The organism is Comamonas sp. Z1 (assembly GCF_008121555.1).
GTDB lineage: Bacteria > Pseudomonadota > Gammaproteobacteria > Burkholderiales > Burkholderiaceae_C > Comamonas > Comamonas thiooxydans.
In genome coordinates this window covers 1-110,762 of sequence record NZ_VOQT01000010.1, presented here as the reverse complement: position 1 = coordinate 110,762, position 110,762 = coordinate 1, and the positions used below count along the sequence as shown (strand labels likewise).

Annotated in this window: 104 protein-coding genes (1 of these 104 running past the window's edge); 67 read left to right on the top strand and 37 right to left on the bottom strand. The window is 62.9% G+C overall.

The window, feature by feature from the left end:
- The 3 genes from FSY45_RS17785 to FSY45_RS17775 all read left to right on the top strand — a co-directional run.
- A protein-coding gene (locus tag FSY45_RS17785) for a transporter substrate-binding domain-containing protein (RefSeq protein WP_052951043.1) crosses the window boundary here: on the top strand, window positions 1–242 show its 3' end. It extends 721 nt beyond the left edge of the window; 242 of the gene's 963 nt are visible here — the last part of the coding sequence; the start codon falls outside the window, past its left edge; it ends in the stop codon at window positions 240–242.
- A 50-nt stretch (window positions 243–292) separates the two neighbouring features.
- Window positions 293–1,063 (top strand): sterol desaturase family protein, encoded by a 771-nt coding sequence (locus FSY45_RS17780; RefSeq protein ID WP_003066987.1) that lies wholly within the window; start codon window positions 293–295, stop codon window positions 1,061–1,063.
- A 435-nt stretch (window positions 1,064–1,498) separates the two neighbouring features.
- Window positions 1,499–2,602 carry an acyltransferase gene (locus tag FSY45_RS17775; protein WP_034350912.1) on the top strand — a complete coding sequence of 368 codons (1,104 nt, stop codon included), beginning with the start codon at window positions 1,499–1,501 and terminating at the stop codon, window positions 2,600–2,602.
- 5 nt (window positions 2,603–2,607) lie between these two features.
- Here FSY45_RS17775 and FSY45_RS17770 read toward each other — a convergent pair whose 3' ends face one another.
- Window positions 2,608–3,279 carry a DUF924 family protein gene (locus FSY45_RS17770; RefSeq protein ID WP_187427567.1) on the bottom strand — a complete coding sequence of 224 codons (672 nt, stop codon included), beginning with the start codon at window positions 3,277–3,279 and terminating at the stop codon, window positions 2,608–2,610.
- Window positions 3,280–3,556: 277 nt separating this feature from the next.
- Between FSY45_RS17770 and FSY45_RS17765 the strand changes: the two genes are divergently transcribed.
- Window positions 3,557–4,087: a hypothetical protein gene (locus FSY45_RS17765; RefSeq protein ID WP_046460434.1), complete on the top strand. Its 531-nt coding sequence runs from the start codon at window positions 3,557–3,559 to the stop codon at window positions 4,085–4,087.
- 67 nt (window positions 4,088–4,154) lie between these two features.
- On the opposite strand, the gene FSY45_RS17760 is transcribed toward FSY45_RS17765, so the two are convergent.
- Window positions 4,155–4,964, bottom strand: coding sequence for a substrate-binding domain-containing protein (locus tag FSY45_RS17760; protein ID WP_003066994.1), 810 nt, complete (start codon window positions 4,962–4,964; stop codon window positions 4,155–4,157).
- Window positions 4,965–5,127: 163 nt separating this feature from the next.
- Here FSY45_RS17760 and FSY45_RS17755 point away from each other — a divergent pair, with 163 nt between their 5' ends.
- Window positions 5,128–6,012: a LysR family transcriptional regulator gene (locus tag FSY45_RS17755; RefSeq protein WP_046460435.1), complete on the top strand. Its 885-nt coding sequence runs from the start codon at window positions 5,128–5,130 to the stop codon at window positions 6,010–6,012.
- A gap of 17 nt (window positions 6,013–6,029) precedes the next feature.
- Here FSY45_RS17755 and FSY45_RS17750 read toward each other — a convergent pair whose 3' ends face one another.
- Window positions 6,030–7,073: a tripartite tricarboxylate transporter substrate binding protein gene (locus tag FSY45_RS17750; RefSeq protein ID WP_046460436.1), complete on the bottom strand. Its 1,044-nt coding sequence runs from the start codon at window positions 7,071–7,073 to the stop codon at window positions 6,030–6,032.
- Window positions 7,074–7,307: 234 nt separating this feature from the next.
- On the opposite strand from FSY45_RS17750, the gene FSY45_RS17745 reads away from it, so the two are divergent.
- The 3 genes from FSY45_RS17745 to FSY45_RS17735 all read left to right on the top strand — a co-directional run bounded on the left by FSY45_RS17745 (window position 7,308) and on the right by FSY45_RS17735 (window position 9,877).
- A complete protein-coding gene (locus FSY45_RS17745; protein WP_012840269.1) occupies window positions 7,308–8,030 on the top strand; it encodes a glutathione binding-like protein in 723 nt (240 codons plus the stop codon).
- Window positions 8,031–8,177: 147 nt separating this feature from the next.
- Window positions 8,178–9,233: a pirin family protein gene (locus FSY45_RS17740; RefSeq protein WP_046460437.1), complete on the top strand. Its 1,056-nt coding sequence runs from the start codon at window positions 8,178–8,180 to the stop codon at window positions 9,231–9,233.
- A gap of 158 nt (window positions 9,234–9,391) precedes the next feature.
- A complete protein-coding gene (locus FSY45_RS17735; RefSeq protein ID WP_034350897.1) occupies window positions 9,392–9,877 on the top strand; it encodes a peptidylprolyl isomerase in 486 nt (161 codons plus the stop codon).
- Window positions 9,878–10,023: 146 nt separating this feature from the next.
- On the opposite strand, the gene FSY45_RS17730 is transcribed toward FSY45_RS17735, so the two are convergent.
- Window positions 10,024–10,941 carry a phosphoribosylaminoimidazolesuccinocarboxamide synthase gene (locus FSY45_RS17730; RefSeq protein ID WP_003067010.1) on the bottom strand — a complete coding sequence of 306 codons (918 nt, stop codon included), beginning with the start codon at window positions 10,939–10,941 and terminating at the stop codon, window positions 10,024–10,026.
- 441 nt (window positions 10,942–11,382) lie between these two features.
- Between FSY45_RS17730 and hpf the strand changes: the two genes are divergently transcribed.
- The 3 genes from hpf (at window position 11,383) to hprK (ending at window position 13,368) form a co-directional block, all read left to right on the top strand.
- Entirely contained in the window at window positions 11,383–11,742 is a 360-nt protein-coding gene (gene hpf, locus FSY45_RS17725; protein WP_003067012.1) for a ribosome hibernation-promoting factor, HPF/YfiA family, read from the top strand.
- Between the two features lie 156 nt (window positions 11,743–11,898).
- A complete protein-coding gene (locus FSY45_RS17720) occupies window positions 11,899–12,372 on the top strand; it encodes a PTS sugar transporter subunit IIA (RefSeq protein WP_034347954.1) in 474 nt (157 codons plus the stop codon).
- 36 nt (window positions 12,373–12,408) lie between these two features.
- Window positions 12,409–13,368 (top strand): HPr(Ser) kinase/phosphatase, encoded by a 960-nt coding sequence (gene hprK, locus FSY45_RS17715; RefSeq protein WP_003060345.1) that lies wholly within the window; start codon window positions 12,409–12,411, stop codon window positions 13,366–13,368.
- Here hprK and FSY45_RS17710 read toward each other — a convergent pair.
- From FSY45_RS17710 to fur, 3 genes are all read right to left on the bottom strand, one after another.
- Window positions 13,365–14,585 (bottom strand): DUF1501 domain-containing protein, encoded by a 1,221-nt coding sequence (locus tag FSY45_RS17710; RefSeq protein ID WP_046460438.1) that lies wholly within the window; start codon window positions 14,583–14,585, stop codon window positions 13,365–13,367. The genes hprK and FSY45_RS17710 overlap by 4 nt on opposite strands.
- An 11-nt stretch (window positions 14,586–14,596) precedes the next feature.
- Window positions 14,597–16,192 carry a DUF1800 domain-containing protein gene (locus FSY45_RS17705; protein WP_148748124.1) on the bottom strand — a complete coding sequence of 532 codons (1,596 nt, stop codon included), beginning with the start codon at window positions 16,190–16,192 and terminating at the stop codon, window positions 14,597–14,599.
- A 163-nt stretch (window positions 16,193–16,355) separates the two neighbouring features.
- Complete coding sequence (fur, locus tag FSY45_RS17700; protein ID WP_003060349.1) at window positions 16,356–16,781, bottom strand: ferric iron uptake transcriptional regulator; 426 nt, start codon at window positions 16,779–16,781, stop codon at window positions 16,356–16,358.
- Between the two features lie 146 nt (window positions 16,782–16,927).
- Between fur and FSY45_RS17695 the strand changes: the two genes are divergently transcribed.
- The 5 genes from FSY45_RS17695 to FSY45_RS17675 all read left to right on the top strand — a co-directional run bounded on the left by FSY45_RS17695 (window position 16,928) and on the right by FSY45_RS17675 (window position 20,245).
- Window positions 16,928–17,473 carry an outer membrane protein assembly factor BamE gene (locus FSY45_RS17695; RefSeq protein ID WP_046460440.1) on the top strand — a complete coding sequence of 182 codons (546 nt, stop codon included), beginning with the start codon at window positions 16,928–16,930 and terminating at the stop codon, window positions 17,471–17,473.
- 106 nt (window positions 17,474–17,579) lie between these two features.
- Window positions 17,580–18,413: a 4-hydroxy-tetrahydrodipicolinate reductase gene (gene dapB, locus FSY45_RS17690; RefSeq protein WP_003061575.1), complete on the top strand. Its 834-nt coding sequence runs from the start codon at window positions 17,580–17,582 to the stop codon at window positions 18,411–18,413.
- A gap of 60 nt (window positions 18,414–18,473) precedes the next feature.
- The gene (locus tag FSY45_RS17685; protein ID WP_046460441.1) at window positions 18,474–19,133 is read left to right on the top strand and encodes a MotA/TolQ/ExbB proton channel family protein; all 660 of its coding nucleotides are present in this window, start codon (window positions 18,474–18,476) and stop codon (window positions 19,131–19,133) included.
- 11 nt (window positions 19,134–19,144) lie between these two features.
- On the top strand, window positions 19,145–19,588 hold the full coding sequence (locus FSY45_RS17680; protein WP_003061580.1) for a biopolymer transporter ExbD: 444 nt from the start codon (window positions 19,145–19,147) through the stop codon (window positions 19,586–19,588).
- 279 nt (window positions 19,589–19,867) lie between these two features.
- Window positions 19,868–20,245 carry an HPF/RaiA family ribosome-associated protein gene (locus tag FSY45_RS17675; RefSeq protein WP_003060358.1) on the top strand — a complete coding sequence of 126 codons (378 nt, stop codon included), beginning with the start codon at window positions 19,868–19,870 and terminating at the stop codon, window positions 20,243–20,245.
- Between the two features lie 124 nt (window positions 20,246–20,369).
- Here the strand turns inward: FSY45_RS17675 and FSY45_RS17670 are convergent, their stop codons facing one another.
- A complete protein-coding gene (locus FSY45_RS17670; RefSeq protein ID WP_034350879.1) occupies window positions 20,370–21,770 on the bottom strand; it encodes an aspartate ammonia-lyase in 1,401 nt (466 codons plus the stop codon).
- A gap of 287 nt (window positions 21,771–22,057) precedes the next feature.
- Window positions 22,058–22,990 (bottom strand): pirin family protein, encoded by a 933-nt coding sequence (locus tag FSY45_RS17665; protein ID WP_012840259.1) that lies wholly within the window; start codon window positions 22,988–22,990, stop codon window positions 22,058–22,060.
- A gap of 232 nt (window positions 22,991–23,222) precedes the next feature.
- Here FSY45_RS17665 and FSY45_RS17660 point away from each other — a divergent pair, with 232 nt between their 5' ends.
- Window positions 23,223–23,504, top strand: a complete 282-nt coding sequence (locus FSY45_RS17660) for a hypothetical protein (RefSeq protein WP_046460442.1) — start codon at window positions 23,223–23,225, stop codon at window positions 23,502–23,504.
- Window positions 23,505–23,638: 134 nt separating this feature from the next.
- On the opposite strand, the gene FSY45_RS17655 is transcribed toward FSY45_RS17660, so the two are convergent.
- Window positions 23,639–24,055, bottom strand: a complete 417-nt coding sequence (locus tag FSY45_RS17655; RefSeq protein ID WP_003072435.1) for an OsmC family protein — start codon at window positions 24,053–24,055, stop codon at window positions 23,639–23,641.
- 457 nt (window positions 24,056–24,512) lie between these two features.
- On the opposite strand from FSY45_RS17655, the gene FSY45_RS17650 reads away from it, so the two are divergent.
- Window positions 24,513–25,679 (top strand): hypothetical protein, encoded by a 1,167-nt coding sequence (locus FSY45_RS17650; protein WP_223305612.1) that lies wholly within the window; start codon window positions 24,513–24,515, stop codon window positions 25,677–25,679.
- Between the two features lie 17 nt (window positions 25,680–25,696).
- On the opposite strand, the gene FSY45_RS17645 is transcribed toward FSY45_RS17650, so the two are convergent.
- From FSY45_RS17645 to tkt, 3 genes are all read right to left on the bottom strand, one after another.
- Window positions 25,697–27,199 carry a rhomboid family intramembrane serine protease gene (locus FSY45_RS17645; RefSeq protein WP_046460444.1) on the bottom strand — a complete coding sequence of 501 codons (1,503 nt, stop codon included), beginning with the start codon at window positions 27,197–27,199 and terminating at the stop codon, window positions 25,697–25,699.
- 210 nt (window positions 27,200–27,409) lie between these two features.
- The gene (gap, locus tag FSY45_RS17640) at window positions 27,410–28,408 is read right to left on the bottom strand and encodes a type I glyceraldehyde-3-phosphate dehydrogenase (protein ID WP_003060372.1); all 999 of its coding nucleotides are present in this window, start codon (window positions 28,406–28,408) and stop codon (window positions 27,410–27,412) included.
- Window positions 28,409–28,549: 141 nt separating this feature from the next.
- The gene (tkt, locus tag FSY45_RS17635) at window positions 28,550–30,598 is read right to left on the bottom strand and encodes a transketolase (RefSeq protein ID WP_012840255.1); all 2,049 of its coding nucleotides are present in this window, start codon (window positions 30,596–30,598) and stop codon (window positions 28,550–28,552) included.
- A gap of 153 nt (window positions 30,599–30,751) precedes the next feature.
- Here tkt and FSY45_RS17630 point away from each other — a divergent pair, with 153 nt between their 5' ends.
- From FSY45_RS17630 to pyk, 6 genes are all read left to right on the top strand, one after another.
- Window positions 30,752–31,519, top strand: a complete 768-nt coding sequence (locus FSY45_RS17630; protein WP_046460445.1) for a nucleotidyltransferase family protein — start codon at window positions 30,752–30,754, stop codon at window positions 31,517–31,519.
- Window positions 31,520–31,522: 3 nt separating this feature from the next.
- A complete protein-coding gene (locus tag FSY45_RS17625) occupies window positions 31,523–32,551 on the top strand; it encodes a hypothetical protein (RefSeq protein WP_046460446.1) in 1,029 nt (342 codons plus the stop codon).
- Window positions 32,552–32,723: 172 nt separating this feature from the next.
- Window positions 32,724–33,551: a sulfite exporter TauE/SafE family protein gene (locus tag FSY45_RS17620; RefSeq protein WP_039050306.1), complete on the top strand. Its 828-nt coding sequence runs from the start codon at window positions 32,724–32,726 to the stop codon at window positions 33,549–33,551.
- A gap of 31 nt (window positions 33,552–33,582) precedes the next feature.
- Window positions 33,583–34,992, top strand: a complete 1,410-nt coding sequence (locus tag FSY45_RS17615) for an aminopeptidase P N-terminal domain-containing protein (protein WP_046460447.1) — start codon at window positions 33,583–33,585, stop codon at window positions 34,990–34,992.
- Window positions 34,993–35,014: 22 nt separating this feature from the next.
- Complete coding sequence (locus FSY45_RS17610) at window positions 35,015–35,794, top strand: CPBP family intramembrane metalloprotease (protein WP_012840250.1); 780 nt, start codon at window positions 35,015–35,017, stop codon at window positions 35,792–35,794.
- A 310-nt stretch (window positions 35,795–36,104) separates the two neighbouring features.
- On the top strand, window positions 36,105–37,541 hold the full coding sequence (pyk, locus tag FSY45_RS17605) for a pyruvate kinase (RefSeq protein ID WP_004340286.1): 1,437 nt from the start codon (window positions 36,105–36,107) through the stop codon (window positions 37,539–37,541).
- Window positions 37,542–37,700: 159 nt separating this feature from the next.
- On the opposite strand, the gene FSY45_RS17600 is transcribed toward pyk, so the two are convergent.
- The 3 genes from FSY45_RS17600 to FSY45_RS17590 are packed head-to-tail and all read right to left on the bottom strand — an operon-like array spanning window position 37,701 to window position 39,696.
- Window positions 37,701–38,276 carry a phosphatase PAP2 family protein gene (locus tag FSY45_RS17600; RefSeq protein WP_046460448.1) on the bottom strand — a complete coding sequence of 192 codons (576 nt, stop codon included), beginning with the start codon at window positions 38,274–38,276 and terminating at the stop codon, window positions 37,701–37,703.
- A gap of 26 nt (window positions 38,277–38,302) precedes the next feature.
- Window positions 38,303–39,058, bottom strand: coding sequence for a phosphatase PAP2 family protein (locus tag FSY45_RS17595; RefSeq protein WP_046460449.1), 756 nt, complete (start codon window positions 39,056–39,058; stop codon window positions 38,303–38,305).
- A gap of 47 nt (window positions 39,059–39,105) precedes the next feature.
- Window positions 39,106–39,696, bottom strand: coding sequence for a phosphatase PAP2 family protein (locus FSY45_RS17590; protein ID WP_004340293.1), 591 nt, complete (start codon window positions 39,694–39,696; stop codon window positions 39,106–39,108).
- Window positions 39,697–39,851: 155 nt separating this feature from the next.
- Between FSY45_RS17590 and FSY45_RS17585 the strand changes: the two genes are divergently transcribed.
- From FSY45_RS17585 to FSY45_RS17570, 4 genes are all read left to right on the top strand, one after another.
- Window positions 39,852–40,547: a response regulator transcription factor gene (locus FSY45_RS17585; protein WP_004340295.1), complete on the top strand. Its 696-nt coding sequence runs from the start codon at window positions 39,852–39,854 to the stop codon at window positions 40,545–40,547.
- 5 nt (window positions 40,548–40,552) lie between these two features.
- On the top strand, window positions 40,553–41,902 hold the full coding sequence (locus FSY45_RS17580; RefSeq protein ID WP_046460506.1) for a two-component sensor histidine kinase: 1,350 nt from the start codon (window positions 40,553–40,555) through the stop codon (window positions 41,900–41,902).
- 130 nt (window positions 41,903–42,032) lie between these two features.
- Window positions 42,033–43,097: a class II fructose-bisphosphate aldolase gene (gene fba, locus FSY45_RS17575; RefSeq protein WP_004340312.1), complete on the top strand. Its 1,065-nt coding sequence runs from the start codon at window positions 42,033–42,035 to the stop codon at window positions 43,095–43,097.
- Window positions 43,098–43,310: 213 nt separating this feature from the next.
- Window positions 43,311–44,987 carry a long-chain-fatty-acid--CoA ligase gene (locus FSY45_RS17570; RefSeq protein WP_004340316.1) on the top strand — a complete coding sequence of 559 codons (1,677 nt, stop codon included), beginning with the start codon at window positions 43,311–43,313 and terminating at the stop codon, window positions 44,985–44,987.
- Between the two features lie 19 nt (window positions 44,988–45,006).
- Here FSY45_RS17570 and FSY45_RS17565 read toward each other — a convergent pair whose 3' ends face one another.
- The gene (locus tag FSY45_RS17565; protein ID WP_131667108.1) at window positions 45,007–45,246 is read right to left on the bottom strand and encodes a hypothetical protein; all 240 of its coding nucleotides are present in this window, start codon (window positions 45,244–45,246) and stop codon (window positions 45,007–45,009) included.
- On the opposite strand from FSY45_RS17565, the gene FSY45_RS17560 reads away from it, so the two are divergent.
- The 22 genes from FSY45_RS17560 (at window position 45,247) to FSY45_RS17450 (ending at window position 68,327) form a co-directional block, all read left to right on the top strand.
- On the top strand, window positions 45,247–45,780 hold the full coding sequence (locus FSY45_RS17560) for a cupin domain-containing protein (protein ID WP_003072476.1): 534 nt from the start codon (window positions 45,247–45,249) through the stop codon (window positions 45,778–45,780).
- A gap of 8 nt (window positions 45,781–45,788) precedes the next feature.
- Window positions 45,789–46,667: an alpha/beta fold hydrolase gene (locus FSY45_RS17555; RefSeq protein WP_046460450.1), complete on the top strand. Its 879-nt coding sequence runs from the start codon at window positions 45,789–45,791 to the stop codon at window positions 46,665–46,667.
- 5 nt (window positions 46,668–46,672) lie between these two features.
- On the top strand, window positions 46,673–47,479 hold the full coding sequence (locus FSY45_RS17550; protein ID WP_004340321.1) for an IclR family transcriptional regulator: 807 nt from the start codon (window positions 46,673–46,675) through the stop codon (window positions 47,477–47,479).
- Window positions 47,480–47,521: 42 nt separating this feature from the next.
- On the top strand, window positions 47,522–48,322 hold the full coding sequence (locus FSY45_RS17545) for an aspartate dehydrogenase (protein WP_046460451.1): 801 nt from the start codon (window positions 47,522–47,524) through the stop codon (window positions 48,320–48,322).
- Between the two features lie 204 nt (window positions 48,323–48,526).
- Window positions 48,527–49,525: a tripartite tricarboxylate transporter substrate binding protein gene (locus FSY45_RS17540; protein WP_046460452.1), complete on the top strand. Its 999-nt coding sequence runs from the start codon at window positions 48,527–48,529 to the stop codon at window positions 49,523–49,525.
- A 107-nt stretch (window positions 49,526–49,632) separates the two neighbouring features.
- On the top strand, window positions 49,633–50,391 hold the full coding sequence (locus FSY45_RS17535) for a 5'-methylthioadenosine/adenosylhomocysteine nucleosidase (protein WP_046460453.1): 759 nt from the start codon (window positions 49,633–49,635) through the stop codon (window positions 50,389–50,391).
- A 315-nt stretch (window positions 50,392–50,706) separates the two neighbouring features.
- Window positions 50,707–51,483, top strand: coding sequence for an SDR family oxidoreductase (locus tag FSY45_RS17530; protein WP_046460454.1), 777 nt, complete (start codon window positions 50,707–50,709; stop codon window positions 51,481–51,483).
- A gap of 142 nt (window positions 51,484–51,625) precedes the next feature.
- A complete protein-coding gene (locus FSY45_RS17525) occupies window positions 51,626–52,501 on the top strand; it encodes an IclR family transcriptional regulator (protein WP_046460455.1) in 876 nt (291 codons plus the stop codon).
- Window positions 52,494–53,294 carry an SDR family oxidoreductase gene (locus FSY45_RS17520; protein ID WP_046460456.1) on the top strand — a complete coding sequence of 267 codons (801 nt, stop codon included), beginning with the start codon at window positions 52,494–52,496 and terminating at the stop codon, window positions 53,292–53,294. The genes FSY45_RS17525 and FSY45_RS17520 overlap by 8 nt, the downstream gene beginning before the upstream one ends.
- Window positions 53,287–54,981 carry a thiamine pyrophosphate-binding protein gene (locus FSY45_RS17515; protein ID WP_046460507.1) on the top strand — a complete coding sequence of 565 codons (1,695 nt, stop codon included), beginning with the start codon at window positions 53,287–53,289 and terminating at the stop codon, window positions 54,979–54,981. The genes FSY45_RS17520 and FSY45_RS17515 overlap by 8 nt, the downstream gene beginning before the upstream one ends.
- 11 nt (window positions 54,982–54,992) lie before the next feature.
- Window positions 54,993–56,468, top strand: coding sequence for an aldehyde dehydrogenase (locus tag FSY45_RS17510; protein WP_046460457.1), 1,476 nt, complete (start codon window positions 54,993–54,995; stop codon window positions 56,466–56,468).
- A 9-nt stretch (window positions 56,469–56,477) separates the two neighbouring features.
- Window positions 56,478–57,452: a VOC family protein gene (locus FSY45_RS17505; RefSeq protein ID WP_046460458.1), complete on the top strand. Its 975-nt coding sequence runs from the start codon at window positions 56,478–56,480 to the stop codon at window positions 57,450–57,452.
- 68 nt (window positions 57,453–57,520) lie between these two features.
- Window positions 57,521–58,498: a tripartite tricarboxylate transporter substrate binding protein gene (locus tag FSY45_RS17500; protein WP_046460459.1), complete on the top strand. Its 978-nt coding sequence runs from the start codon at window positions 57,521–57,523 to the stop codon at window positions 58,496–58,498.
- Between the two features lie 202 nt (window positions 58,499–58,700).
- On the top strand, window positions 58,701–58,922 hold the full coding sequence (locus FSY45_RS17490) for a recombinase-like helix-turn-helix domain-containing protein (protein WP_046460460.1): 222 nt from the start codon (window positions 58,701–58,703) through the stop codon (window positions 58,920–58,922).
- A gap of 24 nt (window positions 58,923–58,946) precedes the next feature.
- Window positions 58,947–59,972, top strand: coding sequence for an aromatic ring-hydroxylating dioxygenase subunit alpha (locus FSY45_RS17485; protein WP_003060441.1), 1,026 nt, complete (start codon window positions 58,947–58,949; stop codon window positions 59,970–59,972).
- Window positions 59,969–60,928, top strand: a complete 960-nt coding sequence (locus tag FSY45_RS17480) for a PDR/VanB family oxidoreductase (protein ID WP_004340351.1) — start codon at window positions 59,969–59,971, stop codon at window positions 60,926–60,928. The genes FSY45_RS17485 and FSY45_RS17480 overlap by 4 nt, the downstream gene beginning before the upstream one ends.
- Window positions 60,929–60,978: 50 nt before the next feature.
- Window positions 60,979–62,043: a porin gene (locus FSY45_RS17475; RefSeq protein WP_046460461.1), complete on the top strand. Its 1,065-nt coding sequence runs from the start codon at window positions 60,979–60,981 to the stop codon at window positions 62,041–62,043.
- Window positions 62,044–62,192: 149 nt separating this feature from the next.
- Complete coding sequence (locus tag FSY45_RS17470; RefSeq protein WP_039050292.1) at window positions 62,193–63,461, top strand: MFS transporter; 1,269 nt, start codon at window positions 62,193–62,195, stop codon at window positions 63,459–63,461.
- Between the two features lie 771 nt (window positions 63,462–64,232).
- On the top strand, window positions 64,233–65,177 hold the full coding sequence (locus FSY45_RS17465; protein WP_046460462.1) for a dihydrodipicolinate synthase family protein: 945 nt from the start codon (window positions 64,233–64,235) through the stop codon (window positions 65,175–65,177).
- Between the two features lie 212 nt (window positions 65,178–65,389).
- Entirely contained in the window at window positions 65,390–66,022 is a 633-nt protein-coding gene (locus tag FSY45_RS17460) for a TRAP transporter small permease (protein ID WP_034350798.1), read from the top strand.
- Window position 66,023: 1 nt separating this feature from the next.
- The gene (locus FSY45_RS17455) at window positions 66,024–67,289 is read left to right on the top strand and encodes a TRAP transporter large permease (protein ID WP_046460463.1); all 1,266 of its coding nucleotides are present in this window, start codon (window positions 66,024–66,026) and stop codon (window positions 67,287–67,289) included.
- A gap of 45 nt (window positions 67,290–67,334) precedes the next feature.
- Entirely contained in the window at window positions 67,335–68,327 is a 993-nt protein-coding gene (locus FSY45_RS17450; protein ID WP_046460464.1) for a TRAP transporter substrate-binding protein, read from the top strand.
- A 78-nt stretch (window positions 68,328–68,405) separates the two neighbouring features.
- Here FSY45_RS17450 and FSY45_RS17445 read toward each other — a convergent pair whose 3' ends face one another.
- Both FSY45_RS17445 and FSY45_RS17440 read right to left on the bottom strand, forming a co-directional pair.
- Complete coding sequence (locus tag FSY45_RS17445; protein ID WP_012840221.1) at window positions 68,406–69,116, bottom strand: GntR family transcriptional regulator; 711 nt, start codon at window positions 69,114–69,116, stop codon at window positions 68,406–68,408.
- A gap of 171 nt (window positions 69,117–69,287) precedes the next feature.
- Window positions 69,288–70,370: an Ldh family oxidoreductase gene (locus FSY45_RS17440; RefSeq protein WP_223305613.1), complete on the bottom strand. Its 1,083-nt coding sequence runs from the start codon at window positions 70,368–70,370 to the stop codon at window positions 69,288–69,290.
- Between the two features lie 246 nt (window positions 70,371–70,616).
- Here FSY45_RS17440 and FSY45_RS17435 point away from each other — a divergent pair, with 246 nt between their 5' ends.
- Window positions 70,617–72,203: an aldehyde dehydrogenase (NADP(+)) gene (locus tag FSY45_RS17435; protein ID WP_046460465.1), complete on the top strand. Its 1,587-nt coding sequence runs from the start codon at window positions 70,617–70,619 to the stop codon at window positions 72,201–72,203.
- Window positions 72,204–72,287: 84 nt separating this feature from the next.
- Here the strand turns inward: FSY45_RS17435 and corA are convergent, their stop codons facing one another.
- From corA to tsaB, 4 genes are all read right to left on the bottom strand, one after another.
- On the bottom strand, window positions 72,288–73,274 hold the full coding sequence (gene corA, locus FSY45_RS17430) for a magnesium/cobalt transporter CorA (protein WP_004340359.1): 987 nt from the start codon (window positions 73,272–73,274) through the stop codon (window positions 72,288–72,290).
- Between the two features lie 212 nt (window positions 73,275–73,486).
- Window positions 73,487–74,392 (bottom strand): uracil-DNA glycosylase family protein, encoded by a 906-nt coding sequence (locus FSY45_RS17425; protein WP_046460466.1) that lies wholly within the window; start codon window positions 74,390–74,392, stop codon window positions 73,487–73,489.
- Entirely contained in the window at window positions 74,383–74,895 is a 513-nt protein-coding gene (gene rimI / locus FSY45_RS17420) for a ribosomal protein S18-alanine N-acetyltransferase (RefSeq protein WP_046460467.1), read from the bottom strand. The genes FSY45_RS17425 and rimI overlap by 10 nt, the downstream gene beginning before the upstream one ends.
- A 7-nt stretch (window positions 74,896–74,902) precedes the next feature.
- Window positions 74,903–75,619 (bottom strand): tRNA (adenosine(37)-N6)-threonylcarbamoyltransferase complex dimerization subunit type 1 TsaB, encoded by a 717-nt coding sequence (tsaB, locus tag FSY45_RS17415; protein WP_046460468.1) that lies wholly within the window; start codon window positions 75,617–75,619, stop codon window positions 74,903–74,905.
- A gap of 163 nt (window positions 75,620–75,782) precedes the next feature.
- Between tsaB and dacB the strand changes: the two genes are divergently transcribed.
- The 3 genes from dacB to FSY45_RS17400 all read left to right on the top strand — a co-directional run bounded on the left by dacB (window position 75,783) and on the right by FSY45_RS17400 (window position 79,351).
- Complete coding sequence (gene dacB, locus FSY45_RS17410; protein WP_046460469.1) at window positions 75,783–77,231, top strand: D-alanyl-D-alanine carboxypeptidase/D-alanyl-D-alanine-endopeptidase; 1,449 nt, start codon at window positions 75,783–75,785, stop codon at window positions 77,229–77,231.
- A gap of 237 nt (window positions 77,232–77,468) precedes the next feature.
- Complete coding sequence (locus FSY45_RS17405) at window positions 77,469–78,644, top strand: SGNH/GDSL hydrolase family protein (protein WP_046460470.1); 1,176 nt, start codon at window positions 77,469–77,471, stop codon at window positions 78,642–78,644.
- A 35-nt stretch (window positions 78,645–78,679) separates the two neighbouring features.
- Complete coding sequence (locus FSY45_RS17400) at window positions 78,680–79,351, top strand: OmpW family protein (RefSeq protein WP_046460471.1); 672 nt, start codon at window positions 78,680–78,682, stop codon at window positions 79,349–79,351.
- Between the two features lie 57 nt (window positions 79,352–79,408).
- Here the strand turns inward: FSY45_RS17400 and FSY45_RS17395 are convergent, their stop codons facing one another.
- The 10 genes from FSY45_RS17395 to FSY45_RS17350 form a co-directional block, all read right to left on the bottom strand.
- Complete coding sequence (locus FSY45_RS17395) at window positions 79,409–80,575, bottom strand: acyl-CoA dehydrogenase family protein (protein WP_046460472.1); 1,167 nt, start codon at window positions 80,573–80,575, stop codon at window positions 79,409–79,411.
- Window positions 80,576–80,611: 36 nt separating this feature from the next.
- Complete coding sequence (locus FSY45_RS17390; RefSeq protein WP_004340373.1) at window positions 80,612–81,493, bottom strand: hypothetical protein; 882 nt, start codon at window positions 81,491–81,493, stop codon at window positions 80,612–80,614.
- The gene (locus FSY45_RS17385) at window positions 81,486–82,319 is read right to left on the bottom strand and encodes an ABC transporter permease (protein ID WP_046460473.1); all 834 of its coding nucleotides are present in this window, start codon (window positions 82,317–82,319) and stop codon (window positions 81,486–81,488) included. The genes FSY45_RS17390 and FSY45_RS17385 overlap by 8 nt, the downstream gene beginning before the upstream one ends.
- Window positions 82,316–83,209, bottom strand: coding sequence for an ABC transporter ATP-binding protein (locus FSY45_RS17380; RefSeq protein ID WP_046460474.1), 894 nt, complete (start codon window positions 83,207–83,209; stop codon window positions 82,316–82,318). Before FSY45_RS17380 ends, FSY45_RS17385 begins: the two co-directional genes overlap by 4 nt.
- Window positions 83,206–84,222 carry an ABC transporter substrate-binding protein gene (locus tag FSY45_RS17375; protein WP_046460475.1) on the bottom strand — a complete coding sequence of 339 codons (1,017 nt, stop codon included), beginning with the start codon at window positions 84,220–84,222 and terminating at the stop codon, window positions 83,206–83,208. The genes FSY45_RS17380 and FSY45_RS17375 overlap by 4 nt, the downstream gene beginning before the upstream one ends.
- Before the next feature lie 110 nt (window positions 84,223–84,332).
- Window positions 84,333–85,331: an L-threonylcarbamoyladenylate synthase gene (locus tag FSY45_RS17370; protein ID WP_046460476.1), complete on the bottom strand. Its 999-nt coding sequence runs from the start codon at window positions 85,329–85,331 to the stop codon at window positions 84,333–84,335.
- A gap of 191 nt (window positions 85,332–85,522) precedes the next feature.
- Window positions 85,523–86,695, bottom strand: coding sequence for a 5-(carboxyamino)imidazole ribonucleotide synthase (locus FSY45_RS17365; protein WP_046460477.1), 1,173 nt, complete (start codon window positions 86,693–86,695; stop codon window positions 85,523–85,525).
- A complete protein-coding gene (purE, locus tag FSY45_RS17360) occupies window positions 86,692–87,186 on the bottom strand; it encodes a 5-(carboxyamino)imidazole ribonucleotide mutase (protein ID WP_003072555.1) in 495 nt (164 codons plus the stop codon). Before purE ends, FSY45_RS17365 begins: the two co-directional genes overlap by 4 nt.
- A gap of 100 nt (window positions 87,187–87,286) precedes the next feature.
- Window positions 87,287–88,699, bottom strand: coding sequence for a hypothetical protein (locus FSY45_RS17355; protein ID WP_046460478.1), 1,413 nt, complete (start codon window positions 88,697–88,699; stop codon window positions 87,287–87,289).
- The gene (locus tag FSY45_RS17350) at window positions 88,696–89,673 is read right to left on the bottom strand and encodes an ABC transporter ATP-binding protein (RefSeq protein WP_004340397.1); all 978 of its coding nucleotides are present in this window, start codon (window positions 89,671–89,673) and stop codon (window positions 88,696–88,698) included. Before FSY45_RS17350 ends, FSY45_RS17355 begins: the two co-directional genes overlap by 4 nt.
- A gap of 319 nt (window positions 89,674–89,992) precedes the next feature.
- On the opposite strand from FSY45_RS17350, the gene trxA reads away from it, so the two are divergent.
- From trxA to FSY45_RS17335, 3 genes are all read left to right on the top strand, one after another.
- Window positions 89,993–90,943, top strand: coding sequence for a thioredoxin (gene trxA, locus FSY45_RS17345; RefSeq protein WP_004340400.1), 951 nt, complete (start codon window positions 89,993–89,995; stop codon window positions 90,941–90,943).
- A 183-nt stretch (window positions 90,944–91,126) separates the two neighbouring features.
- Window positions 91,127–92,179 carry a nuclease-related domain-containing protein gene (locus FSY45_RS17340; protein ID WP_046460479.1) on the top strand — a complete coding sequence of 351 codons (1,053 nt, stop codon included), beginning with the start codon at window positions 91,127–91,129 and terminating at the stop codon, window positions 92,177–92,179.
- A 52-nt stretch (window positions 92,180–92,231) separates the two neighbouring features.
- Window positions 92,232–92,720 carry an META domain-containing protein gene (locus FSY45_RS17335; protein WP_046460509.1) on the top strand — a complete coding sequence of 163 codons (489 nt, stop codon included), beginning with the start codon at window positions 92,232–92,234 and terminating at the stop codon, window positions 92,718–92,720.
- A 3-nt stretch (window positions 92,721–92,723) separates the two neighbouring features.
- Here the strand turns inward: FSY45_RS17335 and FSY45_RS17330 are convergent, their stop codons facing one another.
- The 3 genes from FSY45_RS17330 to FSY45_RS17320 all read right to left on the bottom strand — a co-directional run bounded on the left by FSY45_RS17330 (window position 92,724) and on the right by FSY45_RS17320 (window position 95,058).
- The gene (locus FSY45_RS17330) at window positions 92,724–93,077 is read right to left on the bottom strand and encodes a ribbon-helix-helix domain-containing protein (protein ID WP_046460480.1); all 354 of its coding nucleotides are present in this window, start codon (window positions 93,075–93,077) and stop codon (window positions 92,724–92,726) included.
- Window positions 93,078–93,197: 120 nt separating this feature from the next.
- Window positions 93,198–93,779 carry a DJ-1/PfpI family protein gene (locus FSY45_RS17325; RefSeq protein ID WP_003060496.1) on the bottom strand — a complete coding sequence of 194 codons (582 nt, stop codon included), beginning with the start codon at window positions 93,777–93,779 and terminating at the stop codon, window positions 93,198–93,200.
- Window positions 93,780–93,837: 58 nt separating this feature from the next.
- A complete protein-coding gene (locus tag FSY45_RS17320; RefSeq protein ID WP_046460481.1) occupies window positions 93,838–95,058 on the bottom strand; it encodes a mechanosensitive ion channel family protein in 1,221 nt (406 codons plus the stop codon).
- 368 nt (window positions 95,059–95,426) lie between these two features.
- On the opposite strand from FSY45_RS17320, the gene leuS reads away from it, so the two are divergent.
- The 3 genes from leuS to holA all read left to right on the top strand — a co-directional run bounded on the left by leuS (window position 95,427) and on the right by holA (window position 100,028).
- Window positions 95,427–98,135, top strand: a complete 2,709-nt coding sequence (gene leuS / locus FSY45_RS17315) for a leucine--tRNA ligase (RefSeq protein WP_012840198.1) — start codon at window positions 95,427–95,429, stop codon at window positions 98,133–98,135.
- 147 nt (window positions 98,136–98,282) lie between these two features.
- Window positions 98,283–98,795, top strand: coding sequence for an LPS assembly lipoprotein LptE (gene lptE, locus FSY45_RS17310; RefSeq protein ID WP_004340434.1), 513 nt, complete (start codon window positions 98,283–98,285; stop codon window positions 98,793–98,795).
- 186 nt (window positions 98,796–98,981) lie between these two features.
- A complete protein-coding gene (gene holA / locus FSY45_RS17305) occupies window positions 98,982–100,028 on the top strand; it encodes a DNA polymerase III subunit delta (protein WP_004340437.1) in 1,047 nt (348 codons plus the stop codon).
- Window positions 100,029–100,036: 8 nt separating this feature from the next.
- Here holA and FSY45_RS17300 read toward each other — a convergent pair whose 3' ends face one another.
- Window positions 100,037–100,345, bottom strand: coding sequence for a hypothetical protein (locus FSY45_RS17300; RefSeq protein ID WP_012840194.1), 309 nt, complete (start codon window positions 100,343–100,345; stop codon window positions 100,037–100,039).
- Between the two features lie 107 nt (window positions 100,346–100,452).
- Here FSY45_RS17300 and FSY45_RS17295 point away from each other — a divergent pair, with 107 nt between their 5' ends.
- From FSY45_RS17295 to gshB, 7 genes are all read left to right on the top strand, one after another.
- On the top strand, window positions 100,453–101,733 hold the full coding sequence (locus FSY45_RS17295) for a glutamate-5-semialdehyde dehydrogenase (RefSeq protein WP_046460482.1): 1,281 nt from the start codon (window positions 100,453–100,455) through the stop codon (window positions 101,731–101,733).
- A gap of 81 nt (window positions 101,734–101,814) precedes the next feature.
- Window positions 101,815–103,275 (top strand): Trk system potassium transporter TrkA, encoded by a 1,461-nt coding sequence (trkA, locus tag FSY45_RS17290; RefSeq protein ID WP_046460483.1) that lies wholly within the window; start codon window positions 101,815–101,817, stop codon window positions 103,273–103,275.
- Window positions 103,276–103,284: 9 nt separating this feature from the next.
- Window positions 103,285–104,751, top strand: a complete 1,467-nt coding sequence (locus FSY45_RS17285; protein ID WP_004340449.1) for a TrkH family potassium uptake protein — start codon at window positions 103,285–103,287, stop codon at window positions 104,749–104,751.
- A 78-nt stretch (window positions 104,752–104,829) separates the two neighbouring features.
- Window positions 104,830–106,125 carry a glutamate--cysteine ligase gene (gene gshA, locus FSY45_RS17280; RefSeq protein WP_004340452.1) on the top strand — a complete coding sequence of 432 codons (1,296 nt, stop codon included), beginning with the start codon at window positions 104,830–104,832 and terminating at the stop codon, window positions 106,123–106,125.
- 79 nt (window positions 106,126–106,204) lie between these two features.
- Window positions 106,205–108,073: a potassium transporter Kup gene (locus tag FSY45_RS17275; protein WP_046460484.1), complete on the top strand. Its 1,869-nt coding sequence runs from the start codon at window positions 106,205–106,207 to the stop codon at window positions 108,071–108,073.
- A gap of 138 nt (window positions 108,074–108,211) precedes the next feature.
- On the top strand, window positions 108,212–109,390 hold the full coding sequence (locus tag FSY45_RS17270; protein WP_046460485.1) for a benzoate/H(+) symporter BenE family transporter: 1,179 nt from the start codon (window positions 108,212–108,214) through the stop codon (window positions 109,388–109,390).
- A 79-nt stretch (window positions 109,391–109,469) separates the two neighbouring features.
- Window positions 109,470–110,417 (top strand): glutathione synthase, encoded by a 948-nt coding sequence (gshB, locus tag FSY45_RS17265; protein WP_046460486.1) that lies wholly within the window; start codon window positions 109,470–109,472, stop codon window positions 110,415–110,417.
- Window positions 110,418–110,762 lie beyond the last annotated feature (345 nt).

Genomic DNA, 110,762 nt, shown 5'->3' with positions numbered 1-110,762 from the left:
TTGGTGCCGAGCCGATTGCCATCCAGTTCAGCAAGGACGACCCGCAGATCAAGAAGGCCGTGGACGGCGCCATTTTGCAGATGATCCGTTCGGGCGAGCTGCACAAGCTCTACAACAAGTGGTTCATGCAGCCCATTGCGCCCAAGAACGTGAACCTGAACCTGCCCATGGGCGAGGTGCTCAAGAAACAGCTGGCCACGCCCAACGACACGCCGCTGGAGCAGTTCGTATTGCCCCAATAAAGCACTGGAGCGGCGTCAGTCGATAGACTGCATGGCAAACCTCAAGGGGAATGATTGCCGTGCTGGAGTACCTGGTCTATCCGCTGATTGCGCTGCTGTTCGTGGCAGTCTTCACGCGCGAGGTGATTGCGCCCGCCTCGCGCAATCTCTGCGACCGGCGCTGGCTGATCTACAGCAGCGCCCTGGGCGCGCTGACGCTGGTCTGCACGCTGGCGCTGGGCTGGTTGCTGGAGGAGCGCATTCGCCAGCATGCGCTGCTGGATGTGGGCGCACGCTGGAACCCGCTGCTGGTGGGGCTGCTGAGCTTTTTCATCACCAGCTTTGTCTTTTACTGGTGGCATCGCGCCACCCATGCCTCGGACCTGCTGTGGCGCGTGTTTCACCAGCTGCATCACAGCGCGCGTCGCATCGAGGTGCTGACCTCGTTCTACGCCCATCCGCTGGACTCCTGCGCTGCCATGCTGCTGAGCGTGATCTCCAGCTATTGGGTGCTGGGTGCCAGCCCGGCAGCGGCGGCCGTGGCCCTGGGGCTGACGGCGGCCTTCGATCTGTTCACCCATGCCGACATGCGCACGCCGCGCTGGCTCGGCTATGTGCTGCAGCGCCCGGAAATGCATACCGTGCACCATCAGCATGGCCACCATGCGCAGAACTACGGTCTGCCGCTGTGGGACATGCTGTTCGGAACCTGGACCAACCCCGCCGAGCGCGCGCAGAAGCTGGGATTTGATGACGACAAGTCCGAACGCGTGGCCGAGATGCTGCTGTGGCGCGATGTGCACCAGAGTGCACCCGCCTGCGGGCGCCGCAAGTCATCCTGAAGCTTCGAATTTGATAGCTGATGATGCCGATGGGTGGAGCTCGGCATGCTGTTTTTGTTCTTAATTGTTAACACGGATTGCCAAGACCCTGCCAGAGCCCGGCAAGCTCTGCCCCTGGTTTGGGCTGGCGGTAAAAATCTGTTCAAATTGGCCCGGTCTGTTCACCTGTCAACAGACGCCAAGCCGTCTGGCTGTGGGCATTCATAACAATCTGCCGTCTCACCGTCAGTGAGCTGAAGCAGACAAATCGCCTGCCAGGTTCCGGCACCCCCGAGCGCGTTTTCATGCGCTCAGTGACCCCCGGGTCGCTGCAAAGAGCTGTTACTGCCTCTTTGCTCAAACTCTGAATACTGCTTCAGCCATGTCTTGTGCATGGCTGTGATTGTTTGTCTGCAAGCCCGGCCCGTGCCTGGGCGAAAGGAAAGGTGTCCGGTTTTGGTGGAGTCGGCGTTCAAGCTGCGCTACAACCCAGCGCTCGATGGATTGAGAGGCATAGCCATTGTGCTGGTGCTGCTCTCGCATGCACATGCCCCGATGTTCGATGGCGCCTTCTTCGGCGTCGATCTGTTCTTCGTGCTCAGCGGTTTTTTGATCACCTCCCTGCTGCTGATGGAGTATCGGCAGCATGGCAAGCTTGATTACTGGCGCTTTTACCGTCGCCGCTTCTTCCGTCTCATGCCTGCGCTGGCACTGTTCCTTGGAGCCTACTGTGTGTTCGCGCCTTTTATCTGGCCCGATCTCACGGACATCTATTCGGACGCCCTGGTCTCCATTCTCTATCTGGCCGATTACGGCATTGCCTTCTTCGACAGTCCGGACACGCTGCTGCACATGTGGTCGCTGTCGGTGGAGGAGCATTTCTATCTGATCTGGCCGCCGCTGCTGGTTCTGCTGCTGCGCAAGGCCACGCCTGGCCGAGTCTGGGCGCCGCTTGCAGCACTGTGGCTGCTGAGTACGCTGTGGCGCATCTTCTGGGTGGTGCAGGGCCAGCAGTTCTACGAAATCTTTTTCCGCTTCGACACGCGGGCCTCGGGTCTGCTGGCCGGCGCCTTGCTGGCTGCGCTGATGATGGAGCGCCCGCAATGGGTAGAGCGTCTGCAGTCGCTGCGCGCCTACACCATGTGGTTTGTGCTGGCCGTGCCGCTGATCATGGAGCTGGAGTGGGACAACCAGCACGCCATGGTCTGGGGCATCACGGTGGTGGAATGCGCGGCCCTGGTCGTGCTGTTGGCCGTGCAAAAGCCCGCGGGACTGGTCTATGAAATGCTGACGGCACCGGTGCTCATCAAGCTGGGCCAGCTGTCCTATGGCATCTACCTCTGGCATTACCCGGTGGTGCGCTATCTGCGTGCCGATTACTCCTGGCCCGTGACCGTGGTCGCAGGCCTGCTGATCTCTACCGCGCTGTCGGCACTGTCGTTCTACACGGTGGAGCGCTGGGCCATGCGCCACCGTGACCTGGGAGCGAGCAAGAAGCCTGAGCGCCAGCCTCAGGCACGCCAGGAACCCGCGCTGCGCGAGGCTACGCGCGGCTCGTGATCGCCCTAGAAGCCTGAGCCGGGCTGGGCCAGATACTCGGCCTCTTGGGCGGTGCTGGCGCGGCCCAGAATGCTGTTGCGGTGAGGGAAGCGGCAAAAGCGCTCTATCACCACCTGATGGCGATGGGCGTAGTCCAGCGTTCCGGCCAGATATTCGCGCAGCCCGGCGTCCGTGGCGCTCTGCAGCAAAGCCTCGAAGGCGGCCACGCTGCGTTGCTGCATGGCCGGGTCTTCGGCATGCTCCAGCGGCAGATACATAAAGACGCGGGCCACCTCGGGCAGTTGTTGGTCGCTGCCGGCGTCCATTGCCTGCAGCGCCAGTGCCAGGGCCTGCGCGTCACCGGCAAAGCTCTTGGGAGTGTTGCGATGGATATTGCGCGTGAACTGGTCCAGCAGGATCACCAATGCCAGCTGCTGCCATGGACCCTGGGTTGCCCAGTGCTGCAGTGCACCGCCCAGGCCGGCTTCCACGGCAGTGCCAAAGCGCTGGCGCAGCTCCTCATCGAAGGCCGCCGATTTGGTGAACCACTGCGCCTTGTGCTTGAGGGCATCGGCATTGCCAGGCCTGGGGCTGCCGAACCACTGGGTCAGAACTTGGTCGGGCAGGCTGGTGTCCTGGGCGGCGGCGGTCAGCGCCTCATGGCTGACGGGAAGGGAGTTTGCAGTCATGCAAATCATTGTGCATGCACTGCCGCTGGCGTTGACAGTCAACCCTGGATGGCGTCGGACGTTAGATAACAGTCTTTTACCTGCAGATTGCATCAGATAGGGAACTGCGAACACCCATCGAGACTCTGTGGAATAGCAGGCTCAGAGACAATGGATTGATCAAAAACCATAGCTGACAGCGTTGGTTTATCAAGTGTTTGCATGGGTTTTGAATCAGGTTTTACGGAGTTCGGTGGTCGTGATGAATCGGCGCGCATGGTTGGCGGTGACAGTGTTGGGATTGGGAATGGCTGCCACGGGCTGCTCGGGCAAGTCCGTGCCCAGCAGCGTGAGCGTGAGCCAGCAGAAGCTGCAGGAGATGCTGGCCAGGCGTTTCCCCAGGCAGTTTCCCGTGGCGGGTTTGCTGCAGCTGGACCTGAAGGCGCCGCAGCTGAGCATGCTGCCCGAGCGCAATATGCTCAACGCCGTGATCCCGGCCGAGCTCAGCGGCAAGGTGCTCAAGGAGCATTACAGCGGCCTGCTCAATGTCGATTTTGCGCTGCGCTATGAGCCCACTGACCGCACCTTGCGCGCCTACCAGATCAAGGTCAACCAGCTCAGCATGGACGGGCTGTCGCCCGCGCTCAGCGATATGCTGGGCACCTATGCCACGGCATTGGCCGAGCAGGCCATGGGTCAGGTGGTACTCTATCAGTTGCAGGACCAGGATCTGGCCCTGGTCGATGCGCTGGCCATGGAGCCTGGCGCCATCACCGTCACCGCCCAGGGGCTGACAGTGGCACTGGTGCAGAAGGCCAGCGCGGGCAGCAAGCGCTGAGCTGCCAGGCGACAAAAAAGCCCGCAGGCGTCTGCCTGGCGGGCTTTTTTTCGGGGTCATGCGGCGCTCAGCGGGGCTTGGCGACGGGCTCCAGGCCGGTGTCACGAATCGTCTTGGCGGCGGCTGGCGAGGTGTAGTACTTGAGCAGTTGCTCCAGCCCCTGCGGGTTGGTTGAGGTACTGGCCGTGCCGGCCGAGAAGATGGTGTAGTGCTGCACCGAATCGGGCAGGGTGCCGACATAGCTGATGCCCTCGATGGGCAGCAGTTCGCTGACCTGCTGCAGGCCGATTTCGGCCTCGCCTCGCGCCACGATGGTGCCCACGCGCTCGGTCACGATCTTCCTGCTCTTGGGCATGACCTGGTCGTGAATGCCGAGTTTCTTGAGCATCTGGGTTTCGTAGTAAGTGCCGCTGGCGCTGGCCGAATAGGCAATGCTCTTGGCGTTGAGCAGCACCTGACGCAGCTTGTCCTCGCTGCTGATGTCGGGGATGGGGGCACCCTTCTTCACGGCCACGCCCACGGCCGAGCGCACCAGGTCGATCTGGGTGCCGTTGCGCACCAGGCCCTTGGCGGCCAGATCGTCGAGCGCACCGCGCGCCAGAATCACCACATCGGCCTTCTCGCCCTTGCTCAGGCGATTGGGAATGGAGGTGGGCGAGGCCCCCATGGAGGAGCCATAGGCCGACTCCACCGCCAGGCCGGTCTGGGCCGTGAACTGAGGCGCCAGCAGCTTGTGCGCTGCGGTGAAGCCGCCCGAGGTCATGAGACGCACAGGCTCCTTGGGCGTGCTGCTTGGCTGCTGGGCGCAGCCTGCGGCCAGCGCCACAGCGCTGATCAGCAGGGCTCGGCGGACGGTGAAAAGGGGAAACGGCTTCATCAATGTCTCTCTGTATTGGGCGGGCGGGATAGGCCTTGAACCCTTTTGGAATCAACGCAGGCAGCTACTTTCGTCATGGCTGCTGCGGCTGACCGGATTGTGAAAAGCTGCGGCTATTGCGTCCAATACCGTTTGCGTCTGGACTTGATACGAAAATCGTCCTATGGATTTGCGCCGTCTGACCTGTTTTCTGGCTGTGGCCGAGGAGCTGAATTTCAGCCGTGCGGCCCAGCGCTTGCATATGAGCCAGCCCCCGCTGAGCCAGCAGATCCGTCTGCTGGAGCAGGAGATGGGGGCGCAGTTGTTCGAGCGCTCGCGCCGCGCCGTGGCGCTGACGCCGGCAGGCCTGCTGCTGCAGGACAAGGCGCGGCAGATCGTGGAACTGCATCAGCAGGCGGGCGAGCTGGTGCGCATGGCAGCCCATGGCCTGGCGGGGCGTTTGCGCATCGCCTTCACGGCATCGGTGCCGCTGTTTGACGAGTTCTCCACCATGTTGCGCGACTTTCGCAGCCGTCACCCGCAGGTGGAGCTGGATCTGCAGCATATGACCACGGGCGAGCAGATCGCGGCATTGACGACGGGACAGATCGACATCGGCTTCATGCGTCCCTCGCCGACGTTTCGCATCCCCGTGCCGATTAGGGAGCAGACGCTGTGGCGCGATGAGCTGAAGCTGGCCCTGCCGGTGGCACATGCCAAGGCGGCTGCGGGCGAAGCACTGGCACTGAGCAGCCTGGCCGACCAGCCTTTTGTGCTGCACCCGGCCGTGCTCGGCGGTGGTCTGCACGAACATATTCTGGCGCTGTGCAGCGAGGCCGGCTTTGTGCCGCGCATCGCCCAGCCGGCACGCGAGACCTCGACCATGCTGGCGCTGGTGGCCGCAGGCCTGGGTCTGTCCATCGTGCCCAGCGTCTATGAGCGCATCTGCCCGCCCGGCGTGGTGCTGCAGCCGCTGGCCGACGCCGCGCGCCATTCGCGCATCGCGTTGGTCAGCATGCAGCAGGCGTCGTCACCCTGCGTGCAGATGTTCTGGCAGTTGCTGCGCTAGGGCGGCCTTCGCCGGCATCAGTCCGCGCGAATATCGGCGGCTCGGATGACGTCGCCGAGTTCCCGGGTTTCGGCCTGGATGAAGCTGCCGAACTGAGCCGGTGTTCCTCCCAGGGGCGTGGCACCCATATCGGCCAGCGTCTGGGTGACCGCAGGCGTGGTCAGCGCCTTGTTGAGTGCAGCGTTCAGCGTCTGGATCACGGCCTCGGGCGTTCCCTTGGGCGCTACAAGGCCCCACCATACGGTAGCTTGCACATCCACGCCCAGGGAGCGCGCAGTCGGCACCTGAGGCAGCAGGCGCGAGCCATTCTTGTTGAGCACCGCCAGTGCGCGCAGGTTGCCGCTGTTCACATGACCCGCGACTTCCAGTGGGTTGATCGCCATGAAGTCCAGACGCCCGCCCAGCAGATCCGTCACGGCGGTGGAGCCACCCTTGTAGGGAATATGAACGCCCTTGAACTGCCCGGCTTTTTCCAGCAAGGCACTCGCCATATGGCCCGAACTGCCCACGCCTGCCGTGCCATAGGACAGGGCGCCGGGCTTGGCCTTGCCCGCTGCAATCAGTTCGGCCAGGCTTTTGTACGGTGACTTGGCGTTGACCACGACCACCAGTGGCGCCTCGCCGATGCGCCCTACGGGAATCAGGTCGGTCGCGGGGTCGAAGCTGAGCTTGGAGTACAGCGCCTTGTTGGTGGTCAGCGTGTTCGAGGCCGTCAGCAGCGAATAGCCATTGGGCGCGGAGCGTGCCACTGTCGCCATGCCGATATTCGTGCCGCCTCCGGGCTTGTTTTCCACCACGATGGACTGACCCAGAAACTCCGCCATGGGCGTGGTGACCAGCCTGGTCACGATGTCCACGCCTCCGGCCGGCGAATACGGCACGACGACCGTCACGGCGCGCTCCGGAAAGCCTGCGGCAGCGGTCGCACCGCTGGCCAGCATCAGCCCTGCAGCCAGCGCGGTAGCGCCTAGGCTCAGCACTTGTCGCCGGTTCAGCAAAGCGCAAGCAGGCGTCTTTGCGCCGGTGAGAAAAGAATCGGGCCTCCCAGGAAGCTGATGCATGTCATATCTCCGTGTTCACTTCTTGTAGACACCCAATATCACCCGCTGAAGCGCCGTCTTCGATGAGGGAATCTGCGTACCCGCATCTGGCCATCTCAGCCATCGGCAGCGCTGCCTGCAAGGCCGCATGACAACCGTTAGGATGCTCGGGCGCTCTGTGTCGTGGCTTGCCAGGTCACGCTGCCACCCCCTTGCGGGGCCGCAGAGATTGCCAACACGCTCCGAAGGAAACCCATGACGCAACCCCAAGTCCTCGCCGATTTTTCCGTGACCCGCAAATGGCCCGCGCAGCACCCCGAGCGCATCCAGCTTTACTCGCTGCCCACGCCCAACGGCGTGAAGGTATCGATTGCGCTGGAGGAAATGCAGCTGCCCTACGAGGCGCACCTGGTCAGCTTCCAGACCAATGACCAGCTCACACCAGAGTTTGTCGGCACTTTTCCCAACAACAAGATTCCCGCCATCATCGACCCGCAAGGCCCGGGCGGAAAGCCACTGGCGCTGTTCGAGTCGGCGGCCATCCTGATCTATCTGGCCGAGAAGAGCGGCAGCCCGCTGCTGCCCGCAGACCCCGCGGCGCGCTACGAGACGCTGCAGTGGCTGATGTTCCAGATGGGCGGCGTGGGACCCATGTTCGGCCAGGTCGGCTTCTTCCACAAGTTCGCGGGCAAGGACTTCGAGGACAAGCGCCCGCGCGACCGCTATATCAACGAGTCCAAACGCCTGCTGGGCGTGCTGGAGCAGCGCATGCAGGGCCGCGAGTGGATCATGGGCGCGCAGCTCACGATTGCCGATATCGCCATCTGGCCCTGGGTGCGCAATATGGTCGACGAGAACGGCTACAACGCCGCCGAGCTGGTGGGCTGGAACGGGTTTCCGGAGCTGCAGCGCGTGCTCAAGGCCTTCATGGCCCGCCCGGCGACGCAAAAAGGTCTGAACATTCCGCCGCGCGGCTGAGCGCCGACCAGGGCAGTATGGGCTTGCCGCTGTTGCAAAAGCGGCAAGTACTGTCCCAGCGGTGATGTCTTTCAAACCCGTGGGCTGGCCTTATCTTCGAGACTTAGGGCCCTGCAACTGGCAGTGGCCTCTCAAGAGGAGAACTCCATGACCACGAATCGCCAACCCATTCTGGAAAGCGCCCCCTTGGGGCCGCGCTGGCCCTGCCTGGATCCCTTTCTGTTCTGCGCTCACCACGATGACAGCTATCCGGCCAGCAACGGCAAGATGGGCGTGCAGGCCGTGGAGTTCGAGGGACGCGAGATGGGCAGCGACTTCAGCGCCCGCAACGGCTTCTCCATGTACCACGGCGAGCCGATTCCGGGCTTTCCGGGCCACCCGCATCGCGGCTTCGAGACCGTGACCCTGGTGCGCAAGGGCCGCATCGACCATGCGGACTCGCTGGGCGCAGCCGCACGCTTCGGCGGAGGCGATGTGCAGTGGCTCACGGCCGGCAAGGGCATCCAGCATTCGGAGATGTTCCCGCTGCTGAACAGCGACAAGCCCAATCCGCTGGAATTGTTCCAGATCTGGCTGAACCTGCCTGCGAAGAACAAGATGGTGGAGCCCCATTTCACCATGTTCTGGAACGAGCAGATCCCGCGCCTGAGCTTCAGCGATGCGGCGGGCCGCAAAACCACCGTGACCGTCGTGGCTGGTGCCCTGGACGGTGCGGACAAGGCCTTGCCGCCTCCACCCGAATCCTGGGCCTCCCAGGCCGACAGCGATGTGGCCATCTGGACGCTGGAGCTGGAGCCCGGTGCCCGCTGGACCCTGCCCAGGGCAGCCGGTGACCAAACTCACCGCATGCTCTACTTCTTCGTAGGCAAGAGCATGACTGTGGGTGGCGAAGCCGTGAACGGACATCTGGCCATGCATGTCGACGCTCAGCGCGAGCTGGAGCTGGTCAACACCGGCGATGTCAGTGCAGAGCTGGTGCTGCTGCAGGGCAAGCCGATCAGCGAGAAGGTGGCGCAATACGGCCCCTTTGTGATGAACACGCAGGAGGAGATCATGCAGGCCATGCAGGACTACCGCCGCACCCAGTTCGGCGGCTGGCCCTGGAAGGACAGTGATCCGGTGCATGGCAGCGAGAACCGCCGCTTTGCGCGCTACCCAGGGGCCGACGTCGACGAGCAGCCCCCAGTGCTGGCTGCCACCTGAAATTTCGCTGCTGGAGGCGGTTGTTCAAACGCTGCGACAATGTGCGCCTGACCGCCATGACCCATTGCTGGCCATGGCGGCTTTGTTTTAAAGCCGCTCAAACCGCTGCCTGCGATGGGCCGAATGGTGCGAGTCGCTCGCGGAATCTCCAAACTGTCATGAACATCACCAAAGACACTGCCGTCACCATCAACTACAAGATTCACGAGCTGCTCGCGGGCGGCGTGGCCGTCAAACTGCTGGACAAGGGCGATGTGGCCTATCTGCACGGCGGCTATGACAACATCTTCGCCAAGGTCGAAGCCGCTCTGGACGGCAAGCAAAAAGGCGATACCGTGACTGTGGACCTGGCCGTGGCGGACGCCTTCGGCGAGCGCGACGAAAGCCTCAAGCGCACCATTCCCAAGGGCGAGTTCCCTGCAGGCGTGAAGGTGGGGGGCCAGCTGCGCGGCACCAACGACCAGGGCCTGCCCCAGATCTACAACGTGGTGAAGATCAAGGGCCCCGTGGTGCTGCTCGACGGCAACCACCCTCTGGCCGGCTTCGCGCTGCGCTTCAGCGCAGTGGTCAACGAGGTGCGTGCGGCCTCCGAGGAAGAAATCGCCCACAAGCATGTGCACGGTGGTCACGGCCATCACCACTAAAAACATAGCTGTCAGCGCATGCTCATAAAGGATTCCAGAATTATTTCAGGCTGAAATCTTCTTTCTGAAAGCGCAAGCTGCTATCAAAATAAAAAGGCCCCCGGATTTCTGTTCCGGAGGCCTTTTGTCTGCTTGGCACCGATCGCTCAGGCGGTCAGGCGATCCAGCGCTTCGCGGTACTTGGCCGCCGTCCTGTCGATCACTTCCTTGGGCAGGCGGGGCGCGGGAGCCTTCTTGTCCCAGGCCTTGCCGTTGACCTGGGCCTGCTCCAGCCAGTCGCGCACGAACTGCTTGTCGTAGCTGGGAGGGTTCTCGCCCTTGGCCAGTGCGTCCTCGTAGCCTTCCACGGGCCAGTAGCGCGAGCTGTCGGGGGTCAGCACCTCGTCCATCAGAACCAGGGTGCCGTCTTCGGTCAGGCCGAACTCGAACTTGGTGTCGGCAATGATCATGCCCTTGGTCAGCGCGATCTCGGCCGCTTCCTTGTAGATGCGGATGGCGGTATCGCGGATCTGGGCCGCGAGCTGCTCGCCCACCATTTCCACAGTGCGCTCGTAGGTGATGTTCTCGTCGTGGTCACCCATTTCGGCCTTGGCCGCGGGGGTGTAGATGGGCTCGGGCAGCTTGGCCGCGTTGGTCAGGCCGGCGGGCAGCTTCACGCCGCAGACCGATTGCGATTCCTGGTATTCCTTCCAGCCGCTACCGGCCAGATAGCCGCGCACCACGGCTTCGATCAGCACGGGCTTGAGGCGCTTGACCAGCATGGAGCGGCCTTCGACTTGCTTGACTTCCTCGGGCTTGACCACGGACTCGGGCGCTTCGCCGGTCAGGTGGTTGGGGCAGATATGGCCCAGCTTGTCGAACCAGAACAGCGCCATCTGCGTCAGCAGCACGCCCTTGCCGGGGATGGGCTCGCCCATGATCACGTCAAAGGCGGACAGGCGGTCGGAGGCCACCATCAGGATGCGGTCGTCGCCCACGGCGTAGTTGTCGCGGACCTTGCCACGTGCGAGCAGGGGCAGCGAGGCAATGTTGGAGGTATGCAGGGCGGAGGGCTGGGTGGTCATGGTCGAGATAGGGCTGTCAGGCAATTCAGGCGTGCAGTCGGTCAGCAGGCGCCTGAAAGCCCAAGGGGCTGCCAGCGTCGCAGGCCCGAGAGGCGGCTGCGTAAAAACGCGATTTTAATGGCGCAGGCAGGGGTTTGGACGGTCACGGTCTTTGCCAGTGCGCGCCTGCTGCGATCGAGGCCCTGGGGCATGCCGGCGTATCCCTTGCATGCGGGCCAAAGCCACTCATTGTGGCGTCAAAACCGCCTGTCATCAAACCGACAAACAAGGCCCCTGGCGAGCCTGCGCTATCACGGTCATTTCGTTGCCTTTGGCGTGGGGCGGGCGCATAGTGGGTTCACAGCAAAGACGAATGCGCATTCCGAACTGCCAGGCTGCGGCACAGCCATCAGGCGCTGTGAAACCGCAGTGATTTCACCGAGAGCTAAGGAGTGTTTTGTTATGAATTTGACGATTAGCGGGCATCACCTGGAGGTCACTCCCTCGCTGCGCAGCTATGTCATGGCCAAGCTGGAACGCATTCTCAGGCACTTCGATCAGGTTGTGGACGTGAAGGTACTGCTCACAGTCCACAAGCAAAAGGAAAAAGACAAACGACAGCGCGCCGGTTGCACGGTGCGCGTGAAAGGGCAAGACTTGTTCGTGGAGACGCAGCATTTCGACCTCTATGCCGCCGTGGACGCCCTGGCCGATAAACTCGACCGTGTGGTGATGCGCTACAAGACTCGTCAACAAGGCCCGCGTGCCACAGCCAAGCGACTGGACTCCGGGGGCTTGCAGCTGGCGCAGGTGTCAGCTTGATGAAAGCGAGGCGCAAACCTAGCTTTTGCGCCGGTTTGTTGCAGGGCTGTCGCCTTGTTACAACGCTAAAAGCGCCGCCCTACGGGGCGGTTTTTGATGGTGATCAGGGTTTCCCCACGGTTTTCAGCGCTGCGGTGCATAATTGTTGATCACACCATGAATCGCCTAGCTTCTATCCTTCCCGCCGCTCAAGTGCTTGTGAGCGTTGATGTCACCAGCAAGAAACGCGCTTTCGAGGAAGCGGGTTTGCTCTTTGAGAGCTTGCATGGTCTGTCTCGTGCCCTGATCACCGATAGCCTGTTCGCACGCGAACGCCTGGGCTCTACCGGTCTGGGGCATGGAGTTGCCATTCCCCATGGCCGCATCAAGGGCCTGACGGCTCCCATGGCGGCAGTGTTCCAGCTGGCCAACCCCATCGGCTTCGATGCGCCCGATGAGCAGCCGGTCGGCCTGCTGATCTTTTTGCTGGTGCCCGAGGCGGCGACACAAAAGCACCTGGAAATCCTCTCCGAGATCGCCGAGCTGCTCAGCGACAGCCAGTTGCGCGAGCGCCTGAAGTCGTCCACCGATGCGCAGCAGCTGCACGGCATGATCGACAGCTGGCAGTCCTCCATCACCTCCCAGGCCTGAGTCCTGGCCCTTCTTTTTGACTGACAGGGCCTTGCCATGAGACCCAGCGCCATCAGTGCCGACGTTCTGTTCGAGGCATTTCGCAACTCCAGCCTGCGCTGGCAGTGGATAGCGGGGCTGGGCGCCTCCGAGCGCCGCTTTGACGAGATGGCCGTGCGCTCGGCCCGCTCGGGTGCCGATCTGGTGGGCTATCTCAACTACATCCACCCCTACCGTCTGCAGGTGCTGGGCGAGCGTGAAATCGCCTATCTGACCAATGCCACCTCGCAAGACTGCTTGCGCCGCATTGCCCGCATCGTCACGCTGGAGCCGCCGGTGCTGGTGCTGGCCGACGGCCAGGACGCTCCCGACGAGCTGATCTCCATGTGCGAGCGCGCGCATATCCCGCTGTTCTCCACCAAGGAGCAGTCGGCCTTTGTCATCGACGTGCTGCGTGCCTATCTGTCCAAGCATTTCGCCGATCGCATCACCATGCACGGCGTGTTCATGGATATTTTGGGCATGGGCGTGCTGATCACGGGCGAATCGGGCCTGGGCAAGAGCGAGCTGGGGCTGGAGCTGGTCACGCGCGGCAACGGTCTGGTGGCCGACGATGCGGTGGACCTGTATCGCATCAACCAGACCACGGTCGAAGGCAAATGCCCCGAGCTGCTGCAGAACCTGCTTGAAGTGCGCGGCATCGGCCTGCTCGATATTCGTGCCATCTTTGGCGAGACGGCAGTGCGTCGCAAGATGCGGCTCAAGCTCATCGTGCACCTGGTGCGCAAGGAAACCATGGAGCGCGAATACGAGCGCCTGCCCGCCGAGCCGCTGACCCAGGACGTGCTGGGCGTGCCCGTGCGCAAGGTGGTGATTCAGGTGGTGGCGGGCCGAAACATCGCCGTGCTGGTGGAAGCCGCAGTGCGCAATGCCATTTTGCAGCTGCGCGGCATCGACACTTACCAGGAATTCGTGATGCGCCACCGCCGCGCCATGGAAAGCGGCGAGTCGTTCTAGACCAGCTGCAGCCTGCCTGGCTGGGACGTCGGAAAGATCTGCTGCAGCTGCGCTGTGTTCAAGCCGTACATGCGCGCGAACAGGCCGCCGAGCAGGGAACGGTATTCGTTGAGCACGGGGTAGTCGCGGTTCTGGAACAGCGCTTTTTCGGTGACTTCGATCTGCTCGCCCAGCACCTTGCCGCCGGCCTGGGCCGAGAGGCCGCCGCCGAGAAACCAGTAAGCCGTGCCATGGCCGTGGTCCGTGCCCTTGTTGCCGTTTTCGCGGAAGGTGCGCCCGAACTCGCTGATCACTGCCACCACGGTATGGCGCCAGGTTTCGGCTCCCATGGATTCGGCGAACGTCGCCAGGCCCTGGCTCAGGTCGCCGAGCCGGTTGGCCAGATTGCCGCTGGCGGCGCCCTGGTTGACATGGGTGTCCCAGCCTCCGATATCGACAAAGCCCAGGTCGAATTGCTCGCGCATCAGATGCGCCATGCGCTGTGCGACCAGGCTGAAGCCCTTGGCACTGATGGCATTGCGCCCGGCCTGGTCCATTTCCTCCTGCATGCTGCGCTGCACGGCACGCTGTACCGCAAAGCCTTCGCGCACCGGAGCTTCCAGTGCCGAGCCCTGGTACATGGAGGCAATGGTCTGGCTGCGCTGCTCGTCCAGCGCAGACTTGCGCACGGAGGCCAGCGCCATGTTCGCCACCTGGGCGCTGCCGCGCAGGCATAGCGGCAGCTGGGCGGTGAAGGCCATGGGGCTGAGGTTGAGCCGGCTCTGGCTGTCGGCCTGCAGTACCCGGGTCAGCCGGTTCAGAAAGCCGCTCTGATAGCTTTTCCCGCCTTCCTGGGGCTGGCCCAGCTCGATCGAGTCCTGGGTTTCGAAATGGCTGCGCGAGAGGTCGTTGCTGCCCGCGAACGGCACAAAACAGGCCTGGCCCTGTTCGTACAGCGGCAGCAGACTGCTTTGCAACGCGGGATGCAGTCCCCATTGAGGGTTCAGGGCCAGAGCCCCGTCGGCCGAGCCCGGGCGGGCAATGGCGATGCTGGGCCTGGCCTGATAGTAGAAGTCGCTATGGGTTGGCACCAGCAGGCTGTTGCTGTCGTAGGCGCCGCGCAGGAAGACCAGCAGAAAACGGGGCGAGCCGCTTTGCAAGGGGGCGGCCAGACCTTGGCCCAGCTGGCAGAACAGCGGCAGGGCAGCGCCGAGGCTGAGAAATTGACGTCTTTGCATGGCTGCCCTCCTTAGCGGTACATCATTTCGGGGGCGGAGAGGAAAAAGCTGTTCCTGTCCGCCGGGTTCCTGGCCTGGGCCAGTGCGGCGCGTGTGGCGGCACCCAATGCCGGCACGCGAGCCTGGACGCTGCTGCGCTTGTCCAGGTCGGGATAGGGCGGCTTCTCAAGCGGCTGCTGCGGGCTGCTGCGGAACAGCAGCGCGCCGCGGCTGCCAATCTGCCTTGCCACCTCGAAGCGGGCATTCATCTGGCCGGAGCTGGACCAGTCCGACTGCGTCACGGGGTAGCCGTCGGGTGTTTCGTGGCCGTATAGCGGCTGGCCCAGCTGGTTGAGCCAGTTCTGTACCGGCCCCACATCGCTGGCCACGCGCTGGTCGTAGGCCAGGCGTGTGGCGCCCAGCACATAGTGGACCGGGTCCTTGAAGCGTTGGCCGAATTGCTGAGCCTGCGGGTCGCTCAGCAGGGTTGCCAGCGTGGCGGCAATATCGCCATGGCTGCGCTCGAAGGCTTGGGCCGTGCGCTCGACCACGGCCTGGGGCGGCTTGTCGCCAAGAAAATAGACGCAGAGCTTGCGTGCTATGAAGCGCGCAGTGACGGGCGAGGCCACTATGCGGTCTACTGCCTCGTTGACCTGGGGCAGTCCGCTTTTTTCCAGCGGCCTGCCGAGCAAGACCTGGGGCGTGTAGTCGTGGCGATTGGGGTTGAATTCGAAGAAGCCATGGCGAACGTAGTCGCCCTGGCGTTCGGGGCGCAGCTTGGGCGGCGGGGCATCGACTTCCCGGGTGGAGAAGCCCACACCGGTCAGCACATGGGCCATGGCCTGCACATCGGCCTGGGTGTAGCCGCTGCCCACGCCCATGGTGTGCAGCTCCAGTAGTTCGCGCGCGTAGTTTTCATTGATGCGCCCGGCGGCATTGCTGGCATTGTCCAGATACAGCAGCATGGCCGGATGGCGCATGCTGGCCGTCAGCAGCTCGCGGAATTTGCCCAGCGCATGGGGGCGAATGGCCTGCTCCTCGTAGTCGCCCACCCACATGCGCACATCGCCCTTGCGGGTGCTGACGTTGAAGTGATTCATCCAGAACCAGGTCATTTGCTCCTGCAACTGGTGGGGCGAATAAAGCGCGCGCCAGATATGGCGTTTCTGGGCTTCGCCGCCCAGCTGATTGAGCTGGCGTTGCAGCTCGCTGCGCAGTTTGGCGGCCTCCTCGGGATCCTGGCTGTTGCGAATGGCCAGGCGCTGGTCGGCAATTTCGCGCTGGATCTGCGCCATGGGCTTCTGGCTGATGCCCAGGGCGTCGATGTGCTGCTGCACCTCGGGCGGCATGGGCGCGGAGGAGGGGCTGAGCTGAGCGGCCAGCCAGCGCTTGAGGCCTTGCTGCTGCAGCCGGGCCGCATCATGGTCGGTGGCGCCCCAGGTGACCCGGTCCAGCCATTGCTGGCTTTGCAGCACGCTGGGCTTGTCGGGCAGGGCGCTGCTGCTCAGCGTCTGCAGCACCTCGAGGCTGGGGCGGCTCGATGAGGGGCCCAGCGGTGCGCAGGCGGTCAATGCGAGGGCTGCCAGACAGAGCAGGCCCTGGACAGGTGAAAACGGTAGCAGCCGCATGAACCGGGTCTCCTCAAGCGCGGGAATGACTGCAGCATACGCAGTCCGGCTCGCGTTTGGTTTGAGGCTTGATGGAGCTATGTAAAGAAGTCCTCACCAAATGTAAAAAGGGCAAGACATCTGCATGTCCTGCCCCCTGGGTTCGCCGTCGCGTTTTGCGTTCTTACTTGGCGGCGCGTGTGGCGCATTCGGCGCACTGGCCGTAGAGCGCCATGGAGTGATCCTGAATCACCCAGCCCTTTTCCTTGGCGATCAGGTTCTGGCGCTTCTCGATCTCGGCGTCATAGAACTCCTCGACCTTGCCGCAGCTGGTGCAGACGAAGTGGTCGTGGTGCTGACCTTCGTTGAGCTCGTAGACGGCCTTGCCGCTTTCGAAGTTGCTGCGGATCAGGATGCCGGCCTGCTCGAACTGGGTCAGCACGCGGTAAACCGTGGCCAGGCCGATGTCCGAGCGCTCGTCCAGCAGCACGCGGAAAACATCTTCCGCCGTCATGTGACGCTGGGCGCCCTTCTGGAAGATTTCCAGGATCTTCAGACGCGGCAAAGTGGCTTTGAGGCCCGTGCTTTTGAGTTCATCAATATTTTTCATGTCGGCTCTCTTGGTGGACTACGGGCACATGGAAGGCTGGACTCACTTGTTTAAGGAGAAGCTTTACACGCAGATAAAGGGAATCTCCAAGTGTCTCCGGGGCCTGCCGCTACAATGAACCCGATCATATCCCTATGCCATTACCCATGCATGTTCAAGTCCGTAGCCGCGCAGGTCTGGCCCTGACGTTGGCAATCGCAGCGGCACTGGCCGGCTGCAACAGTATCGATGGCGCCGCGCACCGTGTCGCCAATGCCGTCACTCCTTACAAGGTCGATGTCGTGCAGGGCAACTTCGTGTCCAAGGAACAGGTCGAGGCCTTGCAGCCCGGCATGAGCCGCCAGCAGATTCGCGACATTCTGGGCACACCTCTCGTGACCAGCGTGTTCCACGGCGATCGCTGGGAATACGTGTTCACCATCAATCGCCCCGGTGTGGAGTCGCAGATCCGCAAGCTCACCGTCTTCTTCAATGGCGACGCCTTTGTGCGCGCCGAAGGTGACGAGATGCCTTCCGAGGCCGATTTCGTGGCCAGCCTCAAAGGCATGAAGGGCACGCCCAAGGTTCCGCAGCTGGAAGCCAGCGAAGCCCAGCTGGCCAAATATCCCGCACGCAATAACACCGAAGCCGAGCAGGCTGCGGCCAATCTGCCGCCCGCCGCCACCAGCTATCCATCGCTGGAATCGCGTTAAGCATCAGAACAGGTTGTTCCCCGCTTGCAGAAAGCGGTGGATGCTCTCTTTTTATGACGGCGTGGATGTGATCCTGCCGTCTTTCATTTGATCGAGTGATAGCGCCATGACCGCATCCACCACCCATTCCTCCACCCCTCAGCGCGTTGCTGTGGCGGGTGCCTCCGGCCGCATGGGCCATATGCTGATCGAAGCGATTCTGAACAGCAGCGACTGCGTGCTGGCTGCGGCATTGGACCGCGCCGACAGCCCTGCCATCGGCACCGATCCTTCTGCATTCCTGGGTAAGCCCAGCGGGCTGAAGATCGAAAGCGATGTGCGCGCAGCCCTGTCGAAGGCCGACTGCCTGATCGACTTCACGCGCCCCGAAGGCACGATGGAGCACCTGGCCGTTGCGGCCGATCTGGGCGTTGGCGTGGTCATCGGCACCACAGGCTTCTCGGATGAGCAAAAGACGCAGATCGCCGAGTTTGCCCAAAAGACTTCCATCGTTTTTGCCCCCAATATGAGCGTGGGCGTGAACGTGACCTTCAAGCTGCTGGAGATGGCGGCCAAGGCCTTGCAGCAAGGCGGCTACGACATCGAGATCGTCGAAGCTCACCATAAGCACAAGGTCGACGCACCTTCTGGAACGGCCCTGAAGATGGGCGAAGTGATTGCCGAAGCCCAGGGCACCAGGCTGGCCGACCGCGCCGTGTATGAGCGCTTCGGCCACACCGGCGAGCGCAAGGCCGACACCATTGGCTTTGCCACCGTGCGCGGCGGCGATATCGTGGGCGATCACACCGTGCTGTTTGCCGGTACCGGCGAGCGCATCGAGATCGCGCACAAGTCCAGCAGCCGTGCCGGCTATGCCAACGGCAGCCTGCGCGCCGTGGCCTATCTGGCCGACAAAAAGACTGGCCAGTACGATATGTACGATGTGCTGAATCTGCGCTGACCGCGCAATTTGCAAAGGGGCCGTGACGGCCCCTTGCTATTTCTGGGAGCGAGGTGAGCGATGTCTGCAGGAATGTGGCAATGGCTGGCAGAGGGCGATGCGGTCACATGGGCGACGGCGGCCTTGATGCTGCTGATGTCCGTGCTCAGCTGGGTGGTCATCCTCTACAAGCTCTGGTTTATGGCCGTAGCGCGCCGACGCGTGCCGCAGGCCGTGGCTGCGTTCTGGCAGATGCCCGATCTGGTCCAGGCTATGGCGCAGGTCAAGGCGCTGGATAGACAGGGGCTGGTGCAGGCCATGGCCGATGCCGTGGCGCAGGGCGGAGCGGCAGCGCAAGGCTCTCTGGCACAAAGCGCGGCGCAGGGGCAGCGGCTGTTGCGCAGCCTGCGTGAGGCTCTGGGTCAGGCATCGACCCAGTTGCAATGGGGCCAGACCTTGCTCGCCACCATTGGTGCAACGGCACCGTTTGTGGGCCTGTTGGGTACGGTCTGGGGCATTCACCATGCACTGGGAACGCTGGCGGGCAGCGGTCAGGTCGATATCGCTCAGCTTGCCGGGCCTGTGGGTGAAGCCCTGGTCATGACGGCCGCCGGTCTGGCTGTCGCTTTGCCTGCTGTGCTGGCCTATAACCTGCTCGGGCGTTCGGCCAGCCAGCTGGAGGCTGTGCTGGAGGGGTTTGCCCATGATCTGCATGCCCAGTTCGGAGTGGATGCTTCATAAAGGATGGCGTCATGGCATTCGGTCGCATGAGCCGCCGTCAGGGGGCGGAAACTCCGATCAACACCATCAATGTCACGCCGCTGGTGGATGTGATGCTGGTGCTGGTGGTGATCTTCATTCTGGCTGCTCCCATGCTGGCTGCCACCTTGCGCGTGCAACTGCCCAAGGCGCAAACAGTAGTGCAGCAGACTGCCGTGAGCAAGAGCGATGCCTTGATGGTGGAGGTCAGCCCCACCGGCGAAATCTGGATTCAGGGGGGCGTGGCGGACGATGCGGCAGTGCAGCAGCAACTGGAAGAGCTGGGGCGGCGCAATCCTCAGGCCGAGGTGCAGTTGCGTGCCGACACCAGCGTTCCCTATGGTCGCGTGGTGCAGGTCATGGGCTGGGCCCACGCAGCAGGCCTGACGCGCATCGGCTTTGTCGCGGAGCCTGAATCGAAGGCTGGCATTAACTGACGGCCCGAGGCGTAAAAACGCTTACTTTTTGCAAATTACCGGTCGGCACTTTTTGCTTTGGCTCAAGGGCAAAGCTCATAGAACCTACCCTTGTTGCTATCTCTTTCAAATCCGGGAGAAGCTGCCTCCACAATGGTCAAAGCCCCTGTCCTTTGCTGGCGTAACAAGCCCCGATGGGCAGAACAAGGTTCTGGCGTTACGATGTTTTCGCCTGCCTTTATGGCACCCCTACAGATTTCGCCGCAGCGGTTGCGGCATTTGGTGACTAGGAGGATTTGCATGCAAGTACAGGTTCATGCCGACGATTCCATCCAGGGTGGAGAGTCTCTGGCTCAATGGGCGCAGGAGGAGATCAATGCCAAGCTGGCCCGCCTGAAGGAGTATGTGGTGCGTGTGGAGGTCTTCCTCACGGGCGTTGATGCCCTCAAGACCACGGGCGGCCCAGGCAAACGCTGTGTGCTCGAAACCCGGGCCACGGGTCGCCCCCCCATCGCAGTGAATGCGGAAGCCGAAAAGGTCAAGGAGGCCTTCAGCGCAGCGATTGAAAAGCTCAAACGCGCGGTGGAGACCGATCTTGGCAAGCTCAAGGACAAAAATCTGCGTGAAAGCGTGCGCGGCGTGGATGACCCCAGTGACGAGAATGCCGCAGTGGCTTGAATATGAAGCGTTTTTGGCTTCCTGCCCTTTGAATATAGGCATACCAAGCTATTAAAAGCATATCGACCAAAAAGGGCATGTTCATGGCGAACATGCCCTTTTGCATTGTCGATAAAGAGTGCGCTTATGCAGCGGTCAATGCGCCGGCCTGGGTCAGCTTGTCGGCGACCAGCAGCTTGTTCATTTCGGTCCGGCTCATGATGCCCAGCTCTTCCGCCACCACGGCAATCTGCTTGCCGTTGGCAATGGCGGTCTTGGCAATTTTGGCGGCCTTTTCGTAGCCGATCAGAGGATTCAGCGCCGTCACCAGCGTCACCGACTCGGCAATGCGGGAATCCAGCAGCGCTTCATTGGCCACAATGCCTTCCACGCAGTTGACTTGCAGCGTCTTGCAGGCGCTGCTCAGGTGGCTGAGGCTTTTATGCAGAGCCCAGGCCATCAGCGGCTCGAAGGCGTTGAGCTGCAACTGGCCGGCTTCCACGGCCATGGTGATGGCGGCATCGTTGCCTATCACTTCAAAGCAGACCTGGTTCATTACCTCGGGAATCACGGGATTCACCTTGCCGGGCATGATGGATGAGCCGGCCTGGCGCGCCGGCAGCTTGATGTCTGCCACTCCTGCTTGAGGGCCCGAGGAGAGCAGGCGCAGGTCATTGCTGATCTTGGAGAGCTTGACTGCAACACGCTTCAAGATGCCGGAAATGTCGGCAAAGGCGCCGGTATCTCCCGTGGCGGCGATCAGATCGCCGGCTTTGACGACGGGGACGCCCGAAATTTCAGCCAAGGCCTTGGTCACGGCGCCGGCGTAGCCTACGGGAGCGTTGATGCCGGTGCCGATGGCCGTGCCACCCATGTTCACCTCGGTCATCAGATAGGCGGATTCGCGCAGACGCTTTTCATCGTCGGCGATCATGGCAGCAAAAGCGGAAAACTCCTGGCCCAAAGTCATGGGCACGGCATCTTGTAATTGTGTGCGGCCGATTTTCAGGATATGGGCGAATTCGCCGGCCTTGGCTTCGAAAGCAGAGCGCAACTCGGCCAGGGCGATCAGCAGCTTCTGGATGCCAGCGTAGGTGGCAAGCTTGACGGCTGTGGGGTAGGAGTCGTTGGTGGACTGCGAAGCATTGACATGATCATTGGGGTGGATCACATCGTAAGTGCCTTTGGGCAATCCCAGGTGCTCGAGTGCACGGTTGGCGATCACCTCATTGGCGTTCATATTCGTGGAGGTGCCGGCGCCGCCCTGGATCACATCGACTACAAACTGCTCGTGCAGCTGGCCGGAAATCAGATCATCGCAGGCTTGGGAGATGGCGGTGGCTTGTTTGAGATTGATGGCGCCAAACTGCAGATTGGCCTGGGCCGCTGCCTTTTTGACAAAGGCAAACGCGCGGATCAGCTCGGGCATGTGCGCGACCGAGTGCCCGGTGATGGGGAAGTTCTCCACTGCGCGTGCGGAATGAACACCCCAATACGCGTCGGGAGGGATGGTTTTGATGCCAATGAAGTCATGTTCTTGACGCATTGATCGGCTTTCTTTGCAAAGTTGAGTTGGGCAGGACGTGGCAACGCCCCGGACGAAAAGCGGCGGTCGCATTCTCGTGGCCAGGGCGTTGGCTCGATTATGAAAGCTTGGTGTGCATGAGTCCAAACGTTTCATGCATAACGTCTGGCTTGCCTTCTCTTGAAGAGAGTGCGTTGCCTCTAAAAGCTTTCAAAATTCATCAAAAACTTGCAAAGATGCTTTTATTTTTCTTTTTGAGAAATTCAATTCGCACCAAATTGGTGCGAATTGAATAAGCGCCGGCAGGATTATCTGGAGGCGCGCAGGCTGACGCCAGCCAGTGAGGGAGAGTGCAACGACTTCAGAGGCGAAGCCACGGGCTTGCCAAAACGGCGTGGCTGGCCGTTGACGAGCTCCGCATCGGTGGCCGCCTCTGCCTCCCATTGCTGCTGGGCCTGTTGCATCTCTTCGGTGGTGCGGGCCACAAAGTTCCACCACAGCAAGATGGCCTCATCCATGGGTTCGCCTCCGATGATGATGAGGCGGCTGCCGGGCGTGCATTCCAGCTGCACTTCCTGCGTGCCCACGGGCAGGTAGATCAGCTCCTGCGAGGGCAACACCTGGCCTTCAACCTTCACCTCGCCTGACAGGCTCATCACCGCATGCTCGAAGTCGGCGCGCAGCGGCATGGTGGCGCACGCTTGGCCAGCCGTGCCGCAGGCCAGAAGGTCCACGCCCATCAGCGGGGAGTGGACTTCTGCGGGGGCCGCCAGACCGAGGGCTTCACCGGCCAGCACGGTCACGGCAAAGTCGCCGATCTCGGTCCTGGGTAGGTCGGGGTAATGCTGGAAGCGGGGCGCGATATGGCGATGGCTGTCGGGCAAGGCAATCCACAACTGGGCTGCATGCACGCCCAGTGTCTGGGCTTCTTCGGAGTGGGCAATGCCGTGGCCGGCCGTCATCAGATTGACCTGGCCGGGGCGGATGATCTGCTCGCTGCCCAGGCTGTCGCGGTGCAGTACCTCTCCCTCGATCATCCAGGTGAAAGTCTGCAGGCCGATGTGAGGATGGGGCCCGACCTGCATGCCGGGAGGAGGGGGGACGGCCGGGCCGGCGTGGTCGAGGAAGCACCAGGCCCCTACTTTGCGCAGCGCGGCCTGAGGAATGGCTCGGTGGATGGGGATGCCGCCGACATCGGCTATACGGGTGGGCAGACGTTGTAAGTTCTTTGATTCACTCATGACAAATCCTGACGGCGAGGGGATTCGAGTGTCAGGGATATGCGGTATTCGCGCAATCAGACGGCAGAATGCAGCAACGCCTTGCACGCAGTTACATCACTGTGAGGATTCAGCCAATAGGCTGACACGGGCTCCGCCAGGAGTCGGCTAAGTTAAGGCGTAGGCCGCTAGCAGTGGCTTTCACGTTGTGCAATTCGTGCGCAGCGACCTAACAACTGCAGGAGGAATAAACATGAACGAACACAGCATTCAAGGCAACCAGATCTCGGCAGTCGAGATCCAGCTGTATCCCGAGCACTTTGCCGCTCGCGTCACAGGCAAGGTGGAGCATCGTGTCGGAGATGGTCCGTCCGAGCAGATTCCCATGGGCATAGAGATGAAGGTCGATACCGCCATCGCAAGCTACGTGCTGTCCTGGGTCGATCCAGAGGACCAGCAGCCCGAAACCGCATCTCTGGCCAAACGCGAGTTCGAACACTATGTGGAAGTGGGTGCGCTGGAAGTGACGGTGTAATCAAGTTACACACAACAGCGACCAAAGCCCTGCCGGTGACTGCAGGGCTTTTTTATCGCCTGGCAGTCCCCAAGATGGAGGCGGCCCTCCTTAAGGAGGCGAGTACCACGCGGTGGGGCGTGAGGTGTCTTTTTTCATGCCTGTGCGGCTTCGGTCAAGGCGGTTGGGATGGAAACCTTGCCTTCCAGCAGCTTGTGGACGGGGCAGGCATTGGCAATCTGCAGCAGGCGCTGGCGCTGCTCGTCGTCCAGCTCGCCATGCAAGGTGATGCTGCGCGTGATCTGGTTGGCATCCGCGGGCTTGCCATCGGGGTTGAGTTGCAGATCCACATCGACATGGCTTAGCGGCCACTGCTTGCGACCCGCGTACATATGCAGGGTGATGGCCGTGCAGGCTCCCAGGGCCGAGAGCATGAGCTGCATGGGATTGGGCGCAGTGTCGGCGCCGCCATCATTCACGGGTTCATCGGCATGCCAGACATGGCCTTGGGCATCGGTCAGAGTGATGCGGTACGGGGTGGGGCTGCTTTGTGCGTGTGCGCTGTGAATCATTCGCTGCTTCTCCATAAAACCTGGGCCACTTTAAGCGCTGCCTGCAATCCTTGCAGTCATATCCGTTATCGATTCAAGGCGGTTTGGCCAGCCAGCACGGCTGCAAAAGCGTTTGCGGGGTTTCTGGCAAGCGAAAAAAGCAATATGCCGGCTGTTTATCGGTATTTGGATTCAGGGCGAATTTCTACCGCAGAATTCAGCAATGACCCGATTTCAAAGAAAAATCGGGCAATACCAGAGCGGATTAGGTCACTGCAAGCGTGCTTGCAGATGATTCATCAAACCGAGAGTGGGAGAGCAGACATTGAATTCGATACGTGGTGTTCACCAAAAAGGTGATTCTTCCGAGTGGAAAATCCCTCCGTTCTGGCAAAAGCTCAATAGCTTTTTTCTGTTTCCTCTGCAGACCGAGCCTTTGCTCTATGCATTGCTGTTGTCGGCATGCAGTTATGGCTTGATGTTCGGGTGGATTGGAGTCTTGTTTGTGGGCCTGGGCTTGATGCTGGCAGTCAGCCGTTATGCATTCAAGGTTTCGGCACTTGCATCTCGTGGAATTACTCATAGCTCCGATTTCCGGTCCAGTCAGGTCGATGAGGACTGGAAATGGCTGCCCTGGAAATTCTTCGGGGTACTCGTCGTGTTCGGCATATTTGTGGGCTTTATGGCGACCCGCAGCCTGACCTTGGGCGTGATTGCCAATCTGTTGGTGGCCTTCCTGATTCCTGCCACCTGGATGGTGCTGATCAATACCAATAGCCTGAGCTCGGCCGTTAATCCCTTCGAGCTGCTGGCCACGATTATCGGTATCGGCAAGTCCTATCTGCTGCTGTGCTTTTTCCTGTTTCTGCTGCAGCAGGGCTCGCCCATGGTTCTGGCGATGCTGCTCAAGGTTGCAGCGCCCGGATTGGTGCTGCCCCTGGTGAGCTTTGTGTTGATTTATTTCAGCTGGGTGATGGCGGCCATGATCGGCTATGTCATGTACCAGCACCATGCGGCTCTGGATATCGATCCCGTACAGGCACCCGAGGGGCCTGCGACCGTGCAGATCGACCCTGCGGCCCTGGAGGCCAGGCATCGCGATGCGCTGGTGGCCAGGCTGGTGCAGGACAACAAGATGGACGAGGCCGTGAACCAGGCGCGCGAATGGCAGCGGGAGGACTATGAGAGCCTGCCCGATTGCCGCCGTTACTTCCGGGTGCTCAAGCTGACCGAACGCGCGGATGCCCTGGCGGAGCTGGGCCAGCGTTTCATTCCCATGTTGCTCGCCCAGCAGCGCGCCAGCGAGGCCCTGGAAGCCTGGGTGAGCTGCGTCAAGCGCAAGCCGGACTTCAAGCCCGACTCGGCCCAGCTCAGTTACGAGTTGGCACAGCAGGCCTGGAAGGCCGGCAAGCCCAGGTATGTTTTGATCCTGGCCAAGGATTTTGAGAAGCGCTTTGCCGGCAGCACTCTGATCCCGCCCATGCTGGAGCTGGTGGTGCGCGCCTACAAGCAGGGCGTGGAGCAGCCCATGCAGGGGGTGGCCGTTTACATGCGCATGAAGCAGCTCTTTCCCGAGCACGAGAGCACCAAGGAGGCGCAGTGGGTGCTGCGTGATGAGCTGCAGGAGCTGGAAGCCAAGACCTGAGTGCGGCAAGGCGTTGGCTAGCGCTGTTGTGCCAGCCAGCGCGTGAGAGCTTCCTCAGGAGCCGATTGCTGCAGCGCAGGCAGCCAGGCTTTGGCATCCTGCACACGCCCGGCCTGGGCCATACCGTTGACCAGCAGCAGCAAGCTTGCCGGCCATTGGGGATGGTCCGCCAGCTTGTGCAGGGCGCGGCAGAGCTTTTCGGCCTCGGGCAGGGCTCCCAGGCGCACGAAGCTGCGCACCAGTCCATGCATGGTGTCGGCGCTCATGCGCATTCCTGGCTGTGCGCGCTGCTGATAGCTGCGATAGCTGGCCAGCTGCAGCTGGCGTTCGGCGTCCGTGGTGGCCGGCAGCTTGAAGATGCGTCGCGCCGCAGCATGAAAGTCTTCGCTGGCGGGTTGATGGCGCGAGCTTTCAAACCAGGCCCGCAGAATGGCCGGGTCCGAGGGGGCCAGGCGTGCTGCTTCACGCCAGGCCGGAGCGGCGCGGCCAAATTCCAGCGCATCGGTATGGCGCTGGGCCCGGGCCACGGCTTCAGTCAGCGGCCGGGCGGCGGCGAGGGCCTGCTCTTCTTCGTTGACTGGCGCCGCGACGGTCTGCAGACGCATATAGCTCCACATCAGCAGGGCGCCCGTCAGCAGACCGCCAAAGTGCGCCATATAGGCCACCTGCTTGCCGCCCAGCAGATGCTGCAGCAGCTCCACGCCCATCCAGACCGGCAGCATGATCAGGGCCGGCCAGCGCGCGTAGTTGAAGTAGAACAGCAGCATGTAGAAGAAGCGGATGCGGCGCATGCGGTACATCACCGCATACATGGCCATGAGGGCCGAAATCGCACCCGATGCCCCCAGGCCGTAACCGCCCATGCCGGCATAGAACATCAGCGCGAACAGCGAGGCGCCGATGCCGCCGATCACGTAGAAGGCCAGATAGGTGAAGGCACCCAAAGCCAGCTCCAGGGTGAAGCCGAACAGAAACAGAAACACCATATTGCCCAGCAGATGGCTGGTGCTGCCATGCAGAAAGATGGAGGTGAAGGCCTGCAGGGGCTGCCAGCCGGCGCCATTCTCATAGCTCATGGACCAGCGCTCGGTAAAGCTGCCGCGCGGCTCGTGGGGCGCGAAGGCGGCACGTGCAGCCTGCCACTGCGCATAGCGTGGGTGGCTGGCGGTGATGACCTGGCCGTCCAGCAGGCGCTGGCGGAATTTCTTCTCCTCCCACAGCAGCGCATAGAGCTGGGCATAGGCCTTGTGCTGATAGAGCTTTCGCACGGCCTGCAGCGTGTGCTGGTCGAAGCGCTTGCTGCCCTGGGCGGATTGCTCCTCCAGATAGGCCAGAAACGGTGGCAGCTCCAGCGTTGGCAAAGCGGTCTGGGCATATTGCTGGGCCGCTTTTTCCACGGCATCTTCCTCGGGCGCCTGCCAGCCCCAGAAGATCACGCAGTTGATGATGATGAGCAGCACCGTCATCCAGGGCGGTGAGCGCCAGGAAGGCTTGTTCTCAAGAGGAATCGCAATAAACATGGTGGCCTTGTCCGAGGAAGTGGCCGCGCTTCATGCTCTGGGGCGTTGGTGGCGGCTGCGTGTTACAAATGTATCCGAGACATGCTCCGGCCGGCTCCGGTCTTGCGGGACGAAAAAAAGCCAGCATGGCGTCCCATGCTGGCTTTTTGATAGCTGTCAGCGCTTATCTGATAAGCGATTGAGCCTGTTTGGGCAGGTAATCCTTGAGGATTACTTGGCCACCACGCGCACCATTTCCAGGCACTTGTTGGAATAGCCCCACTCGTTGTCATACCAGGACACGACCTTCACAAAGGTCTTGTCCAGGGCGATACCTGCTTCGGCATCGAACACGGAGGTGCAGGTCTCGCCGCGGAAGTCGGTGGCGACGACCTTGTCTTCGGTGTAACCCAGCACGCCCTTCAGCGCGCCTTGGGACTGGGCCTTCATTTCGGCGCAGATTTCTTCGTAGGTGGCTTCGCTGTTCAGCTCCACGGTCAGGTCGACCACGGACACGTCAGACGTTGGCACGCGGAAGGACATGCCGGTCAGCTTCTTGTTCAGCTCGGGGATCACCACGCCCACGGCCTTGGCAGCGCCAGTGCTGGAGGGGATGATGTTTTCCAGAATGCCGCGGCCACCGCGCCAGTCCTTGTTGGAAGGGCCGTCCACGGTCTTTTGCGTGGCGGTCGCTGCGTGCACGGTGGTCATCAGGCCGCGCTTGATGCCCCACTTGTCGTTCAGCACCTTGGCCACGGGAGCCAGGCAGTTGGTGGTGCACGAAGCATTGGAGATGATGGCTTCGCCCTTGTAAGTGCCGTGGTTCACGCCGAACACGAACATGGGGGTGTCGTCCTTGGAAGGAGCGGACAGGATGACCTTCTTGGCGCCTGCGTCGATGTGCTTCTGGGCGGTTTCCTTGGTCAGGAACAGGCCGGTGGACTCGATCACGATGTCGGCGCCGACTTCGTTCCACTTCAGGTTGGCGGGATCGCGCTCTTGGGTCAGGCGGATCTTCTTGCCGTTGACGACCAGGGTGTTGCCTTCGACAGAAACTTCACCGTCGAAGCGACCGTGCACGCTGTCGTACTTCAGCATGTAAGCCAGATAGTCGGGCTCCAGCAGGTCGTTGATGCCGACGATTTCGATGTCGGAGAAGTTTTGCACTGCGGAGCGCAGCACGTTGCGGCCAATGCGGCCGAAGCCGTTGATACCAACCTTGATCGTCATAGTTGCCTCGTAGATAGTGAGTAATGAAAAACCGGAGCGGATTGTGCCCGGACTCGGCACCCTGGGCCTGGTCCGGATGGCTGAGGACTGCGGGTGAGCAAACTTCAGCCGGAAAAAAGGGGCACGAGGCCCCTTTTGCGCTTACTTGCCAGCGTTCTGCAGGGCGACCTGCACGGTGTCGGCCACATTCTCGGCGGTGAAGCCGAAGTGCTTGAACAGCACGCCTGCGGGAGCGGATTCGCCGTAGGTGTCGATACCGACCACGGCGGCGCAGCCGTACTTCCACCAGAAGTCGGTCACGCCCATTTCCACGGCGATGCGGGGCAGGCCGGCGGGCAGCACGGCCTTCTTGTACTTCACATCCTGCTTGTCGAAGGTCGTGGTGCTGGGCATGGAGACCACGCGCACGGCGATCTTGCGTTCGGCCAGCTGCTTCTGGGCAGCCAGAGCCAGCTGCACTTCGGAGCCGGTGGCGATGATCACGGCCTGGGCCTTCTTGCCCTTCAGGCCCACATCCTTGGGCTCGGAGAGCACGTAGGCGCCGCAGGCGATGTTGTCCAGCGCGTCTTCGCTCTTGGGCGAGTAAGCCAGATTCTGGCGGCTCAGCAGCATGGCTGTGGGCTTGTTCTTCTGGCTCAGGGCCACGGTCCAGGCCACGGCGGTTTCCGTGGTGTCGGCGGGGCGCCACACGTCCAGACCAGGAATCAGGCGCAGGGAGGCTGCGTGCTCGATGGACTGGTGGGTGGGGCCGTCTTCGCCCAGGCCGATGGAGTCGTGCGTGAACACATGGATCACGCGCTGCTTCATCAAGGCGGCCATGCGGATGGCGTTGCGGCTGTAGTCGGAGAAGGTCAGGAAGGTGCCGCCGTAGGGGATGAAGCCGCCGTGCAGCGCCACACCGTTCATGATGGCGGCCATGCCGAACTCGCGCACACCGTAGTTGATGTGGCGGCCGATCTGGCCTTCTTCGGTCTTGACCACGGCACCCTTGTCGTCCACGCGGAAAGAGGGGGTGGACTTGGTGTTGGTCAGGTTGGAGCCGGTCAGGTCGGCAGAGCCGCCCAGCAGCTCGGGCAGAGCGGCTGTCAGGCCTTCCAGAGCCAGCTGGCTGGCCTTGCGGCTGGCCACGGTGGCACCGGCGTCATGGGCGTCGGAGGCGATCTTGGCGGCGATTTCACCGAAGTTGGCAGGCAGATCGCCAGCCATGCGGCGCGTGAACTCGGCGGCTTGCTCGGGGAAGGCAGCGGTGTAGGCAGCGAACTTTTCGTTCCAGGCAGCTTCGGCCTTGGTACCCAGATCCTTGGCGTTCCAGTCGGTGTAGACCTCGGCAGGGATCTCGAAGGGGCCATGAGTCCAGCCCAGAGCAGCGCGGGTCAGTGCGATTTCTTCGGCGCCCAGAGGTTCGCCGTGGGCCTTGGCCGTGTCCTGACGGTTGGGCGAGCCCTTGCCGATATGGGTCTTGCAGCAGATCAGAGTGGGCTTGTCGGCGCTCTTCTTGGCGGCGGCGATGGCCTTGTCCAGGGCGTCCACGTTGTGGCCGTCCACGGCGCGGATCACGTTCCAGCCGTAGGCTTCGAAGCGCTCGGGCGTGTTGTCGATGAACCAGGGGGCAACCTTGCCGTCGATGGAGATGCCGTTGTCGTCGTACAGGGCGATCAGCTTGTTCAGCTTCCAGGCACCGGCCAGCGCGGCGGCTTCATGCGAGATGCCTTCCATCAGGCAGCCATCGCCCAGGAACACATAGGTGTGGTGGTCGACGATCTCGTGCTTGTCCTTGTTGAACTCGGCAGCCAGCAGCTTTTCAGCCAGTGCGAAGCCCACGGCATTGGTGATGCCCTGGCCCAGAGGGCCGGTGGTGGTTTCCACGCCGACAGTGATGCCCACTTCGGGGTGGCCGGCAGTCTTGCTGTGCAGCTGACGGAAGTTCTTCAGCTCTTCGATGGGCAGGTCGTAGCCGCTCAGGTGCAGCAGCGCATAGATCAGCATGGAGCCGTGACCGTTCGACAGAATGAAGCGGTCGCGATTGGCCCAGTGAGGGTTCACGGGGTTGTGCTGGAGGTGGCGGCTCCACAGCGCTACGGCCATGTCGGCCATGCCCATGGGGGCACCGGGGTGGCCGGAATTGGCTTGTTGAACGGCATCCATTGCGAGTGCACGGATTGCATTCGCCATATTTTGAGTGTTGGCCATCAGGGCGCTCCGAAAAGGAGGGGTAATTCTGCTAAGCCCATCATTTTAATGGAGGCCCAATTTTCGCAGGCGGGATGCGGGTCAATGCTCTACAGTGCAACCCCAGAAACAGGTGTCTTGCGCACCTCAAACCGTGTTGAAAAGCTGATTGCAATGACTGTAGAAAATGCTGCTTCCCTCCTGGTGCAACCCCCTGCAATGCTGCTGGCCGCAGGCCGGGGCGAGCGCATGCGGCCTCTGACCGATATCACGCCCAAGCCGTTGCTCAAGGTGCAGGGCGTTCCGCTGCTGCAGCTGCACCTGCAGGCGCTGCAGGCTGCGGGCGTGGCACGGGCCGTCATCAATACCGGCTGGCTGGGGGCGCAGATTCCCGCGTATTTCGGCGATGAATTCGTGCCGCAACCCGATGGGGGCGCGACCGCGAAGCTAGGGCTTTCCTATTCGGAGGAACCCGAGAAAGCCTTTGAAACCGCTGGCGGCATCAGCCGCGCCCTGCCTCAGCTGGGCCGGGTTTTCTGGCTGGCCGCAGGCGATGTCTATGCGCCGGATTTCTGCTTTGCGGTGCAGGATGCCCAGGCGTTTGCGCACAGCGATGAACTGGCCCATCTGTGGCTGGTGCCCAATCCTGCACACAATCCGCGTGGCGACTTTGGTCTGAGCGAGGACGGCAAGGCGCTGGATCTGTCTGCCGACGACGAACGCCCGCGCTATACCTACAGCACGATTGCGCTCTTGAAAGCCGAGCTGTTTGCAGCACCGTGGTTCGATGTGCAGCCCGGAAACCCCGAAGGCCTGCGCGCCCCGCTGGCCCCGCTGCTGCGCCGCGCCATGCAGGACGGCCGCGTGGGGGCCTCGCTCTACACCGGCCGCTGGGTCGATGTGGGCACGCCCGAGCGACTGGCCCAGCTCAATCAGGGCTGAGACATGAGCGCACGCAGCATCGACTGGCAAGGCCCGCACATCGTCCACGCCTGCACTGCGCAGGCTGGCTGGGGCCAGTTGCTGCTGCTGACCGGGGACGGCGGCTTGCATGCGTTGAAGCTGCCAAGCGGCCGGAGCCAGCAACTGGCGCAGCTGGATTTGCCAGAGCCGACACCGCCTGCGCCGCACTGGCCGCATGGCTTCAAGGTGCATTGCGCGCTCAGTGGCGACTATGCGGTGATTGCAGATGATGGAGGCTCATTTGGCGTGCTGGTGAATTTGCGTACGGGCGAGCGCGTCGTGCAGCTTTTTGGGGGCGACTACCACCCCAGGACCGTGCCTTTTTCCATCGCATTTGTCCAGCACAAGGGCCGCGATGTGCTGATTCACCGCACGCAGTGGAACCGGCTCGATGCCATGGATTGCGCGACGGGCGAGAACCTGACCGAGCGCGATGGGCTGGCGTTCGAGCGGCCGCACTATCTGGATTATTTTCATGGCCGTCTTCTGCCCAGCCCTTCGCAGCAATGGCTGCTGGACGACGGCTGGGTTTGGGCACCCGTGGGCATTCCCGCCGTGTGGTCGCTGCCCGCCTGGCTGGATGGCAATCGCTGGGAATCCGAGGACGGCCCCTCGCGCAAGCGGCTGGCGCAGGGCGAGGGCTGGGACCAGCCCTGCGTGTGGCTGGATGACTCGCGCGTCGCGATCTGGAACGTCGGCAACTGGGATGACGATGGCTTTGGCGACTGCCTGCATGCGCCGGGCGTGGTGATCTTCGATATCCATGCGCCTGTGCCCGAGGAAGGCCATGCGGGCCAGCTCTGGCCCATGCCTGGCCTGCCGCCTGCCCGGCATCTGCACTGCGTGCGCGGTCGCTTGCTGGTGGTGGGCGAAGGGCAGGGCTGGCTATGGGATGTGCCAACCCGCGAGCTGCTTTGTCACTGGCCGGATTTCGCGCCCCAAGGCTGGCATGCGCAGCGTGGCGAGCTGATCGAGTGGTCGGCGCAGCAGATCAAAATACTTACCCCATGAATTACCTTGAAAACCATGGCAACAAAGAGCTAGAAGCTATGAGTTGAGGAGCTTCTCTGTGGATTGCACGAATGCTTGTCATGGCAAGCGTCTGCTATGCTTTTTAATTTTCTGACTGGCGCAACCGGATGCAAATCCACAGTTCCTCTTGTGGCCGTCATCGGGTGAGTGCATGCAAATCGTTTTCTTCATGGCTCTGGTGGGGCTGGCCGCGTTCTGCCAGAACCTCACGGGCTTCGCGTTCGGGCTGATCTTTGTCGGCGTGGCAGGGGCCACGGGCCTGATGAATATTGCCGATGCGGCCAATGTGGCCTGTCTGCTGTCCATCATCAACGGCATCAGCTATATGCGCGCCTACCGCTTCGAGCCGGACTGGGTCATGCTCAAGCCCATGCTCATCAGCAGCGTGCTGGGCGTGGTCGGCGGGGTGCTGCTGCTGCACTGGCTCAGCGGCAATACGCTCAACGGCCTGCGCATGCTGCTGGGCCTGGTGATCGTGCTGTGCGCCATGTTGCTGCTGATGCAGAAGAAGGCGCTGGACCAGCCCTCGGGCCCTGTCTCGATGTGGGTGGCCGGCGTGTCGTCGGGGCTGCTCGGCGGTTTGTTTGCCACGCCCGGCCCGCCCATGGTCTATCACCTCTACCGCCAGCCGCTGGATCGCATGCTGGTGCGCCATTGCCTGTTTGCCATGTTTGTCTCCTGCTCCTTGCTGCGCGCTGCCATGGTGGCTGTGGAGGGGCAACTGAACTGGGCGGTCATGGGCTGGACGGCACTGGCCTTTCCTGTCGTCACGGGCGTGACCTGGTGGAGTGCCAGACATCCGCCCGCCTGGCCCAAAAGGCTGGTGGAATGGCTGGTCTGCGGCCTGCTGATTCTGTCCGGGGCAAGCCTGCTCTGGTCGGGCTGGCGCGCGAGTCAGCCCGAGGCCCTGGTGCCCGGTGATGCGATGGCGCTGCTGGCCACCGGGATTCAGACCGACACAAGGGCAGGAGCGCAATAGCTGACATCCGCAGATGTAAGCTGATGTACAGATGCCCGGCCAGCATTACGATATGCCCATGACTTCTGTATATGCCCAACGCCGCGCACGCTTGGCCGCCCAGTTGGGCGACGGCGGTGTCGCCATCATCCCTACGGCTCCCGAGCTGCATCGCAACCGCGATACCGAGTATCTGTATCGCCACGACAGCTACTTCTACTACCTCACGGGCTTTTCCGAGCCCAATGCCTGCCTGGTGCTGACCAGCGACGGCAAGAGCGTGCTGTTCTGTCAGCCCAAGGATCTGGAGCGCGAGGTCTGGACCGGCTATCGCCTGGGCCCCGAGGCGGCCAAGACCAAGCTGGGCATGGCTCAGGCCTTCTCCAGCGATGAAATCAATTCCCGCCTGCCGCGCCTGCTGGAAAACCGTGAGCGCGTCTGGTTCCCCTTTGCCACCCACAAGGGCCTGGCCGAACAGGTCGAAGGCTGGCTCAGCCAGGTGCGCGCCCGCTCGCGTTTTGGCGTGCTCTGCCCCACACAGCAGGGCGATGCCTGTGCGCTGCTCGACGAGATGCGTCTGGTCAAGGACCTGCATGAGCAGGACATCATGCGCCGCGCCGCGCAGATCAGTGCCCAGGCCCATGTGCGTGCCATGCAGCGCTCGGCCCGCATGATCCGCAATGGCGAGGAGGTGCGCGAATACCATCTGGACGCCGAGCTGCTGCACGAATTCCGCCAGCATGGCTCGCAGTACGTGGCCTACGGCTCCATCGTGGCAGCCGGTGCCAATGCCTGCGTGCTGCACTATCAGGCCGACAAGGCTCCGGTGCGCGCGGGCGAGCTGGTGCTGATCGATGCGGGCTGTGAACTGGATGGTTATGCCAGTGACATCACGCGCACCTTCCCGGCCGACGGCAAGTTCAGCGGGGCGCAGCGTGCGCTGTACGACCTGGTGCTGGCCAGCCAGGAAGCGGCGATCGCCGTCACCAGGGCCGGCAATCGCTTCAACGACCCGCATGACGCCACCGTCGCTGTGCTGGCCCAGGGCATGCTGGACCTGGGACTGCTGGACCGTACCAAGTACGGTACGGCCGAGGATGTGATCGAGTCGCGTGCCTACTTCCAGTTCTACATGCACCGCACCGGCCACTGGCTGGGCATGGATGTGCATGACTGCGGCAGCTATGTGGAACCCAGCGAGCTGGGCGTGATCAGCGAGCGCAAGGACCCGATCTCGGGCGAAACCATTGCCAATCGCCCCAGCCGCATCCTGCGCCCCGGCATGGTCACGACGGTAGAGCCGGGCATCTATGTGCGTCCTGCACCCGGCGTGCCCGAGCAGTTCCACAACATCGGTATCCGCATCGAGGACGATGCCATCGTCACCGAGACCGGCTGCGAGCTCATCACCCGCGGCGTGCCGGTCAAGGCCGACGAGATCGAAGCGTTGATGCGTGACTGAGAGGCCTGAGCCAGGGTTCAACATGCCGCAGACCTTTGCCCACCTGTCTCATCGCGCTGCGGCCAGGCCACAGTCTGCCGCGCGCATGGGCTTGCTGCTTTGGTTGCTGGGTCTGCCAGGCGTGGTGGCGCTGGCCTGGACGACGCCGCCGGCCTGGCTGGCCGCTCTGGCCAGTGGCGGCTCCGACATTGTGGTCGGCTGGGCCGCGACGGCGGGGTTGAGCGTCCTGCTGGCGCTGAGCGTGGGCCTCGGGGTCCGGCTGGGCCCGAGGCTGGGCTTGAGCGCACCATTGATTCATGCCGTGGCCGAGGGACGCATGCCATGGCGCGGCGTGCGCGTGCTGAGCCTGCCCGGCGTGGCGGGCGGCGTGATCGGTGCCGCCTGGCTGGTGACGTTGGCCGTGGTCTGGCCCGAAAGCATGTCTTTTGTGGACCCGGCCTACGGCCTGCCGCTATGGCCCAAGCTGCTCTACGGCGCGATTACCGAAGAGTTGCTATTGCGTCTTGGCATGCTGACCGGCGTGATGTGGATGTTGTGGAAGGCCTTCGGCAGCCCCAGGCAGCGCCCGGACTGGAGGCTGGGCTGGGCGGCGATTGCATTGGCTGCCTTGCTGTCCGGCTGCATTCCGGTATTTCTGGGCTGGACCGTGGTCGGCGAGTTGCCGGTGCCGGTCGTACTGCAGCTGTTGGTGTGTGAAAGCGTCTATGGGTTGCTGGCGGGCATCATGTTCTGGCGCTACGGACTCGAGGCCGCCATGCTCACGCATGTGGTGACCTATCTACTCTCGCACGGGCTGATCTGAGGCCTGCACATTTGAACCTGCCGGGCAAAACTGTTTCGACGCGGTCTTTGATGCGCTGCAGCAGGCGCACCGATTCGGGCGCGAGTTTCGCTCTTATGCTTCTGAATCAGTAGCTGCAAGCGCTTGAAATATAAACATTTCATGCTTGATATGACATGAGTTCGTTAATTGACATGCATAGGCAGCTACTATTTTTGCGGCCCTTTGGCTGGCTTGTCGGGTGCGGCAGCAGCGTGCAAGATGCAGTCATGTAACCGCATTCGTGCCAGAATTGAAACCCGATTACATTCCATCGCGAGAGAGACATTTCATGCAAGTGAGTCGTGCTACCAAGATCGTCGCCACACTGGGCCCCGCTTCCAGCGATCCGCAACTGCTTGAACAAATGGTGCGCGAAGGCGTGAACGTCGTGCGCCTGAACTTCAGCCATGGCAAGGCGCAGGACCATATCGACCGTGCCACCATGGTGCGCGAGGCTGCCCAGCGTGCAGGCCGCGAAGTGGCCATCATGGCCGACCTGCAGGGTCCCAAGATCCGCGTCGGGAAGTTTGCCGAGGGCAAGGTCATGCTCGAGCCCGGCGAGCGCTTCGTGCTCGATGCATCGCGCACCGAACTGGGCGACATCAACGGCGTGGGCCTTGATTACAAGGAGCTGCCCCGTGACGTGAAGGCCGGCGATGTGCTGCTGCTCAACGACGGCCTGATCGTGCTGACCGTGGACGCGGTGCGCGGTGAAGAGGTACACACCGTCGTCAAGCTGGGTGGCGAGCTGTCCAACAACAAGGGCATCAACAAGCAAGGTGGCGGCCTGACGGCTCCCGCACTGACCGCCAAGGACATGGAAGACATCAAGACCGCGATGTCCTTCCAGGCCGACTACGTGGCCGTGAGCTTCCCCAAGAACGCCACCGACATGGAAATGGCGCGCCAGCTGTGCAATGTGGCCGCTGCCCAGTACGGCCACAAGCCCGGCCTGATCGCCAAGATCGAGCGTGCCGAGGCCATTCCGCGCCTGGAAGAAATTCTCAAGGTCTCCGACGGCATCATGGTCGCCCGTGGCGATCTGGCCGTGGAAGTGGGCAATGCCGCCGTGCCCGCGCTGCAAAAGAAGATGATCCGCATGGCGCGCGACATGGACAAGGTGGTGATCACCGCGACCCAGATGATGGAGTCCATGATCACCAACCCCGTGCCCACCCGTGCCGAAGTGAGCGACGTGGCCAATGCCGTGCTGGATGGCACCGATGCCGTGATGCTGAGCGCCGAAACCGCTGCCGGCAAGTACCCGCTGGAAACAGTGCGTGAAATGGCAGCCATCTGCGCCGCCGCGGAAGCGGCCGAAGACCGCGTCAAGGATGCCGACTTCAGCAACAGCCAGTTCAAGCGTACCGACCAGGCCATCGCCATCGGCGCGCTGTTCACCGCTCATCACCTCGGTGCCAAGGCCATCGTGGCGCTGACGGACTCCGGCTCGACCGCGCTGTGGATGAGCCGTCATCGCATCCATATTCCCATCTACGCCCTGACACCCAAGCTGGCCACGCAGCGCAAGATGGCGCTGTACCGCAACGTGCGCCCTCTGCTGATGGACACCAGCGCCGAGCGCGACATGGCGCTGGACCAGGCCAAGGGCCATTTGCTGGCCCGCGGCATCGTGCAGTCCGGCGATGTCTACGCCATCACCTGCGGCGAGCCCATGGGCCAGCCCGGTGGTACCAATATGCTCAAGATCTGCAGGGTGGAGTGAGCCCCCTGGGCGGCTATGCCGCGTCCCCCCGAGGGGGGACGGCATCTTCGCTGCGAGGCGGCTCTTGCTCGATGCCTCTGACTTGAAGCATGCCTCATCAAAAAAGCTGCCAGCGCTTTATGCATAAGCGCTGGCAGCTTTCTTTTTTGATGGCGTGAATCAGCCGAGCTGGGGTTGCAGGCGGCGCTTGAGCTGTTGGCGACGACGGGCTTGTTTAATCTGCAGGGCGCTGCGCCAGACCAGCACGGCGCTGGCGGTACCGACCAGCATGCCGGCCAGAACGTCCGACGGGAAATGCACGCCCAGCACCACGCGGCTCAGTGCCACGCTGGTGGCGAGAAGCCATGCGACAACAACCAGCCAGCGCTGATGTCTGCCCACGCCCAGGTTGACGCCCTGAGCCAGGGCAAAGGCGCCGGCGGCGTGCATGCTGGGAAAGCTGGCGCTGGCACCATGTGCTATCCACTGCATGCCCATGCCCAGTTGCGCCGGCCTGGGCATGGGGAGGCCCCAGCGAATCAGACGGCAGGTCACCCAGGCACATGCCATGGACAGCAAGGCCAGTTGCAGGCTGCGCCGCCAGCCCTTGCCAAGCGCCAGCATGGCGGCAATCACGGGCAGGGCGCACAGGCCGGGCAACCAGTTGGAGGCGAGGCGCGAGGCCTGAATCCACCACAGCGGGCTCTGGGTGTTGGCATTCAGAAAGTGAAATACGGGGGCATCGAAAAGCAGCATGAATGACCTTTGCGTGTGTGCTGAGCTCAGTCCTGGGCAAGCAGCTCGTCGGGAGAAAGGGCTGCATCCGCCGGTACCTGATGCGCCAGGCGGCGGGTGGTCAGCAGATCGCAAAACCAGCTTGCCGTCCAGCACAGCCAGGCGGTCCACAGCGTGTGGCTCATGAAGTGAGCGCCGCGCATCTGCTGCGCCAGGCCCAGGGAAAATCCGGCCACCAGGGCCGCGGCCAGCCACAGGCGCGCGGCACGCGGCAGATCGTGGCGCAGCGCGAAGTAGCCGCTGATGAAGGCAAAGCCCGCCGAGGCGTGACCGGCCGGAAAGCAGTGGCCGCCGCCGCCATCTATGACACCCCAGGCCCAGTGCGAGACATAGTGGCCTACACCGCCGAAGTCGGCGAGGTCCCAGGGGCAACTGGTCACGCTGATGCGTTTCATCAGCGCCATGATGATGAGCGAGACCAGTGCGCCCACCACCAGTTGTATCCGGCGTGGGTAAGACACTTTTCGCATCCAGCCGATAGGCCACCAGATCATCAGGCTCAGCCCCATGACGATGGCCCAGGCCAGTTTGCGCGCACCTTCATGGGCAATGTTGACCATGAACCAGTCGTTCTGCAGGGCAAAGCCCTGGCTGCTGCCAAACCAGTGCGCCATGGGCATGTCCAGGCTGCTCATGTCCCAGGCCAGTACGCAGCTCAGGGCAATGACAGTCCAGCTCAGCAGGGCTGGAGCGGAGGCTTGGCGAAGAGGCGGGAGGGGGAGCGAGGGGGCGGACGACTTCATGGCCGCCACAATAGAAAGCGCTTCTTAACAAGCGCTTAAGAGCAGGCTCAGCCCTGGGCCGCCCATGCGCTGCGCAGGCGCTTGAGATGCGGCACGACGCGCAGATGGCGGCGACGGCGCAGCTGGAAGGCAATATGCCAGACGATGAGCGCACCGCTAATGCCTACCAGCGCGCCGGCCATCAGATCGGACGCAAAGTGCACCCCCAGATGGACGCGGCTCCAGGCGATGCCGATGGCGGCTATCCAGGCCAGCCAGACCAGCGGCTTGCGGTGGCGGGTTGCGCCCAGGCTGAGGGCCATCGCCAGGGCAAAGGCTCCGCTGGCATGCAGGCTGGGAAAGCCGGCACGTCCGCCATGCTGAATCCATAGCGTGCCCAGATTGAGCTGGAACGGGCGCGGAGCCGGGAAGCCCCAGCGTATGAGTCTGGCGATCAGCCAGGCCGTGGCCATGGACAGCAGCAGCATCAACATGGTGCGGCGTGTTGCCGGTGAGCCGAACACCAGGGCGATGAGGACAAGAATGCCGCTGAGATTGGGCAACCAGGCCGAGAGTGCACGTGCCAGCTGGATGCTGAACCAGTGCGTCTGGGCATCGGCATTGAACAGCGCAAACAGAAATGGATCGAAGAAGAACATGAAGGCGCTGCGGCAGATTGCGGCAATAAAAGGTGGCCGATGTTAAAGCGAAATGCTGGCTTGCGGATGTCAAGCCCATGCGCAATCAGGGGAGGTGAGTGTCGGCGTTGACCAGCCAGTTGAGCGGATTGCGGATTGCCGCGCACAATGCGTGCATGCGAATTCTGGTGGTCGAAGACAACGAAGGCATTGCAGCAGGGCTGCGAACCAATCTCATGCAGCGCGGCTATGCGGTGGACGTGTGCGCCAGCGTGGCCGAGGCCTGGCATGCCCTGAGTGCCGAGCGCTTCGATGCCGTGTTGCTGGACCTGGGTTTGCCCGACGGTGATGGCAGCGAGGTCGTGCGCCGCCTGCGCCTGCAGACAGGACGGCCCGGTGTGCCGCAACTGCCCGATCCGGCCACGCCGGTGTTGATCCTCACGGCACGCGATCAGGTGCAGGACCGGGTCGCGGGGCTCAATCTGGGGGCCGATGACTATCTGGTCAAACCCTTTGACATGGACGAACTCGAGGCCCGCTTGCGCGCCATGATGCGCCGCGCGGCCGGTCAGGCATCGCCGGTGATCCGCCATGCGGATCTGGAGGTGGACCCGGCTGCCCGCACCATCCGGCAGGCGGGGCAGAAGGTGGAGGTTTCGCCGCGCGAATTTGCCGTGCTCTGGGCCTTGTTGCTGGCGCGCGGGCGGGTGCTGTCGCGCCCGCAAATCGAGGAGCATCTCTACAGCTGGGGCGATACGGTGGAGAGCAATGCCGTGGAGGTCTATGTCCACCATCTTCGCAAGAAGCTGGGCCAGAAGATCATTGTGACCATGCGCGGCGTGGGCTACTTCATGCCGCAGGAGCAGGAGTGAAGGCCATGCCGCAAACCGGCATGCGCCGCAGCTCGCTGCAGCTGAATCTGCTGGCCTGGATGTTGGGCGCGCTGGCGCTGGTCTGGGGCAGCTTCGTCATCTGGGGCTACCAGACCGGAGTGCACGAGGCCGATGAACTGACCGACGGACACTTGGCAGGAGTGGCTGCGCTGACCTTGAACTGGCATGTGCAGGACGATGTGCCGGTCGGACAGACCACGGCTGTCCAGCCGCCTGCAGGCCTGCACGCCCACGACTATCAGGAGTCGCTGAGCGTGGTGCTCTGGAATGCGCAAGGACTGCTGATCTCGCGCACCGGACAGGCGCCTTTGCCGGATTTCGACATCGAGCAGGGCTTTGCCACGATTGGTGCGGATGAACGCAAGGCCTGGCGCAGTTATACCCAGTGGAGCCACGACAAAACCGCCAAGGTCACGGTGATGATCGACCTGGCCGAGCGCGACAGTCTGGCCGACGACATCGCCATGCAGATGATAGAGCCGGGTTTCTGGCTGCTGCCGGTGATCGTGATTGCGCTGGGTGTGGCCATGCGCCGAGGCATGCGTCCTCTCAATCAGCTCACGCAACGCGTGGAGGCGCTGGATCTGAGTCGTGACCAGCGCTTGTCCGATGCCCATGTGCCGCGCGAGCTCTCGCCCATGGTCAGCTCGATCAACACCTTGCTCGACCGCCAGCAGGAGGCATTGGAGCGCGAGCGCAATCTGGCCAATGAAGTGGCCCATGAGCTGCGCACGCCGCTGGCCTCCATCGCTTTGCAGGCCCAGGCGCTGAAGTCGGAGGGGCAGACCGATACCGCTGCCATGCAGGCCGCGCTGCAGCGCATCGGCCGGGACGCCCTGCATGCCGGCCATGTGCTCGATCAGTTGCTGACCCTGGCCCGGGCTGGACGCGGCATGCTGGATGCCCCTTTGCAGACCGTGAACTGGGCTGATGTGGTGCGCAATGTGGCGGCGGCGCAGGCCCAGCATGCCTGGCAGCGTGAAGACATGATCTCCGTGGAGGCCCCGCAGGAGCTGCCAGTGCGCGGCAATGCGCTGCTGCTCGATTCGGCACTGCGCAATCTGGTGGAAAACGCCGTGCGTCACACGCCGACAGGCACGCAGATCGAGGTGCAGGCCGGCCTTGACAGCGTCCAGGAACGGGCCTGGGTGCAGGTCTGCGATGATGGCCGACGTGATGCCGCACCGGACCATGTGCCGCCCGTGGACAGCCTGCATCTGGGCCATGAAATCGTCAGCCGTGTCATGCAGGCCCATGGCGGGCGCTTCATGGTGGCCGAGGCGCCGCGAGGCTTCACCACCTGCTATCGCATGGAATTACCGCTAGCCGGTTAAAATACCCGGTTACTAAGCGGTTACCGAAGCGTGGCCGCTGGTCTTTCCCCGGGCCACAGCTGCAGTGCGGCGCACTGCAGTGATTCATCGCCGGGGGCGTTGCCTCTCAAAACTTTGAACGGAACCCACCATGCCTTTGATCTCGATGCGCGAAATGCTGGACCATGCTGCTGAAAACGGCTATGGCATCCCCGCCTTCAACGTGAACAACCTGGAGCAGGTCCAGGCCGTGATGTCGGCGGCTGACGAAGTCGGCGCGCCCGTGATCCTGCAGGCCAGCGCCGGTGCTCGCAAGTACGCCGGTGAGCCCTTCATCAAGCACCTGATCCAGGCGGCTGCCGAGATGTATCCCCACATCCCCCTGGTGATGCACCAGGACCACGGCACCACGCCTGAAGTCTGCCAGGGCGCGCTGAACCTGGGCTTCGGCTCGGTGATGATGGACGGCTCGCTGATGAGCGACGGCAAGACCCCTTCGTCCTTCGACTACAACGTGGACGTGACTCAGAAGGTGGTGGCCATGGCCCACCAGATCGGCGCCACCGTGGAAGGCGAGCTGGGCTGCCTGGGCAACCTGGAAACCGGCGAAGCTGGCGAAGAAGACGGCATCGGCGCCGAAGGCAAGCTGGACCACAGCCAGATGCTGACCGATCCCGAAGAAGCTGCCGTGTTCGTCAAGGCCACCCAGCTGGACGCACTGGCGATTGCCATCGGCACCAGCCACGGCGCCTACAAGTTCAGCCGCAAGCCCACAGGCGACATCCTGGCGATCTCGCGCGTCAAGGAAATCCACGCCCGCATCCCCAACACCCACCTGGTGATGCATGGCTCCTCCTCCGTGCCTCAGGAACTGCTGGCCATCATCAACCAGTACGGCGGCAAGATGAAGGAAACCTACGGCGTGCCCGTGGAAGAGATCCAGGAAGCCATCAAGTACGGCGTGCGCAAGATCAATATCGACACCGACATCCGTCTGGCGATGACCGGCGCCGTGCGCAAGTTCCTGGCCGAGAATCCCGACAAGTTCGACGCCCGCGAATGGCTCAAGCCTGCCCGCGAAGCGGCCAAGCAAGTCTGCAAGGCCCGCTACATCGAGTTCGGCTGCGAAGGCCAGGGCGCCAAGATCAAGGGCTATAGCCTGGAGCAAATGGCCAAGAAGTACGCCGCCGGCGATCTGGCCCAGCTGGTCAAGTAAACTCAGGTTTGATAGCTGTCAGCGCTTTACCAGTAAGCGCTGGAGGCTGGAAACACTCAAAGCCCGCGGCCTGGTGCCTGCGGGCTTTTTTCATGGGTTTTGACTTCTGTTACCAAGGTGACCCGGCTTGTTTCCTAGGGTTACTACAGTATCGAACGACCGTGCTTTTTATCACAATGGCCGGATCAGACGATAAGACACGGAGACAGAAGAATGAGTGACCGTCCTTGGCTGAATGCATATCCAGAGGGAGTTCCTGCGGACATCGATGCGTCGCAGTATCCATCGCTGGTGGCCTTGATGGAAGAGGCATTTGCCAAGCATGCCGACAAGGTGGCCTATTCCTTCATGGGCAAGGAGCTGACCTTCGCCCAGGTCGATGCGCAGAGCAAGCTCTTTGCCGCCTATCTGCAAAGCCTGGGGCTGCAGCGCGGCGACCGCGTGGCGCTGATGATGCCCAATATTCCCCAGTACCCGGTGGCCGTGGCCGGGGTGCTGCGTGCCGGCTATGTGCTGGTCAACGTCAACCCGCTCTACACGGCACGCGAGCTCGAGCATCAGCTCAAGGATTCGGGCGCCAAGGCCATCGTCATCATCGAGAACTTCGCCAAGACGCTGCAGGACGGCATGCATGGCAGCGCCGTGCAGCACATCGTGCTTTGCGCCATGGGCGACGAGCTGGGCCTGTTGAAGGGCATGCTGGTCAATTACGTGGTGCGCTCCGTCAAGAAGCTGGTGCCGCCCTTCAGTCTGCCCGGTGCCGTGCGCTTCAAGGACGCGCTGGCCAAGGGGCGTGGTGCGACCTTGAACGCACCGGTGCTCAAGGCCGACGATATGGCACTGCTGCAATACACGGGCGGCACCACAGGCGTGAGCAAGGGTGCCGTGCTGCTGCACAGGAACATCATTGCCAACGTGCTGCAGTCCGAAGCCTGGAACGAGCCGGCCATGAAGAAGGTGCCGGCAGGTGAGCAGCCCACCAGCATCTGCGCGCTGCCGCTCTATCACATCTTCGCGTTCACGGTGAACATGATGCTGGCCATGCGTACCGGCGGCAAGACTGTGCTGATCCCCAATCCGCGCGATCTCAAGGCCACGCTCAAGGAGCTGTCCAGGCACCGTTTCCACAGCTTTCCGGCCGTGAACACCTTGTTCAACGGACTGGCCAACCACCCCGACTTCGGCACCGTGGATTGGAGCCACCTCAAGGTCTCGGTGGGCGGCGGCATGGCCGTGCAGAGCGCGGTCGCCGAGCTGTGGCTCAAGAAAACCGGCTGCCCCATCTGCGAGGGTTACGGCCTCTCGGAGACCAGCCCCTCGGTGACCTGCAACCCGGTCACGGCCACGGCTTACTCGGGCACCATAGGTGTGCCCCTGCCCAGCACCTATGTGAAGCTGGTCGGCAGCGACGGCCAGGACGTGAGCGAGCCGGGTCTGCCCGGTGAAGTCGCCGTGCTGGGCCCGCAGGTCATGGCCGGTTACTGGCAGCGCCCCGACGAGACCGCCAAGGTCATGACGGCGGACGGCTACTTCCTCACCGGCGACATCGGCACCATGGACGAGCGCGGCTTTGTGAAGATCGTGGATCGCAAGAAAGACATGGTCATCGTCAGCGGCTTCAATGTCTACCCCAACGAGGTCGAGGACGTGGTCTCCAACTGCCCCGGCGTGCTGGAGTGCGCGGTGGTCGGCGTACCCGACGAAAAGTCCGGCGAGGCCATCAAGCTCGTCGTCGTCAAAAAAGATCCGGCATTGACGGAGCAGGCCATCCGCGACTACTGCCATGCCAATCTGACTGGCTACAAGCGTCCGCGCCACATCGTCTTTCGCACCGATCTGCCAAAGACTCCCGTGGGCAAGATCCTGCGCAGGGAGCTGCGCGACGCCTGAGAGTTTTTCATCTTGTCCTTCAAGGCGAGTTCACAGGAGCGCTTGGCGCTCCTTTTTTTATGCCTGTTTTCAGGCCCGTGCCTGTGTGGGCGGGGAAAAACGCCACACCGATACCTGTCTCCACCGCAGCAACAAGGAAATGTGCTTGTTGATATCGGGCAAGTCTTCTTATAATTGTTTCGCCAAATGAACCTGGTTTTATTAGTAAAACAAAAAGCAGGTCGCTTTTTGTGTTCACCAACGGTTTCAGGAGAGACATATGAGCGAGATCGCACAAGACAACAGCGCCCGTACTTGGGATCGCCCCGAAGGCTCCAGCTTTGAAGACTGGATGAGCACACGCATTGCGCGCTTTGCCACGCGCAAGTACGACTTCGATGCCCTGAAGTTCCAGGCCGACTTTGATCCCAAATACCGCCGCGGCCAGATGCGTTACATCGGCACGGGCGGCACGGGCGTGGCCTCCGACAGCAACACCATTCCGTCGGAAAACTTCACCTTCTCCACCATGGTGATTCCCGCCGGCCATGAAGGCCCTTCGCATCTGCACACCGATGTGGAAGAAGTGTTCTTCGTGATGCGCGGCAAGCTCAAGCTGGTGCTGGAAAAGGACGGCGAGCGTTTCGAGACCATCCTGACCGATCGCGATGTGGTTTCGGTGCCGCCCGGCGTGTACCGCGAAGAGATCAATGTCGGTGATGAAGATGCGCTGATGTGCGTGATGCTGGGCGCCAAAAAGCCTGTCACCCCGACCTATCCGCCCGAGCACCCTCTGGCCAAGATCAAGCGCTGAGCTTTGTCATGCACGAGGATTTGCTGTCGCTGAAACAACAGCTGCTGCAGACCGGTTTTCCCGAGCAGCTGGTGAAGCTTCCGCAGAAGGCCCAGGTCGCCTGGCGCGAGGCTGGCGATGCCAGCTCCGATTTTGCGGTGGTGCTGCTGCATGGCATCAGCTCCGGGGCTGCATCCTGGCTGGATGTGGCGCTGCAGCTGGGTGACAAGGCGCGCGTTCTGGCCTGGGATGCACCCGGCTATGGCGTGTCGACGCCGCTGGCCCAATCGGCGCCTGCCGATGCCGACTATGCGCAGGTGCTGGCCCAGTCACTGCTGGTGCTCGGTGTGCGGCGCTGCCTGCTGGTCGGCCATTCCCTGGGCGCCCTGATGGCGGCCAGGCTGGCAGTCACGGCGGCCCCCGGGCTGGTCGAGCAACTGGTGCTCATCAGCCCGGCGGGCGGCTACGGCGCCCCAGCCAAGGCCGAGCAGCAGGCCAAGGTACGCGAGGGCCGCCTGGCGGCTCTGGCCGAGAAGGGCGTCGCCGGTCTGGCGGCCGTTATCGATCAGCGCCTGGTGTCCTCCGAGGCTCCTGAAGCCGTGCGTGCATGGGTGCGCTGGAATACGGCGCGCATGCAGCCGCAGGGCTATGCGCAGGCGGTCGAGCTGCTTTGCGGCAGCGATCTGGCACAGGCACGGGGCAGGCTTGGCATGCCGGTCGAGGTTTGGGTCGGCGAGCACGATGTGGTGACTACACCTGCAGCTTGCAAGTCCTGGTCCGAACTGCTGGGCGCGCACTACGGTACGCTTGCGGCTGCCGGTCATGCTTCACCCGTGGAACAACCAATGGAGGTCGCGCATAGGCTGGCATCTTTGTTGAACCAAAGCTATTGCCCCAATACCAGCTGATTGCTATGAGCGAAACCTCCGAGATTTCAACCAACGAACAAGACCGTTACACCGTGCCCGCTCTGGACCGAGGACTGCGCCTGCTGGCCTGCTTTGGCCCGGCGCAACCGGTCTGGAGCGCACCCGAGCTGGCGCGCAGCCTCGAGCTGCCGCGCTCCACGGTGTTTCGCATGTTGACCACGCTTGAAAACTCGGGGTATCTGCAGCGCAGCGGCACCGAATACCGGCTCGGTCTGGCCGTGCTGCGCCTGGGCTATGACTACCTGTCCACTCAGCCGCTGGCGCAACTGGCCGAGCCTGTGCTGCAGGCCTTGTGCGATGAGCTGGGCATGACCAGCAATCTTGCATTGCGCGACGGCACTTCCGTGGTCTATGTGGCACGCGTCACTCCGTCCGGAGCATTCCAGGGCGCTGTGCGCGTGGGTTCGCGTCTGCCGGCGCATGCGACGGTGCTGGGACGAGCCCTGTTGCATGACATGGACGGCGCGCAGCTGCGCTCGGTGTTTGGTGGCGAGGAACTGCCCCAGTTCTCCGAGAGCACGCCGCGCAATATCGACGAGCTGCTGCGCCTGCTGGCCGAGGATCGCGAGCGTGGCTATGCCATGGGCGAGGGCTTTTACGAGCCTGGCGTTTCGAGTATTGCAGCGCCGGTGCGCGCCGCAGACGGGCGGGTGGTTGCGGGGTTGGCCATGGCCATTCCGTTTACCGAGCTGGGGCCCGAAAAAACCCAGCTCTGGGTGCAGAAGGTGCAGCAGGCGGCAGAGACTCTGTCCGCTCATTTGCGCCAGCAGCACCCGGACCATTTGCGCTGACCCCGATCACGCCGGGCCAGCGCATTTTTCAGGAGGCTAGAGATGAAAAATATTGCTTTGATTGGCTGCGGCGCGATTGGCTCCAGTGTGCTGGAGCTTTTGAGCGGAGATACCCGGTTGCAGGTGGGCTGGGTACTGGTTCCCGAGATCACGCCAGCCGTGCGCGAGACGGCTGCCCGCCTGGCGCCACAGGCGCAACTGCTGCAGGCCCTGCCCGGCGATGCGGTGCCGGATCTTCTCGTGGAATGCGCGGGTCATGCAGCCATCGAGGAGCATGTGCTGCCGGCGCTTGCGCGTGGCATTCCTGCGGTCATCGCATCCATAGGTGCCTTGAGCGCACCGGGCATGGCCGATCGCGTACAGGCTGCGGCCGAGGCCGGCAAGACGCAGGCCCAGCTGTTGTCGGGCGCCATCGGTGGCATTGATGCCCTGGCTGCGGCGCGTGTCGGCGGCCTGGAGACGGTGCTCTACACGGGCCGCAAGCCACCCAAGGCATGGAGCGGCACCCCGGCCGAGCAGGTCTGCGATCTGGACGGCCTGACCGAGGCCTTCTGCATTTTCGAGGGCTCGGCGCGCGAGGCCGCACAGCTCTATCCCAAGAATGCCAATGTAGCGGCCACGCTGTCGCTGGCGGGCCTGGGCCTGGACAAGACCATGGTGCGTCTGTTTGCCGATCCTGCCGTTCAGGAGAACGTGCACCAGGTCGAGGCGCGGGGTGCTTTCGGCGCCATGGAACTGACCATGCGCGGCAAGCCGCTGGCGGCCAACCCCAAGACATCGGCGCTGACCGTGTACAGCGTGGTGCGCGCCGTGCTCAACAACGTGGCTTCCCTGGCCATCTAACCCGGTACTGACCCGCTCCAGCCATGTGCCGTGCCGGTGGTATCGGTCTTGCTTACGTTTGTAAAAGTGCGCGCAAGCACCGCCCATCTGAGCATGGCATTCATGGTGTCAGGTCTTTGCCCGCCGGCCTTTGCGCTGCATCAAGCCTGATGCGCATCGGCATTTAGCCTTTTTGAAATTTCCGTTCTCCCAGGAGACAAGACCATGCAACGTTCCGCCTTCCTCAAGTCCTGCCTGGCGCTGGCCTGCACCGCTGCGCTCCCCGCCGCCATGTCCCCGGCCTTCGCTGCCAGTGCCGCCGAACAGCTGTCCAGCGGTCAGTTCACCATCATTGCGCCGTTCCCCGCCGGCGGCGCGGTGGACATCCTGTCCCGCATCCTGGCCACGGGCCTGACTGAGGAGTACAAGCAGGCCTCCATCGTCGACAACCGCCCCGGTGCCAACGGCAATATCGGCATCGACATGGTCAAGCGCGCCAAGCCCGATGGCCATACCTTGCTGGTCGTGCCTCAGGGCAATCTGACCATCAATTCCACGCTGATGCCCAAGCTGCCCTACAACGTGTTCGGCGACTTCGTGCCCGTGGCCTCCATGGGGCGTGCGGCCAATGTCATCGTCGTCAATCCCCAGGTTCCGGCCAAGACCATCCAGGAGCTGGTGGCACTGTCCAAGGCCAAGCCCAACTCCATCAGCTATGCCTCGCCCGGCGTGGGCTCCAGCCTGCACCTGGCCGGCGAGTTGTTCAAGGACAAGTCGGGTGCCGACATCATGCACGTGGCCTACAAGGGCTCGGGGCAGGGCCTGAACGATGCCCTGGGCGGCACCATCCCCATGCTGATCGCCAACATGCCCACCGTGCTGCCCCATGTGCAGTCGGGCAAGCTGCGCGCCCTGGCCGTGACCGATGCCACGCGCTCGAGCTTCCTGCCCAATGTGCCGACACTGGCCGAGGCTGGTGTTCCGGGTATTGCCGTTTCGTCCTGGTATGGCGTGCTGGCTCCGAAGAACACACCGCCCGAAGTGGTCAAGCAGCTGGCCGAGGACATCGACAAGGTCATGAAGACCCAGGCCGCGCAGAACCAGCTCAAGGCGCAGGGCATGACCCCCTGGGTGGTCAAGGGCGATGCCTTTGGCGAGCTGATCCGCAAGGAGACCGCGCTGTGGGCGCCCGTGGTCAAGAGCCACAATATCGTGGCGCAGTAAACCATCATGCTCTAATCGCGCCTCTTGCGCTTCCCACAAAAGCGGCCCAGTGCCGCTTTTGTGCTTTCACCAGGGCCTAGAGGCCCATGTTCGGAGTATCCCCATCCATGACGCTTGCCATTCTCAGCGCTCTTGCCGAAGAACAACACGGCCTGGTCGACGCCATGCAGGACATGCAATGCCTGCGCCATGCCGGGCGCGATTTCTGGCTGGGCCGGCTGCATGGCCACGAGGTGGTGTGCGCGTTGTCGGGCATCGGCAAGGTGGCCGCAGCCACCACCACCGCCGCGCTGATCGAGCGCTTTGGCGTGCGCGGCATTCTGTTCACCGGCGTGGCTGGCGGCATCGGCGCGGACGTGAACGTGGGCGATGTGGTGATCGCGCGGACTTTCCTGCAGCATGACATGGATGCCTCGCCGATCTTTCCGCGCTGGCAATTGCCCGGCTACGGCTGCAGCACCCTGGCCTGCGACGAGGCGGCGACGGACCGGTTGGCGCAGGCCGCAGACTCGGCGCTGCGCTCCGGTATCGTGGCTTCGTATGTTTCGGCCCGCGTGCATCAGGGCCTGATTGCCAGCGGCGATCAGTTTGTCAGCTCGCGCCAGGCCAGCGCACAGCTCAGAGCCGATCTGGAGGCAGCCGGCCATGCCGTGCTGGCCGTGGAGATGGAGGGCGCTGCCGTGGCCCAGACCTGCCTGGATTACGGCACGCCGTTTACCGCAATGCGCACCATCTCGGACCGGGCGGACGACAGCGCCCATGTGGATTTTTCGGATTTCGTGCGCACCGTGGCAAGCCGCTACGCGCAACGCGTGGTGCTGGATTTTCTGCGCCTGACGCCCGCGAAGAAGCAGGCTGTTTGCTAATCTTTTGATAGCTGTAAACGATTGATAAATATTATTTTTTTTGGTGTTTTAAGCCTGAAATTATTCATTGATGGTCGCTATAAGCTATTGATATTGATGACTTCGATCCAGCCTGCCGACAACTGCATACTGGATACCTTCTGTTGCCCCGTTTTCCTTTCAACCGCGCTTGTCGCGGTTTTTTTACGCCCGTATGTCGCTGTGGTGTGCTGACTACGGGTTTTTCCGGGTATTGACTCAAAAGAAGCTCACTAAACTGCAGTCTTGTTTCAAGAAAAAAGTGTCATTTCATATTTGAAACAAACAAGGTTTAAGATGACCCTCAACACCATGCCTTCCACCAGTCAGCTCGCTGGGCGCCGGATCCTTGTGACCGGCGCTGCCCGCGGCCTGGGTTTTGCTTTTGCTCAGACGCTGTGCCAACAGGGGGCACAGCTCGTCTTGGCCGATCTGCGCGCCGAATTGCTGAGCGAAGCCGTAGCCAGGCTGCGCGCCATGGGCTTCGAGGCTCACGGCGTCGCCTTTGATGCCAGCAACCCGGCTTCCATAGAACAGTGCGCACAGCAGGCCGTGCAGACCCTGGGCGGCCTCGACGGTCTGGTCAACAACGCGGCCGTGACGGACTCCGGCGGCAAGGGCATGGACGACATCGCCCTGGAAAAGTGGGATCAGGTGATGAACGTCAATGTGCGTGGCGTCTGGCTGATGACCCGTGCCTGCCGTGCTGCGCTCAAGGACAGCGGGCGCGGTGCCATCGTCAACCTGGCTTCCGACACTGCCATGTGGGGTGCGCCCAACCTGATGGCCTATGTGGCCAGCAAGGGCGCCGTGATGGCCATGACGCGCTCCATGGCGCGCGAGCTGGGCGCGGATGCCATCACCATCAATGCCGTGGCTCCGGGTCTGGTGCTGGTCGAGGCCACCGAGTACGTGCCCGAGCATCGCCACCGCCTCTACATCGACCAGCGCGCGCTGCAGCGCGAGCAAGGTCCCGAGGATGTCTCGGGTGCCGTGTCCTATCTGCTGTCGGACGGTGCGCGCTTTGTGACGGGCCAGGTTCTGCCCGTCAACGGCGGCTTCGTCATGAACTGAAAAATGAAGAGCCCCCTGAGTCGCTGCGCGCCTTCCCGTTGCACGGCGCCCCCCAAAGGGGGACGACACCCTTGGTGCGGGGCGGCCCTTCCTCGGTGTCCCCAGCTTCTGGCTACGCCTGCAACGAATTGAGGAGTTGGAGATGTCAGGTTCTTCCCCATCCGATAGTGCGACCGACAGCGTCGTCGACGGCGGCTCCGACAAGTACATGGTGCCCGCGCTGGAGCGCGGTCTGCGCCTGCTGCAGGAGTTCGGCCGCGGCAATGCCACGCTGGGCGCGCCTGAGCTGGCGCGCCGCCTGCAGCTGCCGCGCGCCACGGTGTTCCGCATGCTCAACACGCTGGAGAGCATGGGCTTTCTGCAGCGCGCCGAGGGCGGCAACGACTACCGGCTGGGCCTGTCCGTGCTGCGTCTGGGCTTCGAGTTCCTGTCCTCCATGGACCTGACCGAGCTGGGCCAGCCCGTGATCGCGCGGCTGTGCGAGGAAATCCGCTTCCCCTGCAACATCGTGGTGCGCGACGGCCGCTCCATCGTCTATGTGGCCAAGGTCACGCCGCCGACGCCGCTGACCAGCTCGGTGCGCGTGGGTACGCGGCTGCCTGCCCATGCCACGCTGCTGGGTCGCATCCTGCTGGCCGATCTCTCGCTGCCCGAGCTGCGTGCCCTCTATCCCGAAGAGCATCTGGAAGGCCATTCGCCCAATACGCCCAGGACCGTGGTCGAGCTCTTCGACCTGGTTCAGTCCGATCGCGAGCGTGGCCATGTGGCCGGTGCCGGTTTCTACGAAAGCTCGATCTCCACCATCGCCGCGCCCGTGCGCGACCACAGCGGCCGCGTCATCGCGGCCCTGGGCGTGACCCTGGCCTCGGCCCAGATCGACCCCGAGCGCCAGACGGAGCTGGTGCCGCGTGTCTGCGCGGCGGCCGACGAACTGTCGGAGCTGCTCAACTACCGGCCGCAGTCCAGCGCGCAGGTTCTGTCCATCACTTCAAGGCGCGCAGGAGGCGGCCATGCATGATTTCAAACTCGACGCCACGGCCGTCGTCACCGGCGGTTCTTCGGGCATAGGCCTGGCCACCGTGGAGCTGCTGCTGGCCCAGGGAGCCCGCGTGGCCCTGTGCGGCCGCAACCCCGAGCGTCTGGAGCAGGCCGTCAAGCAGCTGCTGGAGCGCCACCCCGAGGCCGGCGCGCGCCTGTTCGCCCAGGCTTGCGACGTGCTTGATGCCGAGCAGGTGCAGCAGTTTGCGCGCGCCAGCGAAGCGGCGCTGGGCCCGGCCTCCATTCTCATCAACAACGCCGGTCAGGGCCGTGTCTCGACCTTCGAGAACACCAGCGATGAAGCCTGGACCGAGGAGCTGCACCTGAAGTTCTTCTCGGTGCTGCATCCCACGCGCGCCTTTCTGCCCCAGCTCGAGCGCGGCAGCGAGCCGGCAATTGTCTGCGTGAACTCGCTGCTGGCCTCCCAGCCCGAGCCCCACATGGTCGCGACCTCGGCGGCGCGCGCCGGCCTCAAGAACCTGGTGCGCTCCATGGCCACCGAGTTCGCGCCCAAGGGCGTGCGCGTCAACGGCATCCTGGTAGGCCTGATCGAGTCCGGCCAGTGGCGCCGCCGTTTCGAGGCCCGCGAGGACCGCAGCCAGAGCTGGGAGCAGTGGAGTGCCGAGCTGGCCCGCAAGAAGTCCATTCCGCTGGGCCGCCTGGGATCACCCGCTGAAGCCGCCCGCGCCATTTTCTATCTCGCCACGCCGTTGTCGTCATACACGACCGGCAGCCATATCGATGTTTCCGGAGGCCTTTCCCGCCATGCCTAACGCAACCCAAATCACCGTCGGCGCCGTCATTGCCGAATTCCTCGAGCACTGCGACGTGAAGGCCGCCTTCGGGGTGATCTCCATTCACAACATGCCCATCCTCGACGCGATGTTTGCACGCGGCAAGCTGCGCTTTGTGATGGCACGCGGCGAGGCCGGCGCGGGCAATATGGCCGACGCCTGCGCGCGTTCCACCTCCAGCCTGGGCGTGTGCATCACCAGCACCGGCCCGGCTTCGGGCAATATCGCCGGCAGCCTGGTGGAAGCCTATACGGCCGGCACGCCGCTCTTGCACATCACGGGCCAGATCGAGACCCAGTACCTGGACAAGAAGCTGTCGTACATCCACGAGGCGCCGGATCAGCTGACCATGCTGAAGTCCGTCTCCAAGGCCGCTTTCCGCGTGCTGAGCGCCGAGACCTGCCTGTCCACGCTCAAGGCCGCGGTGCAGACCGCGATGACCGCCCCCACGGGCCCGGTCAGTGTGGAGATCCCCATCGACATCCAGCAGGCGCTGATAGACATGCCCGCTGACCTGTCGCCGCTGCCGGTGGCTGTGCTGGCACCCAGCGAGACCGCGCTCGACGCACTGGCCGAGCAACTGGCCAAGGCCAGGCGCCCGCTGCTGTGGCTGGGCGGCGGCGCCCGCCATGCCGGCGCTGCGGTGCAGCGCCTGAAGGCCCTGGGCTTCGGTATCGTGAGCACCGGCCAGGGCCGCGGCATCGTGCCCGAGGACGATCCCGCATCGCTGGGCGCCTACAACATCCAGAAGCCCGTCGAGGCCTTCTACCAGCGCTGTGATGCCATGCTGGCCGTGGGAACGCGGCTGCGCAGCAACGAGACGCTGAAGTACGAACTCAAGCTGCCGCGCCCGCTGCTGCGCATCGATGTGGACGCCGCCCAGCAAGGCCGCTGCTATATGGATGACGGCTTTGTCTGCGGCGACTCGGCTCTGGCCCTGAACGGTCTGGCCGACCGCCTGGAAGCGCGCGGTTACAAGGCTGATCCCGAGCTGCTGGCCGATCTGCGCCAGGTGCACGACGAAGTCGTGGCCACCATGCGCGACGGCCTGGGGCCCTACAGCGCCCTGGTGCAGCAGCTGCAGCAGGCTGTGGGCCGCAACTTCAACTGGGTGCGCGACGTGACCGTCTCCAACAGCACCTGGGGCAACCGCGAGCTGCGTTTCTTTGAGCCCAACGCCGGCGTGCACGCCACGGGCGGCGGCATCGGCATGGGCATGCCCATGGCCATCGGTGCAGCCATCGGCGCGGCCGAAAGCGGCTCGGGCCGCAAGACCCTGGGCCTGGCCGGCGACGGCGGCTTCATCCTGAACCTGGGCGAGCTCGCCACTCTGGTGCAGGAAGAGTGCGACACCATGATCGTGCTGATGAACGACCAGCGCTATGGCGTGATCCAGAACATCCAGGACGCCTCTTACGGCGGCCGCCGCTGCTATGTGGAGCTGCACACGCCCGACTACGCCCAGCTGTGCGCGTCCATCAAGCTGCCCCATGCCCGCGTGAGCCATCTCGACGAGCTGCCCGCTGTGCTTGAAGGCGCCTGGGGCAAGAAGGGGCCCTTTCTGCTCGAGATCGACATGCGCGCCATCGGCAGCTTCAAGACCACGTTCTCGGGCCCTCCGGTGAACAAGCTGGACCAGATCCCTGCCACCACCAAGGCTCAGTGAGGAGTTTCACCATGTCCAAGCTAGAACTGCTCCCCATCAATATCGCCGGCGAATGGCGCCTGGGCGGCGGTGACGAATCCGCCACGCTGTACCCCGCGACCGGCGAGGTGGTGGGCCGCCTGCGCGCCCCCAGCCTGGCCGATGTGCAAGAGGCCATAGAGAAGGCCGACCACGCCTTCCGCACCAGCGGCTGGGCCCAGAAGAAGCCCCATGAGCGCGCCGCTGTGTTGCACCGCGTGGCCCAGCTGATCCGCGAACGCGCTGAGCCCTTGGCCCAGCTGCAGCGCCTCGATAACGGCAAGCCCATCAGCGAGACGCGCGCTCTGGTGGCCAGCGCCGCCGGCACCTTCCAGTTCTTCGCGGCGGCCTGCGAGACCATGGAAGAGACCATCACGCCCTCGCGTGGCGACTTCATGACCATGAGCGTCTACGAGCCCATGGGCGTGGTCGCGGCCATCACGCCGTGGAACTCGCCTATCGCCAGCGAGGCGCAAAAGCTCGCCCCCGCGCTGGCGGCCGGCAACGCGGTGGTCGTCAAGCCTGCCGAAGCCACGCCGCTGCTGGCGCTGGAGCTGGCGAAGATCTGCGAGGAAGCGGGTGTTCCGAAGGGCATCGTCAGCGTGCTGCCCGGCCGAGGCTCGGTGATCGGCGACGCCATCACCAAGCACCCGCTGGTCAAGCGCGTATCGTTCACCGGCGGCACATCCACCGGCAAGCACATCGCCCGCATCGCGGCCGACAAGATGATGCCCGTCTCTCTGGAGCTGGGCGGCAAGTCGGCCACCATGGTGCTGGAAGACGCCGACCTTGACCACGCCGTCAACGGCGTGCTCTACGGCATCTTCAGCTCCTCGGGCGAATCCTGCATAGCGGGCTCGCGCCTGTTCGTGGCGCGCAAGCTCTATGGCGACTTCATGGAGCGCTTGACCGCCAAGGCCGCCGCGCTTCGCGTGGGCGACCCGGCCGACGAACGCACCCAGATGGGCCCGCTGATCACCGCCAAGCACCGCGAATCCATAGAGAGCTATGTGCAGCTTGGCCTGTCCGAAGGCGGTCAGCTGCGCACCGGCGGCCATCGCCCGGAGGGAGCGCTGTACGAGTGCGGCTACTACTACCGCCCGACCATCCTCGAAGGTGTGAGCAATAACGACCAGATCTGCCAGCAGGAGATCTTCGGCCCCGTGCTCGTGGCCATGCCCTTCGATGACGAAGAGGCCTTGCTCGAGCAGGCCAACGACAGCGTCTACGCGCTGGCCGCCGGCATCTGGACGCGCGACTACAAGGCCGCGTGGCGCATCGGCCGCGCGGTGCAGGCCGGCACCGTGTGGATCAACACCTACAAGCAGTTCTCCATCTCCACGCCCTTCGGTGGCTGGCGCGACAGCGGCCTGGGCCGTGAAAAAGGCCGTCTGGGCATACAGCAGTACATGGAGCAGAAAAGCATGTACTGGGGCCTGAACGCAAACCCCCTAGCCTGGGCCAACTAAGGAAAAATCATGAGCGTACTGGGCATTGACGAAATCAGCTACGGCGCCGACGACCTGGCGGCTTGCCGCCAGTTCTTCCTGGACTGGGGCCTGAGCCTCGCCGAAGAGCAGGCCGACCGGCTGGTGTTTGAAACCCTGAACGGCTGCCGCGTGATTGTGGCCGCCACCGGCCACCCCGGCCTGCCGCCCGCCATCGAGGCCGGCCCCACGCTGCGCGAGGTGGTCTGGGGCGTGGAAAGCGAAGCTGACCTGGCGCTCTACGAAGGCCGTATTGCACAGCTACCGGGCTTTGTGAAGCAGGGTGGCCCGAACGGCGGACGTATCGGCTGCACCGACCCCAACGGCCTGGCCGTGCGCCTGCAGCTCACGCAAAAGCGCGATGTGCAGATGCAAAGCGCCGAGTACAACACCTGGGACCGCAAGGGCCGCATCAACCAGGCCAGCCCGGCCTATGAGCGCGCCCAGCCCATCGAGGTCGGCCATGTGGTGTTCTTCGTCAAGGACGTGCAGGCCTGCGAGCGCTTCTATGTGGAGAACTTCGGCTTTGCGGCCTCGGACCGCTATCCCGAGCGTGGCGCTTTTCTGCGCACCGCGCCCGATGGCGGACACCACGACATCTTTTTGCTGCAGCGCCCCGACAAGCATGCGGGCCTGAACCATGTGGCCTTCACCGTGCGCGACATCCACGAAGTCTTTGGCGGCGGCATGCATATCTCGCGCTGCGGCTGGGACACCCAGCTCGGCCCGGGTCGCCATCCCGTGTCCTCGGCCTATTTCTGGTACTTCAAGAATCCGGCCGGCGCCCTGGTCGAGTACTACGCCGACGAGGACCAGCTGACTGCCGACTGGCAGCCGCGCGAGTTCGAGCCCGGTCCGACGGTGTTTGCCGAATGGGCCATCGACGGCGGCATTGACGGCAACACCCGACGCCAGAAGGGCGCGGGCGCCGCCGACGGCAAGTTCCTGACCGACAAGAAGCATTAAGAGGCATTGGCAGCATCGGCTGGCCGGCATCCCTCCCACCACGATTCCACAACCCCACGGGCTATTCCATGAAGAACATTCGTCGCCAGGTAGTTATCTCTGCTGCATTGCTGGCTGCAGCCCAGATGTCCGGTTCCGCGCTGGCGCAAGCCTATCCGAGCAAGCCCATCACCATCGTCGTGGCCTATCCGGCCGGCGGCGATACCGATGCCATGGCGCGCCTGTATGCAGAGAAGCTGGGCCAGCGACTCGGCCAGCCCGTGGTGGTGGACAACCGGCCCGGTGCCAGCGGCACCATCGGCACCGTGCATGTGGCCAAGGCCGCGCCCGACGGCTACACCTTGCTGCTGGCGCCCAATACCTTTGCCATCGCCCAGTTCGTGCTCAAGACCAACGCGGGTTCGAGCTATGACGTGCTCGGCGGCTTCACGCCCATCGTGCAGACCAGCGTGCAGCCCATGTTCGTGGCTGCCAGCCAGGGATCGGGCATCAAGGATATCAAGACCCTGGCGAGCCAGGGCAAGCGCGACGGCCTGACCTATGCCAGCCCGGGCAGCGGCTCGCCCATGCACATCCTGGGCGAGATGTTCAACAAGGCCGCTGGCACCAAGCTGTCCCACATTCCCTACAAAGGCGTGGCGCCCGCAGTCAACGATCTGATCGGCGGCCATGTTCCCACGACCTTCATGACCTGGGGCCCCATCGCGCCCTACGCAGGCGGCAAGGTCAATGTGCTGGCCGTGGCCGATGCCCAGCGCAGCCCGTTGGCACCGAATGTGCCCACGCTGGCCGAGCAGGGCGTCAAGGATGTGGAAGTGTCGGCCTGGCAAGGCCTGTTCGGTCCCAAGGGCATGAAGCCCGAGACCGTCAAGCTGCTGAACACCCATCTCAATGAAATTCTGAAGATGCCCGATGTGGTCAGCAAGATGGCTGCCTTCGGCGCCCTGCCTGCGGGCGGCGAGCCGGCACGTCTGGAAAAGACCAGCGCTGCCGACTACAACCGCTTCGGCAAGCTCATCAAGGACCTGGATATCCGGGCTGATTGAATGACCTACCCCCTGAGTCGCTTCGCGCCTTCCCGTTGCACGGCGCCCGACACCCTCGGTGCGGGGCGGCGTGGCCGGCCCAGGCCCTTCCTCGGTGTCCCTGAGGTCGGGCCGCGCCAGTTTCACGCGATACGGGTGGCACGCAGCGCTCCGGGCAATGAAACCGAACCACGATTCAAGACAGTTTTCGAAGGAGAGAACCATGGCCGCTGATCGATATCTCGAGCCGCATCAGGCGCGCGAGCGCGCCTCCACCCTGTTTGAAGACCTGCTGGGCGACTCCATTGAGCGCGCCTTCGGCGAGGGCGTGCAGACGCTGCCCGAGCTGGTGGCCTACATCAACCGCAGCGGCCCTGCCGGCGAGAACGGCGAGCCCTGGACCGAAGTCAGCTTTCAGGCGCTGATGGCCCGTCTGGGCTATTGAGACAGAACAGGACAGGAGTACCCCATGAACGTACAAACCATCACCATCGATCCGGTGGACCGTCTGCTCAATACGGGTCTGAAGAACCTCTGGTATGCGGTCTGCCCTTCGGATTTCGTCAAGACCGAGCCTGTCTCGCTGCGCCGCTTCGGCCGCAAGATCGCGCTGTGGCGCGATGCTGCCGGCCAGGTCCATGCGCTCGAAGACCATTGCCCGCATCGTGGCGCGCCGCTGTCCCAGGGCGTGATCCTGGGCGACCGCCTGGCCTGCCCCTACCACGGCGTGGAAGTGCGCTGTGACGGCACGGTGACCAAGGTGCCCGGCAGTCCCGGCTGCAAGCTCGAAGGCTCGCGCGCAGCGCTGGCCTTCCATGTGCGCGAGATGCACGGCGCGATCTTCCTCTACAACAGCGACAAGCATGTGGACGAGGCTCCCGATTTCAGCCTGCCCGAGGAGCTGAGCTCTCCCGAGTACTCGAACTTCCTGTGCTATGCCGAGTGGCGCAGCGACTACCGCTACGCGCTGGACAACGTCATGGACCCCATGCACGGCACCTTTCTGCACAAGCAGTCGCACTCCATGGCCGAGGGCGACAGCAAGGCCAGCTTCCAGGTGCGTGACACCGATCACGGCTTCGTGTTCGAGAAGGTCGGCCAGCGCGGCGTGAACTTTGACTGGACCGAATACGGCGAAACCGGCGCGCAGTGGATGCGCCTGGAGATTCCCTATCCCAAGACCGGCGGCCCCGGCGGCAACTTCGCCATCGTCGCCTGCGTCACGCCCATCAGCTCCGACCTGTGCGCCGTGTTCTTCTGGCGTGCACGCAAGGTGCAGGGCTGGATGCGCGACACTTGGCGCTTCCTCTACCGCAACCGCCTCGAGGCGCGCCACTGGGCCGTGCTGGAGCAGGACCGCATCATGATGGAGCAGATGGAAGCCGACGCCAATGAGCGCGAGAACCTCTACCAGCATGACATCGGCCTGGTGCGCCTGCGCCGTCACCTGCGTCGTCAGGCCCAGGAACAGATCGACGAAGGCATCGCATCATGAGCAACAGCTTGCAGGCCTTTGTGCACACGCTGCGCTTCGAGGCCCAGGACACCATCAGCGTGGAGCTGCGCCCGGTCGATGGCGGCGAGTTCCCGGCCTTCACGGCCGGCTCGCATATCGACCTGCACCTGCCCAACGGGCTGGTGCGCAGCTATTCCCTGTCCAACGACAGCAGCGAGCGCCACCGCTACGTGGTCGGCGTGCTGCGCGATCGCGCCAGCCGCGGCGGCTCGCGCTGCGTGCACGAGTCGCTGCGCGTGGGCATGCCCATCACCATCTCCGAGCCGCGCAACCACTTCGCGCTCGACGAGGCGGCGACGCATTCGGTGCTGGTGGCCGGCGGCATAGGCATCACGCCCATGCTGTGCATGGCACGCCGGCTCAAGGCCCTGGGGCATTCATTCGAGATGCTGTACTTTGCGCGCGAGCGCAAGAGCGCGGCCTTTCTGGCCGAGCTGCAGGCCCTGGGCATGCCGCTGCATCTGCACTTCGATGCGGAAGCGGGCGGACCGCCCGACCTGAAGGCATTGCTGGCGCAGCGCGCACCCGACGCGGGCCTGCACCACTATTCCTGCGGCCCGACGCCCATGCTCGACGCTTTCGAGAAGTTCTGCGCCGAGCTCGGCCATGCCAACGCCCACATCGAGCGCTTCACGCCGGTGGAGGTCAAGGCATCGTCCGATGCGCGCAGCAACTACACGGTGGAGCTCAAGCGCAGCGGCCGCTTCATCGAGATCACGCCCGAGAAATCCCTGCTGGACACGCTGCTGGACGCCGGTGTCGATGTGGACCACAGCTGCTGCGAAGGGGTCTGCGGCTCCTGCGAGACCCGCGTGCTGGAAGGTGTGCCCGACCACCGCGACTCGGTGCTCAGCCCCAAGGAGCGCGCCGGCAACAAGGTCATGATGGTCTGCGTCTCCGGCTGCAAGAGCGAGCGCCTGGTCCTGGATATCTGAGCCGCTGCATCAGATCTGCGAAACACCACCACCCCTAGAGGAGACAAACCATGAAATCCATCCATACGCCGGCCCTCGGCGTGGCGCTAGCCTGCCTGGCGTCCTTGCCCGGTGCTGCTTCGGCACAGTCCAAGGTCGAGCTTTTCGGCGTCGTCGACGTCGGCGTTGCCCATCTGGGCGGCTCGGGAGCCTCCAAGACCGGTCTTTCCACAGGCGGTGCCAACATCAGCCGCCTGGGCTTTCGAGGCACAGAGGACCTGGGCGGCGGCCTGAAGGCGGGATTCTGGCTCGAGGCCGGCCTGGATGTGGACAGCGGCGCCGGCAAGGCCACGGGCGGCGGCCTGAACTTCAACCGCCGCTCCACCGTCAGCCTGATGGGCAACTGGGGCGAGGTGCGCTTGGGACGCGATGATTCGGCCACCTTTCTGAATACGCTGATCTTCGACCCCTTCCTGACCAACGGCGTTGGCGGCACGGGTGCCTTCACCATGCTGGGCATTCCGGGCATCCCCTCGACTGGCGGTGCGCCCATACAGATCAGCAACGCCGTGAGCTATTTCCTGCCCCAGAACCTGGGCGGCTTCTACGGTCAGGCCCAGCTGGCATTCGGCGAGCAGCCCAGCGGCGCGCCCAACAAGCGCGAGGGCGACTATCGCGGCCTGCGCCTGGGTTATCGCCAGGGCGCTTTCAATGGTGCGCTGGCCACGGGCCGGCTCTACGGCAACACCCGCGACACCAATCTGACGGCGAACAATGTGGGCCTGTCCTACGACTTCGGCGTGGCCAAGCCCATGCTGCTGTGGGCCTCGGAAAAGCGTGGCTCCACCAAGATCACGGCCGTGCAGCTGGGCGTGACCGCTCCCGTGGGCAATGGCGAGGCCCGTGCCTCCTTCGGCCACTACAACCTGTCCGGCAGCAATGCGGACTGGAACAAGATCAGCGTGGGCTATGGCTACAACCTCTCCAAGCGCACACAGGTCTACGGCACCTATGCCTTCCTGAAGAACAAGGGCTCGGCAGCGAAGTCCATCGGCGTGCAGGGGCTGAGCGCTCCCGGCACCACGCCGGGCGGCAACTCCAATGGCCTGGAACTGGGCATCCGCCACTTCTTCTGATCCTGCCCCGTCGGGCCGGCATCGGTCGGCCTCGGGGTGTCGGCGGCATCACTGCCGTCGTACCGCGCGCCCGCCAGGACGTGCGCCCTGGCGGGGCCGGCGGGTGCCGGTCCCGGCTTTTCTCTCTCAACGCTAGCCGGACTCCTATCATGAAAGACTCACGCTCGTTGCGCTGGTGGGGCGTGGTCACGCTGTTCGTGATCGTCGCCATTTCCTACGTGGATCGGATCAATATCTCGGTCCTCATCACCGATCACGACTTTCTGTCGCACATCGGCCTCACCCCTGACGACCGAACGCGCCAGGGCCTGCTGGCCACGGCCTTCATGGTCGGTTACGGTGTTTCGTCTTTTGTGCTCACGCCGTTCTGTGCGGCGTTGTTCGGCGTGCGCCGCAGCCTTTTCGCGGGGCTGCTGCTGTGGGGTGTGGTGACCTTTCTGTCGCCGGCCATGAACAGCTACGGGCTGCTGCTGGCATCGCGCATTCTGCTGGGTGTGTCCGAGGGACCGCTGTTCTCGCTGGCAGGCAGCTACATCAAGGCGCATTTCGAGAGCCGCGAGAACGGCAAACCCAACTCCCTGGTCAATATGGGCACCGGGCTGGGCCTGGCGGTGGGCTATCCCTTCGTCGGCTACCTGGTCGTGGGCCACAACTGGGAGACCTCGTTCCATGTGCTGGGCCTGATCAACGTGTTGCTGGGCGTTCCGCTGGTCTGGGCCTTTGTGCGCATGCCCAAGGTGGAGACCGGCATGCCCAAGCCTCAGTCGGTGGGCGAGGCCGTGGGCCAGGTCGGCCAGATCGTGCGCGGTGCCATGCACACGCGCTATCTGTGGTTGATCACCATTCTCACGGCGGCCTTTCTGTCCTATCTCTGGGGCAGCAGCAACTGGCTGCCCGCCTATCTCAAGGAGTCGCGCGGCTTTTCCATGCGCGAGATGGGCTGGCTGGCTTCGCTGCCGCAATATGCGAGCGTGGCGGCGGTCTTCGTCGGAGGCATGATCATCGACCGCATCGCGCGCCGCCAGGTGCCGCTGATCTTTGTTTTCGGCAGCCTCGGCGTGGCGATCGCCGTGTGGCTGGCCATCCATATGGAAGACCGCTATGCAGCGGCCTATTGCCTGATTGCCGCCAACTTCTGCTGGGGACTGATGAGCCCGGCCATTCCGAGCACCGTGCAGCACTGCGCGCGGCCCGAGCATGTGGCCAGCGCCTATGGCGTGGTCAACGGCGCGGGCAGCCTGGTCGCGGGCTTCATGCCGGCCATCATGGGTGCGGTGATAGGTGCGCTGTCGGCCCGCGGCGGCGTGGCGGCGGGATTCTTTGCAGGCTTCGCGGCGCTGATAGGCACGCAGGTGATCGTGATGCTGTGCGGCATCGTGCTCTGGGTGCGCGAGCGCGGTGAGGGTAGTGCAGCGTAAGCTACCCTCAACCTATTCAGTGGAAGCAGTCTCAGATCATCCTGACTTATGCATCTGTGATGCTGCTCAGACGATAGCTTCTGCAGTGCAGTGACCTTGTCTCTGCGACCTGTGGATTTTCAGTCCTGGGCCTGCGCTTGACTTCATCCCATGCGTGCATGGGGCAGGGCTGAGGTGGACTGCGTCAATGCACTTGGTCCTTGGTGCTGGCAGACTGGAACTGCGGTAATGAGCGATGACGAACATCGCATTCAGCGCGTCCGCGACCATGTGGAACAAGCGCGCGAACTCATCGAACTGGGATGCAAGAGGCAGTCCCGTCGGCATGCGACCGGGACCAGCGCAAAGCTGCCTCCATGAGCGGTTTGTGTTCCATACAACGATCACCTGTGCATCCTGACCCTGGCGCAGCGTCAGCGTGGCCCGGCGCCGGGTTTGACCGCAGCGCCGGGCAGTAACTGAGGGCGGTGCTTCTGCCGCTGCGGGGCCATAGTCGTGAGCGGACCGCTGCCTGGATGCAACGGGAGGGCGGTGGCGATCTCGGCGAGGTATCCAGGAGAACCCTATTGCATAACGCCTAAGAACTACTTAGTCTTCGTTTCCGAATATTCCAAATATATTTACAGTCTATTTAAAGACGAGGTATTTCACCGCTCATCTGGATTCCGTGCGCTGATGCAGCGTGCGTTATCCCAAAAAACGGTTTCGTGCAACGGACTTGCGCGGAACTGAAGGCGGTGTTCTTAGGTGGTTTTTTACAAGGGTAGTTTTATGGAAACGAACATCTTTACCGGCACCATTCCTGCACTCATGACTCCATGCACCGCACAAGGCACGCCAGATTACGACGCGCTGGTCGCCATGGGCAAAGAGCTCATGGCCGCAGGCATGAGCGCTGTTGTGTATTGCGGATCCATGGGGGATTGGCCTCTTCTCACGGCAGAGCAACGCCAAGAGGGCGTGGCCAGGCTGGTGGCCGCAGGTATCCCGACCATTGTGGGGACCGGCGCGGTGAACTCGAAAGAAGCCGTGGCTCATGCCGCCCACGCTGCGAAAGTGGGAGCACAGGGGTTGATGGTGATTCCTCGGGTGTTGTCGCGCGGCACTTCCCTGGCTGCGCAGAAAGCCCACTTCACTGCTATTTTGGAAGCCGCCCCGAAGCTGCCGGCCGTGATCTACAACAGCCCACACTACGGCTTTGCAACTCGCGCCGACATGTTCTTTGAGCTGCGCGCCAAGTACTCCAACCTGATCGGCTTCAAGGAGTTCGGTGGTGCAGAAGGCCTGCGCTATGCCGCAGAGCACATCACCTCGAAAGACAACGACGTCACATTGATGGCGGGTGTCGACACCCAGGTGTTCTATGGTTTTGTGAATTGCGGTGCGACGGGTTGCATTACGGGCATTGGCAATGCACTACCCAAGGAAGTTCTGCTCCTGGTTGAGCTGAGCAAAAAAGCAGCCCTGGGAGATGTCGTTGCTCGGCGTCAAGCCCAGGAGTTGGATGCTGCACTGGCTGTGCTGTCGTCCTTTGACGAAGGCACGGATCTGGTTCTGTACTACAAGCACCTGCTGGTCCTCAACGGCAAGAAGGAGTACACGCTGCACTTCAATGCAAGCGATGTATTGACCGACTCACAACGCCGGTATGCCGAATCCCAGTATCAACTCTTTCGCAACTGGTATGCCGCCTGGTCCAAGGGTCTGAGTCATTGATCCAGCGTGAGTCAGCTCCCCGTGGGGAGCTTTTTTTGGGGCATCGATCCAGATCGGAAGCTTGCATCTTCCAGGAACCAGGGTTAGCAGTTTCGCCGGGTTTCCAGGCAAACACCTATTGGATCAATTGAAAGAACTTCTAATATATTTAATATATTTTTGAGATGTATTCAATCTTCTGCGCCTCATTTCGTCAAATCTAAAGAACCTATATGGACGATACAACCCGACCCGCTACCGCCATCAAGCAGCCGCCATGGATTGTGCGCTGGGTGCTGGATGCCTCTGATGCGCTGCTGCGCATAGAACGGTGGTTGCTCACCTTCGCGATGTGTTTTCTGACCGCACTCATTTTGCTCAATGTGGTGACACGCTACAGCGGCATGCCGCTGTACTGGGTGGATGAAGCGGCGGTGTACACCGTGGTCTGGCTCACCTTCATCGGTGCTTCGGTCATGACGCGCCTGCGACTGGATTTTGCAGTGACGATGCTCACCGATAAGCTGAGTCCTCGCAACGCGCGGCGTGCCAAGGTGATTGCCACGGTCGGAGTGCTGTTTTTTTCTTTGGCGCTCTTTGCGATGTGCTGGCGTTGGATGGATCCCATTGGTATTGCCAGCAAGGGGTTTGATGCCAAGGAATACGCGGCGGAGTCGTTTAACTTTCTCTATACCGAACACACCCAGACGCTGGAGTGGCCGGTCTGGGTGCTGCAACTGATCATGCCGATCTTCGCAGTCTGTATGAGCCTGCATGCACTTGCCAACCTGTTGGAAGACATGAGCCTCGCACCCAAGCGCCAGCACCCTGGCTTTGCGGCAACCAACCCGGACGCGGTGAACTGACATGCTGACCTCCATTTTCTTCATCGCAATCATGATGGTGGGTGTTCCCATCGGCCTCTGTCTTTGCCTTTCGGGGATTTTTTATATCTACAACACCGAGAACACGGTGTTGCTGCAGTCCTTTCCTTCCCAGATGTTCGGGGGGGTGGACAGCTATGGCCTGATCGCCATACCGCTATTTATCTTGATCGGTGAGGTCATGAACAGCGGCGGCATTACACGCCGACTGGTGGACTTGTCGATGGCTTTTGTGGGCTCCATCAAGGGCGGGCTTGCCTATGTGAATATCCTGGCCAACATGCTGGTGTCATCCATCATTGGCTCCGCAACGGCGCAGGTGGCCATCATGTCGCAGGTGATGGTGCCGGAGATGGAGAAGCAAGGCTATGACAAGACCTTTGCTGCAGGCCTGACCGTGTATGGCGGCATGTTGGGTCCGATCATTCCGCCGTCGGTGATGTTTGTGGTCTACAGCGTGCTGGCCCAGGTCGCGGTGGGCGATATGCTGATCGCAGGCATATTGCCAGGTGTTCTGTTGACGGTGCTGTTCTTTGCAGTCATTGCCTGTATGGGCGTGATCTACAACTATCCACGCAGCCCCAAGCGAACCTTGCTCGAACGGGCCAAGACCGTGCTGGTTTCCAGCCCGACATTGTTGATTCCGCTGGTCATCGTGGGTTCCATCCTCACCGGCTTCGCCAACCCCACGGAGGCTGCCGCTGTGGGCGCGATCAGCGCAGTGTTGGTCGGTCGCTATGTGACCCGTGAATTCAAATACTCAGACCTGGGCGCGATCATGCTGCGTTCGGGCATCTACTCGGCCATCGTGCTGTTTCTGGTTGCAGCAGCGGCAGTGTTCTCGTGGTTGTTGATATACGGCAAGGTGCCTCAGATGGTCGCTGCCTGGGTGCAGACCGTGGCGCATGACCCGATTACCTTCCTGCTGCTGGTCAACGTGATTTTGCTGGTCATTGGCACGGTGATCGACGGCATTCCAGGCTTGATCATGACCGCGCCGATTCTTCTGCCCATCGCCACCGAGATCTACCACATCGATCCCCGCCACTTTGGAGTGGTGATCGTCATCAACCTGGTGCTGGGATTGATGACGCCGCCGGTGGGGCTGAGCTTCTTCGTGGCTGCAGCGGTCACTGGTGCCAAGCCGGGTCCCATGTTCGTCGTCACGTTGCCATTCTTCATCATCAGTTGCGTGGCACTTGTCATGCTCTCGCTGTTCCCCAGCTTGTCGTTGGGTCTGCTGAACTGATCCGATTCTTCGCCCTGCTTCGCCTTTCCCTCTACGGAGTTTTTCATGACACTCAATCGACGCCACTTTCTTCAGACCACGGCTGTTGCCGCTGCTCCACTGGCCTTTGTGACGCCTTCGCGTGCGGCTGCGGCCAAGGAACTGCGCTTAGGCGTCATCACGCCTGCTGGGCATTCGTGGAATCGCGCGGCGGTGCAGTTTGGAGAAGCTTTGGCGAAAGAAACCAATGGCAGGCTCAAGGTGACCGTCTTTCATTCGGGTCAATTGGGTAATGAGTCGGCCATGATGCAGCAGCTGCAATCGGGTGCGCTGGACATGGGGTGGATTCAGGCGGCAGAGCTGGGAACGCGTGTTCCGAGCGTAGCCTTGATCAACGCGCCATATCTTGTCCGATCCACTGCTGCTGTAGCGAAGCTGGTCAAGACGCCTGCAGCCTTGAAATTGCTGGATGTGCTGCCGCGCGAAACCGGCTGCATCGGTTTGGGCTGGGGCATCACAGGCATGCGTGTGGTGTTCTCGAACAAGGAGATCAAGACGCCCAATGACCTCAAGGGTATGAAGCTGCGTATTAATCCGACGCCGGTTTACCGTGACTTCTACCAGTATTTCGGGGCAGCGCCGACTCCCATTCCCACACCAGCGGTGTTCGATGCCATGACCAATGGACAAGTGGATGGGCTCGAGGCGGATATAGAGCTCTCTTGGAGCCAGCGCTTTGACAAGGTGTCGAAACTGATGATGCCCATGAACGCGCTGTTCATGCCTGTGGCACCACTGTTCTCGGGTCGTATCTGGGCTACGCTGGATGGGAAGGACCGTGACCTGATTCGCCAATTGACCAGCCAAGCCTTGGACGGCCAGATCAACGATATCGTGACGACAGAGGTTGGCCTGCTGGAGAAACTCAAGAAGGAGTCGATTGTCATTCGCGATATCAATGCCTTTGACAATAAGCCTGCGATTGATGCCTTCGACAAGATCTGGCTGCCCAAAGCGCCTCAGATTGCAGAACTGCGCGCGGTGGGAGCCAAGCTCTGATTGATGATCAGGGGGCGCCGATTGGGAGGCGCCATGAATATGCACAGCAGGCCGCCCCCCCTGGGAGCGGTCTGCTGTTTAGCTTTCGATAATGCGTCTGGCAAAAGCTTCCAGATAGTCCATCAGGCGGTTGGCGCCGGTAATGGCGGCCGCTTCATCCCCGGTAGAGATACCCTGAGCCAGCTCCAGATGAGCAAGTGCGCCTTCAAGGATATCGCCTTCATGCTGGTAGGCATACCAAAAACGTCTGCACTGCACGATCAGAGGCGTGACGCTTTTGACTGCTGAACGGTTGCGGCTGGCAGTATGGATGATGGCATCGAGCGCATGATCCTCATGCATGTACTCTTCCAGGTTGCCGCGCTTGGCTGCAGCGACCATCTGCTTGGCACATTGGAGGATATCTTTGCGCTGCTGCACCGAGGCTCGCCGGGCAGCGCAAGCCGCCAACAGATTCTCCAGAACCCTGCGTGTCTGGATGACGTCCAGGTGCTCTGCCAGATCGATGTTGGAAACCAGTAGTCCGCGGCGCGGCTGCTGGACGATCAAGTCGATGGAGATCATGCGCAGCAATGCCTCGCGCACAGGCGTCCGGCCCATGCCAGTGCGCTCTGCCAGCTCCGCCTCCACGATGGGACTTCCAGGCTCAAGCTGCATGGTCGACAGCATGGTTTCAATGGCGTCGTAGGCAAGGTCTGCAGCACGGCGCTTCACCGTAGGCAAAGTCTTGGTTTTTGTGGCAGCGGCTTTTACACGTGCAGCTGGAGATTTCTTGGAAGTTGGCATCAAAAAAGCGTGCTGTCGCCATCGTGTCGCAAGAGCAGAGATGGCGGGGTTTTGATTATATTGATCCGATATTTAGAATACATCATGGGCTTGGCGCTTGGTGCAGCCTGTGACAAAACTCTTCATCTGGATCCTTCCTCCTCAGCAGAGGCATGCGAGCATGTTCTCATGAGCCTAGTTCAACAGCTGCTGGATGTCACGCAGCAAGGGCTCGGGGATCTGCACATATCCATTGGCTAGACTGCGGCCTCTTGCAGTAAAGCGGCGTTGGGAAGGCAGGCGCGCCCCTTGGCCGGTAATACTCTCGAACAGCTTTTCAGCACGTTGACGCTCTTCGATGAAATTGCCCGGGCTGAAAAATTGGGGATCAAATGCGATAACGATTTCGCCATGACACGGGGTTGCACCGGCACCATCGTCGATGCGCAGGGACTCAGCACTGGTCATGTCGCCAATCAATGGCCCGGCCAGCAGCTCGATCATGGTCGACAGGGCCGAACCTTTGTAGCCGCCAAAAGTCAGCATGGCGCCTTGTTGGAGTACGGTTGTGGCATCGGTACTTGGGGCGCCTTCGGCGTCGACCCCCCAGCCTTCGGGCAGTGCGCGACCGCTTCTTTGGTAGAGCTCAATTTCACCGCGGGCCACTTCGCTGGTCGCAAAGTCAAAAATGTAGGGGTGAGCACCGACCCTGGGCCAACCAAAGGCGATCGGGTTGGTTCCGAAAACAGGTCGGCTTCCGCCCGCAGGGGCCACCCAGGAATGGCTGGGAGTCATGGCTAGGGCCGCAACGCCATGCTCGACCAAGGCTTCGATTTCGGGCCACAGGGCTGAGAAGTGATAGCAGTTGTTGATGGCCAAGGCTGCGATCCCGGTTGTCCGGACCTTCTCGAGCAGTACTTTGCTGCCCACCTCGAAAGCGAGTTGTGAGAAGCCGCGCTGTGCATCGACGGCGACGACGCCAGGTCCGCGGTCGCTGATGATGGGTATGGCATCGCGCACGACAGCGCCATGCTGAAGCGTGCGAGCGCACGATAGAACCCGGTGCATGCCATGCGAATGGCACTCGTCGCGCTCTCCCGCTGTGATCACGCGCGCAATGGCTTGCGCATGTTCAGCAGACAGGCCGAGGTGAGTAAATACGCGATAGGCCAGGTTGTGCACCTCATCCAGCGTCAGTGCAGTGTGGCCTGGTTTCGATGCGGTTGTTTGAGCACTTTGGCCAGGGTGGTTCAGGTCGATGTTTGGCATGAGTTCCATGGCGTGCTCCTGTGCTTGGTTATGGACTGCTTGTTGACGTGCCCTGGTTGCGCTGAATGGCAAAGAAGCCTGTCAAGATTGGTGGAAAATTTTCCAAGGATAATTTAAATATATTAACAAGATACTTTATGATTTTCAAAGGCGCTCATATTCCTGACGAGATCGTGCGTTATCCAGGCGTTGCTTGCACTTCCTGGTCGGCTGGAGCTCTGCCATTCCGATCCATAAACACATTAGGAGACAAAGATGCAAATTACTGGCGAAATGCTTATCGGCGCGAGTTCGGTGCGCGGTACAGAAAGACAGCAGCAAGCGTTCGATCCCCGCATGGATCAATTCATCGCAACGCCCACGTTCGGTATGGGAGGGCAGGCCGAAGTGGACCGGGCTGCCCAGTTGGCGGCGCAGGCATTTGATCCCTACCGTCAGCTGTCGCTTGCCAAGCGTGCAGAATTTCTGGAGCTGATTGCCGACAACATCATGGCTTTGGGCGATGCCCTGATCGAGCGCGCCATGGCCGAAAGCGGCCTGCCGCTGGTGCGCCTGCAAGGCGAGCGTGGGCGCACGGTTGGACAGTTGCGGCTGTTTGCCAAGGTGGTGCGCGATGGCCGTTTTATGAGCCCCGCCATCGACCACGCACAGCCCGAGCGCACGCCGCTGCCACGTGCCGACCTGCGCCTGGCCAAGATGGCACTGGGCCCGGTGGCGGTGTTCGGTGCGAGCAATTTCCCGCTGGCGTTCTCGGTGGCAGGGGGCGATACGGCGTCGGCCTTGGCTGCAGGTGCCCCTGTGGTCGTCAAGGCCCACAGCGCCCATCTAGGCACTTCCGAAATGGTGGGTCGAGCGATTCAGAAAGCGGTCAGAGATTTGGGGTTGCCCGAAGGGGTGTTTTCCCTGCTGATGGGCGCCGGGCGCAAGCTGGGTGAAGCATTGGTAGCACATCCTGCCATCAAGGCCGTTGGCTTTACCGGATCGCGCCAGGGAGGGCTTGCGTTGATGCGCATCGCCAACGCACGCCCGGAACCCATTCCCGTCTACGCGGAGATGAGCAGCATCAACCCGGTGTTTCTGATGCCGGCCGCCCTGGCCGCGCGTGCAGAGTCGATAGGGCGCGGTTTTGCCGATTCGCTGACGATGGGGGCGGGGCAGTTCTGCACCAATCCTGGGATGGTGGTGGTCATTGGTGACCGCAATGTGCAGCGCTTCATCGATGCCGCAAGCCAGGCGCTTGCCACCAAGCCGGCCCAGACCATGCTGACGCCGGGCATTCACCAGGCCTTTGATGCCGGCGTTGCCAAGGTTGGTGGTGCGGAAGGTGTGGAGAAAGTTGCACAGGGGCAGCCTGCGGATGGACTGCACAATGCTGCGCAGGCCGCGCTGTATGTGACGGATGTGCAGCGCCTGTTGTCATCGCCTGTGCTGCAGGAGGAGATGTTTGGCCCGGCCTCTATTGTCATTCGGGCCAAAAACTTCGATGAGGTTCTCCAACTGGCTGAGCAACTGGAGGGCCAACTGACAGTGACGCTGCAGATCGATCCCGCAGACTATGCCGACGCGCAGCGCCTCATCCCCGTGCTGGAGCGCAAGGCGGGGCGCATCTTGGCCAATGGTTTTCCGACCGGAGTCGAGGTATGCCACGCCATGGTGCATGGAGGTCCTTTCCCATCCACGTCCAACGCTATGTTCACTTCTGTGGGCGCCAGCGCCATTGACCGCTTCCTACGCCCGGTGTGTTATCAGGATTTGCCGGATGTGCTGCTCCCAGCGGCTGTACAGCAAGCGAACCCACAGGGACTTGCCCGAGTGATCAATGGCGATCTAGAGGCGCGTTGACTAGTGGCAAGCGCGCTCTGCTGTTTCAAGGAGAGGGCGCTTGCCTGTGTCGATGTGTGAGCGACCAGCTGTGCCGGGCATGTGTTATTTCAACCAGCCGCGTTTGCGAAAGTACAGCATGGGGCCGACGGCGCTCAGAATCATCAGGGCGACCACGTAGCCGTAGCCGAATTCCCACTCCAGCTCGGGCATGAACCTGAAGTTCATGCCGTAGACGCTGGCAATCAGCGTGGGAGGCAGCAGAGCCACGCTGGCCACCGAGAAGATCTTGATGATCTTGTTCTGATTGATGTTGATGAAGCCGACCGTGGCGTCCATCAGGAAGTTGATCTTGTCGAACAGAAAGGCCGTGTGACTGTCCAGCGACTCGATGTCGCGCAGAATCTGGCGTGCCTCCTCGAACTGCTCGGCGTTGAGCATCTTGGAGCGCATCAGAAAGCTCACGGCGCGGCGCGTGTCCATGACGTTGCGGCGGATGCGGCCGTTCAAGTCTTCCTGGCGGGCAATGGCACCCAGCACTTCCTTGGCCATCTCGTCGGTCACATCGCCGGACAGCACCATCTTGCTGGCTTTTTCCAGGTCGTCGTAAATGCGCTCCAGCGTGTCGGCAGAGTACTCGGCATCGGCGTCAAACAGCTTGAGCAGAACGTCCTTGGCATCGTCGATCAAGCCGGGCGCACGGCGCGCTCGCATGCGCAGCAGGCGAAAGACAGGCACATCCTCGTCGTGGATGGAGAACAGCACGCCATGGCTGCGCAGCGCTGCGTTGTGCTGGTTGACGATGAAGGCCACGCGCACCGAGCGGGGGTCTTCATCGTCGTCGATCAGAAAGTCGCTGCGGATATGCAGCTCGCCGTTGTCTTCTTCGTAAAAACGCGCCGATTCCTCGATGTCGTCGTCCATCGCATCCTCAGGGATGGACAGCTCATAGTGCTGCTTGATCCAGCGCTTTTCTTCGAGGGTTGGCGACTCCAGATCGACCCAGACGGGGCGAAAGCGTTCCAGGTCTGCCAGGGACTCGATTTCTTCCTGAACGAGTCGACCATTGGCTAGCGTAAAGATGTTGAGCATCAGCTCACTCCCGGTTGTTCTTGAGGTTCTGCAGGGATCAGGGCGCTTTCAACCCCCACAGTCTGTACCGGGAGCTGAAAGCTACCAACTAGGGTAGGTTTCCACGGATGTCTTTCAGTAATTCGAAGCCAGTGATTATGCTACGTTGCACTGCAGCATGTCGCGTGCGGCATAGTTGGGCAAGTGGGTAAGCGGGGCTTGTCGCCCGCCTGTCACAGCCCCTTGGTAAACGCGTCGGCCTGCACCAGATCGGCCCAGGCACCGGCCTTGGCCTGCGGCGCACGCAGCAGATAGTTGGGGTCGTAGGTCACCACTGTGGGCACGCCCGCAATGTGGTGCGGCTCGGCCCGCAGCCGGCCCAGCGCGTCATGTCGGCCCAGCACGGCGCGTGCACTGGCCAGGCCCAGAACCAGCACGCAGTCGGGGCGCAGCTCGCGCAGCAGAGCCTCCAGGGCGGGTTGCAGCGCCTGGGCATGGCTGAGGTCGGCATCGGGTGGCGCGCGGTGCAGGGCGGCGCTGAAGACACGCGGCTTTTCCTGCAGTCCGAGGGCACGCAGCATATTGTCCAGCAGCTTGGCGGCATCACCCTGCAGCGCCGTCTGGGCGCTGTCGGCGGCAGGCCTTTGCGCCGGGCTCAGCAGAGGCGGGTTGGCGGCAGGCTCCAGCAGGATCAGCCAGCCGCCTTGCTCGGCGCTGTGCACATGCTGCGGCGCATGGGGGTAGACCAGCTGGGCAGGACTGATGGTCCAGCCCAGGCCTGGCTCGCCGGCCGGGCCTGCGGCGGGTTGCTGCACAAACTGACGAGGCTCGTGCGCCCGGTGACCGGACAGATTCTGGGGCGGTGGGCTGGCTGGCCTGGCGGTCTGGGCGGGCGGTTGAACCGGTGCCGGCGCTGCCTCGGCCGCAGGTGCAGCGGCCTGAGCCATTGGCGGGCTTACGGGGGCGGGCGGCGCCGTGCGCATCGCCGGTGCCGCGACGGACTCCGCGACCGGTGATGGTGCGGCGGCGACTGCAGCGACAGCAGCAGTTGCTGCTGGTTCCACGGGGTCGGGCAGCCAGACGGTGATGCCCATGGCTTCCAGCATGGCCCGCTGGCGGGCATCCAGGTTCAGGGCCATAGTTTCAGACTCATGAGCACCGCATGTTCGCGCGGGCCGTTGGGGTTGGGATAGTAGTTCTTGCGCAGGCCGACTTCGGCAAAGCCGTGCCTGAGGTAGACCTCGCGGGCGCGGGCATTGCTTTCGCGCACTTCCAGCCAGATCCATTGGGCATTCTGCTGCCGTGACCATAGAGCCAGCGCATCGAGCAGCACGCGAGCCCAGCCCTGGCGCTGGCAGGCCGGGTTGACGGTGATATTGAGCAGATGCACCTCGTCCAGCGCCTGCATGGCGACAAAGTAGCCCAGCAACTGATGATCGGCATCGACCAGCAGCTGTATCTGGTAGCCGGCCACCATGGCATCCTGGAAGTTGCCGCGCGTCCAGGGATGGGCATAGGCCTGCTCCTCGATCGGGAGCAGGGTGTCCAGCCAGAGCGCGGACAGCGGCTCGAAATGCACCAGGGATGCCGCGTCCTGGGCGCTGGCGTCGGCGGCGAGTGTGGAGCTGCTGGGCAAGGTCATTGGGCGCTTATCGGGAGGCGATGCCGGTTGCATCGGGTGTGAGGGCTGCGGCGGCCTTTTCGGCTTCGCGCTCGGCCGTGGTTTTTGCCACTTTATCGCGGATATAGCGCGGCAGCGCCTCTTCGGCCGGTACCGCGCAGCCTTTTGCCAACAGTGCCGGTGCCAGGCGCAGCATGGCCGTGGCTGTGGGCATGGCGTGCACATGGCGGGCCTTGGGCGCCAGCAGTTCGGGGTAGACGGGCTGGGCATTGCCCGCCACGGCATGGCCGGCTGCAGCCTGCAAAGCCTCGGGGGCGCAGAGGCCGAAGTCCTCGGGCTCGATCCACTGGCCGTCCACATAGCGGAAGGGGGCGTGATAGACCTCGTGCATGCGCGCGTCGAGCACGGCCTCGACCTCGGTGCAGCCATGCAGATGACGGGCCTCTTCGGCCACTGTGAGCAGCGAGTCCACGGGCAGCACGGGAAACTTGGCGGCAAACGCCAGACCCTGGGTGATGGCGCAGGCCGTGCGCAGGCCCGTGAAGGAGCCGGGGCCGCGCCCGAAGGCAATGGCGTCCAGCTGCGCGAAACTCAGCCCCGCATCCTTCATGAGCTGGCGTATCGCCGGCAGCAACTGGGCCGACGACTGCTGCGCGCCAGGCCCGCTGTGCTGCCAGATGGCATCGCCACGCTGGACGGCAACAAACAGGGTATCGGTACTGGTGTCGATGGCGAGAAGATTCATGTTCGGCGGGGCGTCAGCCGCAGGCGGGCTGGAGCGCAATACGGGCTGCACTGGGCTGCAACAGACGGCAGCATAGCCCTGCATTATCGGACGCCCGCCGCCAGCTTGCCGCGGGCGCTGCCAATGCCCGGCATGGGCGAAGCCCGGCGTAGACTCTGGCCCCATGCTGCAGACCCCCTTCTTTCTTCGCAAGACCCTGAGCGCGCTGGGCGCATCGTTGCTGGCGCTGCTGGCCCAGCCCACGCTGGCGCAGTCTCCGCCTGCCGACACCCGCATTCCCGCCGCCGTGGACGCGGCGCTGCAACGCGCCAAGATTCCGCGCGACGCCGTATCGCTGCTGGTGATGAATGTGGATGGAAAATCGCCACCGAGCCTGGCCTGGCGCACGCACCAGGCCATGAATCCTGCCTCGGTCATGAAGCTGGTCACCACCTATGCGGCGCTAGACCAACTGGGCCCGGCCTATGTCTGGCGCACGCCCGTCTATCTGGGCGGTCCGGTGGTCGATGGCGCCTTGCGCGGCAATCTCTACATCCAGGGTCAGGGCGACCCCAAGCTGGTGCTGGAACGCCTGTGGCTGATGCTGCGCCGCCTGCAAGGCATGGGCATCAAGGTCATCGTGGGCGATATCGTGCTGGACCGCAGCGCCTTTCAGCTGCCCACGCATGATGCGGCGGTATTCGACAACGAGCCCTGGCGGCCCTATAACGCCTCGCCCGATGCGCTGCTGATCAACTACAAGGCCGTGGCGCTGAATATTGCTCCTGATGCAGGAGCGGGTATCGCTCGTATTCAATACGATCCACCGATGTTTGGTATGGAAAACCAGCAGATAGTTGCGCTGGCTGCTCCTACTTCTGATTGCGGCGATTGGCGCAGCAAGATGCAACTGGACATGAACAATCCGCAGCGCATCGCCTTCAATGGCAGCTATCCGGCAAGCTGCGGCGACAAGAGCTGGTCCATCGCACCGGCGCAGCCCGAGCGCTTTGCAGCCAAGGCCATAGAAGGCATGTGGCGTGAGCTGGGCGGCAAGCTCACCGGCGCCGTGCGCGACGGCAGCGTGCCCCAGGGCCTGCAGCCGGCCTTCCAGCTGGAGTCTCCGGCACTGTCCGAAGTGGTGCGCGACATCAACAAATACAGCAACAACATCATGGCCCAGCATGTGCTGCTCACGCTGGGCATGCAGCGCACCGGCGTGGCCAGCTTCGACTCCGCCAGGCAGTCGCTGGCGCAGTGGTGGGCCGCGCGCTGGGGCAATGCAGAGCAGCCCGTGGTGGACAACGGCGCAGGCCTGAGCCGCAATGCCAGCATCACGGCCAGCGGCCTTGGGCAGATGCTGCAGAACGCCTGGGTCTCGCCCGTGATGCCCGAGTTCGTCTCCTCCATGCCCATTGTCGGCGTGGACGGCACGCTGCGGCGCAGCAAGAGCCGGTTTGCGGGCGCCGCCCACCTCAAGACCGGCAGCTTGCGCGACTCGGCCGCGTTGGCCGGCTATGTTGACGGTGCCAGCGGCCAGCGCTATGTGCTGGTGGCCATGGCCAACCATGCCAATGCGGCCGCGGCACGCACGGCCTGGGATGCACTGGTGGACTGGACGGCGGCCCAGTAGCCGCCCGGGGCGGCGCTCCATCACCGCTACATCGCCGCCCTTTGCCCGCCTCGACAAACCGGACCCTGGTCCGGTTTTTTTGTTGGGTGACAGGCTGATGACCCGCTTATTGGGCGTTGGATTTTTGTCCGACCATCGGTAATTGCCCGATAACAACGCGGGGATGAGTGTCGCTAGGATGACGCTGAGGAAAAAAGCACGACCGTGCGATTCACAACACCTCAGGAGAACTTCATCTTGGCAAGCAAACTCAAACTCTTGGCGGCTGCAATGGCAACGGTGGGCCTGTTGGCGGCCTGCGGTGGCGGAGGCGGCGCCGATACCACTCCCAAGGCCAAGGTCACCTCGGTCAAGGTCATGGGCGACAGCCTCTCGGACAGCGGCACTTTTGGCTTCAAGTTCACGGTACAAGGCTCGGCGCCCACCGGCGCTGGCTCGACCATGATCTGGCCCGAGCGCATTGCCGACCAGTTCAGCCAGAGCTTGTGCGCACACTTTCGTGCCGGTGACGAAAATCTCACGACCTATCAGGAAGTCGCCACCTGTACCAACTATGCAGTGGGTGGTGGCCGCGTGAATCCGCTGGATGCGCCGACATCGCCCAAGTCGGTACTGGTTCAGATCCAGGCCGCATCCAAGGCAGGCTTCAGTAGCAATGATCTCGTCGTCATCGATGGCGGCGCCAACGACGCCGCCGACGTGATCGGGGCGCTGATTGCCGCGGCCAAGGGCAATTCGCAGCCGCTGAACGCCATTGTGGCCTGGCTGGACTCCAAGGCTCCGGGTACGTCCACGGCCCTGATGACCCAGGCCGGAGGCGATGCCTCCAAGTTCGCCGGCCTGGCGGCGGGTGCCTATCTGCAGACCCTGGCCAAGACTCTGGCCGGCTCCATTGCGCAGAATGTGGTCGCCAAGGGCGCCACGCGTGTGGCCGTGCTGAATGTTCCCGCCATCACCAAGACACCGCGCTTCCAGATGGTCCTGGCCAGCATTGCCCAGGCCGCAGGCGGCGGGGATCAGGGGGCTGCTGCGGCCGCCAAGCAGGAAGCGTCATTCGATGCCCTGGTACAGGTCTTCAACAACCAGCTGGCTGCCAGTCTGGCAGGCCAGTCCCAGGTGGTCCTGGTCGATTTCTACACCGAGTTCAAGAGCCAGATCAGCAACCCGGCACAGTACGACTTCGACAACGTGAAGGACCCGGTCTGCCCGATCACTGGCGTGGACGAAAGCGGCCTGCCCAGCTACACCTTCCCCACCTGCACGGCAGCGGCCTTGAGTGCCACACCCGGCAAATCCAGCCCTGACTGGTGGCAGCACCATGTCTTTGCCGACAGTTTCCACCCCACGCCTTACGGCCATCAGCAAATGAGCCAGCTGGTTTCCCGCTCTCTGGCCCAGAAGGGCTGGTTGTAAATCCGTCCGCACCTCAATAACAAGGAGACAAAACCATGAAAATTTCTGTGCGGATCATTGCAGCCGCTGCTGCGCTGGCGGCCTGCGGTCTGGCCAGCGCCCAATCGACCGGAAGCTGGATGGCGCGTGTCGGCGTGACCCATCTGTCGCCCGATGTGAGCAGCGGCAATCTGTCGGCGCCATCCTTTCCCAACACCAAGGTCGACGCCGGCAGCAATACCCAGCTGGGCGGCGGCATCACCTATATGGTGACCGACAATCTGGCGCTGGACGTGCCTCTGGCCACGCCCTTCAAGCATGATCTGTCGGGAGCCGGCTCGATTGCCGGCGTGGGCAAGCTGGGCAGCACCAAGGCGATACCGGCGACGCTGATGCTGCAGTACCGCTTCAACGAGGCCAAGGCCGCGTTCCGCCCCTATCTGGGCGTCGGTGTGACCTATGCTCATTTCTATGGCGAAAAGACCACGGCTACGCTCAACGGCCTGACAGGGGGCACCCAGGCGAATCCGACCACCGCCGAGCTCGACGACAAGTTCGGTGCGCTGGCGCAGCTGGGCTTTGTCTACAACTTCAACGAGCGCTGGTTTGTGGATGCCTCCTACTCCAAGAGCTTTCTGAAGACCAAGATCCACCTGTCTTCGGGCCAGAGCATCAGCGTCAGGCTCAATCCCGATGTGTTCTCCGTGGGCATAGGCTACCGCTTCTGAGGCGGCGCGGCCTACACGAAAAATCCGGGCAGGTCCCGGATTTTTTTGGCTGCGGCTTCAGTTGTAGTGCTGGGCCGAGGGCTCCTCGCCATGCACGGCCCAGCGGCCCAGGGCCTGGAGCTTGTAGTCCAGCGGATCGTGCAGGGTATGGGTGCGCACATTGCGCCAGAAACGGTCGAAGCCGAGATCGGCATGGGTGCCGCGCGAGCCCACCACATCGAACATTTCCTGGGTGGCGAACAGGGTGCAGCGATGCGCCATGACCTTGGCTTCGAAGACGGCGATGGCCACCTCGGCACGTTGCGCCGCGCTCAGCGACTGGCCGTGCTCCCAAGCTTTTTGCAGCAGCTCTGCGCCGTGATCGGCCATCAGGGCGGCTCCCGAAATCTGGGCCTGCATTTCGCCCATGCGGCGTAGCAGATAGGGATCGTCGGTGGCGCGCTCCACCGCCGAGCCCAGCCAGGGCCGGCCATGTTCGCGCGCATAGTCGCGTGCCTGCCGGCGCGCGCCCTGGGCCACGCCGACAAACAGATTCACCAGCACCAGCTGCGCCAGGCAATTGCGCAGCGTATGAAAGGCCGTGACCTCGGCGTTCTCGTCGCGCATGACGGCGCTGGCGGGAAGCTGGACGCGATTGAACTGAACCGAGCCGCTGTCGGTCTGGCGCTGGCCCATGGGGTTCCAGTCATCCTTGACGGCAATGCCGGGCGAGGCGGTTTCAAGCAGGCCCAGAACCGGCTGCGCATGGCCTGCCACACTGGCCGATACCGTCAGGTAGTGAGAGCCGCGCGTGCCCGAGCAAAAGCCTTTCAGGCCGTCGAGCACATAGCCGCCGGCGAGCTCCGAGCTGCGGGGCAGGGCCTGCAGACGCGTGTCGCGCGGGTTCAGCGCATTGCCCCACCAGCCGTTCTCGTCGATGGTGCGGCGCAGCCAGAGGCGCTGCTGCTGGCGCGAGCCATAGATCAGCACGGTGGCGACCTGGAGCTGGTGAAACGCCAGCACATGGGCCAGGGCGCTGTCGACGGCGGCCAGGGCGCGCACATGGCGGTAGATGTCGGGCCAGCTCAGCGCATCGCCGCCATGCTCGCGCGGAATCGCCAGGCGCAGCAGGCCGGCATCGCGCAGCAAGGCTTTTTCCGCTGCCGCATGGCCGCCCTGGCGGTCGCGCGCGACGGCGGTTTTTTCCAGGGTGCCAAGTACATCGTTGAAGTGGCTGGAGAACATGGTCAAGAAGGTGAAGAGCGGAAAAGAGGCGGAAGGTCAGTGGCAGATGGCTCCGTCTTCCAGTAAGGAAGCTTCCAGAGCAATCGTGCTGACGCGGTTGTCCTGCGCGCGTTGTTGCAGACCGCTGCGCTGCCATTGCTGGACGGCGTGCTGCAGCCAGCGGGTGGACTGTGCATCGGCCTTGGTCAGACGGATATGGGCCTGATCCGTGGAGCGAAAGCGGTTGCCAAGACGCTCGTAGAAGCGCCAGTTGTCCTGTTGCAGCAGGCGCGTGATGACCTCGGGCGACTCGGCCAGAACATGGCATTTGCCGGCCAGGAAATCGCTGACTGCATGAATGCTGGAGGGCGCGAAAAGAGGCTCTAGGCCCTGGGCCTGCAAGGTGCTGGCAGAGGCCTGACCCGTGGCGACGCAGGCCGTGGGTCTGGGGGCGGCCTTCCGCGCCACATGCGGCAGCCAGGAGCTCCAGTGACCGGGGGCATGGCGGCTCCAGAGGGAGGCCTGCTGCTTGAGCACCAGCAGTTGCAGGCTTTGCGGCATATAGCTGCCGCCGGTCTGCCGATCGGCAGCGGCCGGGTCGTCTTGCGGCGCCATGCCTTCAAGCACCAGGTCGGCATCGCTTGCGGGGGTGATTTTGATGCTGGTGCCCAGTTGCCGGCCCAGCCAGTCCGCCAGGGCCTGGTCGTAGACATCGGGCTCTGGCGGCAAGGCTTCGCCGGGCAGGGCAGGGCGTGCATAGCTGCGCAGGGCCACATGGAGCACGCCATTGCGCTGCGCCTGCAGCAGCACCGGGCCTGCCGCCTCCGTGCCGCCGAGCTGCGGCAGGGCGGGCCAGAGCACGCCAGCGCCGGCGGCAGCGGCCGCCAGCGCGGTGCCGGCAATCGCCAGGCGGCGCCAGGATTGCGTGGCGCTACTCATGAAATTCCAGTCCGCTGCGCCAGCGCGTCAGGCACTTTTCCAGCAAGGCCAGCCCATAGTTGAACGCCAGGCCCAGAACGGCCAGCAGCACGATGCCGGCGTACATGCTGGGGATCTGGAAGGTCTCCTGAGAGTTCAGCGTGAGAAAGCCCAGGCCGGCATGCGAGCCGATCATCTCGGCTGCGACCAGCGCGGTGATCGAATAGGCGCCCGCCAGCCGGATGCCGGTGAAGATGGACGGTGCGGCCGCCGGCAGTATGACCTTGAAGAAGATGAAGCCGCGCGAGGCCCCCATGGACAGCGCCGAATGAATCAGCAGCTTCTCTACCTGCTTGACGCCGCTGATGGTGTTGAGCAGCACCGGCCAGAAGGCCGCCCAGAAGATGATGGCGATCTTGGACGCCTCGCCGATGCCGAAGAACAGCAGAAAGACCGGAAACAAGGCCAGGGCCGAAACCTGACGGAACAGCTGCAGCAAGGGGTCGACAAAGGCCTCGAAGCGGCGTACCACGCCCATCAGCAGGCCCAGTGCCACGCCTGCCAGTATGGCCAGAATCAGCCCTGCCAAGGAGCGCTGCAGGCTGGCCGCCACATGCTTGCCTAGCTGACCGGTCTGCGCCAGCTCGACGATGGCCGCCAGAACCGCGGATGGCGGGCTGAGAAAGGCCGAATTGACCAGTCCCGCGCGCGGCAGGAATTCCCAGATGGCAAAGAACAGCAGCACGCAGGCCGAGCGCTCCAGCCATTGGAGCCCGAGTTGCCGGGAGGAATGCAGCGACACCGGCTTGGCGGGGCGCCGGGATGGGGATGCGGCCAGTTGGCTCATATGGCAAATCCTCGCAAGGCCAGGCTGAAATCAGGGGCAGTGGGCAGCAGCGGTGCCAGCGGTTGCTGGCGGTGGCCGCTGGCAAAGGCGACTTCGTCGCGCAGCACATCCCAGGCCTGTTCGCGCAGCTGCACAAAGGCCGGGGCGTGGCGTATCTCGGCTGGACGCGGGCGCGGCAGCGCTATGTCCAGAACGGATTTGATGCGACCGGGTCGGTGCGTCATGACGGCGATGCGGTCCGACAGATAGATGGCTTCATCGAGGCTGTGGGTGATGAAGACGATGGTGGTCTTGTGCTGCTCCCAGATGCGCAGCAGCTCGGACTGCAGGATTTCGCGTGTCTGGGCATCCAGGGCGGCAAACGGTTCGTCCATCAGCAGCAGGCTGGGCGAATAGGCCAGGGAGCGGGCGATGGCCACGCGCTGACGCATCCCGCCCGAGAGTTCGTGCGGGTAGCGCTGGCCGAAGCCGGCCAGCCCCACCAGGTGCAGAAACTGCTCGGCAGTCTCCCGGCGCTCGCGTTTGGGAATCTTGCGGATCTCCAGCCCGACCTCGATGTTCTGAAGCACGGTGCGCCACGGAAACAGCGCATAGCCCTGGAACACCACGCCCTGCTCGCGGTTGATGCCGCTGGCCGGCTGGCCGTCGATGCTGATGCTGCCGCCGGTCTTGCGCGCCAGCCCGGCCAGCACATTGAGAAACGTGGACTTGCCGCAGCCCGAGGGCCCGAGGAGGGTGAAGAACTCGCCTTCACGGATATCGAGATTGAAGTCCTGCAGGGCGGCGATCTGCTGCTTGCGGCCGCGCTCGTCGGCAATCGCGAAATCCATGCGCACATCGCGTGCGCGGATCTTGATGGCGGAGCCAGAGTCGTCGAGGGGCGTGCTCATGTCGCAGCTCCCTTGGCAAAGGGGTTGAACTCGTTGGTGTACACGTCCTTGACGGCCACCTTGCCCGGCTGCAGCTTGCCTTCGCGCTCCAGCACGTCGATGTAGTACTGGATGGGCGGCTCGGTGATGATCTGGTCGTCCACATAGGCATAGCGCTCCACATGCTTGAGCTCCATGCCGAGACGCTCGGCCGTGTAGCGGCGCGCTTCGTCGGTGTTGGCGTTGACCCAGTTGCCGGCCTTGGCGATGGCGGTGACCACATCGCGCACGGCCTGCGGGTTCTCGCGCGCAAACTTGCCGTTGACGCTATAGGGCGCCATGCCGCCCAGGCCGCGGTCCAGGTCGTAGTCGGTCCACAGGCGCTGCAGCTCGGGGTTGGCTTCGGCACCGCCGGAATGGGGCGGGTGGATGATGGCCAGATCCACATTGCGGCCGATCACGGCCTGCTCGCCCTGGTTGTCGGGAACGACCAGGAAGTTGATCTTGTTGACGTCGGCGCCGTGCTCGCGGAAATAGGTCTTGGAGACAAACTCGGCGCAGGCGCCGAAGCTGTTGAAGCCTATGGTCTTGCCTTCCAGATCCTTGGGCGTGCGAATGCCCGAATCCTTGCGCACGAAGTACTTCATATGCGGTGCCTCCTGCAGCGTCTTGCTGCCGGCGGCAATCACCTTCATGTCGGCCCCGGCCGCAATGGCCGAAATCACCAGCGGCACCATGCGCGAGCCGAAATGGATGTCGCCCGTGCCGACCAGCGGAATGATCTGAGGGGCGGCAATCTTGCCCACGTAGTTGGGGCGGGTGGAGGTCCCGTCGAAGTAGCCCAGTCTGTCGGCCAGATAGATCAGGTCGAAAGAGGGGTTGTCGGGATAGTTGAAGGGAACGACCTTGCCATTTTGTGCCGTGCGGGTGGTTTCGCTGCTGGCCTGGTTGTCGGAGCGCGAGCAAGCCGCCAAGCCCAGGGATGCAGCACTGATGGACAGAAGCTTGCCAAGCGCGTCGCGACGGGTTCCCATGGTTCTAACCTTTGAAGTTGCTGTTGAAGCAAATAAGGTTAGAGAAGGTGTCTAATAAAGAAAACGAATAAAAATTTGTATCTTTACTTAAAAATCAGCTAAGAGACCGCTCAGCCCGCAGCCGCCGCACGTTGCAGGCGGTCGCGCACGCCTTCCCAGTCGGCGGTGTCGGGAGGGGTTTCGATCCAGATCAGCTTGGCGCCCCAGTCATCGAAATTGCGCAGCATGCCAAACAGCTCACGGGCCACGTCGCGCGGCTCGTCGGACATGCGGCGCAGCAGCAGCTGGGCCGTTGTGACATTGAGGGGGCTGCGGTGATAGATGGCAATATTCCTGCCATCCTTGCCCAGGATGTCCAGCGCCGATTGCAGCTGCCCGGCATCCATGAGCCGCACCTTGGCGTTGGGCGCGTAGTGCGCCAAAAGCGTTCCCGATGCACGTGGGGTATCCGCAGTCAGCTCTTCTTTCGAGAGCGGTCGCAGGCCGCAGGCACGCTCGATATCGTCACGCGTGATGGCGCCGGGACGCAGCAGCACGGGCACGCCCCGCGTGCAGTCGACGATGGTCGATTCAATGCCCACTTCGCAGGCGCCGCCATCGAGCACCAGCAGTTCTTCGCCAAACTCGGAGGCCACATGCTCGGCCGTGGTGGGGCTGACGCGGCCGAACTTGTTGGCGCTGGGGGCCGAGACGCCCCAGACCGGCGGATCGAGCTGCTGGCAGGCCTGCAGCACTGCATGGGCCACGGGGTGGGACGGGCAGCGCAGACCCACGCTGTCCTGACCGCCGGTCGATGCCTTGGCGGCATGCGGCAGGCGCGGCAGGATCAGGGTCAGCGGGCCGGGCCAGAACGTATCGATCAGTTGCTGGGCAAAGACCGGGACTTCCTTGGCATAGCGGGTGATGGCGGCGGCATCGGCCACATGCACGATCAGCGGATGGTTGGCCGGGCGCCCCTTGGCGGCAAAGATCTGCGCCACGGCGGCATCGTTGTCGCTGTCTGCGGCCAGACCGTACACCGTCTCGGTGGGCAGACCCAGCAGCCGGCCTTGCTGCAGCGCAACCGCAGCGGCTTGCACCGAGGCTTCCAGCGTTCCATCCAAGATCATTTCAATTCCTCTTTCATGCACTGCGCCGCCGTATGTGCGGTGCTTTTGCGCTTGCAGAGCATCAGCGAAGGACGCCGAGCAAGGGCCGCCCCGCAGCGAGGGCGTCGTCCCCCTCCCGCGTAGCGAGAGAGGGGCGCCCGGCTAGGGGGAAGCGGCGGGGCCGACTAGGCAAAGCCGCTCAGGGGGTGTTATCAGAACGCTTCAATGCCGAGGATTTCAGCGGCCTTCAAAGCGGTTTCACGCGCTTTTTCGGGGCTTGCCGCGGTGATGTTCAAGTGGCCCATCTTGCGGGCCGGCTTGGCATCGACCTTGCCGTACAGATGCAGGTGGGCACCGGGCAGGGCCAGGATCTGATCCCAGGCCGGAGCCTTGGCGGTTTCGCCGTCCTTGAACCACAGATCGCCCAGCAGGTTGAGCATGACGGTGGCGCTGTGCTGGCGCGGCTGCACCAGGGGCAGATTGGTCATGCAGCGCACTTGCAGCTCGAACTGCGACACATCCATCGCGTTCTGGCTGTAGTGGCCACTGTTGTGCGGGCGCGGAGCGATCTCGTTGACCACCAGCTGGCCGTTGTCCAGCACAAAGAATTCCACGCAGAGCACGCCCACGTAATCGAGGCCGATAGCTACGGATTTCGCAGCTGCAATCGCTTGCTCTGCCTGCGCTGCAGGCACGTTGCCTTCGTAGACCTCGGTCACGGCCAGAATGCCGTCGCGGTGCAGATTGCGCTGCACGGGCAGGTTGACGATGTCGCCATTGCGGCCGCGTGCCACGATGACCGAGCATTCGTGCGCCAGCGGCAGCATTTTTTCGAGCACGCAGGCCACCTGCTTGAGCTCGTCCCAGGCCTTGATTAGCTCGTCGCGGGTCTTGACGCGGATCTGACCCTTGCCGTCATAGCCCATGCGCGCGGTCTTGAGGATGCCGGGCAGCAGCGCGTCGTTGACGGCTGCCAGCTGCTCGGCCGTCTCGATCACGGCATAGGGGGCGCAGGGCACGCCGCATTTCACGAAGTGGGCTTTTTCGGCTGCGCGGTCCTGGGCGATCGCCACGGCCGAACCGGCGGGCGATACGGGCAGGCTCTCGGCCAGCTTGTTCAGCGAGCCGGCGGGCACGTTTTCGAATTCGGTGGTCACGGCCGCGCAGAGTCCGGCCAGCTCGGCCAGGCCCTTGGCATCTTCGTAGCCGGTGCGCACATGCTGGTGGCTGACCAGACCGGCGGGGCTGGTCTCGTCCTTGTCCAGCACTGCGGTGAAATAGCCCATGGCCTGAGCGGCATGGGCAAACATGCGGCCCAGCTGGCCGCCGCCCAGTACGCCGAGGGTCGCACCCGGCAGTATCACTTGCGTGTCGCGGGCGCTCATGCGTTCACCGGCAGGGTCATGTTGCGGGCCGCTTCGGTCTGCTCGGCGCGGAAGGCCTCGAGCTTTTTGCGCAGCTCGGCATCCTCGTTGGCCAGCAGGGCCACGGCAAACAGGGCCGCATTGGCAGCACCGGCATTGCCGATGGCAAAGGTGGCCACGGGCACGCCCTTGGGCATCTGCACGATGGAATGCAGCGAATCCACACCCTGCAGGTGACGGCTGGCCACGGGCACGCCGAGCACGGGCACGGTGGTCTTGGCGGCAATCATGCCGGGCAGGTGGGCAGCACCGCCGGCGCCGGCGATGATGGCCTTGAGGCCACGGTCGGCTGCGGCTTCGGCAAAGCGGAACATGTCGTCCGGCATGCGGTGGGCCGATACGACCTGCGCTTCAAAAGCGATACCGAATTGCTGGAGGATGGCAACTGCGTGTTGCATGGTGTCCCAGTCGCTGCTGGAACCCATGACCACGCCAACTTGGATGGGGTTCATGTTCTTCAGGGCGCTGCCGCCCGGCCTAGTGGAACCCCTGATTTTACGGTTTCGTCGCATTGCCGGCCGACTGTGGGGCATAGCCGTCCGGGCAAAGCAACTATGACTCCCGGATATGGGTCGCCGCGTTATCGCGTGCAAAGCCCAGCACGCGGTCCCTGAAGACATGAATGACCCAGGCCAGCGTGACCAGGATCTGCAGGCTCAGAGAAGCCCAGGGCACATAGCTGAGCCAGGCGCCGGCTTGCTCTATGCCGTCCGGCGAGCTCATCCACATGGCCACCACGGGCTGAACAAACATGGCACCTGTATAGCCGCCCATGCCATAGGCCAGCAGCGGCGCGGCGATGTTGAGGATCAGCCAGGCGATGACAAACGAGGCCAGGGGGGACTTGAGCCTGCCCGCCAGCAGGGCGAAGCCGGTCAGCAACAGGCAGTCGCGCAGCAGATGCAGACACAGATAGAAGGTAAAGCTGTTGAGCTTGCCGCTGATGGCCGCCTCAAGTGACTGGGGGGCGAACAGCAGCAGCAAGGCCATGGCAAAGCCCAGCAGCAGGCTGACCGGCCACAGCGGCAGTGCCTCCAGCGCCTCGCGCCAGCGCTGGCGCGAGGCCGACCATTGAACCTGACGCCAGGCGCGCAGATGCTGGTCCATATGCTGCAGGGCGACATAGGCGGTGCCGATCAGCGCGATCCAGGCGGTGCTGCTGAAAAATTCGGCAATGCCCAGATTGAGCGAGCCGGCTGCGAAAAATCCAGTCAGTGCCAGGCCCAGAGGCCAGGCCCAGGGTAGGGTGCGTACATCGAGTCGGGTGCAAAGCTGGCGCCACAGGGCCAGCAGCCCCAGGCCCAGCACCAGCACACCGGCCAGATAGGCCAGGCCCAGGCCGCCCACATTCAGGCCCCACCAGAAGACCGGCTCGGCGTCGATGTCCACCATGCCCTTGTAGACATGGTCGATAAAGGGGCCGGGGGCGAAGAACAGGATCAGCAGAGGCAGCAGTGCCGCTCGCCGGCGATTGATAGGCCTGTCCCTCAGTCCCCAGCTCATGAGCACGGAATTCATGGCCCAGGTCTGCAGGCCCAGGCCCCAGATCACGGCCAGGCCAATCGTGTGTTGCAACTTCAGGGGCTCCAGCGCCCAGAAATGGGTCACACCCGCCACGGCCAGCGCAAACCACAGCACGTAGAGCCAGGCCGGCAAGGTGGCGCCCAGCAGCTTGCCCCAGGCCATCTGCCAGGGCGTGAGCACGGACAGACGTTGCCAGTCCCAGGTGTTCTGGCTGGCTTCCTCGGCCAGGCTGCGCCCGGCCAGCACGCTGCCATAGATGATGGCAGCCAGGTACAGGCCGGCAATGGCCGTCATGCTCAGCGTGCCGGGCAGTCCCTTGGCAGAGGACAGGGCGAAGGGCAGGGCCAGGATGAGCAGGCTCAGGCCCAGGCTCCAGGCTAGCAGCGAGGGGCGCCAGTTCAGCCAGAGCTGGCGCTGGAATTCGGGATTGCGTTGGCTCATGCTTGCTCCTGACTTTCGGTATCGCGGGCCTGGGCAGTGCGCGCATAGCGGTCTTGCAGCCGCTCGCGCACCGGGTACAGCGCGGCGACAGGAATGCCGGCCTGCACCAGCTGGGCCAGCCATTGGGCACGTGCGCTAGCGGCGGCCGGCAGCCAGAGCTGGATTGGGCGGCGGCCCGTGGTGTCGAAGTCCTGCACCGAAGTGTTCAGCAAGGCCTGACGCAGGCGTGCCTCCAGGCCTTCGCTTTGCTCCATGGCCACTTCCAGCGCATAGAGCTGGGGCTGCTGACCGACTGCGGCGGGCTGGCCCGGGTCGTGGGCGTTTTGCAGTGCCTCGTGGCTTTCGATGCGGCCGTCGCGGATGCTCAGGATATGGGTGCAGTACTCGTCCAGCTCGCTGAGGATGTGGCTGGAGACGATCAGCGTCATGCCCTGGGCCTGAAGCTGGCGAAACAGCGTGGAGAGGCTGCTGCGCGCATCGGGATCGAGGCCGCTGGCCGGTTCGTCGAGCAGCAGCACGCCGGGCTGGTGGACGATGGCCTGGCCGATCGCCACGCGCTGGCGCTGACCGCGCGAGAGCTCGGTCGGGTGGCGGTGCAGCAGCTCTGTCAGGCCCAGCTGGGCGGCCACCTGCCGTACGCGGGCATCCACGTCACCGGGTGCAACGCCCATGGACAGGGCCGAGTACTGCAGGCAGCGCATCACGCTGAGCCGGTCGTACAGACCATAGAAGTCCGAGAGATAACCCAGATGGCGGTGCACCTCGCGCGGCTGTTCCTCGACCGACAGGCCTTTGACACGGATATGGCCGGACAGCGGCTGTTCGAGGCCGGCGATGCAGCGCATCAGCGTGGATTTGCCGGCACCGTTGGGGCCGACGAGTGCCGTCACGCTGCCCGCTGCGATGGACAGACTCACGCCGTCGAGGGCGCGGTGGCCCGGATATTCAAACACCAGTTGTGAAACTTCAATCAAGTCTGCGCTCCTTGGTTCGCAAGCAATATAGCCCAGGGGTGAGCGCGGCTGCGGGGCGGTTACTCTTGAAACCGTAGCTGCTTACGCATACCGTTCATCGATTTTCGTCATAAAACACCTTGAATCGACCTTGAAACAGGCGCGGAGTGCTCCCATCTAAGTAGCAAAGACCCGACCCGCTCTGGTCTATGGCTTGCGCTCGCGCATTTGCGAGGAGAATCGCAGCATCGCGCGGTGGGCACTCTGCTGGAGTGGCCGGTTCGCAGACTTTTCAGCGCCGCTGCCCGGGTGGCAGCGCACAAGCAGCATTGGGAATCACATGATTGACGTCACCCTCGAGAATTTTGAAGCCGAAGTCGTAGCCGCCTCCATGGCCGTACCCGTGCTGGTGGACTTCTGGGCACCCTGGTGTGGTCCCTGCAAGACACTGGGCCCGGTGCTGGAAAAGCTGGAAGTCGCCTATGAGGGCCGCTTCAAGCTGGTCAAGATCGACTCCGATCAGGAGCAGCAGCTGGCCAGCATGTTCGGCATCCGCTCCATCCCCACCTGCGTGCTGATGATCGGCGGCAAGCCCGTGGACGGCTTCATGGGCGCCCAGCCCGAAGGCAAGCTGCGCGAGTTTCTGGACAAGCATCTGCCCTCCGAGGGCGAGTTGGCGGCCGAGGCCGATGCCGACGAAGCCCAGGCCCTGCTGGAGTCCGGCGACACCCAGGCGGCGCTGCAAAAGCTGGCCGATGCGCTGGCGGCCGACCCGGCCAACGACGATGCGCGCTTTGACTATGTGCGCCTGCTGATCGCCACCGGCAGCTTCGAGGAAGCTGCTGCCCTGCTGGCTGAGCCCATCAAGCGCATTCCTCAGCCGCTGCGCTTCGAAGCGCTGAACCAGTGGCTCAAGGCGCTGGAATTTGCCGTGCAGGACGACAATGCCGATGTGGCCAAGTACGACGCCGCCATCGCCGCCAACAAGCGCGACTTTGACGCCCGCTTCGGTCGTGCGCGCGCGCTGCTGGCCCACAGCCAGTGGACCGATGCCATGGACGAGTTGCTGGAAATCATCATGCGCGACAAGACCTGGAACGAGCAGGCGGCGCGCAAGCTCATCGTCGGCGTGCTGGAGCTGCTGACCCCGCCCAAGCCCAAGAAGCAGGACGCCGTGCCCGGCAAGACCAGCGGCGGCATCGAGCTGCTGGGCAAGAACAGCGCCGAGCAGGATGAGGCGACGGCCCTGGTCAACAGCTATCGCCGCAAGCTGAGCATGGCGTTGAATTGAAGGCTCCCCCTGAGGCGCCTTGCCTGGGCGGCCCCGCGCCTTCCCCCTGGCCGGGCGCCCCTCTCTCTACGCGCTTCGCGCTATGGGAGGGGGACGACAGCTTCGCTGCGCGGCGGCGCTTGCTCGCTGTCCCTTGCCTTGGGGCACGCCAGTTTTTGCTGCTTGCGTTGAATGAGACTCGCGATGGATCAGATCTTTTCAGTGGCCTTTCAGGGCCTCTTTGTTTATCTGGGACTGGCGCTGGCATTTGCGGTGCTGGCGGGACTGCTGCGCTCGCCACGCTTCAAGGGCTGGCGCGGCGAGCGGGCCGTGCAGGCAGCGATCCGCCGGCAACTCAATCCGCTGATCTATGTGGACATGCACAACGTCACCCTGCCCACGGCGGATGGTGGCAGCACGCAGATCGACCATCTGATCTTTTCGCCCTACGGCCTGTTCGTGCTGGAAACCAAGAACTACCAGGGCTGGATTTTCGGCACCGAAAAGCAGCGCGAATGGACGCAGCAGATTTTCAGAAAGCGCAGCCGCTTCCAGAACCCGCTGCGCCAGAACTACAAGCACGTCAAGACCTTGCAGTCGCTGCTGGACATTGCGCCCGAGCATCTGCACTCGGTGATCGCCTTTGTGGGGGACTGCGAGTTCAAGACCGAGATGCCGGCCCATGTCACGCGCGGCCTTGGCTTTGTCGGCCATATTCAGAGCTTTGCCGAGCCCGTGTGGAGCCCCGAGCAAATGCAGGCGCTGCTGGACAAGCTCGAAGAACTGCGGCTGCAGCCCGATCGTGCCACCGACAGGCGGCATGTGGCGCATGTCCGGCAGTTGCAGGCGGCCAGCAAGGCGCGCAAACCCAGGCAGGAGCCGGTGGCGGAAGCCGCTGCCCATCTGGTCAAGCCACCCGTGCCCGAGACCGTGGATGTTCTGCTGGAGCCTCTCATGCCGGCGCCGCCTTCGGCAGTGGTCGATAGGGATCTGTCGGCGCAGGTGTCGCCCGCCCAGCCAGCCGTTGCTGCTCCTGCCAGGTTGGCTGACACTGCGGCAGAGGCTGCAGAGCCGGTGCAGCCCGGACGGGTCGATGCTGTGCCGGTCTGCCCGCAATGCGAGTGGCCGCTGCGCAAGTTGCTGATGCAGCGCGGGCCGCTGGCGGGGCAGGCCATCTGGCGCTGTACCAATGCGGTGGCCTGCAGCTTTGTGCGCGGTGATCAGGTGCTTGCGCAAGCGTCTGAGACTCCTGAATAATGAGCTGCAAGCGCTTTGTCTGTATGCGTTGAAGGCCGCAAAGGTGTTTGTGATGACTGCTTTCTCGAAGCTGCATACCTTTCTTCGCCCGGCATTGAGCGCACTCTTGCTGTTGGGGAGCCTGGCAGTCGGCGCTGCGGATGCAGGGCCTGCAGCGTCCGAAGGCGAAGCCATGGCTGCCGTGCCGGCCCCGCTTCTCGATACCTACTGGAAACTGGTGCTGCTGGGTGACGGCCCGTATGTCAGCGCCTATGACAATCAGCCCGAGCCGCATCTGGTGCTGGAGACCGGTAGCGGCCGTTTTCATGGCGCGGGCGGCTGTAATCGCCTGCGCGGCAACTACAGCCTGGACGGGCGCTGGCTGCGTTTTTCGGCCGTGGGCGGCACCCGCATGGCCTGCGTGCAGGGCATGCGCCGGGAGCAGCTGCTGCTGGCCACTCTGGCTCAGGTCAGCAGCTATGCCGTGCAGGGGCAGAAACTGGTGCTCAGCGATGCCGAGGGGCGTGCGCTGCTACGGTTCGAGGCCGTGTATCTGCGCTGAGTCTCAGTGCGTGATTTGTGGGCTTGAGGATTTGAGTGACGAGGCATTGCCCAGCGAGCGAATCGGTATGCCTATGTCCTGTGGAATCTCGCCCGACAGCTGCAGTGCCAGATAGCGGGTGCAGCAGACGCGCAGAAAAGAGCTGAAGTTGTCCACCGCTCCGCGCTCGGCCAGCAGCTCGTCGTAGAGCTTGGTGCAGAGCTGGGGAACGGTATAGCTGTCCCGCGCGGCAATCTCTTCGAGTACCTGCCAGAACAGGTTTTCCAGCCGGATGCTGGTGGCGACTCCATGCAGCCGGATGGAGCGGGCCCGGTGGGCCCAGAGCTGCGGATCGGCGCTGATAAAGACCTGGCACATGGCGCGACTCTCCAAAACAAAAACCGGGCCATGGTGTGGCCCGGTGACTGCGGCGTCAAGAGGAGAACTCTTGAATTGATAGCTTGCTGCGCTTGATGGAAAAAGCGCTGGAGGCCGATTTCAGTGTGAAATCTTCGTGCCCAGCAGCGCGAGAAACTGTGCAATCCAGGCCGGATGGGCAGGCCAGGCCGGGGCGCTTACCAGATTGCCTTCGGTATGGGCCTGGTCGACGGGGATGTCGGCATAGCTGCCCCCGGCCAGTTCCACCTCGGCGCGGCAGGCGGGATAGGCCGAGCAGGTGCGGCCCTTGAGCACGCCGGCCCCGGCCAGCAACTGCGCGCCGTGGCAGACGGCGGCCACGGGTTTGTTGGTGTCGAAGAAGTGACGTACGGCGGCGCGCACGCTTTCATAGCCGCGCAGATACTCGGGGCCGCGGCCGCCGGGGATGACCAGGGCGTCGTACTGCTCGGGCTTTACATCGGCAAACGTGGCGTTGAGCGTGAAGTTGTGGCCGGGCTTTTCGCTATAGGTCTGTGCGCCTTCAAAGTCGTGGATGGCGGTCTTGATCTGGTCGCCGGCCTTTTTGTCGGGGCAGACCGCGTGCACCGTATGGCCCACGGCCAGCAGGGCCTGGAACGGGACCATGGTTTCATAGTCCTCGCAGTAGTCGCCGCAAATCATCAAAATCTTCTTGCCTGCCATGGTCTGTCTCCTGTTGAAGTGTCAAACCATTGTGGACAGGCAAGTGGCGCCACGGGTATTAACGGGCTACTACATCGGGACGGGCGGGCGGATAGTGGGTGCCGTAGTCCGACGAACGCTGGTACAGCGTCAGCCCGAACTGCGGCAGCACGCCGATCAGATGGTCGAAGATTTCGCCCTGTATGCCTTCGTACTCCACCCAGATGGTGGTGTTGGTGTAGCAGAACAGCTGCAGCGGCAGTCCCGTGGGCGATGTCTCCATGGTGCGCACCATGAGGAACATGCCCGGGCCTTTGCCAATGCGCGGATGGCCCATCAGATAGGCGTAGGCATAGGCCTTGAAGGCGGCCAGATTCGTCACCTGGTGGGCGGCGATGGCCTGGGTTGGCATGGCGGCCTCGGCCGCGCCCGGCATGGCCTGCAGGCCGTCGCGCTCGCTCCAGTAGGGTTGCAGCAGCGCGATATGGCCCATGCCCGCGCGTTCCTCGGGTGAGAGCAGGTGCACGGTGTTGGCGTCCAGGTTCAGCGAGCGCATGATGCGGCGTCCGCCCGAGTCGAACATGCCGCGCCAGTTCTTGAAGCTGTCCGTCATCAGCCGCCAGGTGGGAATGGTGGTGATGGTCTTGTCCCAGTTCTGCACCTTGACGGTATTGAGCGCGATATCGGTCACAAAGCCGTCGGCGCCGACCTGGGGCATCTCTATCCAGTCGCCCACGCGCAGCATGTCGTTGCTGCCGAGCTGAACGCCGGCGACAAAGGAGAGGATGGTGTCCTTGAACACCAGCATCAGCACGGCCGACATGGCGCCCAGGCCCGAGAGCAGCAGCAGCGGCGAGCGGTCCATCAGCGTGGCCACGATGAGCACCACGGCAAAGCTGCAGACCAGCAGCTTGCCCAGCTGCACATAGCTCTTGATGGAATGGGTCTGGACGGCGGCCTTGCGTGCCTCGTCGCGTTCATGGGCCTCGTTCGTGGCATTGAGCAGATCGCACAGCGCGCGCGCAAGGTGATAGAGCGTGAAGGCCACCGCCACATTGGTGATCAGCGTGGTCCAGCGCGGCTCCAGATGCGGCACGCCTTGCACGCCGAACTGCACGATCAGCGAGGGCACGACCTTGGCCAGGCGGCGCAGCACCTTGTCGTGCATGAGGATCTGGGCCCAGCCGGTCCTGAGGGTGTCGCGCATACGGCGAAAGACCTTGAGCCCCAGCCACTGGGTCAGCCAGCCGGCCACAAGAGCGGTCAGGGCCAGGACGCAGAGCGAGGCCAGCATTTGCATGGCGGGATTCCAGTCAGAAACAAAAGACCAGCGGGAAAGCAAGAGCAGCTCCTCAGAAGAATGGACCGGGGCAGGAGCGCAAGTCTGGCAACTTCGGGCAGAAGGCAGGCGATGGCGTCGGGCACGTAAACAGGCCGGTAAGACCGGCTGGCGTGCAAAAAGTTCAGCAATGTGTGAACAGCCACTAGCTTACGCAAAGCCGTATTTCCCAGCGTGGCGTGCAGGAAGGCCGCAGGGATGGCGCAGCGGGTTCTGCGGTCATGCAAGGCTAAAACGGCGCAAGCGGTCGGGCAGCCTAAAATCCCTGCTGATTTCAGATTTCTACCTTGCCGGGTCCCAAGTGGGGCTGGCGGCCACTGCACTGCACCATGCAAGAAAAATTCAACCACATCGAGGTCGAGCGCGCCGCGCAAGACCACTGGCAAGCCAAGGACGCCTACCGCGTCACCGAAGACGGCAGCAAGCCCAAGTACTACGCCTGCTCCATGCTGCCCTACCCCAGCGGCAAGCTGCACATGGGCCATGTGCGCAACTACACCATCAACGACATGCTCACGCGCCAGCTGCGCATGAAGGGTTACAACGTCCTCATGCCCATGGGCTGGGACGCCTTCGGTCTGCCAGCCGAGAACGCTGCGCTGAAGAACAAGGTGCCGCCCGCCAAGTGGACGTACGAGAACATCGCGTACATGAAGAAGCAGATGCAGGCCATGGGCCTGGCCATCGACTGGAGCCGCGAGGTCGCCACCTGCGACCCCGAGTACTACAAGTGGAACCAGTGGCTGTTCCTCAAGATGCTGGAAAAAGGCATTGCCTACCGCAAGACCCAGGTGGTGAACTGGGACCCGGTGGATCAGACCGTGCTGGCTAACGAGCAGGTCATCGACGGCCGCGGCTGGCGTACCGGCGCGCTGGTGGAAAAGCGCGAGATTCCCGGCTACTACCTGGGCATCACCCATTACGCTCAGGAACTGCTGGATCATGTGCAGGTCGGCAACGAGAAGGCCACCTTGAATGGCTGGCCCGACAAGGTGCGCCTGATGCAGGAGAACTGGATCGGCAAGTCCGCCGGCGTGCGCTTTGCGTTCACGCATGAGGTCAGGAACGCTGCGGGCGAACTGATCGGCGATGGCAAGATGTATGTCTTCACCACGCGTGCCGACACCATCATGGGCGTGACCTTCTGCGCGGTTGCCCCCGAGCACCCGCTGGCGCTGCATGCGGCGGCCTCCAGCCCCGAACTGGCAGCCTTCATTGAGGAGTGCAAAAAGGGCGGTACGACCGAGGCCGAGCTGGCCGTCAAGGAAAAGGAAGGTAAGCCCACGGGCCTGTTCGTCACCCACCCCATCACCGGCGCGCAGGTCGAGGTCTGGATCGGCAACTATGTGCTGATGAGCTATGGCGACGGCGCCGTGATGGGCGTTCCGGCCCACGACGAGCGCGACTTCGCCTTTGCCAACAAATACGGCCTGCCCATCAAGCAGGTGGTGGCCGTGGAAGGCCAGGCCGCTTATGACGACAAGCAGTGGAGCGACTGGTATGGCGACAAGGAGCGCGGCGTACTGATCAACTCCGGCGACTTCGACGGTCTGAACCACAAGGATGCGGTGCAGGCCGTGGCCAAGATTCTGGGCGACAAGGGCCTGGGCGAGCTCAAGACCACCTGGCGTCTGCGCGACTGGGGCATCAGCCGTCAGCGCTACTGGGGCACTCCCATCCCCATCATTCATTGCGCCGATTGCGGTCCTCAGCCCGTGCCCGAGAAGGACCTGCCCGTGGTCCTGCCCCAGGATCTGGTGCCCGATGGCTCCGGCAATCCCCTGGTCAAGAGCGAAGCCTTCCACGCCGGCGTGGTCTGCCCCTGCTGCGGCAAGCCTGCCCGCCGTGAAACCGACACCATGGACACCTTCGTGGACTCGTCCTGGTACTTCATGCGCTATTGCGACGCCAAGAACGGCGAGCAGATGGTGGCCGACGGCGCCGATTACTGGATGCCCATGGACCAGTACATCGGCGGTGTGGAACATGCCATCCTGCACCTGCTGTATGCGCGTTTCTGGACCAAGGTCATGCGCGACCTTGGCCTGGTCAAGATCGACGAGCCCTTCACCAAGCTGCTGACCCAGGGCATGGTGCTCAACCACATCTACAGCCGTCGCACGGCCAAGGGCGCCAAGGAATACTTCTGGCCCAAGGATGTGGAGCATGTGTTCGACGACTCCGGCAAGATCATCGGCGCCAAGCTCAAGATCGAAGTGGACAGCGCCGACGGCCTGCTGCCCGTGGGTACCGCCATCGATTACGAGGGCGTGGGCACCATGTCCAAGTCCAAGAACAACGGCGTGGACCCGCAGGATCTGATCGAGAAGTACGGTGCCGACACCGCACGTCTGTACACCATGTTCACCTCGCCTCCCGAGCTGACTCTGGAGTGGAACGACGCCGCCGTGGAAGGCAGCTATCGTTTCCTGCGCCGCGTCTACAACTTCGGCAGCAAGCTGACAGGCATGGACATGGCTTCCGCCGTGCAGGGCGTGGCCGGCGCCAAGTCGCTGGACGATGTGGAATTCGGCAAGGCGGCCAAGGCCCTGCGTCTGGAAATCCACAACGTGCTCAAGCAGGTCGAGTACGACTACTCGCGCATGCAGTACAACACCGTGGTGTCCGGCGCGATGAAGATGATCAATGCGCTGGAAGACTTCAAGGCCCTGGATGACGCCGGTGCCAAGGTGGCGTTGATCGAAGGCTTCGGCATTCTGCTGCGCGTGCTCTACCCCGCAACGCCCCATCTGGCGCATGTGCTGTGGAGCGAGCTGGGCTATGCCAACCACCTGGGCGATCTGCTCGATGCCCCCTGGCCGCAGGTCGATCCCAAGGCCCTGGTGCAGGACGAGATCTCGCTGGTGCTGCAGGTCAACGGCAAGCTGCGCGGTGCGATCCTGGTGTCCGCCACTGCCGACAAGGCTGCCATTGAGGCGGCTGCGCTGGCCAACGAGGAGTACCAGAAGTTTGCCGAAGGCCGTGCACCCAAGAAGATCATCGTGGTGCCGGGACGTCTGGTGAATATTGTGGTGTAAATGACTCCCCCTGAGGCGCTTCGCGCCTTCCCCCTCTCTCGCTTCGCGGGAGGGGGACAATACCTTCGCTGCGGGGCGGTCCTTGCTCGGTATTTCTGGAGCAAGAGTCGATGCTCGCAGCAGGGCTTGAAGATTAGAGGACAGTTGATGCAAAAACGTACGCTGCTGGCCGCCATGGCCTTGACGCCTTTGCTGGGGGCTTGCGGCTTTCGCCTGCGCGGAGCGCCTAATTTTGTGTTTCGCTCCATTTACGTGCAGGCGGGGCGCGGTGCGCCCGTGGGCACTTTGCTGCGTCGCAGTCTGGAATCGAGCAGCGATCAATTGACCGTGGTCAAGGACCCGGCATCGCCCGATACCGCCGAGGTGATCTGCCAGATCATCAGCGAGCAGGCCCAGCGCGTGATCATCGGCTCCAACGTGGCTGGCCAGGTGCGTGAAATCGAACTGCGTCTGATCGTGCGCTTCTCGTTGCGCACGCCTGGCGGCGATGAGCTGATCGAGCCGGTCGAGATTCGTCAGATCCGCAACGTGACCTATAACGAAACCAATGCCTTGTCCAAGGCAGTAGAAGAGGAAATGCTGAACAAGGACATGCGCAACGACATCGTGCAGCAGATCATTCGCCGTCTGGCTGCGGTCAAGAGCCTGCAGGTGTCATGAGCCCGTCCCCTGAGCCGCAGCGCGACGGGGACTACGGCCTTGTTGCTGGGCGGCAGGTCGCCTAGGCCCTTGCTTGACGTTTCTGAGTTGCGGTCGAGAGTCTCCAGCGTTGGTTCGATAAATCTGATAGCTGCTGACGCTTGAATTCAGTGCGTTTCAGATACTTCTTATAGAAAACTTTTCTCCATGCAGCTTGCGCTGAACCAGCTTCCCTCCCATCTGGCCAAGGGCTTGCGCTCGCTCTATGTGCTGCATGGCGACGAGCCCTTGCAGCAGCAGGAAGCGGCCGACGCGATCCGTGCGGCAGCGCGCGCTCAGGGCTATACCGAGCGCAGCAGCTACACCGTCATGGGCGCGCACTTTGACTGGAGCGGCGTGCTGGCGGCAGGCGGCAGCCTGAGCCTGTTTGCGGACAAGCAGATTCTGGAAATTCGCATTCCCAGCGGCAAACCCGGCAAGGACGGCAGTGCTGCGCTGCAGCAGCTGGCCAGCAGCGCCCAGGGCAACGACAGCACGCTGACCCTGATCAGTCTGCCGCGCCTGGACAAGGCCACCAGGACCGGGGCCTGGTTTGGGGCGCTGGACGGCAACGGCGTTTCCATCCAGATCGATCCCGTGGAGCGCGGCGCGCTGCCGCACTGGATTGCACAGCGTCTGGCGTTGCAGAACCAGCGTGTGGCTGCAGGTGAAGAGGGCCAACGCACGCTGCAGTTCTTTGCCGACCGAGTGGAAGGTAATCTGCTGGCAGCGCACCAGGAAATTCAGAAGCTGGCCCTGTTGCACCCCGAGGGTGAGCTGAGTCTGGCGCAGGTGGAGCAGGCGGTGCTCAATGTGGCGCGCTACGACGTGTTCAAGCTGTCCGAGGCCGTGCTTTCGGGCCAGGTGGCGCGCAGCATGCGCATGCTGGACGGCCTGCAGGCCGAAGGCGAGGCCGAGGTGCTGGTGCATTGGGCGCTGGCCGAGGACATTCGAAACATCAAGCGGGTCAAGGACGCCATGGCGGGCGGCAAGCCCCTGCCCATGGCGCTGCGCGAGAACCGCATCTGGGGCCCCAAGGAGAGGCTGATGGAGCGGCTGCTGCCGCGTGTCAGCGATGCACGCGCGGCCGAACTGCTCCAGGCTGCCCATGCCGTGGACGGCATTGTCAAAGGTTTGCCCAGCGCGGGCTGGCCTCGCGACAGCTGGCAGGCCCTGCGGCAGCTGGCCATGCAACTGGCCCAGGCCGGGCGCTGATTTTCGGCTCAGCCGGGATTGGCGGCGAGCTGGGTTTGGGCCTTGTCGGCCCATAGGCGCAGATTGTCCAGCAAGTCCTTCTGGCTGAAGGAGCAGCTTTCCTCGGTGAACAGCGCGCTGGATTCGAGCCGGTCCAGCAGGTTGAGCAGCACCTCGCCATAGCGTGGTGGCAGTGCCTCAAGCAATGTGGTCGCGGCGCGTGCCTGCTGGCCCAGGGCGCTGGCGCTGATTTGCGAGTGGGCGAGCTGCTCGAATCCGCTGCGCAGCTGCTGGAGCTGGCGGGCGCTTTCCTGCAGCGCTGTGGTGTTGTGGCTCATAAGTCTCCTTGCGATTCAGAGGCCGAGTGTAGGTGTCCGCAGGGCCATAAACCCCCTCGTGCTCGGGCTTGTCTGCGCAACTTGCTTATCTCGGCGAAAATCACGCCATGAACGCGCTCAATACCGTCGAATACATGCACAACCTTGGTGTACAGGCAAAATCCGCCTCTGCACTGATGGCGCGTGCGTCTGCAGCTACTAAAAACAAAGCACTCAAGGCGCTGGCCCGTCTGCTGCGCGAGAACGTCGAGCCGCTGCAGATCGATAATGCCCGCGATCTGGAGCGCGCCGTGGCCAATGGCCTGTCGGAGCCCATGGTCGACAGGCTGCGTCTGACGCCCAAGGTGCTGGAGACTTGTGCCGAAGGTTGCGAGCAACTCGCTGCCATGCCAGATGTGATCGGCGAGATCAGCGGCCTCAAGCAGATGCCCAGCGGTATCCGCGTGGGTCAGATGCGTGTGCCTCTGGGCGTGTTCGGCATGATTTATGAAAGCCGCCCGAATGTGACCATCGAAGCGGCCAGCCTCTCGATCAAGAGCGGCAATGCCTGCATTTTGCGCGGTGGCTCGGAGGCGATCGACTCCAACAAGGCGCTGGCCAGGCTGGTGGCCCAGGCGCTGGCCGAGGCCGGCCTGCCCGAAGACGGCGTCAAGCTGGTGGAGACCACCGACCGCGATGCCGTGGGTCAGCTCATTGCCATGCCCGACTATGTGGACGTCATCATCCCCCGGGGCGGCAAGGGCCTGATCGAGCGCATCAGCCGCGAGGCCAAGGTGCCAGTCATCAAGCATCTGGATGGCAATTGCCACACCTATGTGGATGACCCCTGCGACATCGCCATGGCCGTGAAAGTGGCCGACAACGCCAAGACCAACAAGTACAGCCCCTGCAACGCCAGCGAAAGCCTGCTGGTGGCACGCGCCGTGGCTGCAGACTTCTTGCCCAGGATCGGTGCCGTTTATGCCGCCAAGGGCGTGGAAATGCGCTGCGATGCCGAGGCTCTGGCCATTTTGCAAACCGTTCAGGATGCCAAGCTGGCCCAGGCGGTGGAGCAGGACTGGTACGAGGAATACCTGGCGCCCATCATCAGCGTGAAGCTGGTGGACGGTGTGGACGAGGCCATTGCCCACATCAACAAGTACTCCAGCCACCATACGGAGTCGATTCTGACGACCAATCACCTGCATGCGCAGAAATTCCTGCGCGAGGTCGATTCGGCCAGTGTCATGGTCAATACCAGCACCCGCTTTGCCGATGGCTTCGAGTTCGGACTCGGTGCCGAGATCGGCATCAGCACCGACAAGTTCCATGCGCGCGGGCCGGTAGGTATCGAAGGCCTGACTTCGCTCAAATACGTGGTCCTGGGCGACGGCGAAGTCCGTTCCTGAGATCCACCCGCCGACGAGGGCTGTTTGCGGCCCTCATCGGTCTGAATTGATGCCGCAGCTTGGATCCCTTTCCATAACACCATGAAAATCATTATTCTGGGTGCCGGGCGCGTAGGCCAGAGTGTGGCCGAAAGTCTGGTGTCCGAGCAAAACGGAATCACCGTCATCGACACGGATGCGCGAGCATTGCGTGAGCTGGAGTCGCGCTTCGACCTGCGCGGCGTGGTCGGCAACGGCATCGATCCCCAGGTGCTGGCCGAGGCGGGCGCCAAGGATACCGACCTGCTGATCGCCTGCGCCTCCATGGACGAGACCAACCTGGTCTGCTGCAAGATTGCCCAGGCCGTGTTCGACATTCCGACCCGCATTGCGCGGGTGCGCTCGTCCAGCTTTGCGGTGGATGATCCGGTGCTGGGCAAGGAGGGTTTTGCGGTCGATCGCATCATCTGTCCCGAGGAATCGGTCACCAATTACATCCGCAAGCTCATCGAATACCCGGAGGCCATGCAGGTGCGCGCCTTTGCGGGCGGGCGAGCCGCCCTGGCCTCAGTGCGCGCACGTGCCGGCGCGCCTGCCGTGGGCCTGCAGATTGCCCAGGTGCGAGAGCGCATGCCGGAACTGGCCATGCGCATCGTCGCGATCTACCGTCGCTTCATGGACGAGCCCGACCGGTTTGTGCGCTGCGACGGGGCCACGCGCATAGAGCCCGGCGACGAAGTCTTCATGCTGGCCGCGACCGAGCATGTGTCCGAGGCTCTCAAGGCCATCAACCTGCCCGAAGGCCGCCCGAGCCGGCCGGTGTTCCGCATCATGATTGCGGGCGGAGGCCAGGTCAGCCTGCGGCTGGCCAGGAAGCTGGCGCAGACGCCCGGGCGCTTTCACGTCAAGATCATCGAGTCCAACGACCAGCAATGCCTGAGCCTGTCGTCGGTGCTGCCTGCCGAAGTGCTGGTGCTGGAGGGGGATGCCACCGACGAGGCCCTGCTGGAGGAGGAGGGCATCGAGGAGGTGGATCTGTTTCTCGCGCTGACGGACGACGACGAGGACAACATCATGTCCAGCCTGCTGGCCAAGCGCATGGGCGCACGCCGTGTTCTGTCGCTGATCAATCGCCGCGCCTATGCCGATCTGATGCACGGCACGCAGATCGATATTGCGCTGTCGCCGGCGCAGGCCATGCTGGGCGAGTTCCTGGCTTACGTGCGCCGCGGCGATGTGCAAGCCGTGCACAGCCTGCGCCGCGGCGTTGCCGAGGCACTGGAGATCGTGGCGCGCGGCGACCGCAAGAGCTCGCGTGTGGTGGGGCGCAAGGTGGAAGAGCTGCGCCTGCCCGAGGAGGTGCATATCGGTCTCATCGTGCGCGGCATTCCAGAAGGCAAGACCTGCGAGGAAGTGGCGGGGGCGGCACTGGAGACCGAGGTCATCATTCCGCGCAGCCATACCGTGATCGAATCCGGCGACCATGTGGTGTTCTTCCTGCCCAACAAGCGGCTGGTGCGCAACGTGGAAAACCTGTTCCGCGTCAGCGCCACCTTTTTCTAAGCTGCGCTCATGAAAGATCTGCTCCCTGTCCTGCGTGTGCTGGGCATGCTGATGATTATGTTTGCCGGCGCCATGCTGCTGCCCTTTGGCATCTCCTGGTTCACGCAGGATGGCATCTGGCGCATCTATCCCTGGTCGATCGGACTGACGGTTGGCGTGGGCCTGTTGCTGTGGGGGGGACTGCACCGTCACAAGCAGGATCTGCAACCGCGTCATGGCGTGATTCTGGTGACCCTGGTCTGGGTGGTGCTGCCGCTGTGCGCCATGGTGCCGCTGATGATGGGGTTGAACCGGGTGGGCATCTCCATCAGTCTCACCCATGCCTACTTCGAAGCCGTATCGGGCCTGACGACGACCGGGGCCACGGTGCTCAGCGGTCTGGATCAGTTGCCGGTGTCCATCAATGTCTGGCGTACTTTCATGCAGTGGATGGGCGGCATGGGGATTCTGATTCTGGCCGTGGCTGTGTTGCCACTGCTGGGTGTCGGCGGCGCTCAGCTTTTCAGAGCGGAAGCTGCAGGTCCCGTCAAGGACACCAAGCTCACGCCGCGTATTACCGAGACGGCCAAAGGCCTGTGGGGTGTGTACGCGCTGTTCTCCATTGGCTGTTTTCTGACCTTCTGGGCCTGCGGCATGCAGCCGCTGGATGCGCTGATGCATATGTTCGCCACGGTGAGCCTGGGCGGGCTGTCGTCGCACGATGCCAGCTTCGCCTATTTCAACTCGCCGCTGCTGGAGGCCGCGGCCTTGCTGTTCATGTTGCTGGCAAGTTGCAACTTTGCGCTGTACTTCGTGGCCATGCGCAAGGGGCGCATCGATAGTTTCATGCGCGACCCCGAAATGCGCGCCACGATTGGCGTGCTGCTGGGCTCGGGCCTGCTGGTGGCGCTGCTGCTCTGGGTCAAGGGGGTCTATGGGCCGCTCGATGCCTTGCGCAACGGCATGTTCCACACGGTCTCGGTCGCCACGACCACCGGCTTTTCCACCACGGACTATCTGTCCTGGCCGGTGTTCATTCCCGTTCTGTTGTTGCTGCTGTCGGGGGTGGCTACCAGCGCGGGCTCGACCGGCGGTGGCATCAAGATGGTGCGCATGCTGATTCTGGTCAAGCAGGCCAGGCGCGAAATGACGCGTCTGGTGCACCCGCGCGCCGTGCAGCCGGTGCGGCTGGGCGATGCGGTGGTAGATAACCCGATGATTTTTTCGGTGCTGGCCTACATGCTGGTTTACGGTGCCACCGTCATTGTGCTGAGCATGGTGTTGCTGCTGACCGACCTCGACCCTCTGACCGCATTCTCTGCCGTGCTGGCCAGCGTGCACTGCATGGGACCGGGACTGGGCGCGGTTGGCCCATCATCCAACTACACGGTGTTGACGGATTTCCAGATCTGGGTGTGTACTCTGGGCATGCTGTTGGGGCGGCTCGAGATACTGAGTTTCATGGCTTTGCTGTCACCGGCGTTCTGGCGTCGTTGAAACAAAGACTGGGGAAAACACCTATCTCATGCTTCAATCTCTACAATTGCCCCCCACCATCGTCTCCTGAGGGTATTTATGGTTCCACATCTCGTCACGGCTTTGACCGGCCCCATTAACGAACTTGAGCAGCGCATTCTCGACTCCATGCCTGCCATTGAGCGTTGGTTCCGCCTGGAATGGATGGAGCACACGCCGCCGTTCTACTGTTCGGTGGATATTCGTAATGCGGGTTTCAAGCTGGCACCGGTGGATACCAACCTGTTTCCAGGCGGCTGGAACAACCTGACCGATGAAATGCTGCCACTGGCTGTCCAGGCTGCGATGGCTGCCATCGAAAAGATATGCCCCGAGGCGCGCAATCTGCTCATCATTCCCGAGAACCACACGCGCAACACCCACTATCTGGCCAGCGTGCTGCAGCTCAAGCGCATCTTCAGCATGGCGGGTCTCAATGTGCGCATCGGCTCCATCAGCCCCGAGATCAAGAAGACGCTGTCCATCACGCTGCCCCTGGGCGACGAGATCAAGCTGGAGCCGGTGATCCGCAGCAAGCGCCGTCTGGGCCTCAAGGATTTCGACCCTTGCACCATTTTGCTCAACAACGACCTCTCCACCGGCGTGCCCGGCATCATCGAGGAGCTGTACGAGCAATACCTGCTGCCGCCGCTGCATGCAGGCTGGAATGTGCGCCGCAAGAGCCGTCACTTCCAGAGCTACGAGGAAGTCGGCAAGCGCTTCGGCAAGCTGCTGGGCATCGACCCCTGGCTGATCAACCCCTTGTTCGGTCATGTGGAGAACATCGACTTTGCCGAAGGCACGGGCATGGAGGCCCTGGCCGAGCAGGTGGACGTGATCCTCTCCAAGGTGCGCCGCAAGTACAAGGAATATGGCATCAAGGAAAAGCCGTTTGCCGTGGTCAAGGCCGACAACGGCACTTATGGCATGGGTGTGATGACCGTGCGCGACGCCAAGGAGCTGGCTGCGCTGCCGCGCAAGAGCCGCAACAAGATGGGCGTCATCAAGGACGGCCAGACCGTGCATGACGTCATCGTGCAGGAGGGCGTGCTGACCTATGAGCGCATGCACAACGCCGTGGCCGAGCCCGTGGTCTACATGATGGATCGTTACGTGGTGGGAGGTTTCTACCGCATGCACCCCGAACGCGGCGAGGACGAGAACCTCAATGCCCCCGGTGCGGGCTACGTGCCCCTGGCTTTCCAGCAGAGCAACCACCTGCCTCAGGCCAGCGCGCGTCCGGGCGCCAGCGCACCCAACCGCTTCTATATGTATGGCGTGATAGCACGTTTGGCCATGTTGGCGGCCAGCTACGAGTTGGAAGCCACTAATCCCGACGCAGAAATCTACGACTGATTTCGCAGGCGCTGAGGACAGCGCACAATGCCGACAATTTGATCACTTGGTGACTGCCTTACGAGTCGCTTCCTGAACCGTGCAAAATTCGAAATCCTCGCTAGGCGCCCTGACCCTGGGCGCGATCGGTGTCGTCTACGGAGACATCGGAACCAGTGTTTTGTACTCGGTCAAGGAGGTTTTCGGCTCAGGCTATGTGCCGTTCACGCCGGACAACGTCTATGGCGTGCTCTCGGTACTGTTCTGGACGCTCACGGTCATCGTCTCCCTCAAGTACGTGACCCTGGTGCTGCGCGCCGACAACAACGGCGAGGGCGGGCTGGTGGCCATGCTGGCCCTGGCCTCCCAGACGGTCAAGGACAGGCCGCGACTGTCCAGCACGTTGTTTCTGGTGGGTATGTTCGGCACCTCGCTCTTCTATGGCGATGGCGTTATCACTCCGGCGATTTCCGTGCTCTCGGCGGTTGAGGGCCTGGAAGTCATCTCGCCGCATTTCACCAAGGCCGTGATTCCGCTGACACTGGTGATTCTGTTTCTGCTGTTCTTCGTGCAAAAGCGCGGCACCGCAGGCATAGGCAAGTTCTTTGGCCCCGTCACCGTGACCTGGTTTGTCTGTATCGCCCTGCTGGGCGTGCACCAGATCATGGGGCATCCGGAAATCCTGGCGGCACTCAGCCCGCATTACGCGGTCCGCTTCATCTGGAACAGCCCGGGCATCAGCTTCATCATTCTGGGCTCGGTCGTGCTCTGTGTGACGGGTGCCGAGGCGCTGTACGCCGATCTCGGTCACTTCGGCAAGAAGCCTATCCGTCTGGCCTGGTTCAGCGTTGCCATGCCGGCGCTGACCTTGAATTACTTCGGTCAGGGCGCTTTGCTGCTGGCCAATCCCGAGGCAGTCAAGAACCCGTTTTTCATGATGGCACCCAGCTGGGCGCTGCTGCCGCTGGTCATCATGGCCACCATGGCCACGGTGATCGCCTCGCAGGCGTTGATCACGGGAGCCTTCAGCGTGACGCGTCAGGTCATTCAACTGGGCTACTTTCCACGTTTTGAGGTACGCCACACCAGTGTGAAGGAGACCGGTCAGATCTATATGCCCCTGGTCAACTGGGGCCTGTTTGTGGCGATTGCGCTGGCTGTTCTGCTGTTTCGCAATAGCGGCAATCTGGCGGCGGCCTACGGTATTGCGGTGACGCTAGACATGCTGATCACCACCATGCTGACCTTCTTTGTCATCCGCTATCGCTGGAATTATTCGCTGGCCTTGTGCCTGCTGGCGACGGGCTTCTTCTTCGTGGTGGATCTGGCTTTCTTCGCCTCGAATCTGCTCAAGCTGTTTGAAGGCGGCTGGTTCCCGCTGCTGATCGGTGGCACGGTCTTTACCCTGATGATGACCTGGCGCCGCGGGCGTGAGCTGCTGCATCAGAAGTTGCAGGCGGATGCGCTGGATCTGCGTCAGTTTCTGGAATCCACCTGGCGTCATCCGCCCACGCGCGTGCCCGGCACGGCGGTTTTCCTCTCGGGGGAGCCCGGCACCGTGCCGCATGCGCTGCTCCATAACCTCAAGCACAACAAAGTGCTGCATGAGCGCAATCTCTTTGTGACCGTGCGCAACCACGAAGTGCCCTGGGTCGGGATGGACAAGCGGGTGGAGGCAGAGTCGCTGGGCGGCGACTGCTGGGAAGTCATCATCCACTACGGCTTCAAGAACGAGCCCGATGTGCCTGCGGCGCTGGCGCAGCTGCGTACCCAGGGCTGCAAGCTGGACTCCATGTCCACCAGCTATTTCCTGTCGCGTGATGTGATCATCCCGCGCATGAACAACTCCATGGCGCACTGGCGCGAAAAGCTGTTTGCGCAGATGCACAAGAACGCGAGCCGGGTGGCTGATTTCCTGCACCTGCCGAGCAACTCGGTGGTGGAGCTGGGCTCCAAGATCGAGCTGTAAATACTTTGAGTCAAATAGGCCTTTGGCTCTTTATTAAAAAGCGCTGATAGCTATTGATTTTGATGTGATGATGGGCTTCGTCATTCGCGCTTACGCGGAGTGCATCATTTTGGGTGGGGCTGGTGTCAGAATGCACGGATGCGCTTTTTCAAAGACTTGAGCCCTGCCGCCGTGGCCGCAGGCTTTGTGGCCGTGCTTGTGGGCTTTACCAGTTCGGTGGCCCTGGTGTTTCAGGCGGCGCAGGCGTTTCATGCCACGCCTGAGCAGATTACTTCCTGGATTTGGGCGCTGGGCCTGGGCATGGGTCTGTGCTCGCTGGTCCCGTCGCTGATTCTGCGCATGCCGGTCATGGTGGCCTGGTCCACCCCAGGGGCGGCGGTGCTGGCGACCGCCGGGCTGGCGGGTGGTTTCTCCATGGGGGAGGCGATCGGTGCCTTTATTGTCAGCGCGGCACTCATCATTCTGGTGGGGGTGACCGGCTGGTTCGAGCGCATCATGAACCGCATCCCCATGGAAATTGCGTCGGCCCTGCTGGCCGGCGTGCTGGCCAAGTTCGGCATGCAGGCTTTCTCTGCGGCCGAAACCAATCTGTCCCTGGTGCTGGTCATGCTGCTTGCCTATCTGCTTTCGCGGCGTATGGCGCCTCGCTATGCGGTCATCATCACCCTGCTGGCCGGAACCGCCTGGGCGGCGCTGAGCGGGCAGATGCAGTGGTCGGCCGTGCATGGCGGGCTGGCCATGCCGGTCTATACGGCTCCCGAGTTCTCGCTGCAGGCGCTCATCAGCCTGGCGTTGCCCCTGTTTGTCGTGACCATGGCTTCGCAGAATCTGCCGGGCGTGGCAGCGATACGCGCCACGGGCTATCCGATACCGGTGTCCAAGGTCATCAGCATGACCGGCGTGGCGACCTTGCTGCTGGCACCGTTTGGCGGCTATGCCCTCAACCTCAGCGCCATCACGGCGGCGATCTGCATGGGAGACGAGGCGCATGAGGATAGGGGCAAGCGCTATACCGCCGCTGCTGTGTGCGGACTGCTATATATTTTGATAGGTGTCTTTGGTGCGGTGGTTACGGGCCTGCTGACGGCCTTTCCCAAGGAGCTGGTGGCCTGCATCGCCGGACTGGCCCTGCTGGGCTCCATAGGCGGCGGCATGGCGACGGCCTTCAAGGAGGAAAAGCACCGAGAGGCAGCGCTCATCACCTTTCTGGTCACGCTCAGCGGCGTCGTCATCGCAGGGGTGGGCTCAGCCTTCTGGGGCGTGGTCGCTGGCAGCCTGGCCTTGCTTGTCCAGAGCCTGCGTGCGCGCAGGGCCTGAGTATCTGCCGTCATATTGTGGTGTTTTGCCCGGCTGGGCATGATGCCGGTATCTACCTCTACCGCTAGAGTTTTTCACCATGCAAATACTGTTTGTTGCCGATCCGCTGGAATCCTTTGTCATCTACAAGGACTCCACCTTTGCCATGATGCGTGAGGCTCAACGCCGAGGACACCAGATCGTGGCCTGCGAGCCCCGCCATGTCTCCTGGCAAAGCGGCGGCAAGGTCATGGCGCAGGTGCGCCATATCAGCCTGACCGGGGAGCAAGACCGCTGGTTCGAGGAGACGCGAAGCGCTTTGACGGCACTGGCAGATTTTGATGCCATCGTCATGCGCAAGGATCCGCCCTTCGATTCCGAGTTCTTCTACGCCACGCACATGCTCAGTCAGGCCGAGCGTGAGGGCGCCAAGGTCTTCAACAAACCCAGTGCACTGCGCGAGCATCCCGAAAAGCTCGCCATCATGGAGTTTGCACAGTTCATCTCGCCCACCCTGGTCACGCGCAGCGCCCAGGACATCCGTGCTTTTCATGCAGAGCACAAGGACATCATCCTCAAGCCCCTGGACGGCATGGGGGGGATGGGCATCTTCCGAGTCGGCGAAGACGGCCGCAATTTAGGCAGCATCATCGAAACCCTGAATCAGGGCGGCTCCACCAGCGTCATGGTGCAGAAGTTCCTGCCCGACATCGTTCATGGCGACAAGCGGGTGCTCATCATCGGCGGCAAGCCCGTGCCGTTCTGCCTGGCACGCATTCCGCAGGGCAATGAGGTGCGCGGCAATCTGGCGGCTGGCGGCAAGGGAGTTGCCCAGCCATTGGCGCAGCAGGACAAGGCAATTGCCGAGTTCATTGGGGAGCGTTTGGTGCAGCGTGGCCTGCTATTGATCGGACTGGATGTGATTGGTCACAACGTCACCGAGATCAATGTGACCAGTCCCACCTGCTTCCAGGAGATCTTTGATCAGACCGGCTGCGATGTGGCTGCACTGTTTGTTGATGCACTGGAGCAGGCAGCTAGCGCCTGAGAAGCGACAAAGAACCCCGGCAGGCAAGGCCTGCCGGGGTTCTTTGTCTGGATGTCCGTGTGGATGTTGCCTGGCCTGCCAAAATCTGTGTACAATGCAAGGCTTCACTGAGCGAAATGCAAATTTTTGCTAGCCGATCTGAAAAAAATTAGACGGCAAAGTTGTGATAGAATTCAAGGCTTCGCTGATCGCAGCAAGCAACGAGATTCAAGATCGGTTTTTCCGGTTTTGCACTCGGTTCCTTAAAAAAATACAGCCGATAAGCGTGGGCGTTTGAGGGCAAGCAGCCAGTTCTTCGGAACAAACTCTTCGGAGTTATCAAACGCTCACAAAAACAGTAATGAG

What these genes read in the sequence shown, in the direction of transcription:
- holA (WP_004340437.1), top strand. Translation starts at nt 98,982, where the DNA reads ATGCAGCTTGCGCTGAACCAGCTTCCCTCCCATCTGGCCAAGGGCTTG.
- FSY45_RS17780 (WP_003066987.1), top strand. Translation starts at nt 293, where the DNA reads ATGATTGCCGTGCTGGAGTACCTGGTCTATCCGCTGATTGCGCTGCTG.
- FSY45_RS17295 (WP_046460482.1), top strand. Translation starts at nt 100,453, where the DNA reads ATGAACGCGCTCAATACCGTCGAATACATGCACAACCTTGGTGTACAG.
- purE (WP_003072555.1), bottom strand. Translation starts at nt 87,186, where the DNA reads ATGAACCCCATCCAAGTTGGCGTGGTCATGGGTTCCAGCAGCGACTGG.
- FSY45_RS17560 (WP_003072476.1), top strand. Translation starts at nt 45,247, where the DNA reads ATGAGCGAGATCGCACAAGACAACAGCGCCCGTACTTGGGATCGCCCC.
- FSY45_RS17660 (WP_046460442.1), top strand. Translation starts at nt 23,223, where the DNA reads ATGAACGAACACAGCATTCAAGGCAACCAGATCTCGGCAGTCGAGATC.
- FSY45_RS17435 (WP_046460465.1), top strand. Translation starts at nt 70,617, where the DNA reads ATGCAAATTACTGGCGAAATGCTTATCGGCGCGAGTTCGGTGCGCGGT.
- FSY45_RS17760 (WP_003066994.1), bottom strand. Translation starts at nt 4,964, where the DNA reads ATGAAGCCGTTTCCCCTTTTCACCGTCCGCCGAGCCCTGCTGATCAGC.
- FSY45_RS17425 (WP_046460466.1), bottom strand. Translation starts at nt 74,392, where the DNA reads ATGGCCCTGAACCTGGATGCCCGCCAGCGGGCCATGCTGGAAGCCATG.
- FSY45_RS17745 (WP_012840269.1), top strand. Translation starts at nt 7,308, where the DNA reads ATGACGCAACCCCAAGTCCTCGCCGATTTTTCCGTGACCCGCAAATGG.
- FSY45_RS17515 (WP_046460507.1), top strand. Translation starts at nt 53,287, where the DNA reads ATGCCTAACGCAACCCAAATCACCGTCGGCGCCGTCATTGCCGAATTC.
- FSY45_RS17325 (WP_003060496.1), bottom strand. Translation starts at nt 93,779, where the DNA reads ATGGCAGGCAAGAAGATTTTGATGATTTGCGGCGACTACTGCGAGGAC.
- corA (WP_004340359.1), bottom strand. Translation starts at nt 73,274, where the DNA reads ATGCTCAACATCTTTACGCTAGCCAATGGTCGACTCGTTCAGGAAGAA.
- FSY45_RS17615 (WP_046460447.1), top strand. Translation starts at nt 33,583, where the DNA reads ATGCCCGGCCAGCATTACGATATGCCCATGACTTCTGTATATGCCCAA.
- FSY45_RS17705 (WP_148748124.1), bottom strand. Translation starts at nt 16,192, where the DNA reads ATGCGGCTGCTACCGTTTTCACCTGTCCAGGGCCTGCTCTGTCTGGCA.
- pyk (WP_004340286.1), top strand. Translation starts at nt 36,105, where the DNA reads ATGCAAGTGAGTCGTGCTACCAAGATCGTCGCCACACTGGGCCCCGCT.
- FSY45_RS17755 (WP_046460435.1), top strand. Translation starts at nt 5,128, where the DNA reads ATGGATTTGCGCCGTCTGACCTGTTTTCTGGCTGTGGCCGAGGAGCTG.
- trkA (WP_046460483.1), top strand. Translation starts at nt 101,815, where the DNA reads ATGAAAATCATTATTCTGGGTGCCGGGCGCGTAGGCCAGAGTGTGGCC.
- FSY45_RS17610 (WP_012840250.1), top strand. Translation starts at nt 35,015, where the DNA reads ATGCCGCAGACCTTTGCCCACCTGTCTCATCGCGCTGCGGCCAGGCCA.
- FSY45_RS17665 (WP_012840259.1), bottom strand. Translation starts at nt 22,990, where the DNA reads ATGAGTGAATCAAAGAACTTACAACGTCTGCCCACCCGTATAGCCGAT.
- FSY45_RS17740 (WP_046460437.1), top strand. Translation starts at nt 8,178, where the DNA reads ATGACCACGAATCGCCAACCCATTCTGGAAAGCGCCCCCTTGGGGCCG.
- FSY45_RS17655 (WP_003072435.1), bottom strand. Translation starts at nt 24,055, where the DNA reads ATGATTCACAGCGCACACGCACAAAGCAGCCCCACCCCGTACCGCATC.
- FSY45_RS17590 (WP_004340293.1), bottom strand. Translation starts at nt 39,696, where the DNA reads ATGTTCTTCTTCGATCCATTTCTGTTTGCGCTGTTCAATGCCGATGCC.
- hpf (WP_003067012.1), top strand. Translation starts at nt 11,383, where the DNA reads ATGAATTTGACGATTAGCGGGCATCACCTGGAGGTCACTCCCTCGCTG.
- FSY45_RS17685 (WP_046460441.1), top strand. Translation starts at nt 18,474, where the DNA reads ATGTCTGCAGGAATGTGGCAATGGCTGGCAGAGGGCGATGCGGTCACA.
- FSY45_RS17390 (WP_004340373.1), bottom strand. Translation starts at nt 81,493, where the DNA reads ATGAGTAGCGCCACGCAATCCTGGCGCCGCCTGGCGATTGCCGGCACC.
- FSY45_RS17735 (WP_034350897.1), top strand. Translation starts at nt 9,392, where the DNA reads ATGAACATCACCAAAGACACTGCCGTCACCATCAACTACAAGATTCAC.
- FSY45_RS17500 (WP_046460459.1), top strand. Translation starts at nt 57,521, where the DNA reads ATGAAGAACATTCGTCGCCAGGTAGTTATCTCTGCTGCATTGCTGGCT.
- FSY45_RS17505 (WP_046460458.1), top strand. Translation starts at nt 56,478, where the DNA reads ATGAGCGTACTGGGCATTGACGAAATCAGCTACGGCGCCGACGACCTG.
- FSY45_RS17525 (WP_046460455.1), top strand. Translation starts at nt 51,626, where the DNA reads ATGTCAGGTTCTTCCCCATCCGATAGTGCGACCGACAGCGTCGTCGAC.
- tkt (WP_012840255.1), bottom strand. Translation starts at nt 30,598, where the DNA reads ATGGCCAACACTCAAAATATGGCGAATGCAATCCGTGCACTCGCAATG.
- rimI (WP_046460467.1), bottom strand. Translation starts at nt 74,895, where the DNA reads ATGACCTTGCCCAGCAGCTCCACACTCGCCGCCGACGCCAGCGCCCAG.
- gshB (WP_046460486.1), top strand. Translation starts at nt 109,470, where the DNA reads ATGCAAATACTGTTTGTTGCCGATCCGCTGGAATCCTTTGTCATCTAC.
- tsaB (WP_046460468.1), bottom strand. Translation starts at nt 75,619, where the DNA reads ATGAATCTTCTCGCCATCGACACCAGTACCGATACCCTGTTTGTTGCC.
- FSY45_RS17470 (WP_039050292.1), top strand. Translation starts at nt 62,193, where the DNA reads ATGAAAGACTCACGCTCGTTGCGCTGGTGGGGCGTGGTCACGCTGTTC.
- FSY45_RS17330 (WP_046460480.1), bottom strand. Translation starts at nt 93,077, where the DNA reads ATGTGCCAGGTCTTTATCAGCGCCGATCCGCAGCTCTGGGCCCACCGG.
- FSY45_RS17620 (WP_039050306.1), top strand. Translation starts at nt 32,724, where the DNA reads ATGCAAATCGTTTTCTTCATGGCTCTGGTGGGGCTGGCCGCGTTCTGC.
- FSY45_RS17380 (WP_046460474.1), bottom strand. Translation starts at nt 83,209, where the DNA reads ATGAGCACGCCCCTCGACGACTCTGGCTCCGCCATCAAGATCCGCGCA.
- FSY45_RS17720 (WP_034347954.1), top strand. Translation starts at nt 11,899, where the DNA reads ATGAATCGCCTAGCTTCTATCCTTCCCGCCGCTCAAGTGCTTGTGAGC.
- fur (WP_003060349.1), bottom strand. Translation starts at nt 16,781, where the DNA reads ATGAAAAATATTGATGAACTCAAAAGCACGGGCCTCAAAGCCACTTTG.
- FSY45_RS17670 (WP_034350879.1), bottom strand. Translation starts at nt 21,770, where the DNA reads ATGCGTCAAGAACATGACTTCATTGGCATCAAAACCATCCCTCCCGAC.
- FSY45_RS17750 (WP_046460436.1), bottom strand. Translation starts at nt 7,073, where the DNA reads ATGCATCAGCTTCCTGGGAGGCCCGATTCTTTTCTCACCGGCGCAAAG.
- FSY45_RS17600 (WP_046460448.1), bottom strand. Translation starts at nt 38,276, where the DNA reads ATGCTGCTTTTCGATGCCCCCGTATTTCACTTTCTGAATGCCAACACC.
- FSY45_RS17490 (WP_046460460.1), top strand. Translation starts at nt 58,701, where the DNA reads ATGGCCGCTGATCGATATCTCGAGCCGCATCAGGCGCGCGAGCGCGCC.
- FSY45_RS17535 (WP_046460453.1), top strand. Translation starts at nt 49,633, where the DNA reads ATGACGCTTGCCATTCTCAGCGCTCTTGCCGAAGAACAACACGGCCTG.
- FSY45_RS17355 (WP_046460478.1), bottom strand. Translation starts at nt 88,699, where the DNA reads ATGAGCCAACGCAATCCCGAATTCCAGCGCCAGCTCTGGCTGAACTGG.
- FSY45_RS17365 (WP_046460477.1), bottom strand. Translation starts at nt 86,695, where the DNA reads ATGAGCGCCCGCGACACGCAAGTGATACTGCCGGGTGCGACCCTCGGC.
- FSY45_RS17645 (WP_046460444.1), bottom strand. Translation starts at nt 27,199, where the DNA reads ATGTTTATTGCGATTCCTCTTGAGAACAAGCCTTCCTGGCGCTCACCG.
- hprK (WP_003060345.1), top strand. Translation starts at nt 12,409, where the DNA reads ATGAGACCCAGCGCCATCAGTGCCGACGTTCTGTTCGAGGCATTTCGC.
- FSY45_RS17530 (WP_046460454.1), top strand. Translation starts at nt 50,707, where the DNA reads ATGACCCTCAACACCATGCCTTCCACCAGTCAGCTCGCTGGGCGCCGG.
- FSY45_RS17510 (WP_046460457.1), top strand. Translation starts at nt 54,993, where the DNA reads ATGTCCAAGCTAGAACTGCTCCCCATCAATATCGCCGGCGAATGGCGC.
- FSY45_RS17695 (WP_046460440.1), top strand. Translation starts at nt 16,928, where the DNA reads ATGCATGTTCAAGTCCGTAGCCGCGCAGGTCTGGCCCTGACGTTGGCA.
- FSY45_RS17730 (WP_003067010.1), bottom strand. Translation starts at nt 10,941, where the DNA reads ATGACCACCCAGCCCTCCGCCCTGCATACCTCCAACATTGCCTCGCTG.
- FSY45_RS17375 (WP_046460475.1), bottom strand. Translation starts at nt 84,222, where the DNA reads ATGGGAACCCGTCGCGACGCGCTTGGCAAGCTTCTGTCCATCAGTGCT.
- FSY45_RS17580 (WP_046460506.1), top strand. Translation starts at nt 40,553, where the DNA reads ATGCCGCAAACCGGCATGCGCCGCAGCTCGCTGCAGCTGAATCTGCTG.
- FSY45_RS17570 (WP_004340316.1), top strand. Translation starts at nt 43,311, where the DNA reads ATGAGTGACCGTCCTTGGCTGAATGCATATCCAGAGGGAGTTCCTGCG.
- FSY45_RS17465 (WP_046460462.1), top strand. Translation starts at nt 64,233, where the DNA reads ATGGAAACGAACATCTTTACCGGCACCATTCCTGCACTCATGACTCCA.
- gap (WP_003060372.1), bottom strand. Translation starts at nt 28,408, where the DNA reads ATGACGATCAAGGTTGGTATCAACGGCTTCGGCCGCATTGGCCGCAAC.
- FSY45_RS17480 (WP_004340351.1), top strand. Translation starts at nt 59,969, where the DNA reads ATGAGCAACAGCTTGCAGGCCTTTGTGCACACGCTGCGCTTCGAGGCC.
- FSY45_RS17680 (WP_003061580.1), top strand. Translation starts at nt 19,145, where the DNA reads ATGGCATTCGGTCGCATGAGCCGCCGTCAGGGGGCGGAAACTCCGATC.
- dacB (WP_046460469.1), top strand. Translation starts at nt 75,783, where the DNA reads ATGCTGCAGACCCCCTTCTTTCTTCGCAAGACCCTGAGCGCGCTGGGC.
- FSY45_RS17335 (WP_046460509.1), top strand. Translation starts at nt 92,232, where the DNA reads ATGACTGCTTTCTCGAAGCTGCATACCTTTCTTCGCCCGGCATTGAGC.
- FSY45_RS17340 (WP_046460479.1), top strand. Translation starts at nt 91,127, where the DNA reads ATGGATCAGATCTTTTCAGTGGCCTTTCAGGGCCTCTTTGTTTATCTG.
- FSY45_RS17595 (WP_046460449.1), bottom strand. Translation starts at nt 39,058, where the DNA reads ATGAAGTCGTCCGCCCCCTCGCTCCCCCTCCCGCCTCTTCGCCAAGCC.
- FSY45_RS17320 (WP_046460481.1), bottom strand. Translation starts at nt 95,058, where the DNA reads ATGCAAATGCTGGCCTCGCTCTGCGTCCTGGCCCTGACCGCTCTTGTG.
- FSY45_RS17625 (WP_046460446.1), top strand. Translation starts at nt 31,523, where the DNA reads ATGAGCGCACGCAGCATCGACTGGCAAGGCCCGCACATCGTCCACGCC.
- FSY45_RS17485 (WP_003060441.1), top strand. Translation starts at nt 58,947, where the DNA reads ATGAACGTACAAACCATCACCATCGATCCGGTGGACCGTCTGCTCAAT.
- FSY45_RS17650 (WP_223305612.1), top strand. Translation starts at nt 24,513, where the DNA reads ATGTTCGGGTGGATTGGAGTCTTGTTTGTGGGCCTGGGCTTGATGCTG.
- lptE (WP_004340434.1), top strand. Translation starts at nt 98,283, where the DNA reads ATGCAAAAACGTACGCTGCTGGCCGCCATGGCCTTGACGCCTTTGCTG.
- FSY45_RS17520 (WP_046460456.1), top strand. Translation starts at nt 52,494, where the DNA reads ATGCATGATTTCAAACTCGACGCCACGGCCGTCGTCACCGGCGGTTCT.
- gshA (WP_004340452.1), top strand. Translation starts at nt 104,830, where the DNA reads ATGGTTCCACATCTCGTCACGGCTTTGACCGGCCCCATTAACGAACTT.
- FSY45_RS17765 (WP_046460434.1), top strand. Translation starts at nt 3,557, where the DNA reads ATGGCTGCCACGGGCTGCTCGGGCAAGTCCGTGCCCAGCAGCGTGAGC.
- dapB (WP_003061575.1), top strand. Translation starts at nt 17,580, where the DNA reads ATGACCGCATCCACCACCCATTCCTCCACCCCTCAGCGCGTTGCTGTG.
- leuS (WP_012840198.1), top strand. Translation starts at nt 95,427, where the DNA reads ATGCAAGAAAAATTCAACCACATCGAGGTCGAGCGCGCCGCGCAAGAC.
- FSY45_RS17475 (WP_046460461.1), top strand. Translation starts at nt 60,979, where the DNA reads ATGAAATCCATCCATACGCCGGCCCTCGGCGTGGCGCTAGCCTGCCTG.
- FSY45_RS17460 (WP_034350798.1), top strand. Translation starts at nt 65,390, where the DNA reads ATGGACGATACAACCCGACCCGCTACCGCCATCAAGCAGCCGCCATGG.
- trxA (WP_004340400.1), top strand. Translation starts at nt 89,993, where the DNA reads ATGATTGACGTCACCCTCGAGAATTTTGAAGCCGAAGTCGTAGCCGCC.
- FSY45_RS17545 (WP_046460451.1), top strand. Translation starts at nt 47,522, where the DNA reads ATGAAAAATATTGCTTTGATTGGCTGCGGCGCGATTGGCTCCAGTGTG.
- FSY45_RS17395 (WP_046460472.1), bottom strand. Translation starts at nt 80,575, where the DNA reads ATGTTCTCCAGCCACTTCAACGATGTACTTGGCACCCTGGAAAAAACC.
- FSY45_RS17450 (WP_046460464.1), top strand. Translation starts at nt 67,335, where the DNA reads ATGACACTCAATCGACGCCACTTTCTTCAGACCACGGCTGTTGCCGCT.
- fba (WP_004340312.1), top strand. Translation starts at nt 42,033, where the DNA reads ATGCCTTTGATCTCGATGCGCGAAATGCTGGACCATGCTGCTGAAAAC.
- FSY45_RS17555 (WP_046460450.1), top strand. Translation starts at nt 45,789, where the DNA reads ATGCACGAGGATTTGCTGTCGCTGAAACAACAGCTGCTGCAGACCGGT.
- FSY45_RS17285 (WP_004340449.1), top strand. Translation starts at nt 103,285, where the DNA reads ATGAAAGATCTGCTCCCTGTCCTGCGTGTGCTGGGCATGCTGATGATT.
- FSY45_RS17385 (WP_046460473.1), bottom strand. Translation starts at nt 82,319, where the DNA reads ATGAGCCAACTGGCCGCATCCCCATCCCGGCGCCCCGCCAAGCCGGTG.
- FSY45_RS17400 (WP_046460471.1), top strand. Translation starts at nt 78,680, where the DNA reads ATGAAAATTTCTGTGCGGATCATTGCAGCCGCTGCTGCGCTGGCGGCC.
- FSY45_RS17300 (WP_012840194.1), bottom strand. Translation starts at nt 100,345, where the DNA reads ATGAGCCACAACACCACAGCGCTGCAGGAAAGCGCCCGCCAGCTCCAG.
- FSY45_RS17770 (WP_187427567.1), bottom strand. Translation starts at nt 3,279, where the DNA reads ATGATTTGCATGACTGCAAACTCCCTTCCCGTCAGCCATGAGGCGCTG.
- FSY45_RS17550 (WP_004340321.1), top strand. Translation starts at nt 46,673, where the DNA reads ATGAGCGAAACCTCCGAGATTTCAACCAACGAACAAGACCGTTACACC.
- FSY45_RS17675 (WP_003060358.1), top strand. Translation starts at nt 19,868, where the DNA reads ATGCAAGTACAGGTTCATGCCGACGATTCCATCCAGGGTGGAGAGTCT.
- FSY45_RS17270 (WP_046460485.1), top strand. Translation starts at nt 108,212, where the DNA reads ATGCGCTTTTTCAAAGACTTGAGCCCTGCCGCCGTGGCCGCAGGCTTT.
- FSY45_RS17630 (WP_046460445.1), top strand. Translation starts at nt 30,752, where the DNA reads ATGACTGTAGAAAATGCTGCTTCCCTCCTGGTGCAACCCCCTGCAATG.
- FSY45_RS17540 (WP_046460452.1), top strand. Translation starts at nt 48,527, where the DNA reads ATGCAACGTTCCGCCTTCCTCAAGTCCTGCCTGGCGCTGGCCTGCACC.
- FSY45_RS17455 (WP_046460463.1), top strand. Translation starts at nt 66,024, where the DNA reads ATGCTGACCTCCATTTTCTTCATCGCAATCATGATGGTGGGTGTTCCC.
- FSY45_RS17370 (WP_046460476.1), bottom strand. Translation starts at nt 85,331, where the DNA reads ATGATCTTGGATGGAACGCTGGAAGCCTCGGTGCAAGCCGCTGCGGTT.
- FSY45_RS17565 (WP_131667108.1), bottom strand. Translation starts at nt 45,246, where the DNA reads ATGTCTCTCCTGAAACCGTTGGTGAACACAAAAAGCGACCTGCTTTTT.
- FSY45_RS17710 (WP_046460438.1), bottom strand. Translation starts at nt 14,585, where the DNA reads ATGCAAAGACGTCAATTTCTCAGCCTCGGCGCTGCCCTGCCGCTGTTC.
- FSY45_RS17440 (WP_223305613.1), bottom strand. Translation starts at nt 70,370, where the DNA reads ATGGAACTCATGCCAAACATCGACCTGAACCACCCTGGCCAAAGTGCT.
- FSY45_RS17585 (WP_004340295.1), top strand. Translation starts at nt 39,852, where the DNA reads ATGCGAATTCTGGTGGTCGAAGACAACGAAGGCATTGCAGCAGGGCTG.